Origin of the sequence: Ferdinandcohnia sp. QZ13 (genome assembly GCF_031324165.1) — a bacterium.
Classification (GTDB): Bacteria; Bacillota; Bacilli; order Bacillales; family Bacillaceae_L; genus Ferdinandcohnia.
In genome coordinates this window covers 988,015-1,103,357 of the sequence record NZ_JAVIVW010000015.1, presented here as the reverse complement: position 1 = coordinate 1,103,357, position 115,343 = coordinate 988,015, and the positions used below count along the sequence as shown (strand labels likewise).

Annotated in this window: 109 protein-coding genes, 1 tRNA gene and 1 other RNA gene (2 of these 111 only partly in view); 94 read left to right on the top strand and 17 right to left on the bottom strand. The window is 38.5% G+C overall.

Annotated elements, in window-relative coordinates:
- From ppaX to RGU12_RS19150, 15 genes are all read left to right on the top strand, one after another.
- Positions 1 to 477, top strand: partial view of a pyrophosphatase PpaX gene (ppaX, locus tag RGU12_RS19220; RefSeq protein ID WP_309537462.1) — the 3' portion only. 171 nt of this gene lie to the left of the window's left edge; the window shows 477 of its 648 coding nt (coding positions 172–648); its start codon lies beyond the left edge, outside the window; it ends in the stop codon at positions 475 to 477.
- A gap of 7 nt (positions 478 to 484) precedes the next feature.
- A complete protein-coding gene (locus RGU12_RS19215) occupies positions 485 to 1,009 on the top strand; it encodes an acyltransferase (RefSeq protein WP_309537461.1) in 525 nt (174 codons plus the stop codon).
- A gap of 383 nt (positions 1,010 to 1,392) precedes the next feature.
- Complete coding sequence (locus RGU12_RS19210) at positions 1,393 to 2,607, top strand: ATP phosphoribosyltransferase regulatory subunit (RefSeq protein ID WP_396232410.1); 1,215 nt, start codon at positions 1,393 to 1,395, stop codon at positions 2,605 to 2,607.
- Positions 2,561 to 3,190 carry an ATP phosphoribosyltransferase gene (hisG, locus tag RGU12_RS19205; protein WP_309537460.1) on the top strand — a complete coding sequence of 210 codons (630 nt, stop codon included), beginning with the start codon at positions 2,561 to 2,563 and terminating at the stop codon, positions 3,188 to 3,190. The genes RGU12_RS19210 and hisG overlap by 47 nt, the downstream gene beginning before the upstream one ends.
- 20 nt (positions 3,191 to 3,210) lie before the next feature.
- Positions 3,211 to 4,476, top strand: a complete 1,266-nt coding sequence (gene hisD / locus RGU12_RS19200) for a histidinol dehydrogenase (protein ID WP_309537459.1) — start codon at positions 3,211 to 3,213, stop codon at positions 4,474 to 4,476.
- 335 nt (positions 4,477 to 4,811) lie between these two features.
- A complete protein-coding gene (gene hisB / locus RGU12_RS19195; RefSeq protein WP_309537458.1) occupies positions 4,812 to 5,399 on the top strand; it encodes an imidazoleglycerol-phosphate dehydratase HisB in 588 nt (195 codons plus the stop codon).
- Positions 5,400 to 6,032 carry an imidazole glycerol phosphate synthase subunit HisH gene (gene hisH / locus RGU12_RS19190; RefSeq protein WP_309537457.1) on the top strand — a complete coding sequence of 211 codons (633 nt, stop codon included), beginning with the start codon at positions 5,400 to 5,402 and terminating at the stop codon, positions 6,030 to 6,032.
- Complete coding sequence (gene hisA / locus RGU12_RS19185) at positions 6,029 to 6,766, top strand: 1-(5-phosphoribosyl)-5-[(5-phosphoribosylamino)methylideneamino]imidazole-4-carboxamide isomerase (protein WP_309537456.1); 738 nt, start codon at positions 6,029 to 6,031, stop codon at positions 6,764 to 6,766. The genes hisH and hisA overlap by 4 nt, the downstream gene beginning before the upstream one ends.
- Positions 6,763 to 7,521 (top strand): imidazole glycerol phosphate synthase subunit HisF, encoded by a 759-nt coding sequence (gene hisF / locus RGU12_RS19180; RefSeq protein ID WP_309537455.1) that lies wholly within the window; start codon positions 6,763 to 6,765, stop codon positions 7,519 to 7,521. The genes hisA and hisF overlap by 4 nt, the downstream gene beginning before the upstream one ends.
- Positions 7,518 to 8,141 (top strand): bifunctional phosphoribosyl-AMP cyclohydrolase/phosphoribosyl-ATP diphosphatase HisIE, encoded by a 624-nt coding sequence (hisIE, locus tag RGU12_RS19175; RefSeq protein WP_309537454.1) that lies wholly within the window; start codon positions 7,518 to 7,520, stop codon positions 8,139 to 8,141. The genes hisF and hisIE overlap by 4 nt, the downstream gene beginning before the upstream one ends.
- 316 nt (positions 8,142 to 8,457) lie before the next feature.
- The gene (locus tag RGU12_RS19170; RefSeq protein ID WP_309537453.1) at positions 8,458 to 9,948 is read left to right on the top strand and encodes a tetratricopeptide repeat protein; all 1,491 of its coding nucleotides are present in this window, start codon (positions 8,458 to 8,460) and stop codon (positions 9,946 to 9,948) included.
- Between the two features lie 101 nt (positions 9,949 to 10,049).
- Complete coding sequence (gene trxB, locus RGU12_RS19165) at positions 10,050 to 10,994, top strand: thioredoxin-disulfide reductase (RefSeq protein ID WP_309537452.1); 945 nt, start codon at positions 10,050 to 10,052, stop codon at positions 10,992 to 10,994.
- 158 nt (positions 10,995 to 11,152) lie between these two features.
- Positions 11,153 to 12,793, top strand: coding sequence for an amidohydrolase (locus RGU12_RS19160; protein WP_309537451.1), 1,641 nt, complete (start codon positions 11,153 to 11,155; stop codon positions 12,791 to 12,793).
- Entirely contained in the window at positions 12,794 to 13,861 is a 1,068-nt protein-coding gene (locus RGU12_RS19155) for an ABC transporter substrate-binding protein (RefSeq protein WP_309537450.1), read from the top strand.
- Positions 13,862 to 13,987: 126 nt separating this feature from the next.
- Entirely contained in the window at positions 13,988 to 15,067 is a 1,080-nt protein-coding gene (locus RGU12_RS19150) for an ABC transporter ATP-binding protein (RefSeq protein WP_309537449.1), read from the top strand.
- Between the two features lie 37 nt (positions 15,068 to 15,104).
- Here RGU12_RS19150 and RGU12_RS19145 read toward each other — a convergent pair whose 3' ends face one another.
- Together RGU12_RS19145 and potB are read right to left on the bottom strand one after the other, a co-directional pair.
- On the bottom strand, positions 15,105 to 15,887 hold the full coding sequence (locus RGU12_RS19145) for an ABC transporter permease (RefSeq protein WP_309537448.1): 783 nt from the start codon (positions 15,885 to 15,887) through the stop codon (positions 15,105 to 15,107).
- The gene (gene potB, locus RGU12_RS19140; protein WP_309538294.1) at positions 15,888 to 16,715 is read right to left on the bottom strand and encodes a spermidine/putrescine ABC transporter permease PotB; all 828 of its coding nucleotides are present in this window, start codon (positions 16,713 to 16,715) and stop codon (positions 15,888 to 15,890) included. It abuts the gene before it with no gap.
- Positions 16,716 to 17,069: 354 nt separating this feature from the next.
- On the opposite strand from potB, the gene RGU12_RS19135 reads away from it, so the two are divergent.
- From RGU12_RS19135 to RGU12_RS19105, 7 genes are all read left to right on the top strand, one after another.
- On the top strand, positions 17,070 to 18,344 hold the full coding sequence (locus RGU12_RS19135; RefSeq protein WP_309537447.1) for an NAD(P)/FAD-dependent oxidoreductase: 1,275 nt from the start codon (positions 17,070 to 17,072) through the stop codon (positions 18,342 to 18,344).
- An 80-nt stretch (positions 18,345 to 18,424) separates the two neighbouring features.
- On the top strand, positions 18,425 to 19,501 hold the full coding sequence (locus RGU12_RS19130; RefSeq protein WP_309537446.1) for a C45 family autoproteolytic acyltransferase/hydrolase: 1,077 nt from the start codon (positions 18,425 to 18,427) through the stop codon (positions 19,499 to 19,501).
- A 24-nt stretch (positions 19,502 to 19,525) separates the two neighbouring features.
- Complete coding sequence (locus tag RGU12_RS19125) at positions 19,526 to 20,950, top strand: NAD-dependent succinate-semialdehyde dehydrogenase (protein WP_309537445.1); 1,425 nt, start codon at positions 19,526 to 19,528, stop codon at positions 20,948 to 20,950.
- Positions 20,951 to 21,033: 83 nt separating this feature from the next.
- Positions 21,034 to 22,602 (top strand): GNAT family N-acetyltransferase, encoded by a 1,569-nt coding sequence (locus tag RGU12_RS19120; protein ID WP_309537444.1) that lies wholly within the window; start codon positions 21,034 to 21,036, stop codon positions 22,600 to 22,602.
- A gap of 77 nt (positions 22,603 to 22,679) precedes the next feature.
- Positions 22,680 to 23,738 (top strand): ABC transporter substrate-binding protein, encoded by a 1,059-nt coding sequence (locus RGU12_RS19115; protein WP_309537443.1) that lies wholly within the window; start codon positions 22,680 to 22,682, stop codon positions 23,736 to 23,738.
- 437 nt (positions 23,739 to 24,175) lie between these two features.
- On the top strand, positions 24,176 to 25,648 hold the full coding sequence (locus RGU12_RS19110; protein WP_309537442.1) for an aldehyde dehydrogenase family protein: 1,473 nt from the start codon (positions 24,176 to 24,178) through the stop codon (positions 25,646 to 25,648).
- Positions 25,649 to 25,664: 16 nt separating this feature from the next.
- On the top strand, positions 25,665 to 27,044 hold the full coding sequence (locus tag RGU12_RS19105) for a putrescine aminotransferase (protein WP_309537441.1): 1,380 nt from the start codon (positions 25,665 to 25,667) through the stop codon (positions 27,042 to 27,044).
- Positions 27,045 to 27,143: 99 nt separating this feature from the next.
- Here RGU12_RS19105 and RGU12_RS19100 read toward each other — a convergent pair whose 3' ends face one another.
- On the bottom strand, positions 27,144 to 28,016 hold the full coding sequence (locus RGU12_RS19100) for a carbon-nitrogen hydrolase (protein ID WP_309537440.1): 873 nt from the start codon (positions 28,014 to 28,016) through the stop codon (positions 27,144 to 27,146).
- 27 nt (positions 28,017 to 28,043) lie between these two features.
- Entirely contained in the window at positions 28,044 to 29,135 is a 1,092-nt protein-coding gene (aguA, locus tag RGU12_RS19095; protein WP_309538293.1) for an agmatine deiminase, read from the bottom strand.
- A gap of 290 nt (positions 29,136 to 29,425) precedes the next feature.
- Between aguA and RGU12_RS19090 the strand changes: the two genes are divergently transcribed.
- The 4 genes from RGU12_RS19090 to RGU12_RS19075 all read left to right on the top strand — a co-directional run bounded on the left by RGU12_RS19090 (position 29,426) and on the right by RGU12_RS19075 (position 34,841).
- Entirely contained in the window at positions 29,426 to 29,668 is a 243-nt protein-coding gene (locus RGU12_RS19090) for a biotin/lipoyl-containing protein (RefSeq protein WP_309537439.1), read from the top strand.
- 116 nt (positions 29,669 to 29,784) lie between these two features.
- Positions 29,785 to 31,920 carry a sigma 54-interacting transcriptional regulator gene (locus RGU12_RS19085; protein ID WP_309537438.1) on the top strand — a complete coding sequence of 712 codons (2,136 nt, stop codon included), beginning with the start codon at positions 29,785 to 29,787 and terminating at the stop codon, positions 31,918 to 31,920.
- 105 nt (positions 31,921 to 32,025) lie between these two features.
- Entirely contained in the window at positions 32,026 to 33,381 is a 1,356-nt protein-coding gene (gene gabT, locus RGU12_RS19080; protein ID WP_309537437.1) for a 4-aminobutyrate--2-oxoglutarate transaminase, read from the top strand.
- Positions 33,382 to 33,425: 44 nt separating this feature from the next.
- Positions 33,426 to 34,841 (top strand): NAD-dependent succinate-semialdehyde dehydrogenase, encoded by a 1,416-nt coding sequence (locus tag RGU12_RS19075; protein WP_309538292.1) that lies wholly within the window; start codon positions 33,426 to 33,428, stop codon positions 34,839 to 34,841.
- A gap of 77 nt (positions 34,842 to 34,918) precedes the next feature.
- Here RGU12_RS19075 and RGU12_RS19070 read toward each other — a convergent pair whose 3' ends face one another.
- Positions 34,919 to 36,232 (bottom strand): aminotransferase family protein, encoded by a 1,314-nt coding sequence (locus tag RGU12_RS19070; protein ID WP_309537436.1) that lies wholly within the window; start codon positions 36,230 to 36,232, stop codon positions 34,919 to 34,921.
- A gap of 699 nt (positions 36,233 to 36,931) precedes the next feature.
- Here RGU12_RS19070 and RGU12_RS19065 point away from each other — a divergent pair.
- The 5 genes from RGU12_RS19065 (at position 36,932) to RGU12_RS19045 (ending at position 40,650) form a co-directional block, all read left to right on the top strand.
- Positions 36,932 to 37,390 carry an NUDIX hydrolase gene (locus RGU12_RS19065; protein ID WP_309537435.1) on the top strand — a complete coding sequence of 153 codons (459 nt, stop codon included), beginning with the start codon at positions 36,932 to 36,934 and terminating at the stop codon, positions 37,388 to 37,390.
- Positions 37,391 to 37,408: 18 nt separating this feature from the next.
- Positions 37,409 to 38,299 (top strand): RNase adapter RapZ, encoded by an 891-nt coding sequence (gene rapZ / locus RGU12_RS19060; protein ID WP_309537434.1) that lies wholly within the window; start codon positions 37,409 to 37,411, stop codon positions 38,297 to 38,299.
- On the top strand, positions 38,299 to 39,270 hold the full coding sequence (gene mgfK, locus RGU12_RS19055; protein WP_309537433.1) for a gluconeogenesis morphogenetic factor MgfK: 972 nt from the start codon (positions 38,299 to 38,301) through the stop codon (positions 39,268 to 39,270). The genes rapZ and mgfK overlap by 1 nt, the downstream gene beginning before the upstream one ends.
- A gap of 42 nt (positions 39,271 to 39,312) precedes the next feature.
- On the top strand, positions 39,313 to 40,254 hold the full coding sequence (gene whiA / locus RGU12_RS19050; protein ID WP_116353404.1) for a DNA-binding protein WhiA: 942 nt from the start codon (positions 39,313 to 39,315) through the stop codon (positions 40,252 to 40,254).
- Positions 40,255 to 40,392: 138 nt separating this feature from the next.
- Positions 40,393 to 40,650 (top strand): HPr family phosphocarrier protein, encoded by a 258-nt coding sequence (locus tag RGU12_RS19045; RefSeq protein WP_116353405.1) that lies wholly within the window; start codon positions 40,393 to 40,395, stop codon positions 40,648 to 40,650.
- A 46-nt stretch (positions 40,651 to 40,696) separates the two neighbouring features.
- Here the strand turns inward: RGU12_RS19045 and clpP are convergent, their stop codons facing one another.
- A complete protein-coding gene (gene clpP, locus RGU12_RS19040) occupies positions 40,697 to 41,290 on the bottom strand; it encodes an ATP-dependent Clp endopeptidase proteolytic subunit ClpP (protein WP_116353406.1) in 594 nt (197 codons plus the stop codon).
- A 255-nt stretch (positions 41,291 to 41,545) separates the two neighbouring features.
- On the opposite strand from clpP, the gene RGU12_RS19035 reads away from it, so the two are divergent.
- A tRNA-Arg gene (locus RGU12_RS19035) sits at positions 41,546 to 41,617 on the top strand.
- A gap of 344 nt (positions 41,618 to 41,961) precedes the next feature.
- Here RGU12_RS19035 and RGU12_RS19030 read toward each other — a convergent pair.
- Positions 41,962 to 42,138: a hypothetical protein gene (locus tag RGU12_RS19030; RefSeq protein WP_309537432.1), complete on the bottom strand. Its 177-nt coding sequence runs from the start codon at positions 42,136 to 42,138 to the stop codon at positions 41,962 to 41,964.
- Between the two features lie 201 nt (positions 42,139 to 42,339).
- Between RGU12_RS19030 and rpoN the strand changes: the two genes are divergently transcribed.
- The 8 genes from rpoN (at position 42,340) to eno (ending at position 51,569) form a co-directional block, all read left to right on the top strand.
- A complete protein-coding gene (gene rpoN, locus RGU12_RS19025; RefSeq protein WP_309538291.1) occupies positions 42,340 to 43,644 on the top strand; it encodes an RNA polymerase factor sigma-54 in 1,305 nt (434 codons plus the stop codon).
- Between the two features lie 26 nt (positions 43,645 to 43,670).
- Positions 43,671 to 43,916, top strand: a complete 246-nt coding sequence (locus RGU12_RS19020; RefSeq protein ID WP_309538290.1) for a glutaredoxin family protein — start codon at positions 43,671 to 43,673, stop codon at positions 43,914 to 43,916.
- A gap of 188 nt (positions 43,917 to 44,104) precedes the next feature.
- Positions 44,105 to 45,124, top strand: coding sequence for a sugar-binding transcriptional regulator (locus RGU12_RS19015; RefSeq protein ID WP_309537431.1), 1,020 nt, complete (start codon positions 44,105 to 44,107; stop codon positions 45,122 to 45,124).
- A gap of 171 nt (positions 45,125 to 45,295) precedes the next feature.
- A complete protein-coding gene (gene gap / locus RGU12_RS19010; protein WP_116353409.1) occupies positions 45,296 to 46,303 on the top strand; it encodes a type I glyceraldehyde-3-phosphate dehydrogenase in 1,008 nt (335 codons plus the stop codon).
- Between the two features lie 185 nt (positions 46,304 to 46,488).
- A complete protein-coding gene (locus tag RGU12_RS19005; RefSeq protein WP_309537430.1) occupies positions 46,489 to 47,673 on the top strand; it encodes a phosphoglycerate kinase in 1,185 nt (394 codons plus the stop codon).
- A 282-nt stretch (positions 47,674 to 47,955) separates the two neighbouring features.
- On the top strand, positions 47,956 to 48,723 hold the full coding sequence (gene tpiA, locus RGU12_RS19000; RefSeq protein WP_309537429.1) for a triose-phosphate isomerase: 768 nt from the start codon (positions 47,956 to 47,958) through the stop codon (positions 48,721 to 48,723).
- Positions 48,716 to 50,248 carry a 2,3-bisphosphoglycerate-independent phosphoglycerate mutase gene (gene gpmI, locus RGU12_RS18995; RefSeq protein ID WP_309537428.1) on the top strand — a complete coding sequence of 511 codons (1,533 nt, stop codon included), beginning with the start codon at positions 48,716 to 48,718 and terminating at the stop codon, positions 50,246 to 50,248. Before tpiA ends, gpmI begins: the two co-directional genes overlap by 8 nt.
- Before the next feature lie 28 nt (positions 50,249 to 50,276).
- Positions 50,277 to 51,569 (top strand): phosphopyruvate hydratase, encoded by a 1,293-nt coding sequence (gene eno, locus RGU12_RS18990; RefSeq protein WP_309537427.1) that lies wholly within the window; start codon positions 50,277 to 50,279, stop codon positions 51,567 to 51,569.
- A gap of 194 nt (positions 51,570 to 51,763) precedes the next feature.
- Here the strand turns inward: eno and RGU12_RS18985 are convergent, their stop codons facing one another.
- Together RGU12_RS18985 and RGU12_RS18980 are read right to left on the bottom strand one after the other, a co-directional pair.
- Positions 51,764 to 52,636 carry an IS3 family transposase gene (locus tag RGU12_RS18985; RefSeq protein WP_309537426.1) on the bottom strand — a complete coding sequence of 291 codons (873 nt, stop codon included), beginning with the start codon at positions 52,634 to 52,636 and terminating at the stop codon, positions 51,764 to 51,766.
- Entirely contained in the window at positions 52,633 to 52,923 is a 291-nt protein-coding gene (locus RGU12_RS18980) for a helix-turn-helix domain-containing protein (RefSeq protein ID WP_309537340.1), read from the bottom strand. The genes RGU12_RS18985 and RGU12_RS18980 overlap by 4 nt, the downstream gene beginning before the upstream one ends.
- A 921-nt stretch (positions 52,924 to 53,844) precedes the next feature.
- Between RGU12_RS18980 and secG the strand changes: the two genes are divergently transcribed.
- The 3 genes from secG (at position 53,845) to rnr (ending at position 57,318) form a co-directional block, all read left to right on the top strand.
- On the top strand, positions 53,845 to 54,078 hold the full coding sequence (gene secG, locus RGU12_RS18975) for a preprotein translocase subunit SecG (RefSeq protein WP_116353471.1): 234 nt from the start codon (positions 53,845 to 53,847) through the stop codon (positions 54,076 to 54,078).
- Positions 54,079 to 54,219: 141 nt separating this feature from the next.
- A complete protein-coding gene (locus RGU12_RS18970; protein ID WP_309537425.1) occupies positions 54,220 to 54,960 on the top strand; it encodes an alpha/beta hydrolase in 741 nt (246 codons plus the stop codon).
- A 15-nt stretch (positions 54,961 to 54,975) separates the two neighbouring features.
- Positions 54,976 to 57,318: a ribonuclease R gene (gene rnr, locus RGU12_RS18965; RefSeq protein WP_309537424.1), complete on the top strand. Its 2,343-nt coding sequence runs from the start codon at positions 54,976 to 54,978 to the stop codon at positions 57,316 to 57,318.
- A gap of 207 nt (positions 57,319 to 57,525) precedes the next feature.
- Here the strand turns inward: rnr and RGU12_RS18960 are convergent, their stop codons facing one another.
- From RGU12_RS18960 to RGU12_RS18950, 3 genes are all read right to left on the bottom strand, one after another.
- Positions 57,526 to 57,717, bottom strand: a complete 192-nt coding sequence (locus tag RGU12_RS18960; protein WP_309537423.1) for a DUF1657 domain-containing protein — start codon at positions 57,715 to 57,717, stop codon at positions 57,526 to 57,528.
- Between the two features lie 83 nt (positions 57,718 to 57,800).
- Complete coding sequence (locus RGU12_RS18955) at positions 57,801 to 58,508, bottom strand: DUF421 domain-containing protein (protein ID WP_309537422.1); 708 nt, start codon at positions 58,506 to 58,508, stop codon at positions 57,801 to 57,803.
- A gap of 210 nt (positions 58,509 to 58,718) precedes the next feature.
- Complete coding sequence (locus tag RGU12_RS18950; protein ID WP_309537421.1) at positions 58,719 to 58,922, bottom strand: DUF1657 domain-containing protein; 204 nt, start codon at positions 58,920 to 58,922, stop codon at positions 58,719 to 58,721.
- Between the two features lie 350 nt (positions 58,923 to 59,272).
- Between RGU12_RS18950 and RGU12_RS18945 the strand changes: the two genes are divergently transcribed.
- The 7 genes from RGU12_RS18945 to ssrA all read left to right on the top strand — a co-directional run bounded on the left by RGU12_RS18945 (position 59,273) and on the right by ssrA (position 64,714).
- On the top strand, positions 59,273 to 60,406 hold the full coding sequence (locus tag RGU12_RS18945) for an alpha-hydroxy-acid oxidizing protein (RefSeq protein WP_396232409.1): 1,134 nt from the start codon (positions 59,273 to 59,275) through the stop codon (positions 60,404 to 60,406).
- Positions 60,407 to 60,545: 139 nt separating this feature from the next.
- Positions 60,546 to 61,523, top strand: a complete 978-nt coding sequence (locus RGU12_RS18940) for an L-lactate dehydrogenase (RefSeq protein ID WP_309537419.1) — start codon at positions 60,546 to 60,548, stop codon at positions 61,521 to 61,523.
- 14 nt (positions 61,524 to 61,537) lie between these two features.
- Positions 61,538 to 62,314 carry a formate/nitrite transporter family protein gene (locus RGU12_RS18935; RefSeq protein ID WP_309537418.1) on the top strand — a complete coding sequence of 259 codons (777 nt, stop codon included), beginning with the start codon at positions 61,538 to 61,540 and terminating at the stop codon, positions 62,312 to 62,314.
- A gap of 104 nt (positions 62,315 to 62,418) precedes the next feature.
- Positions 62,419 to 62,871, top strand: coding sequence for an HIT family protein (locus RGU12_RS18930; protein ID WP_309537417.1), 453 nt, complete (start codon positions 62,419 to 62,421; stop codon positions 62,869 to 62,871).
- Positions 62,864 to 63,661 (top strand): PP2C family serine/threonine-protein phosphatase, encoded by a 798-nt coding sequence (locus RGU12_RS18925; protein WP_309537416.1) that lies wholly within the window; start codon positions 62,864 to 62,866, stop codon positions 63,659 to 63,661. The genes RGU12_RS18930 and RGU12_RS18925 overlap by 8 nt, the downstream gene beginning before the upstream one ends.
- Positions 63,662 to 63,728: 67 nt before the next feature.
- Positions 63,729 to 64,196, top strand: coding sequence for an SsrA-binding protein SmpB (smpB, locus tag RGU12_RS18920; RefSeq protein WP_116353420.1), 468 nt, complete (start codon positions 63,729 to 63,731; stop codon positions 64,194 to 64,196).
- A gap of 156 nt (positions 64,197 to 64,352) precedes the next feature.
- Positions 64,353 to 64,714: a transfer-messenger RNA gene (gene ssrA / locus RGU12_RS18915) on the top strand.
- Positions 64,715 to 64,906: 192 nt separating this feature from the next.
- On the opposite strand, the gene RGU12_RS18910 is transcribed toward ssrA, so the two are convergent.
- The 3 genes from RGU12_RS18910 to bla form a co-directional block, all read right to left on the bottom strand.
- Entirely contained in the window at positions 64,907 to 65,575 is a 669-nt protein-coding gene (locus RGU12_RS18910; protein WP_309537415.1) for an NAD(P)H-dependent oxidoreductase, read from the bottom strand.
- Positions 65,576 to 65,639: 64 nt separating this feature from the next.
- A complete protein-coding gene (locus RGU12_RS18905) occupies positions 65,640 to 66,023 on the bottom strand; it encodes an Rrf2 family transcriptional regulator (RefSeq protein ID WP_309538289.1) in 384 nt (127 codons plus the stop codon).
- Positions 66,024 to 66,290: 267 nt separating this feature from the next.
- Positions 66,291 to 67,190: a class A beta-lactamase gene (bla, locus tag RGU12_RS18900; protein ID WP_396232408.1), complete on the bottom strand. Its 900-nt coding sequence runs from the start codon at positions 67,188 to 67,190 to the stop codon at positions 66,291 to 66,293.
- A gap of 534 nt (positions 67,191 to 67,724) precedes the next feature.
- Here bla and RGU12_RS18895 point away from each other — a divergent pair.
- From RGU12_RS18895 to RGU12_RS18780, 24 genes are all read left to right on the top strand, one after another.
- Complete coding sequence (locus RGU12_RS18895; RefSeq protein ID WP_309537413.1) at positions 67,725 to 69,494, top strand: BlaR1 family beta-lactam sensor/signal transducer; 1,770 nt, start codon at positions 67,725 to 67,727, stop codon at positions 69,492 to 69,494.
- 60 nt (positions 69,495 to 69,554) lie between these two features.
- The gene (gene blaI / locus RGU12_RS18890) at positions 69,555 to 69,938 is read left to right on the top strand and encodes a penicillinase repressor BlaI (RefSeq protein ID WP_309537412.1); all 384 of its coding nucleotides are present in this window, start codon (positions 69,555 to 69,557) and stop codon (positions 69,936 to 69,938) included.
- A gap of 377 nt (positions 69,939 to 70,315) precedes the next feature.
- The gene (locus tag RGU12_RS18885) at positions 70,316 to 72,367 is read left to right on the top strand and encodes a peptidoglycan D,D-transpeptidase FtsI family protein (protein ID WP_309537411.1); all 2,052 of its coding nucleotides are present in this window, start codon (positions 70,316 to 70,318) and stop codon (positions 72,365 to 72,367) included.
- Between the two features lie 204 nt (positions 72,368 to 72,571).
- Positions 72,572 to 74,362, top strand: a complete 1,791-nt coding sequence (gene nagZ, locus RGU12_RS18880) for a beta-N-acetylhexosaminidase (RefSeq protein ID WP_309537410.1) — start codon at positions 72,572 to 72,574, stop codon at positions 74,360 to 74,362.
- A 468-nt stretch (positions 74,363 to 74,830) separates the two neighbouring features.
- Complete coding sequence (locus RGU12_RS18875) at positions 74,831 to 76,033, top strand: CynX/NimT family MFS transporter (protein ID WP_309537409.1); 1,203 nt, start codon at positions 74,831 to 74,833, stop codon at positions 76,031 to 76,033.
- A gap of 289 nt (positions 76,034 to 76,322) precedes the next feature.
- On the top strand, positions 76,323 to 77,858 hold the full coding sequence (locus RGU12_RS18870) for a CehA/McbA family metallohydrolase domain-containing protein (RefSeq protein ID WP_309537408.1): 1,536 nt from the start codon (positions 76,323 to 76,325) through the stop codon (positions 77,856 to 77,858).
- A gap of 84 nt (positions 77,859 to 77,942) precedes the next feature.
- Positions 77,943 to 78,998 carry a HupE/UreJ family protein gene (locus RGU12_RS18865; protein WP_309537407.1) on the top strand — a complete coding sequence of 352 codons (1,056 nt, stop codon included), beginning with the start codon at positions 77,943 to 77,945 and terminating at the stop codon, positions 78,996 to 78,998.
- A gap of 410 nt (positions 78,999 to 79,408) precedes the next feature.
- On the top strand, positions 79,409 to 79,936 hold the full coding sequence (locus RGU12_RS18860) for a Gmad2 immunoglobulin-like domain-containing protein (protein WP_309537406.1): 528 nt from the start codon (positions 79,409 to 79,411) through the stop codon (positions 79,934 to 79,936).
- Between the two features lie 206 nt (positions 79,937 to 80,142).
- Positions 80,143 to 80,349, top strand: coding sequence for a DUF1657 domain-containing protein (locus tag RGU12_RS18855; RefSeq protein WP_309537405.1), 207 nt, complete (start codon positions 80,143 to 80,145; stop codon positions 80,347 to 80,349).
- Between the two features lie 74 nt (positions 80,350 to 80,423).
- Entirely contained in the window at positions 80,424 to 80,885 is a 462-nt protein-coding gene (locus RGU12_RS18850) for a YhcN/YlaJ family sporulation lipoprotein (RefSeq protein WP_309537404.1), read from the top strand.
- A gap of 19 nt (positions 80,886 to 80,904) precedes the next feature.
- Positions 80,905 to 81,384 carry a stage V sporulation protein AC gene (gene spoVAC, locus RGU12_RS18845; RefSeq protein WP_309537403.1) on the top strand — a complete coding sequence of 160 codons (480 nt, stop codon included), beginning with the start codon at positions 80,905 to 80,907 and terminating at the stop codon, positions 81,382 to 81,384.
- A complete protein-coding gene (gene spoVAD / locus RGU12_RS18840; protein ID WP_309537402.1) occupies positions 81,384 to 82,403 on the top strand; it encodes a stage V sporulation protein AD in 1,020 nt (339 codons plus the stop codon). The genes spoVAC and spoVAD overlap by 1 nt, the downstream gene beginning before the upstream one ends.
- Positions 82,400 to 82,750: a stage V sporulation protein AE gene (gene spoVAE / locus RGU12_RS18835; protein WP_309537401.1), complete on the top strand. Its 351-nt coding sequence runs from the start codon at positions 82,400 to 82,402 to the stop codon at positions 82,748 to 82,750. The genes spoVAD and spoVAE overlap by 4 nt, the downstream gene beginning before the upstream one ends.
- A gap of 13 nt (positions 82,751 to 82,763) precedes the next feature.
- The gene (locus tag RGU12_RS18830) at positions 82,764 to 82,970 is read left to right on the top strand and encodes a DUF1657 domain-containing protein (protein WP_309537400.1); all 207 of its coding nucleotides are present in this window, start codon (positions 82,764 to 82,766) and stop codon (positions 82,968 to 82,970) included.
- Positions 82,971 to 82,993: 23 nt separating this feature from the next.
- Entirely contained in the window at positions 82,994 to 83,854 is an 861-nt protein-coding gene (locus RGU12_RS18825; protein WP_309537399.1) for a DUF421 domain-containing protein, read from the top strand.
- 980 nt (positions 83,855 to 84,834) lie between these two features.
- On the top strand, positions 84,835 to 85,821 hold the full coding sequence (locus RGU12_RS18820; RefSeq protein WP_309537398.1) for a substrate-binding domain-containing protein: 987 nt from the start codon (positions 84,835 to 84,837) through the stop codon (positions 85,819 to 85,821).
- Positions 85,822 to 85,892: 71 nt separating this feature from the next.
- Positions 85,893 to 87,380, top strand: a complete 1,488-nt coding sequence (locus tag RGU12_RS18815) for a sugar ABC transporter ATP-binding protein (RefSeq protein ID WP_309537397.1) — start codon at positions 85,893 to 85,895, stop codon at positions 87,378 to 87,380.
- Between the two features lie 22 nt (positions 87,381 to 87,402).
- Complete coding sequence (locus tag RGU12_RS18810; protein ID WP_309537396.1) at positions 87,403 to 88,401, top strand: ABC transporter permease; 999 nt, start codon at positions 87,403 to 87,405, stop codon at positions 88,399 to 88,401.
- Between the two features lie 12 nt (positions 88,402 to 88,413).
- Entirely contained in the window at positions 88,414 to 89,298 is an 885-nt protein-coding gene (locus tag RGU12_RS18805) for a sugar phosphate isomerase/epimerase family protein (RefSeq protein WP_309537395.1), read from the top strand.
- Between the two features lie 16 nt (positions 89,299 to 89,314).
- Positions 89,315 to 89,869, top strand: coding sequence for a 6-phospho-3-hexuloisomerase (gene hxlB, locus RGU12_RS18800; RefSeq protein WP_309537394.1), 555 nt, complete (start codon positions 89,315 to 89,317; stop codon positions 89,867 to 89,869).
- A gap of 108 nt (positions 89,870 to 89,977) precedes the next feature.
- The gene (locus RGU12_RS18795; protein ID WP_309537393.1) at positions 89,978 to 90,490 is read left to right on the top strand and encodes a type 1 glutamine amidotransferase domain-containing protein; all 513 of its coding nucleotides are present in this window, start codon (positions 89,978 to 89,980) and stop codon (positions 90,488 to 90,490) included.
- Positions 90,491 to 90,771: 281 nt separating this feature from the next.
- Positions 90,772 to 91,788: a dihydroxyacetone kinase subunit DhaK gene (locus tag RGU12_RS18790; RefSeq protein WP_309537392.1), complete on the top strand. Its 1,017-nt coding sequence runs from the start codon at positions 90,772 to 90,774 to the stop codon at positions 91,786 to 91,788.
- A complete protein-coding gene (gene dhaL, locus RGU12_RS18785; protein WP_309537391.1) occupies positions 91,788 to 92,450 on the top strand; it encodes a dihydroxyacetone kinase subunit DhaL in 663 nt (220 codons plus the stop codon). Before RGU12_RS18790 ends, dhaL begins: the two co-directional genes overlap by 1 nt.
- Positions 92,443 to 93,216, top strand: coding sequence for a triose-phosphate isomerase (locus RGU12_RS18780; RefSeq protein ID WP_309537390.1), 774 nt, complete (start codon positions 92,443 to 92,445; stop codon positions 93,214 to 93,216). Before dhaL ends, RGU12_RS18780 begins: the two co-directional genes overlap by 8 nt.
- A 38-nt stretch (positions 93,217 to 93,254) precedes the next feature.
- Here RGU12_RS18780 and RGU12_RS18775 read toward each other — a convergent pair whose 3' ends face one another.
- Positions 93,255 to 94,025: a DeoR/GlpR family DNA-binding transcription regulator gene (locus RGU12_RS18775; RefSeq protein WP_309537389.1), complete on the bottom strand. Its 771-nt coding sequence runs from the start codon at positions 94,023 to 94,025 to the stop codon at positions 93,255 to 93,257.
- A 268-nt stretch (positions 94,026 to 94,293) separates the two neighbouring features.
- Here RGU12_RS18775 and rpiB point away from each other — a divergent pair, with 268 nt between their 5' ends.
- The 9 genes from rpiB to RGU12_RS18730 all read left to right on the top strand — a co-directional run bounded on the left by rpiB (position 94,294) and on the right by RGU12_RS18730 (position 102,920).
- Positions 94,294 to 94,776, top strand: a complete 483-nt coding sequence (gene rpiB / locus RGU12_RS18770) for a ribose 5-phosphate isomerase B (RefSeq protein ID WP_309537388.1) — start codon at positions 94,294 to 94,296, stop codon at positions 94,774 to 94,776.
- A gap of 49 nt (positions 94,777 to 94,825) precedes the next feature.
- A complete protein-coding gene (gene glpX / locus RGU12_RS18765) occupies positions 94,826 to 95,797 on the top strand; it encodes a class II fructose-bisphosphatase (protein ID WP_309537387.1) in 972 nt (323 codons plus the stop codon).
- 42 nt (positions 95,798 to 95,839) lie between these two features.
- Positions 95,840 to 97,855, top strand: a complete 2,016-nt coding sequence (tkt, locus tag RGU12_RS18760; RefSeq protein WP_309537386.1) for a transketolase — start codon at positions 95,840 to 95,842, stop codon at positions 97,853 to 97,855.
- Positions 97,856 to 97,976: 121 nt separating this feature from the next.
- Positions 97,977 to 98,807: an amino acid ABC transporter substrate-binding protein gene (locus tag RGU12_RS18755; protein ID WP_309537385.1), complete on the top strand. Its 831-nt coding sequence runs from the start codon at positions 97,977 to 97,979 to the stop codon at positions 98,805 to 98,807.
- Positions 98,791 to 99,495 (top strand): amino acid ABC transporter permease, encoded by a 705-nt coding sequence (locus RGU12_RS18750; protein ID WP_396232407.1) that lies wholly within the window; start codon positions 98,791 to 98,793, stop codon positions 99,493 to 99,495. Before RGU12_RS18755 ends, RGU12_RS18750 begins: the two co-directional genes overlap by 17 nt.
- 12 nt (positions 99,496 to 99,507) lie before the next feature.
- Positions 99,508 to 100,257 carry an amino acid ABC transporter ATP-binding protein gene (locus tag RGU12_RS18745; RefSeq protein WP_309537384.1) on the top strand — a complete coding sequence of 250 codons (750 nt, stop codon included), beginning with the start codon at positions 99,508 to 99,510 and terminating at the stop codon, positions 100,255 to 100,257.
- Positions 100,258 to 100,334: 77 nt separating this feature from the next.
- Positions 100,335 to 100,931, top strand: a complete 597-nt coding sequence (locus RGU12_RS18740) for an NADPH-dependent FMN reductase (protein WP_309537383.1) — start codon at positions 100,335 to 100,337, stop codon at positions 100,929 to 100,931.
- Between the two features lie 270 nt (positions 100,932 to 101,201).
- Positions 101,202 to 101,972, top strand: a complete 771-nt coding sequence (locus tag RGU12_RS18735; protein ID WP_309537382.1) for an SDR family NAD(P)-dependent oxidoreductase — start codon at positions 101,202 to 101,204, stop codon at positions 101,970 to 101,972.
- 54 nt (positions 101,973 to 102,026) lie between these two features.
- The gene (locus RGU12_RS18730) at positions 102,027 to 102,920 is read left to right on the top strand and encodes a fumarylacetoacetate hydrolase family protein (RefSeq protein WP_309537381.1); all 894 of its coding nucleotides are present in this window, start codon (positions 102,027 to 102,029) and stop codon (positions 102,918 to 102,920) included.
- A 52-nt stretch (positions 102,921 to 102,972) separates the two neighbouring features.
- Here the strand turns inward: RGU12_RS18730 and RGU12_RS18725 are convergent, their stop codons facing one another.
- A complete protein-coding gene (locus RGU12_RS18725) occupies positions 102,973 to 103,671 on the bottom strand; it encodes a FadR/GntR family transcriptional regulator (RefSeq protein WP_309537380.1) in 699 nt (232 codons plus the stop codon).
- Between the two features lie 502 nt (positions 103,672 to 104,173).
- Between RGU12_RS18725 and RGU12_RS18720 the strand changes: the two genes are divergently transcribed.
- The 11 genes from RGU12_RS18720 to RGU12_RS18670 all read left to right on the top strand — a co-directional run.
- Positions 104,174 to 104,485, top strand: a complete 312-nt coding sequence (locus tag RGU12_RS18720; RefSeq protein WP_309537379.1) for a UxaA family hydrolase — start codon at positions 104,174 to 104,176, stop codon at positions 104,483 to 104,485.
- On the top strand, positions 104,472 to 105,647 hold the full coding sequence (locus tag RGU12_RS18715; RefSeq protein WP_309537378.1) for a UxaA family hydrolase: 1,176 nt from the start codon (positions 104,472 to 104,474) through the stop codon (positions 105,645 to 105,647). Before RGU12_RS18720 ends, RGU12_RS18715 begins: the two co-directional genes overlap by 14 nt.
- A gap of 84 nt (positions 105,648 to 105,731) precedes the next feature.
- Entirely contained in the window at positions 105,732 to 106,778 is a 1,047-nt protein-coding gene (locus RGU12_RS18710) for a C4-dicarboxylate TRAP transporter substrate-binding protein (RefSeq protein ID WP_309537377.1), read from the top strand.
- Positions 106,779 to 106,914: 136 nt separating this feature from the next.
- On the top strand, positions 106,915 to 107,397 hold the full coding sequence (locus RGU12_RS18705; protein WP_309537376.1) for a TRAP transporter small permease: 483 nt from the start codon (positions 106,915 to 106,917) through the stop codon (positions 107,395 to 107,397).
- A gap of 1 nt (position 107,398) precedes the next feature.
- A complete protein-coding gene (locus RGU12_RS18700) occupies positions 107,399 to 108,682 on the top strand; it encodes a TRAP transporter large permease (protein WP_309537375.1) in 1,284 nt (427 codons plus the stop codon).
- Positions 108,683 to 108,739: 57 nt separating this feature from the next.
- A complete protein-coding gene (locus RGU12_RS18695) occupies positions 108,740 to 109,756 on the top strand; it encodes a zinc-binding alcohol dehydrogenase family protein (protein ID WP_309537374.1) in 1,017 nt (338 codons plus the stop codon).
- A 156-nt stretch (positions 109,757 to 109,912) separates the two neighbouring features.
- Entirely contained in the window at positions 109,913 to 110,632 is a 720-nt protein-coding gene (locus RGU12_RS18690; protein WP_309537373.1) for a (Fe-S)-binding protein, read from the top strand.
- A gap of 15 nt (positions 110,633 to 110,647) precedes the next feature.
- Positions 110,648 to 112,075, top strand: coding sequence for a LutB/LldF family L-lactate oxidation iron-sulfur protein (locus RGU12_RS18685; protein WP_309537372.1), 1,428 nt, complete (start codon positions 110,648 to 110,650; stop codon positions 112,073 to 112,075).
- The gene (locus RGU12_RS18680; RefSeq protein WP_309537371.1) at positions 112,075 to 112,791 is read left to right on the top strand and encodes a LutC/YkgG family protein; all 717 of its coding nucleotides are present in this window, start codon (positions 112,075 to 112,077) and stop codon (positions 112,789 to 112,791) included. Before RGU12_RS18685 ends, RGU12_RS18680 begins: the two co-directional genes overlap by 1 nt.
- A 207-nt stretch (positions 112,792 to 112,998) precedes the next feature.
- Positions 112,999 to 114,735 carry a LytS/YhcK type 5TM receptor domain-containing protein gene (locus tag RGU12_RS18675; protein WP_309537370.1) on the top strand — a complete coding sequence of 579 codons (1,737 nt, stop codon included), beginning with the start codon at positions 112,999 to 113,001 and terminating at the stop codon, positions 114,733 to 114,735.
- A gap of 1 nt (position 114,736) precedes the next feature.
- Positions 114,737 to 115,343: the 5' portion of a LytR/AlgR family response regulator transcription factor gene (locus tag RGU12_RS18670; RefSeq protein ID WP_309537369.1), read on the top strand. It continues 125 nt past the right edge of the window; the window shows 607 of its 732 coding nt (coding positions 1–607); it begins with the start codon at positions 114,737 to 114,739; the stop codon falls past the right edge of the window.

Genomic DNA, 115,343 nt, shown 5'->3' with positions numbered 1-115,343 from the left:
GTGGACCCGGAGCGGGCTGAAGAAATGATTGCGGAATATCGTAAATTTAATCATGAAAAGCATGATGAACTGGTAACTGAGTTTCCTGGAGTGTTCGACACCATCAAAACCTTGAAGGAACAAGGTTATAAAATTGGTGTCGTTACGACAAAGATAAGAAATACAGTTAATATGGGATTAAACCTAACAAAGCTTGATCAATTCTTTGATGTAGTGGTGACATTGGATGATGTTAAAAATCCAAAACCAGACCCAGAACCAGTACTGCTGGCATTAAAACAGTTGGGATCAACACCTGAAGAAGCAATCATGATTGGTGACAATTATCAGGATATCGTAGCTGGTCAAAATGCAGGAACAAAGACTGCTGGAGTCGCTTGGTCTCATAAAGGAAAAGACTTCTTATTAGAATATAAACCTGATTTTATGCTTGAGAATATGAGTGATCTGTTGGATATTGTTTCGGTAAAAGGATGAGAAAATAGTGAAACGACGAACCACGCGCTATTATGTTTCAGGTCCCAATTCGCTTTGGCAAATCTATAAAACCGTATCTTTTTGGAAGGTTGTCAAAAACTTTATTATCATACAGATAGCACGATACACACCGTTTTTAGGCGTGAAAAATTGGTTATATCGCACCTTTTTAAAAATGAAGGTTGGCGAAAAAACGGCATTTGCACTCATGGTAGTGCCAGATATTATGTTCCCGGAGAAAATCAGTGTCGGAAGCAATACGGTTATTGGTTTTAATACAACGATCTTAGCCCACGAATACTTGATTAAAGAATACAGGCTTGGTGAAGTTAAAATTGGCTGCGAAGTGATGATTGGAGCCAACTCAACAATCTTACCAGGCGTGGAAATTGGAGACGGGGCAATTGTGTCGGCAGGCACTTTAGTCCACAGAGACGTTCCAGCCGGAAGCTTTGTCGGGGGAAATCCGATGCAGGTGATATACACAAAAGAACAACGGGAACAGCGTGAACAAAGGGAATCAGACCATTGATAATGGTTTGGTTCCTTTTTTTTGCTTCACCCACACCTAGTCTCTCATTCCTCACTCCCCTTTCCTCAAATCTCTTTTTCCAACATCTGTCTCCTTTCTTCCTCTCTTGCTTACAAATTTCCAACCCACTTATCAACAATATACACACAATCCACAGACCCAACAATACCCACAATATCCACAAGTCCACTTTATCCACAGTCCACAACAACCCCAAAAACCGAATCAACTAAATTCTGACTTTTTCGTTGACGTTTGGTAGGGATAGGTGTAATATATACTTTATCTTGGTAGTATATTAGCGAACTAAAGTAAAAATTATTTAGTGAAATATATGGAAACATAAGTAAATACAAACTTTGGTGGTGACGAAAATCGTGTTTATGTTTGAAAAACCCCTAGGGATGAGAGATACATTGCCAGCTTTATATGAAGCGAAAAAGAAAATTCGAAATGCCATGTCGTCCCAAATTGAAAGCTGGGGCTATCAATTTATTGAAACTCCAACACTTGAATATTATGAAACAATCGGTGAGGCATCAGCGATCCTTGACCGTCAACTATTTAAATTATTGGATTCACAGGGACATACACTTGTCCTTCGACCTGATATGACGGCGCCAATTGCCAGAGTCGCAGCGTCCCGATTATATAAAGGAGAATACCCATTACGTATCGCATACTCAGCAAACGTGTTCCGAGCCCAACAGCACGAAGGTGGGAGACCTGCAGAATTCGAACAAATCGGGGTTGAGTATATCGGTGATACGACAACCAGTGCTGATGCAGAGGTTATTTCCCTTATGATTGCGGCACTTAAGCAAGCGGGACTTACCAATTTTACCGTCCCAATTGGCCATATTGGCTATGTAAAATCATTGTTCAAGGAGATTGTCGGAAACGAAGCAAGAGCTGATGTTCTTCAACGCTATTTATATGAGAAAAATTATGTTGGCTACAGAGAGCATGTGAAAAGCTTGCCCCTTTCTTCTATTGATAAACAACGTTTGTTATCCCTTTTACAATTACGAGGAAATGACGCAAAAATTACTAAAGCGAAAGAATTAGTCGAATGTGCAGAAGGAAAAAAGGCAGCAGAAGAACTTGAAATGCTATGGAAAAAGTTAGAGGCATTCGGTGTGACAGAGCATATTAAAATTGATTTTAATCTTGTCAGTCATATGAGCTACTATACAGGAATCCTTTTCGAAATTTACGCGGAGAATGTTGGCTTTTTAGTTGGTAACGGCGGTCGCTATGATCATTTATTTGAAAAATTTGATCGTCCAGCACCGGCGACAGGATTTGGAATTCGGATTGATCGACTTCTGGAAGCACTTGATCTACCACAGGATGAGCCCGAAATTCATTGTGTGATATTTAGTGCAGAACAACGAGACGAAGCAATTCGCTTTGCGATGAATAAAAGAGAACAGGGTGAGCGCGTCATCCTTCAAGATATCGCTGGAATCAAGGAAGTGGATGCGTGCACAAGCGCATTTGCGAAAAATACCTTTTTCTTAGGAACGACAAAAGAAGGAGGAAGAGTAAATGAACGACAAACTAACGATAGCGATGCCGAAAGGACGAATTTTTGAAGAAGCGGCACAACTTTTACAAAAAGCAGGATACAAGCTTCCTCCTGAATTTGAGGATTCCCGAAAATTAATAATCGACGTGCCAGACGAGCCATTTCGATTCATGCTTGCAAAGCCAATGGATGTCACCACGTATGTGGAGCATGGCGTTGCAGACCTTGGAATTGCCGGGAAGGACGTTATGCTTGAGGAAGAGCGCGACGTATATGAAGTGCTTGATTTACAAATTAGCAAATGCTATCTCGCGGTTGCAGGGTTACCTGATGTGAAGGTGAAAGGTGTTGCACCTAAAATTGCTACGAAATATCCAAACGTCGCATCTAGTTATTTTCGTGAAAATGGGGAACAGGTGGAAATCATTAAATTGAACGGTTCCATTGAACTCGCTCCTTTAATCGGATTGGCCGACCGAATTGTGGATATTGTATCAACAGGACGCACCTTAAAGGAAAATGGATTGGTTGAGCTTGAGCACATAGCGGACATCACTTCACGTCTAATCGTGAATCCAGTGAGCTATCGCTTAAGGGATCAGCAAATCGACGATATTGTAGAGAGATTATCCAAAGTCGTATCTCAATAGTTAGAAAGGACCGACACAGCATGCGAATAGAACGTGTAACCAACACTGTTTCACTGAAGCGGACAATTGATAGTGGGACTGAGGATCAGAGAAAAGCAGTGTTAGAAATACTTGATGAAGTACAAAAAGAAGGGGACAACGCTCTTCAATCTTATACGGAAAAATTTGATGGGGTTTTACTACGTGAGTTTAAAGTCACGGATTCAGATATCAAAGACGCTTATCACAAATTAGACGGGGATATGGTGCAAATCATTAAAGAAGCCGCGGAAAATATACGAGATTACCATAGTCGACAAACCAGGCAATCATGGATGACGATGAAGGATAATGGTACGATCCTTGGTCAAAAAATTACCCCACTTGATGCAGTAGGTGTATATGTACCAGGTGGGAAAGCAGCCTATCCATCATCCGTCCTCATGAATGTCATCCCAGCACAGGTTGCTGGTGTCGAGCGAATCGTGATGGTATCCCCACCAGGAAAGGACGGAACAATTCCTGCAGGAGTACTTGTTGCAGCTGATATTCTGGGTGTTAAAGAAATCTACAAGGTTGGCGGTGCCCAGGCAGTTGGCGCCTTGGCATTTGGAACTGAAACGATCAAGCCTGTTGATAAAATTGTCGGACCTGGAAATATATTTGTTGCGTTAGCAAAGCGTGAGGTTTATGGAAATGTGGATATCGACATGATCGCAGGACCAAGCGAAATCGTCGTGTTGGCAGACGAAACAGCACTTCCAAACGAAGTAGCAGCTGACCTTTTATCCCAAGCTGAGCACGATGAGCGGGCATCAAGTATTCTTGTAACACCATCAATGGAGCTTGCCGAAGCAACTGCTGAAGAAGTTGAAAGACAATTATCGCTCCTACCTCGTGAGGCGATCGCAAGAGCTTCCATCAATGACTTCGGGGCGATTTATGTCACAAATGATGTAGATGAAGCAATTCAGGTTGTAAATGAGCTTGCACCTGAGCATCTAGAAATCATGACAAAGGAACCTATGGAGCAGGTCGGAAAAATCAAGCACGCTGGTGCAATATTTATCGGTCGTTATAGTTCAGAGCCTGTTGGCGACTATTTCGCTGGTCCCAACCACGTTCTTCCAACAAACGGAACAGCACGTTTTTCAAGTCCATTAAGTGTGGATGATTTTACGAAAAAATCTAGCATCATTTCATACAGCAAACAAGCAATCATAGATAACGGTCCAAAGATTGCGGCTTTCGCAAGACTTGAAGGGTTGGAAGCACACGCAAGAGCAGTTGAGGAACGATTAAAATAGGAAGTTTCAAAAGTCCGGTGAAAATGACACTGCGAATAGAGGAGCTTCGACTAAATGCCGACACGTCCTGTGTCGAACGTCGAAGTCACCACATCCTGTGGAAGCGCGTTGGCTTGCTTTTTCGTTCCTCACGTATTAACTACATACGTTCCGGTACTCAAAGCAGCGCCGCCTTGAACTTCTTGGTCCTTTTCATCCACCTTTTGAACATTTATTTAAATAATTCACAAAATTGAGTATTTATCTGTGGATTCTGTGGGTAATATTCCACCAAAGTGAGTAATACCAAGCATTCATTAAGGATTTTAAAATTGTGGATAACGGTAGGTGTAATCATGACAAGACAAGCAAAAGTTAAACGTAAAACAAATGAAACAGATATAAAACTAGATTTTACAGTAGATGGGGAAGGAATCTCAACGCTAGATACGGGTGTTCCGTTTATGTCTCATATGCTCGACCTTTTTACAAAGCACGGGCATTTTAACCTGACAGTTGATGCAAAGGGTGACACTGAAATTGATGATCACCACACAACAGAGGACATTGGAATTTGTTTAGGACAGGCATTACGCGAAGCGCTAGGTGATAAAAAAGGAATCAAGCGCTACGGAAATGCTTTTGTGCCAATGGATGAAGCACTCGCACAGGTTGTCATTGACCTTGGAAATCGACCACACTTTGAATTAAAAGCGGATTTCCCAAGTTCTCGAGTAGGAACATTTGATACAGAGCTCGTACATGAGTTTTTATGGAAGCTTGCATTAGAAGCAAGGATTAATCTCCATGTTATTGTTCACTATGGTCACAATACACATCACATGATCGAGGCGATTTTTAAAGCATTAGGTCGTGCATTAGATGAAGCAACTATAGTTGACCCACGAGTTAAGGGGGTCCCATCAACGAAAGGGATGTTGTAAATGATCGGCATAATTGATTACGGCATGGGGAATCTATACAGCGTTTCTAAGGCGCTTGAACGGATGAACCACGAATACTTCATTTCAAGTTCACCTGATGAGCTCAGCAAAGCTGAAGGCTTGATTTTACCAGGTGTGGGTTCCTTCAAGGATGCAATGGGAATTTTACATGAAAAAGGGTTAGTGAGCTTTATAAAAGAATCTGTAGCAAAACGGACACCAATCCTAGGAATTTGTTTAGGGATGCAGCTATTATTTGAAGAAAGCGAAGAAAATGGACTCACCCAAGGTCTTGGCCTTTTATCAGGAAGAATTACCAAATTTCCTGGAGTAACAACAAGTGGAGAATCCTACAAGGTGCCACATATGGGCTGGAATAACCTTAACCTAGTAAATCCTTCTCCACTTTTACAGAATATCGAGGGTGGACATGTCTATTTTGTTCACTCCTATTATGCGATAACTGACAATGAAAATGTGATCGCAAGTAGTATCTATGATGTGGAGGTTCCAGCTGTTGTCGGGAAAGGAAATGTGTTTGGGACCCAGTTTCATCCGGAAAAAAGCAGCGAGTTAGGTTTGAAAATTCTCCAAAACTATGCTGCAATCGTGGAAAAGAAGGTGTCAATATGAGTACATTTACAATTTACCCTGCAATCGATATGCGTGGAGGGAAATGCGTTCGCTTGCTTCAAGGGGATTATAATAAGGAAACCGTGTATGGTGATTCTCCTTTTGATATGGCAAAGGCTTTTGCTGATGCTGGCGCAAAGTGGATTCATATGGTGGACTTAGATGGAGCAAAAGCCGGAAAGCGCGTGAATGACCAATATGTGCTTGAAGTTGCAAATAAACTTGAGGCAAAGGTTCAAATCGGGGGTGGCATTCGAACAGAAGAAGATGTTGCCTATTATATTGAAAATGGCGTTGACCGTGTCATTTTAGGAAGTGCTGCCATTTCTAATCCTGATTTCGTAAAGGAAATGCTTAAAAAATATAAAGAAAAAATTGCAATCGGGATTGATGCAAAGGACGGTTATATTGCAACGGAAGGATGGCTAAACACTTCTTCCGTAAAAGCGACTGATTTAGGTATCGAGCTTGCGAATGCGGGGGCCGAAGTGTTTATTTTTACCGATATCGCAACCGATGGCATGCTCAGTGGACCTAACATCGATGCGGTTGCAACACTTGCGACTGCAACAGGTAAAAAAGTCATTGCTTCAGGTGGGGTTAGCTCAATCGATGATCTTAAAGCACTCAGCAAGTTAGCGGAGCAAGGTGTTTCTGGAGCAATTGTCGGAAAAGCGATTTACACCAACCAATTTACTGTCCAAGAGGCGTTAGAAGAGGTGAAAGGTTCATGATTACGAAACGAATCATTCCATGCCTAGATGTAAAGGACGGCCGTGTTGTAAAAGGAATTCAATTTGTTGGGCTTCGTGATGCAGGTGATCCTGTTGAACTCGCAAAGTTTTACGATTCTGAAGGTGCAGATGAATTGGTTTTTTTAGATATTTCAGCTTCTCATGAGGGTCGAAAAACGATGGTTGAGGTTGTTGAAAAAGTTGCTGCAGAGCTTGCAATTCCTTTTACAGTAGGAGGAGGAATCAATTCCTTAGAGGATATGAAAAAAATCCTTCGTGCTGGCGCTGACAAGGTTTCACTGAATACAGCAGCTGTGACAAAGCCAGACCTCATTAAAGAAGGAGCAGATTTCTTCGGCTCACAATGTATTGTTGTGGCGATCGATGCGAAATATGATGAGGGACTTGGTAGCTGGCGCGTATATACACATGGTGGTCGTAACGCAACCGAATGGGAGATTGTTGCTTGGGCACAGGAAGTAGTAAAGCGTGGTGCTGGTGAGATCTTATTAACGAGCATGGACGATGATGGAAGCAAGGATGGCTTCAATCTAGAATTAACTAGACGAGTCAGTGAAGCTGTTTCCGTTCCTGTCATCGCTTCAGGGGGTGCTGGAAATGCTGGGCATTTTGTGGATGCCTTCACTGAAGGTAAGGCAGATGCAGCGCTTGCAGCGAGTATTTTTCACTACAAAGAAACATCTGTAAAAGAGGTTAAACAAGTTTTAAAAGAGAAAGGGGTCAATGTCCGATGAACACACCAGACATTAAATTCGATGAAAAGGGACTTGCTCCTGCCATTGTTCAGGATGCTGTAAGCAAAGAGGTTTTAACACTTGCATATATGAATGAAGAATCACTACGTAAATCCATTGAAACACGAGAAACATGGTTTTATAGCCGTTCACGTCAGGAGCTTTGGCACAAAGGAGCAACCTCTGGAAATACCCAAAAGATTGTCGATCTGAAATATGATTGTGACAAGGATGCTATTCTAGTTTTAGTTGAACCAGCAGGACCTGCATGCCACACTGGTAACTATACATGCTTTAATGACTCTTTACTGGGAGAAGCAGCAACAGAAGTGACCTCTGACCGCTTTGCCATCCTCAATGAACTTGAAAAAGTAATTGCAGAGCGCGAAGCAGAAATGCCAGAGGGAGCGTATACGACATACCTATTTGATCAAGGGGTCGATAAGATTCTGAAAAAAGTAGGAGAAGAAGCTTCCGAGGTGATCATTGCAGCCAAGAATCGCAGCCACGAAGAGTTAAAATGGGAAGCGGCAGACCTCATTTATCACTTGCTTGTCTTACTTCGTGAACAAAAGCTTCCACTTGATGACGTATTGTCTGTTTTACAAAAAAGAAGATGAAGATTTCACAGGGTACTTATCCACAATAAGTACCTTTTTTCAATCCTTTATTTTACTAGCATGCAAATAACTTACCCCCACTATCCCCATTATCCACAATTCAACTCGAGTTTTAGTGCATATCTTACTTTAATCCAGTAAATACGTCAGATTATTCACATAAAGGGGAGTGATTGTCCACATAATTCACATTGTCCACAAAATACCATGGCAAAGTTTTCGTTTTTAGCCAAGCACCTCTATGTTCCAATTGCCTTTATATGTTATACTACCTTGGGAAATAATTTTATTCGGATTTATTTTTTGGAGGACCCTGATGGAAAAACAAAACGTAAAAGAAAGACAACATGCATCAAAGATCATTCCGTTTATCCAGACGGGAGAATATTATTTTAAAAAAGGACTAAAGGCGTACCGCCAGCATGATATATATAAATCGATCAAACATTTTAAGCGAGCGATTGAGCTCGAGCCGAATGAGCCGATGTTTTTATGCCAACTATCGGTTGCACTGACTGAAATCGGCGACTATGTCGTATCAAATCAATATCTTACTAAAATAATAGATGAGCCAAAATTCGACATGCCTGAGTGTTTTTATTTTATGGCTAACAATTATGCACATTTAGGCTTGTTCCAAGAGGCTGCAAAACATGCAGATTGGTATTTAGAGCGTGAACCTGATGGGGATTTTGCTGAAGACGCCGAGGATTTGCTTGACCTATTACGTCTTGAAGAAGGCGACGATGAGGTTTCCGCAAACCATCAGGATGAGCTCATTGTGAAACAGGAACATGCACGTGAATTCCTTGAAACAGGGAAATTGGACGAAGCGGTGACCCTTTTAAAGGAAATTATTCGGGAGTACCCTGAATTTTGGTCAGCCTATAATAATTTGGCACTTGCTTATTTTTATTCAGGAGATGTGGAAAATGCATCCGAGATCCTTGATGAGGTATTGAGTAAGAACCCTGGAAATCTGCACGCACTCTGCAATTCTCTTGTCTTTTTATATTATCAACGTAAAAATCAACAGGTAAAAGAGTTAACGAGACGATTATCATTTATTCATCCGATTTTGTTTGAACACCGATATAAACTAGGTGCAACCTTTGGGTTAATCGGAAGACATGATCTTGCTTATCAATGGTTACGTAATTTGCAGCGTAGCGGTTTTGAAGGGGATGAAACTTTTTATTATTGGCTTTCTTATTCAGCCTATTTCACAGAGCATTTTGATGTTGCCAAAAATGCGTGGAAGCGAGTGCTTGAAGAAAATCCAAGTAAAAAGGGTTCAGCACCTTGGGAATCTGACTCTACAAAGCCAATAAGTGATGTCCTCGATCGTTGGTTGACCGGTGATTTTATTGAGGAACGCCTATATGGTTTATTTTTAGCAAGCAAAACAAATTCGTCGTTGGCACGTAAGGATTTAAAGCATATTCAATTTCATGCGACACTTGAACAAGAATTTGCAAATTATGTTTTAGCTAAAAAGAAAAAAACGGAAAAAATACCATCTTACATTGTTGATGGATACAATATTGCGGACACTTTATTTACAAAAAATAAACATGATGATACAGCAAATGAAGAACTGTATTTAACTTGGTTAATGATTTACGATGAGGCGGTTAAGCGTCAGTTCAATGTTTCAAACTGGCAGGCTTGGGCTGCTGCAACAGAATACATTTGGCGTAATCACGTGTCACGAACAATTACACAAAAACAGGTTGCGGATAAGTATAAGATTTCGAAGGCAACCGTCATGAAATATATAAAATTTGTAAAAGAACTCCTGCAATGAGCATATTAATAGCGGATTTTGTCAGAATTTTATAGGATAGGGATAGGAGATACTAAACGACATATCAAATTTTACTTATAGAAGTTAGGAGAGACGTAAAAATGACGGAAGAAAAAATTTATGATGTCATTATTATCGGTGCCGGACCAGCAGGCATGACTGCTGCCGTTTATACATCTCGTGCAAACCTATCAACATTAATGCTTGAGCGTGGGATTCCGGGTGGTCAAATGGCAAACACAGAGGAAGTTGAGAACTACCCAGGCTTTGATCATATTTTAGGTCCTGAGTTATCCACAAAAATGTTTGAGCACGCGAAAAAATTCGGTGCAGAATATGCGTATGGGGATATTAAAGAAGTCATCGATGGTGAAGAATATAAGACCGTAATTGCAGGAAGCAAAGAATATAAAGCTCGTGCTGTGATCATTTCAACTGGTGCGGAGTATAAGAAAATTGGAGTACCTGGTGAGAAAGAACTTGGTGGCCGTGGCGTTTCTTATTGTGCAGTATGTGATGGTGCATTCTTTAAAAATAGAGAACTTGTTGTAGTAGGAGGTGGAGATTCTGCAGTAGAAGAAGGCGTGTACTTAACTCGTTTCGCTTCTAAGGTAACAATCATTCACCGCCGTGATGAGCTACGTGCCCAAAAGATCCTTCAACAACGTGCATTTGATAACCCAAAAGTGGAGTTTATCTGGAACCATACAGTTAAAGAAATTCACGAAAAAGATGGCAAGGTTGGTAGCTTAACTCTTGTTAATACACAAACGGGTGAGGAAACGGAGTTTGGCGCTGATGGCGTATTCGTATACGTTGGAATGCTGCCACTTTCAAAACCTTTTGAAGGCTTAGGTATCACAAACGAAAATGGTTATATTGAAACAAATGAAAATATGGAAACAAAAGTGCCGGGCATTTTCGCAGCAGGTGACATCCGTGAAAAACAACTTCGCCAAATCGTAACCGCAACAGGCGACGGAAGCATTGCTGCCCAAGCAGCACAGCATTATGTTGAAGAATTAATGGAAAAAATAAAAGCATAATATACAGAAAAAGCGTCATCCCTAAGGATGGCGCTTTTTTGTGTTTATAGCCAATTTTGGCACGGTATTTGCATTATTAATTTTCGATGTGTTTAGTCTTTTAAAGGAGGAGAGTGCAAAATTTACGCACTTGCCATTTTTCGAGGGGGGATTGCGGCTTGTACGCAGATATCATTATTAAGGGGAATGCGATTTTTACCGGGAATGAGTCTAATCCAATAAATGGAGCAGTCGTCATCAAAAACGATAGAATTCTGTGTGTGGGTGATATTGAAAACGCAAACGATTATATAGGGCCACAGACAAAAGTAATCCACGCAGAAGATAAGCTTGTTTTACCTGGTTTTCATGATTTTCATCTTCATCTTGTATTAGGGAGTATGTTTAGTGAGTTTACTACACTTACAGAATGCTCGTCAGAATTAGAGGCTGTTCAAAAAATCTATCATTATGCAGAGAACAATCCCAATGAACCTTGGGTGTTAGGATTTGGCTGGCATCATGTACGTTGGCCAGGAAAAAAAACACCAACCCGCCATTCGCTTGATCAACTTATCCCTAACCGCCCAGTGTTCCTGTTAAATGAGGAAGCACATAGTGCATGGGTAAACTCAGAAGCTCTTACCGTTTTAAATATAACAAAAGATACACAAGATCCTCCATTTGGTTTGATTGAAAGAGATCAACATGGAGAACCCACTGGTTTTTTGTATGAAACAGCCGTAAAGCTGGTTGCAGAAAAAGCTTATCAATTCTCAGAGGAAAAACAGCGAAAATTAATGGATGCTTTTTTGAAAAAGGCTGCTTTCCATGGAATTACATCGGTAAGTGATATGCTTCCATTGCCAGGCTTTGAACTGGGGTCTCCTTCCTTTTATGCAACCTATGAAAAAGAAGGTAAATTAACAACAAGAATACACTTCTTATCCGCTCTCAATGGGGACTTATCAAAGGCGAAATCCTACCGTGAACTTTACCAATCCGATAAATTACAGTTTTCCGGATTAAAACAATTTATAGACGGCGTTCCAAATACGTATACGGGTTATTTAATTGAACCGTATTCAGACCGACCTGAAACAAAAGGTGGCATTTTGTTTGAAGAAGAAACCTATATGAGTTGGATTAAGGAAGCTGACAAGGAAGGCTTTCGTATTCGACTACATGCTTGTGGTGATGGGGCAGTTAGGTTTGGACTTGATTGCTATGAAGCAGCACAAAAGCAAAATGGAAAGCGAGACTCAAGACATACGATTGAGCATATTGAGGTTATTCACCCGGATGATATTGACCGATTTGAGGAACTCCAGGTCATTGCCTCGATACAACCTGAGCATATGAGTGCAGAATCAATAGAGGGACATACATACCTTGATCGATTGGGTCCAGAACGTTCGCGATATACTTGGCCAATTGGATCCCTAAGTAGGAGTGGCGCATCCATTGCTTTTAGTAGTGACTATCCGGTCGTTGATATGAATCCGATGATTGAAATTTACCGTGCTGTAACAAGAAAAAATGCAGATGGAACACCAGAAGAGGGGTGGAATCCACAAGAAAAAATATCCCTTGCAGAGGCACTAAAGTTTTACACGAAGGCTCCTGCCTATGGAAATTTCCGCGAGGATGATTTAGGAACGCTTGAAGCTGGAAAAAAGGCTGATGTAATCATCTTAGATCGAGATCTTTTTTCAGTAGATGTGAACGAGATTCTAGAATCAAAGGTTGAAATGACAATAATGGATGGAAATATCGTGTATACACGAGGACAAACAAAAAAGCTGGAAGGGGCCATGTGAATGTATAAGAAAACAAAAATCATCGGCATTTCTTTAATTTTAATAGCGTTGACATTTTTATCTGCTTGCGGCGGAGAGGAAGCAGGAGGAACTAAGCAATCGAATGAAAAGGTATTAAATTTATTCAACTGGGCCGAATATTTACCACAAGAAGTGATCCAACAATTTGAAGAGGAAACAGGAATAAAGGTAAATTACGATGCGTACTCAAGCAACGAGGAAATGATGGCGAAATTACAAGCGGGAAATACACAGTATGACATCGCTGTTGCTACAACATTTTTCGTTGATATCCTATTGAAACAAGATTTAATTCAAAAAATAAATAAAGAAAATATCCCAAATGTTAAAAACCTAGATTCAACGTTTACGACTGCCGAATTTGATAAAGAGGGTGACTATTTCATCCCTTATCTTTGGGGTTCGGGGGTTTTATTTCAAAATACGGAACTCGTAGATTTTGAAATAAAAGGCTATGAGGATCTATTCAGGCCAGAGCTTAAGGATAAGGTCGTTTTACCAGATGACCAACGAGGTGTAATTGGGCTTGCTCTGCAAATGCTTGGATATTCGATGAATACGACTGACGAAAAAGAGTTAGAAGAAGCAAAAGAAAAGCTTTTAGAGCTCCGTCCAAATATTAGGGCATTTAACACGGAACCTAAAACGATGATGATTGCTGGAGATGTTGCAGCAGGAATGGCATGGACAGCTGAAGTATTTAATGCACAAAAAGAAAATCCAGCTATTGTTCCAATTATTCCGGAGGAAGGGTTAATGGTTTTCCATGACAATTTTGTTATTCCAAAGGACGCACCGCATCTTGACAATGCAGAAAAGTTTATAGACTTCCTGCTAAAACCTGAAATTAGTAAACTAATTTCTACAACATATCCGTACGGTAATCCAAATATGGAAGCTTATAAATTGCTTCCAGAGGATTTAAAGAATAATAAAGTTGTGTATCCAGATCTTGATCAAGTTACAAATGTACAACAAGCGCTTGATATTGGAGAAGCAACACAATTATATGATCGGATTTACAGTGAATTAAAGGCAGGAAATTAGTGGATAAATGGTAGATTCCATCTTTGGGTCTACCATTTTTTCATAAATCCTTAAATCGCTAGCGAATTGGCATGTTTTTTGCATTTAATTTCTAAAAAGGGTTCTAACAAGGGGGAAGATAATGGCATGTCAGTAAACATGGTCGAACTACAAAATATTAACAAACAATTCGGGGAAACGAAGGTTGTCCAAAATGTGTCATTGAATGTACAAGAGGGAGAGTTTTTAACATTACTAGGACCGAGTGGATGTGGGAAAACAACGACTCTCCGTATGATTGCTGGCTTTGAACAGCCTACCTCAGGCAGCATTCTTTTAGATGGTAAGCATGTGGAAGGCATACCTGCTAATAGACGAAATGTGAATACAGTTTTTCAAAGCTATGCCCTTTTTCCACATATGAATATTTTTGATAATGTGGCATTCGGACTAAAAATGAAGGGCGTTGATCGAGGAGTTATTAAGGAAAAGGTAACAAAGATGTTAGAACTTGTTCGGTTACAAGGTTACGAAAAAAGAACTCCCGGGCAGCTAAGTGGCGGTCAAAAGCAACGGATTGCGATTGCACGAGCTTTGATTAACAATCCAAAGGTGATTTTATTAGATGAACCCCTGGGAGCCTTAGATTTAAAGCTTCGAAAACAAATGCAGGTTGAATTGAAGCATCTTCAACAACAGCTTAAAATCACATTTATTTATGTTACTCATGATCAGGAAGAGGCACTTACGATGTCGGACCGGATTGCCGTTATGAATAATGGATTCATCGAACAGCTAGGGTCTCCGATTGAAATCTATGAAAAACCACAAACCAAGTTTGTTGCAGATTTTATTGGTGAAACGAATCTATTTGAAGGGAACATTTCAAGGCTGGATAACCGTTCTGCGTATTTAGATTTCGGTGGTAAGGAAATTGAAGTAAAGAACGAAGGACTAAGGGTTGGAGAAAAAGTATTTGTTACCATTCGTCCAGAACGAATTAAAATCGTTAAGGACCAATCTCCTCGAACGAATTCTGTAACATTAAAGGGAAGATTTAAGGAACTTATCTATGTGGGATCCGTTTCAAAAATGGTGGTTTTACTTGAAAATGGGAAGGAAGTTGTTGTGAATGAACAAGCAGCAGGCTCCCAACCAATCGACTACATCAATAAGGATATATATTTAACGTGGGGAGTCGATCATGGGGTTGTAATGAAGGAATAGATAAAGAGCTTGGATCATTCCAAGCTCTTTTCAATTTCTATCCATTTTTCCTCATCAACAACCGTTCGCCAATAATGACAGCACCCAGTGTAACAAGAAGCATTAATGTTGATAATGCGTTAATTTCCGGGGTTACCCCATACCGAACCATCGAGAATATTTGTAATGGAAGTGTTGTACTTCCTGGACCAGCTACAAAGAAGCTTACGATTACATCATCTAAAGAAATAGTAAATGAAAGCAATGCACTTGCTACAATCGCGGGTCCTATAATCGGTAAGGTAATAAGTCGGAAGGTTTGCCATTCACTAGCACCTAAATCCATGGCTGCCTCTTCCACAGAACGATCAAAACCTTTCAAACGAGCCCTTACGACGACAACAACATATGGAATACAAAATGTAATGTGAGAAATGATAAGTGTCCAAATACCTAAAGGCATTTTTACCAATGAGAAGAAGGCTAATAATGAAATCCCCATTACAATCTCTGACATGACAAGGGGAATATAGAGCATTCCATCAAGCATCGATTTTCCCTTAAAATGATATTTGTACATCCCAACAGATACGAGGGTTCCTAAAATCGTTGAGGCAATCGTCGAGACAATTGCCACGATAATTGTAATTTTAGCTGCCTCTAAAACTTCCGTATTTGACCAAAGCTTTGCATACCATTCAAACGTAAATCCTGTCCACACAGCGTTAAGTTTTGATTTATTAAATGAAAACAGTATTAAAATCAGTATTGGTAGATACAAAAAAGAATAAATAAGAGCGCCATATATGATAGACGACCATTTTGTAAACCTCGAATTCACTTACATCACCCCCAAGTCATCTTTATTACCTTTAGAAATACGTAGATAAACGAAGATTAAAATCATAGTTAAAATGACTAAAATAACCGATGATGCCGCTCCAAATGGCCAATCCCTTGCAGTAAGGAATTGATTTTTAATCAAATTACCAATCATCATTGTTTTTGCTCCGCCCATTAGATCGGGAATGAAAAACAGTCCCAAGGTTGGGATAAATACAAGTAATGAGCCGGCTACGATACCGGGCATCGTTAGGGGAAGTGTAATTTTCATAAAGGTTTGCCAGCCTTTTGCTCCTAGATCACTGGCTGCCTCCAGATAGGATTTATCAAGTTTTTCGATTGAAGCATATAACGGGAGTACCATAAATGGAAATAGAGTATACACAAGCCCGACTAATATGGCGCCATTGTTATAAAGTAATGCAAGTGGTTCTGATATAATTCCAATACTCATTAGTAGATGATTGATTACTCCTTCGGTACGAAGCAGTATAATCCAAGCGTATGTACGGATAAGTGAGTTCGTCCAAAAAGGAATGATAACCAGAAACAATAAGAATGTCCGATACTTAGGAGCAGAACGAGCAATTATATACGCAAAGGGATATCCAAATATAATGCAAATGACGGTGGTGATTGTTGCCATCAAAATAGACATGAGTAATATATTCAAATATAAAGAATCAAAGAATCGGGCGTAATTCTGCCATGTAAAAATATATTCAATTCCACCATACGTACCCCTAGTCATAAAACTTACAACAAGAATCAGGACAATCGGAATAAATAAAAATGCAATCATCCAGAATGTGACTGGGGATAACATCCAAATGGGACCGGTACTCTTTATCCTCCTCTTTTTCGGTCGTTTATCGAGCAACGTGACCGGTTGATTTGTAGATAGCTCCTCTTTATTCATCTTTGACCCCTCCTGCATTAAAACGATTACCTTTTATATATGCAAGATTCATTCCAACTCCAAAATATGCAACTAGAAAAATGAGTAAGAAAAAACAGAAGGGTAGTTATGCACATGTGAATAACTTATTCATTTTTGCATAGTGCTTATCCGCTGTAAAATTAGATTTCCACATTTAACTTCTGTGAAAATTCTAACTTGGTACGTTACTTGCATAAATCTATTTTAGATACAAACGGAAAATGTAGGAGAGTGGACTTTTTGAAACAACTTTCAATGTGGGAGGCAACTTCAAATAAGAAAAAACAACGTTCATCTTTATCCGGAAACGAAGAGTGTGATGTAGTCATTATTGGAGGAGGTTTTACCGGGTTATCAACGGCTTATCATTTGCAAAAGAAAAACGTCAAAACAATTGTACTTGAAAAAAGCTATCTCGGAAGCGGCGCAAGTGGTCGAAATGGCGGTCAAATTTTAACAGGCTTTATTGACTCGATGAGCTCACTTGCGAAGAAAAAAGGCTTGGAAACGGCAAAGCAAATGCTCCAAATGTCTCTTGATTCCATTGATTTAATTGAACGGATTAGTAAGGATCATCATATTGCCTGTTCCTTCAAACGCTCAGGCCACATCTACGCGGCCTATAAGCCAACGCATATCGACTGGTTAAAGAAGGAGCAAAAGATCCTGGAAAAGGACTTTAACTACAAGGTTCGGGTACTTGATAAGCAGGATTTACAAGCAGAATTAAAAACAGATTTTTATCATGGTGGGTGTATTGATGAAAATAGTGCAACCTATCATCCATTTAATTATGTCCTGGGGTTAGCAGAGACGGTAGAAAAACTCGGAGGCAGAATCTTTGAAAATTCAGAGGCACTTGAAATCATAAAATCCTCGAATGGGAAAGTCACCATTATGACTGAAGATGGGAGGGTGACAGCGGATCATTTAGTCATCGTCACGAACGCCTATTCAGGAAACTTACATAAAACGATTTCTCGAAGCGTCATACCAGTTGAAAGCATTATGATTGCTACTGAACAATTACCGGAAGAGCTAGTTTCTAAGTTAATCCCAAAAGATAGAGCCGTTTTTGATACAAAACACATGCTTTATTACTTCAGAAGAACACCTGACAATCGGATTGCTTTTGGAGGATCAGGTCGGTCATTAAGTGGCGATACAGCTCCACTCTACTTAAAATTAAAAGAGGGTATGGACAACGTTTTTCCAGAGTTAAAAAAATATACAGCTGAATTTTGCTGGAGCGGGAAGGTTGGGTTTACAAAGGAAATGCTTCCATACATTGGTCAGCTAGAGGATGGTACCCATTTTGCTTTCGGATATGCCGGGCATGGCGCGGCAATGTCGACATTAATGGGGAAACTGCTTGCTGGCAATATCCTCTCCGAAAACAATGGGAAAAATCCATTCGAAAAAAATAATTTACGCCCCATTCCCTTTTATAGTCAGCATGGAAAAGTAGTCGGGCTAATGAAGTACTATTTTAAGGTTAAAGACGCAATCTCATAAGATAAACAGATGCCAGCATACAATTAATATAAATGGAATTTTGGCTAAAAAGGGATAGATAAAAAGAAAGGAATGTCGACATGATAAAAAAACTCCAGTTGTCAGGAACACCGAGGCAAATTGGTGAAAAACATGGCAGCGAAGGGAAAAGTGAGGTTCATCAAAGTCTTGAAACCTATGAATCTCTCTTTTATGGGTTTAGCAAGATTAGTTGGAAGCAAGCTATTCAGATCGCATTAGAGCATTTACCTGCAATAGAGACCTATAATCGTGAATTAATTGAGGAAATGGAAGGTGTGTCTAAGGGGGCTGGGGTTAGATTTGAGGATATTTTAGTATTAAACACTCGAAGCGAAATTGCATTAGCAGGAAGAAAAACATTTTCAGATGGTTGTACCGCTATTGCCCTAACTCCACCCTTAACTAAGGAAACAATCATTGGTCAAAACTGGGATTGGAAATCCGAACAAACAAATAGCTTACTCTTACTTGAGATTGAGCAAAAGAATATGCCCACCATAAAAATGATTACCGAGGGAGGATTAATTGGGAAAATTGGCTTAAATAGTAGCGGAATTGCTGTCTGTTTAAATGCACTACATACAAACAAAAAGTCTAATCAAATCCCGATTCATTTAGGCCTGCGCAGTGTCCTTAATTCCCATACCCTTCATGAAGCAATTTCAAAAATTAAACATACTCAAATGGCTTCTGCAGCTAATTTCCTTATTGCAAGTGAAGATGATAGTGGGCAGGCAATGGCAGCTAATTATGAGGTTTCCCCATTTGGAATGGATATGATCTCAAACAACGAAGGAATGGTTGTTCACACAAACCATATCTGTTCACCCGAGGTTCAAAAACATCTTACAGATATGAATGAATACAAATTTGAGGATTCGATGATCCGTAAAAATAGAGCAGAACAACTGATTTTTTCGTGCATGAGATCGGGAACTGAAATGAATGAAAATCGTTTTAAGGAATGGTTTTCTGATACCTTCAACTATCCAAACTCCATTAACCATTATGTGAATCCGAGTGCACCTGAGCATCGTCAAATGGAAACAGTCTTCTCTGTCATTATGAATCTATCAAAACGAACCATGCAAGTATGTATTGGAAAACCATCGTTGGATGGGTATATCGAGGTGTAAACAAAAGTAAAAAGGAGTGGAACAATGCTATATATAAACGGAGAATGGAAGGAATCAAAGTCAGGAAAGACTCTTGAGGTAATCAATCCTGCAACATCTGAACGAATTCAGGAGGTTGCTTTCGGAGGAACTGAAGAAACAAAAGAAGCAATAGCTGCTGCTGCTGAGGCTTTTCCTATTTGGAAAAAGACAACGGGGAAGGAACGCGGTCAGTATCTTGAAAAAGTTGCGGCTTTATTACGAGAAAAAACAGACGAAATTGCCGTCGTGATGACATCTGAAATGGGTAAGCCCATTCCAGAGGCTATCCGTGAAATCGGCATTGCTATTGACTATGTCGATTGGTATGCCGAAGAGGCAAAACGAATTTATGGTGAAACGCTTACTCCTTCCCATCCGGATAAACATTTAATGGTGTTGCGTGAACCTGTAGGTGTCACAGCAGCAATTACACCTTGGAATTTTCCAATTGCGATGATTACTCGTAAGTTAGCTCCAGCATTAGCAGCTGGATGTACGGTGATCTTAAAACCGGCATCAGCAACCCCACTAACGGCGATAAAGGTTTTTGAATGTTTTCATGAGGCTGAGTTACCTAAAGGTGTCGTTAATTTAGTCATTGGGTCTGCTTACGAAATTGCGGCTGAAATGACAAGCAATCCCGATGTGAAAAAAATCACGTTTACAGGTTCAACGGAGGTTGGGAAAAGGTTAATCCAAGACTCGGCCGCACAACTGAAAAAGGTATCGATGGAATTAGGTGGTCATGCGCCTTTTATCGTATTTGAGGATGCAGATTTGGATTTAGCTGTGGAAGGAATTATGCTAACCAAGTTTAAAAACTGTGGGCAAACATGTATCAGCACAAATCGTATTTATGTTGCAGAAAAGATTGCAGAACAATTTGGTCAAAAACTTGTTGAACGTGTAAGCCAGCTCAAGATTGGGAATGGGTTGGAGGAAGGCATAGATGTGGGCCCTCTAATTGATAGGAAAGCATTAGAAAAGGTTGAGGAGCATGTGCAGGATGCACTTTCTCATAATGGAAAACTCCTTTGTGGAGGTAAACAGGCTGTTAAGGAGGGATTAAAGGGTAGTTTCTATGAGCCAACAGTCATTGCTGGTGCTAATGAAAATATGAAAATCCTAACTGAAGAAACATTTGGCCCAGTCGCTCCAATTATATCTTTTACATCTGAGGAAGAGGTAATCGGGAAGGTGAATCATGAACAATATGGGTTGGCTTCATACTGCTACACAAAGGATTTAAGTCGAGCAATGAGGGTCATGCGGGAACTTGACTATGGAATAGTGGGTATCAATGACCCCACTCCAGTTGTGGCACAGGCTCCTTTTGGTGGAATGAAGGAAAGTGGCATCGGAAGGGAAGGTGGAAAATACGGATTAGAGGAGTACTTGGAAGAAAAGTTTGTTTCCATTCAATTCTAATCAATCATTCAACCCGAACCGAAATACAACCGTCTCTTTGGTCATTATTAAAAAACTGTATCAATAAGAAAGGGTAGATATTTGTGTCAACCATCGATCTTTCGAAATTTGAGAAGAAGATCATTTTAAGGAATATCAAACATGAGGATATTGATGAAATTATTAGTCTGTCAAAAATTTGTTTTCCCAATATGGAGCATTGGGAACGTGATGAATTAGAAAGTCATCTCACTATTTTTCCTGAAGGTCAGTTTTGTGTAGAGTTTGACGGGAAGATCATTGGTTCCTGTTCAAGCTTAATTGTTGATTTTGATGAATATGACGATAAGCATACCTTTAATGAAATTAGTGGTAATTCCTATATTCGTAACCATGATCCAGATGGGAAAAATCTATATGGTATTGATGTAATGGTTCATCCAGATTACCGAAGGATGAAAATAGGACGTCGTCTTTATGAGGCGCGTAGGAAGCTTGCTCAAGCACTTAATTTAGAGAGTATCATCATTGGTGGGAGAATCTCAAACTATCACAAGTACGCAGATAAAATGTCTGCTAGAGAATATGTAGAACAGGTCTTGCAGCAAAACCTATATGATCCTGCACTTACATTTCAAATGATGAACGGGTTTGTCTTAAAACGTGTCAATGCCAATTATTTAACTGACAAAGATTCTTTAGGCTATGCAACACTTATGGAATGGAATAATCCAGATTATCTACCAAGAAAAACGAGACGCATATATACAAGGGCACTTCCTGTTCGAATTTCTGTTATTCAATACATGATGAAGAAAATTAAGTCCTTTGAAGAGTTTGAAACGCAATGTGAATACTTTATCGATGCAAGCTCTAATTTTCATTCGGATTTTGCGGTATTCCCAGAAACGTTTACAATGCAGCTTTTATCCTTTATAAAAGAACAGGTTCCAAGTAAACAGATTAAAAAGGTTGCAGAGTATACGGAGAAGTATATCAACCTATTCTCGATGCTTGCAGTGAAATACAATATCAATATTGTGGGTGGCTCTCATTTTGTAGAAGAAGGTAATTGTATTTATAATGTTGCCTATTTATTTAGACGCGATGGAACGATTGATAAACAATATAAACTTCATATAACCCCTGATGAACGAAGATGGTGGGGGGTACAGCCTGGAAATGGTGTTCACGTATTTGATACCGATTGTGGAAAGATCTCAATTTTAATCAGCTATGACATTCAATTTCCTGAACTTGCACGAATTGCTGTCGATAAGGGAGCTCAAATTATTTTTACCCCATTTAGCTCAGAAGACCAGCAAGGTTATTTAAGAGTGCGCTATTGTTCTCAAGCGCGTGCTGTTGAAAACCAGGTGTATACTGTGATAGCCGGAACAGTTGGGAACCTATCTCATGTTCCGCATATGGATGTTCAATATGCACAGTCTGGTATTTTTTCGCCGTCAGATTTTACATTCTCTAGTAATGGAATTGTAGGCGAATGTAATCCAAATATCGAGACAATCGTTGTTGGTGAGGTTGACCTTGAAAGCCTACGCCGAAACCGCAACAATGGTACGGAAACACCACTTAAGGATCGCCGTACTGACTACTATCAAATCATTACAAAACATACAAAGTCCCAGAAAAAGGTAATACCTGTCGATTGAAAAAGAGGATTGGCATATAACTTGCAAGCCTTATTAATAGAAGTTCTTCTATTTTATTAAAAAGGGGAGAGTGTTATATGCCATTCAAAAGGAAATTTGGTTTGTCCGTTTTTGTGATTCTATTTCTTGCTTCCATGTTGCTGACAGCGTGTGGTGGAAATAAAACGGGTGGAACCTCCGACGAAAAGGTTCTAAATGTTTTTAACTGGTCAGAATATTTGCCGACCAGTGTAATTAAGCAATTTGAGGAAGAAACGGGTATAAAGGTAAACTATGACACCTATTCCTCAAATGAGGAAATGCTAGCTAAGCTTCAAGCTGGGAATACTGGCTATGATATTGCGGTTGCCTCGACTTATTTTATTGAGATTATGAGAAACCAAGATATGCTAGCAAAATTAAATAAGGAAAACATCCCAAACATCAAGAATATTGGTGATAGATTTCTTGGTACACAGGCAGATCCGAATGATGAATTTTCCGTTCCATATATGTGGGGGAAGGCGGTTATTGCCTATAATGAGGATTTAGTTGATAAAGAGATAAAAGGTTACGCGGATTTGTTTGATCCTGAGTTTAAAGATAATCTGGTTGTTCTAGATGATGTACGAGTACTTGTTGGAAGTATGCTTGCTTTACTTGGATACTCGCAAAATAGTACGGATGAAAAAGAACTCGAGGAAGCGAAGGAGAAACTTCTTGAGTTTAAGCCAAATATTAAGGCGTTTGATAGTGATAGTCCAAAGACACTCCTTGTCAGTGGTGAAGTAAAAGCGGGGATTGTATGGGGAGCAGAAGCTACCCTAGCTGCTAGAGAAAATCCTGCAATAAAGACCGTATTCCCTGAAGAAGGGTTGAATCTATGGCAGGATAATTTTGTCATTCCAAAGGATGCTCCGCATAAGGAAAATGCTGAGAAATTCATTGATTTCATTTTACGGCCAGAAGTCAGTAAGGAAATCTCAATGGAATACCCATACGGAAATCCAAATGTGGAAGCTCTTAAGCTTTTACCAGATGACATTAGAGAATCGCTTGAGGTTCCTGAGGAGGATCTAGCAAAAGGAGAATACAACATTGATGTAGGTGAGGCTACACAGCTTTACGATCGAATTTGGTCAGAAATTAAAAATTAATGTTCATTCCCCTATCCATTTTTGGGTAGGGGATATTTTTATAGTTTTCAGTGTCTAGCGCAAGCAGCCGGCCCCTCTCTGGTCATAAGCCAATCCGTCAAGAAGGATAAAGAACATCCTTCTCGCCGGCTTTTCTTATGCTTGTCAGACTTACACAGGACAAGGAAAGCCTCGACATCATAATCATCGCACGAAGAAAATGCATTGCATTTTCGAGGAAGTGCTGACTCGACGTTTGCCAAAGGACGTGGCAGTAGTTAGTCGATGTTCCTCTTTCAAGGCGCTTGCCCCTTTCGTTTTATGCACAAGTGAATAACTTATTCAATTTTGCATTCCAGGTTAAAAAAAACCGTGAAGGCAGAGGAAAAGAGTATCAAGAAACTTGGCACACATTTTGCATAATACATGGTTGAGAAAAACCAAAGGGGAGGATGGAAATGCAGAAGCTAAAGATGTTTATAAATGGGGAATGGGTTGATGCCCAAAGTAAAAAGACCCGTTCTATTGTAAATCCAGCGAATGGAAAAATCATTGCAGAGGCAGCAGAAGGGGATGTTGAGGACGCTCAAATTGCAATTGATGTAGCACGTCATGCATTTGATTCAGGAATTTGGTCCGATTTATCTGCTGCGGAGCGGGCATCCTACCTGTTTAAAATTGCAGATAAACTTGAGGAACGTGCCGATGAGATCAGTAAACTTGAAACAGAAGATAATGGAAAACCACTTAGAGAAACGGAATTTGACGTAGGCGATGCCGTGGCCTGTTTTCGCTATTATGCTGGGTTAGCAACAAAGCCAGACGGTCAAACCTACCATGTAGCTGATCCAATGCAGGCAATGGTGGTCCGTGAACCGGTTGGTGTATGTGGCTTAATTGTTCCGTGGAATTATCCACTTTTGATGGGGGTATGGAAAATTGCACCTGCACTTGCTGCAGGAAATACAATTGTATTCAAACCTTCTGAAGTTACCCCAGTAACTTCTATTAAACTGTTTGAAATCATTCAAGAAGTTGGTATCCCTGCAGGAGTAGCGAATATGGTAATGGGTCCTGGGCCAACAGTTGGAAATGAAATTGCCGAAAGCCATAAGGTAGATAAGGTTTCTTTTACAGGTGGAACGGCTACAGGTCGAAGCATTATGAAGGCGGCTACCGGCAATATTAAGAAGATCTCACTAGAATTAGGTGGAAAATCACCGAATATTGTTTTTGCTGATGCTGATTTTGAAACAGCAGTTGATTATGCATTATTTGGCATTTTCTCCAATGCGGGACAGGTATGTTCAGCCGGATCGCGATTACTTCTAGAGGAAAGCATTCATGACAAGTTTATTGAGAGACTAGTAGAAAGAGCAAAAAAAATCCGGGTGGGTCCTGGAGATGATCCAAATACTGAAATGGGTTCACTTGTAAGCCAGCAGCATATGGAAAAGGTATTATCCTATATCGAAATCGGCAAACAGGAAGGTGCAAAGCTTGTTTGTGGTGGTAATAGAATAACACAGAACGGTTTAGAAAATGGGTATTTTGTGGAACCGACTATTTTTATAGATACAACACCTGATATGAGAATTGTTCAGGAGGAAATTTTCGGACCGGTTCTCGTTGTTCAAAAATTTAAAGATGAAGCAGAGGCTATCCATTTAGCAAATAACACAGATTATGGCCTTGCAGCAGGGGTATTTACACAGGATGGTGCAAAAGCACTCCGTGTGATTAAAAAAATTCGGGCAGGGATTACATGGATTAACACGTATCACCCAACCTACAATGAAGCGCCTTGGGGTGGTTATAAGCAAAGTGGAATTGGTCGCGGGTTAGGAACCTTTGGATTTGAGGAATTTACAGAAGTAAAGCAAATCAATATTAATTTACAGGTTGAACCATCGGGTTGGTTCGAAAACTAAACGAAGGAGAGAAAAAATGTCTATAAATACAACGAACAAAGAACTTGAAAAAAAGGATTATTCAGGGGTTACCGATTATATCAAAAAGGTATTGTCCATCATTGAGAAGGACCAAATTACCAAGGAAGAAGCGGAATGGGTGACTCGAGAAACGGTTGATGGTTTTAGGGAAAATGTAAACCCCGGATTTTTAGACTACCGTAAAACGGTCACAAAGGATAAACAATTCGCTGCTGTTGAATGGTCAGATTCGGGTTCCTGCTTTCAGGATGTAAATGGCAAGGAATATTTTGATTGCTTAGGTGGTTTTGGAATCTACAATGTGGGTCATAGAAATCCGAAGGTAGTTAAAGCGGTAACGGACCAACTAAATCGTCAGGCACTTCATAGCCAGGATTTACTTGATCCACTTCGGGCGATGCTAGCAAAAATTTTAGGGGAGATTACACCAGGTGACTTAAAATACTCTTTCTTCGTTAATAGTGGAACAGAAAGTGTTGAAGCGGCTATTAAGCTAGCAAAAATGCATAGTGACAGAACGACTTTCATTGCCACTACAAAGGCATTCCACGGAAAAAGCCTTGGTTCCCTTTCTGCGACCGCAAAGGGAGTTTTCAGGAAACCATTCCTTCCGATGATACAAGGTTTCCGCCACGTACCATTTGGTGACATTGAAACGATGAGGAGAACATTTGAGTCATGTGCCTTAGTAGGTGAAGATGTGAATGCTGTAATCCTTGAACCTATTCAAGGGGAAGGCGGAGTCATTCTTCCTCCGGAAGGCTACCTACAGCAGGTTCGTGAACTTTGCGATGAATTTGGGGCTCTGCTTATTTTTGATGAGGTCCAAACAGGGATGGGACGCACTGGTACAATGTTCGCAGCAGAAGGATATGGTGTGGTTCCTGATATTCTTTGTTTAGCAAAGGCATTCGGAGGGGGCGTAATGCCAGCGGGTGCAGTAGTTGCAAAAGAAGAAGTATTTAAATGCTTATTCCCTAATCCATTCATGCATACAACCACTTTCGGTGGAAATCCGCTAGCCTGTGCAGCAGCAATTGCTACGATCGATGTTTTGATCGAGGAAAAACTTCCACAGCGTGCAGCTGAGGTCGGGGAATATATGCTCGGAAAGCTACGTGAAGTAGGAGATGAATTCCCTGAGCTAGTACTAGAAATTCGTGGTAAAGGGTTGTTAATTGGTGTTGAGTTCCATACAGATGAGATTGGCTATGAGGTTTCAAAAGGACTGTTTGATAATGGAGTACTAGTAGCAGGAACCTTAGTTAATTCTAAAACCTTCCGAATTGAGCCGCCATTAACCATCAGCATAGAAGAGGTAGATCAAGTCATTGCCACTTTTAAACAGGTATTAGAAACATTAAATGAAAAATAGTTTATGCTGCCCTTGGAGAAAAATCCTTGGGCATTTCTTCTTTGAAGAGCATGAAAAACCCGATAAGGTCTTTGCGCCTTATCGGGTTTGGTCCTGACATCATCTCAAAACCTTCTTCATTAATTCACCATAGCTATCAGGTCTTCGATCTCGATGGAATTGTAGAATATTTCGGGCCTTGGTGATTTCATGTAAATCAATTTCGGACATGACAATTTCATCCCCTTTTGTTTCCGCTTCTTTTATAACAGTACCCCAGGGATTGCTAATAAAACTGCGCCCGTAGAAGTCCATATGCCCTTCCTTGCTATATTCACGCCCCACCCGATTCACCGCGGCTATGAAAATATTATTGTGAATACCATGGGCTCGAATGGCATCCATCCAAGTTTGAGACGTATCGAGTTCAGGATTATCTGGTTCAGAACCAATTGCTGAAGGATAGAAAATAATATCTGCTCCTTTTAGCGCTAGGATACGTGAAGGCTCAGGAAACCATTCGTCCCAACAGATGAGAACACCGATCGTTCCGTATTTTGTTTCAAAAATGGGATAACCAGAATCCCCTTCTGTAAAATAGTATTTCTCAATATATTGAGGGCCTTCTGGGATATGATGTTTTCGGTATTTTCCTAGATTGGTTCCATCCGCATCAAAAACAACGCCAGTATTAAAATAAAGACCATCCATTACATACTCGTACAAGGAGGTAATCAGGACAACTTTAAGTTCTTTTGCCAGGTTTTGCATTTGAGTGCTTACCGGTCCTGGAATGGGTTCTGCCCACTCATATTTATTGACATCAATTGTTTGTGGGAAATAAGTGCCTGTAAAAAGCTCTTGTGTACAAATGACCTGAGCCCCCTGCTTTGCAGCTTTTCGGATCATTTCGATTGTTTTTTCTAAATTAGCGTGTCGATCATTCGAACAGCTATGCTGTATCAATGCGATATTCATTTTACCTCGCTTCATGTATACACATCCTTTCATTAGTTCGTACTAAATTGGTATTTGCTGAGTAATACAATGAATATTTCCGCCGCCTAGTGCAATTTCTCTTGTATTGACTTGAACAACCTTTCGATCTGGAAAAAGGGTTTCGAATTGACGAAGCGCGATTGAGTCACATGGATCCCCAAACCCTGGAATAATAACACCGCCATTGCATAAATAACTATTTACATATGTGCAGGCAAGTTTTGTTCCTGGCTTCCGACCATAGCTGTGTCGTGCTATGTCAATTCCCTCACTTTCCTTATCTGTTATTTCAATCTGAGTAGGAATTTGAATTTTATGGATCTTTACCTTTCTCCCTTTCGAATCTTTGGCATCTTTTAGTTGGTTATAACATTCAGCTAAAATGTCGTATTGTGGATCGGATTTATCGTCTGTCCAGCTCATGGCAACTTCACCAGGGCGTACGAAAAAGACAACTTCATCGACATGTCCATCCGTTTCATCAAAAAGCATCCCGTTTTTAAGCCAAATAATCGTATCCACATTTACATATTCTTTTAAGCGATGTTCGATTTCTTCTTTAGATAAATGAGGATTTCGATTTTTATTTAGTAGACATTGTTCAGTTGTTATAAGAGTGCCTTCACCGTCAACAGTAATCGAGCCGCCCTCGAGGATAAAATCCTGCGCATCATAGCGATTGAATCGGTCAATTTCCAACACCTTTTGTTTGACTAAATTGTCTAAGTTCCATGGAAAATAAAGTCCGTGTTCAAGCCCACCCCAGGCATTAAAGCCCCAATCAATTCCACGGATTTCACCTTCCTCATTTTTAACGTAGGTAGGTCCAATATCCCTCATCCAAGCATCATTTGAGGAAATCTCAACCACACGGATAGAGCCCGGAAGTATTTCTCGAACATGCTCATATTGATTTGCAGAAACACCGATTGTGACAGGCTCAAATTTCGAAATAGCTATTGCAACCTCGGCAAAAGCTTTTTGAGCGGGCTTGGCTCCCAATCTCCAGGTGTCCGTTCTCTCAGGCCAGAGCATCCATGTTCCCAGATGGGGTTCGAATTCTCCAGGCATTCTATAGCCATCTTGGCGAGGAGTGCCTGTTAATTTTTTCACCATTGTATTTCCTCCAGTAATTGTAGGGTTGCTTGTTTTTTTCAACTAATCTCCTCCATTCGAAGTCGTCATTCTTGAATGATGCAAAAATCATACCAATTTGTCTCATTAAGGAAGATGAAGGAAAAAAGAAGAAGCTATGAAGGAATGAATAACCTATGCATAAATGAATAATTCCTCTATTTATTGAATGTGGAATGGGTACAAGTAAACATGTAAAACGACATTCGATTTGGCACATTATTTGCAACATCATTACTAGTTAAATACTGACTAAAGGAGGTGAATAAGTGGAGCATGACGAAATCATTACTAGCCCCTACCATGGAATTATTAAAGAAATTGTCATAAAAGAAAATGCCAAGATAGATGAGGGGGAGCCCTTGTTTATTATCCAAACCTTGACTGGTGAGAATAAGGCTATCAAAGTTAGTATTAGAGGGAGTGTTCAATCCATCGAGGTACAAGTAGGGGATGAGGTAATACCGGGAATGGTACTCACTTATGTGAAAGATGAGTCATTCATCGTATAGTAGCTAGCATTTTGAGAAGATCATGTCTTCTCTCTTTTTTTATTTTTAGATTTATTTAAAAATTCTATATAATCAGTGATATAATAGAATATATGGAAAAAGGGGGATAGTCGTTCATGTTTTCAGTTGATCCAAAAAATATTAAACCTTTAGTTGTAATTGACATTGAATCACTTGAAAAAGGTCATGGTCCGTTTCGTATTGGCAAAACTCAAGAACCCTACCTTTTTATACAACATAATCAAAGAATTGTCGGGTATGTCCCTATGAAAGTATTTTCGGGGAATGGGGGAGAGGATAAGGAAGTCACGGAAGAAAAAATCAAGAATCATCTAATTCCTATCGAAAAAATCTCACAGTTAAGTAAAAATATTTCCCTACCTATTGTCTTTCAAATTATTGGTGAGCCCTTTGCTTTGGTAAGGGACGATGCCGGAGAAATAAGTGGATACATACCGAGAGAAGAACTATTAGCTGAAATGTTCCGTCAGGGCAATCAGAATATTGATTTATTAAAGGTTATTTTAACCTCGATTCCAATGGGGATATTTGTTGTGGATCGTGAGAGAAATATTGTTTCCTACAATGAATCAGCTTTAAAAATGATAAAAATGTCTCCAGAACATGTACTACATACACCCGCAGAGAAAATCTTCGCAAAAGAACACATCAACAGCGTATTTCAAACAGGATCCACCGTATTAAATCAGCTTCAGATCACGTCAACAATGAGTGTTTTAGTTGATTACAGCCCAATCTATACTCCAGAAAAACAGGTCGATGGAATGGTCATCATCGTACAAGACCTTCCAATGGTTGAAGAAATGGCAAATGAAATTGAATATATTAAGGATTTAAATCATGATATGCAAGCAGTCCTCTCCAGTGTTTACGACGAAATCCTAGTAGTGAACGCAAAGGGAGAATTGATTCGTTTTAGTGATACAGAAATCTCACAGTTTTGGGGAGTTGAATTAAAAAGCCTGCTAGGAAAAAACATTATCGAGCTAGAACAAAAAGGTTTATTTACACCCTCGGTTACGAGATTAGTCCTAGAACAAAAGAAAAAAGTTTCTGTGGTTCAAGAGACGAAAGCAGGAAAAAGGATTCTTGCCGTTGGAAAACCGGTATTTAATGAAAATGGTGAGCTCATTCGAATCATTATTGCCTCACGTGATATTACAGAAACGACAAAACTGAAGAATGAACTTCGCCATATGAAGGAAATTTCAGATCAGTATAAACGTGAACTCGATGATATGAAGACAAAGGATTTATTTTATAAAAAGCTCATTTATTGTAGTACAAAAATGGAAGAAATCATGACACAGGTAAAAAAAATTGCCGATTTTTCCTCAACTGTCTTGATAAACGGAGAATCAGGTGTTGGGAAAGAGGTAATTGCTCAAGCGATTCATCAACTTGGAAAACGCTCGAAAAAACCTTTTCTTAAGCTGAATTGTGGAGCAATACCAGAGAACCTACTCGAAAGCGAGTTGTTTGGCTATAGTAAGGGCGCGTTTACAGGGGCAGACAAAAATGGAAAGGACGGCTATTTTAAACAAGCGGACGGTGGGGTCCTATTTCTTGATGAAATAGGGGAAATGCCATTGCACCTACAGGTTAAGTTACTAAGGGTTCTTCAAGAGCAAGAGGTCATACCTATTGGAACAACGAAACCCATTAAAGTAGATGTTCAAATTGTTGCAGCTACTAATAAAAACCTAGAAAAAATGGTGGAAAAACGTGAATTTCGGGAGGATTTATTTTATCGATTAAATGTGATTCCCATCCATATTCCGCCATTGAGAGAAAGACCAGAGGATATACCGTTACTTGCCTTTCACTTCGTCCAACAAATGAATGAGCGATACGATAAAAACTATCATTTAACTCCTGATGCTCTAAATTTATTAGAGGTTCATTCGTGGCCCGGAAATATTCGAGAACTTCAAAATATGATTGAGCGGCTTGTAGTATCAGCTGATGATGAGGCAATCGATGCAGAGTTTGTGAATCGATTCCTTGTTCTTGGGAAGGATATGAAAAGTTCGAAACCGATCGTAACAAAAATAGTACCACTTCAGGAAGCATTAGATTCGGTAGAGGAGCAGCTGATATTATTAGCTATAAAGCAATATAAAACGACAACGAAAGCTGCAAAAGTGCTAGGAATCAGTCAATCCTCTGTTAGTAGGAAATATCAAAAAATAGTCGCTGAGCAGCATGGCAATATAGAAAATGTGTACTAAGAAAGAAACTATTGGTTCTTATATGAATCAATAGTTTTTTTCTTTAATTTTTGGCATAGTTTTTGCATTAATTAAAATGACATAGACGAGAAAGGATGATGTAGGATGGGGTATGCTTCAATTAAAACAAATCTACCTGGAGATAGATCAAGAGAATTAGTAGAACGAAGACAGCAGGCTGTTCCAAAGGGAGTTAGCTTTGGAGCACCACTTTTTGCACAATCGGCAGAAGGAGCTCTAATACAAGATGTCGATGGAAACACTTTTATTGATTTCGTTGGCGCAATTGGAACGATTAATGTTGGGCATTGTCATCCAAAAGTAAAGCAGGCTCTTCACGAACAGGTCGATCAATTTATTCATACTGGTTTTAATATTATGATGTATGAGGCATATATTGAACTTGCTGAGAGGCTTGCTCGTATTGCTCCTGGAAAACACGATAAAAAAGTGCTGCTTCAAAATAGCGGTGCAGAAGCCGTCGAAAATGCCGTTAAGATTGCACGGAAATACACGAAAAGACAAGGCATTGTTTCGTTTTCAAAGGGCTTCCATGGTAGAACGTTATTAACGATGACAATGACGAGTAAGGTAAAGCCTTATAAATATGAATTTGGTCCGTTTGCACCAGAAATTTATAAAGCACCATATCCATACCATTTTCGTCGACCTCAAGGATTAACGATAGAGCAGTATGAGGAATATATGATGGAGGAATTCCGAAACTTCCTTATTACCGAAGTAGCCCCAGAAACAATTGCCGCGGTAGTCATGGAACCAGTACAGGGGGAGGGTGGCTTTATCATACCTGGTAAACGTTTCGTTCAAGGAGTCTATGAAGCTTGCAAAGAATACGGAATTCTTTTCATAGCAGATGAAATTCAAACAGGTTTTGCAAGGACGGGACGCTATTTTGCGATTGAACATTTTGATGTCGTTCCTGACATCATCACGGTTTCAAAATCAATGGGTGCAGGTGTCCCAATTAGCGGGGTAATTGGCCGCAAGGAAATAATGGACCAATCAGAGCCGGGTGAACTAGGAGGAACCTATAGTGGAAGTCCGCTTGGATGTAGAGCAGCCTTAGCAGTTCTTGATATTGTTGAAGAAGAGCAGCTTAATGAAAAAGCACAAAAAATCGGATTTAGGGTTATGGAAAAGTTTGAACAGTTGTATGATAAATATGAGTGCATCGGTGATATACGGGGACTTGGTGCGATGTGTGCCATGGAGATTGTCGAAGACAGTCTTACAAAAACTCCATCTAAGAAACTAACAAATGAAATTATTCAGGAAGCAAATAAACGTGGGCTCCTATTATTAAGTGCAGGTGTCTATGGAAATGTCATTCGCCTTCTGATGCCAATTGTTATCACTGATGAACAGCTAGACGAAGGACTGGAGATTTTAGAACAATCCATAGAAACAATTGAACAACGCAGACATATTTTTTCGAATTAACATGGGAGATTCAAAGGGAGGTAGTTTAGATGCCAACACATTTTATGTACATTAATGGGGAACAAGTGGAAAGTGACACGAAGGAAGTCATCGACGTTATCAATCCTGCGACTAATAATGCAATAGCTTCCGTTCCAAAGGGAGGAAAGCCTGAAGCAAGAAGAGCAGTTGATGCTGCTCATGCTGCCTTTAAAGAATGGTCTAAAAAAACGGCCGGGGAACGTGGACAGTTACTAATGAATTGGTTCCGACTGATTGATGAACATAAAGAAGAGCTAGGTCGATTAATGACAGAAGAGCAAGGAAAGCCAGTAAAGGAAGCGGTTGGTGAAATTGCTTATGCAAACAGCTTTATTTCCTGGTATGCAGAAGAGGGGAAAAGAATCTATGGAGAAACGATTCCATCCTCTCATCCTAATAAACGAATTTTAGTACACAAACAACCAGTAGGTGTTATCGCCGCAATCACGCCTTGGAATTTTCCGGCTGCCATGATTACCCGGAAGGTAGCACCTGCTCTAGCAGCAGGTTGTACAGCTGTCGTAAAGCCGGCTTCACAAACTCCACTTACGGCTATAAGACTTGCTGAGCTTGCCGGAGAGGCAGGTATTCCTAGTGGGGTTATTAATGTCGTTACTGGAAAAGCACGTGCAATTGGCGATGCATGGTTAGAGGATGAACGTGTTCGAAAAATTACCTTTACAGGTTCAACTGAGATTGGAAAGGTGTTAATGAAGGGGGCGGCTGATACGGTCAAGAAAATTTCCCTTGAACTAGGAGGGCATGCTCCTTTTATAATTATGGATGATGCAGACCTTACTAAAGCAGTTGAAGGTGTCATTGGATCTAAATTTAGAAATGCCGGTCAAACCTGCATTTGTACAAATCGGATATATGTCCATGAGTCTATTGTCGATGCTTTTCAAGAAAAATTCCAAAAAGCCGTCGCCAATCTCAAAGTGGGGAACGGACTTGAGAAAGGTGTAGATATTGGACCATTAATTGATGAAGCTGCACTAGAAAAAGTAACAGAACATATTGAGGATGCCGTTTCAAAAGGAGCAACTATCCTTCATGGAGGAAAAAGAATTTACGATAATGATGGTTATTACCATGAGCCGACAGTTCTAGGTAATGTGTCGGATGAAATGATTTGCATGCAAGAGGAGACATTTGGTCCGTTAGCACCTGTCACAACCTTCAAAACGGAAGAAGAGGCTATTGAACGTGCGAACAACTCCCCGTATGGATTGGCTGCTTATGTCTTTACTGAAAATATCGGGAAGGCTATACGCATAAGTGAACAGCTCGAATATGGAATTGTTGGTTTAAATGATGGGCTGCCTTCAGTAGCTCAAGCCCCATTTGGTGGCTTTAAAGAAAGCGGACTTGGAAGAGAAGGCGGACACTTCGGAATCGATGAATATATCGAAGTCAAATACATTTCAATTGCATTTTAACCTTATCAAAAAAACTGCCCATTCAATTAAGAATCGGGCAGTTTTTTTGAAAAGTGGATATGGTTTAATTTGCTGGCTTAGACACTTCGTTCAACCCTGAAAATCGCGTGATGCAGCATTTCAATTAAAAGGTCTACCTCTTCTTTAGTAATGCAAAGTGGTGGTGCAAAGACAAGGGTATCCATTCCATCAAATACGACAGATCGACAGATAAGACCTATTTTAGCTGCCTCATTTACAATTCTTGGGGCAAGTGGTCCTTTTACATGTTGTGGCGTATTGATTTCAACTGCGCCCATGAGACCTAACGCACGAACATGACTGACAAGACTTGATTCACTTTGAATCCAAGAAAAACCGTCGAGCATTTTAGCTCCCATTTTCACGGAATTTTCAATTAGACCCTCATTTTCAATAATCTCAATATTTTTCAGTGCAACCGCGCATGCCATAGGATGGCCGCTGTACGTATATCCATGTAAAAGTGTTCCGCTAGAAAGCTTTTTGAAATCCTCAAAAATTGCTTCAGATAGGATGACACCTCCTAATTGGGCATATCCACTTGTTACCCCCTTAGCAAAGCACATCATGTCTGGCGCTACCCCGTAGTGATCGACACCGAAATATTGACCAGTTCGACCAAATCCGGTTATCACTTCATCTGTAATCCATAAAATTTTGTATTCATCGCAAATGTCTCGAACTTCTTTAAAATACCCATCAGGTGCGACATGCACTCCACCTGCACCTTGAACTGGCTCTGAAACAAATGCTGCAATTGTTTCTGGTCCCTCTGTTTCAATCGTTCTTCGCAAATCCTCCGCTGACATATTATCTGTATAATAAAAATCTGGGGCTAATGAATTGGTAAAATCTCTGAACGGCTTCAAACCAGTCGCGCTGGTTGAGCCCATTGCAACCCCATGGTAAGACCTATTGCGAGAGATGATTTTCTTTTTCTCCGTCATTCCACGTAATATCCAATAATGGCGCGCTAATTTATAGGCCGTATCATTTGCTTCTGATCCCCCTGAGGTAAAGAAAGTTGTTGATAAGTTCCCTGGGGAAATGTCCGCAAGCTTTGCTGCCAATCGTATCGCAGGTTCATTGCTAAACGTTGCAAAGCAAGAACTAAATGCGAGTTTGTTCATTTGTTCTTGAGCCGCTTGTCCCAATTCCTTCCGTCCATGCCCGATATTAACATTCCATAAAGAGGACATGCCATCAAGGACTCGTTTCCCATTCACATCCTCAAGGAATACCCCTTCTCCTTTTGTAAAAATAAACGCTGGACCGAAATCCTGCTGTTGCTGAATCGGTGAGGTTGGATGTAAAAAATGTTTCTGGTCAAGTTCCATCAATTCTTGGCGTACCATCAATTTTTCGTTCATTCCCATTCCTCCTTCGTTCATTAGGGCGAAAGTTTGCACATTTATCCCACTCTTAACGGGCAGTAATACTCCCACTTTAAGATTCTAAAGAACAAAAGAAGATAAGTGGGAGAACAACTGCCCGTAAAGGTCCGATTGGTTCAACTAACCATCAATGGGGGGGAAGCCCCCACTGATGGAAGTTTCACTTTACTGAAATATATGCGTAAGATTCAAGCTTTTGAACTATGAATATGGAATAGAACTTATAGAATTCGTGTGAATATTTCTTTTTGTAAAGGACAACCTTGAATTCGTAATTATGTTTTAACTCTCCTGTAACACGGATGAAATATATTTTGAGTATGATAATAGTAGTAATTGACCCCCTTTTTATAAAATAGATTTGTTTTGGGCACAGGTACATCCCCTGTGCCCCCTTTTTTTGTAGTCGGCCGAAAATGACACATCGAATTTCTGCGTTGGCTTGCTTCTCCGTTCCTCACGTATTAACTACATACGCTCCGGTACTCAAAGCTGCGCCGCCTTGAAATCCTCGGTCCTTTTCAACCTCCTTCATGTACACAATTTATAACTGCAACAAAAAACAATATACAAATCTTGTTCGTTGTGAGTACCTGTTAGAAATAGTATAATAATAACCATAAGATTGCTTACAAACGGTCTGCCCTATACGGGACCGACTTGGGGTGAAAGAGAGTGCAAAGAGTAACAAATTGCGTAGTACGCAAAGATAATAAAGTATTGCTATTGCAAAAACCACGACGCGGATGGTGGGTTGCTCCTGGAGGAAAAATGGAGCCAGGTGAATCAGTTCGTGACTCCTGTATCCGTGAATACCGTGAGGAAACAGGATTATATCTTAAAAATCCAGATATAAAAGGAATATTTACATTTATCATTAAAGAAGGCGATAAGGTAACCTCTGAATGGATGATGTTTTCTTTTTTAGCCAATGATTTTGAAGGAGAAAATGTTGATGAATCCGAAGAAGGTATCCTGAAATGGCAGGATATTAAGGATATACCAAATCTGCCGATGGCTCCTGGCGATTATCATATTTTGGATTACGTACTTAAAGGTTCTGGGGTTATTTATGGAACATTTACATATACACCAGATTTTCAATTACTTTCTTATAGATTAGATCCTAGTTAGATGTGGGGAGGCAAAACGATGAGTGTTGGTTCAACAAGTGAAATACAATTGGTGATTATAACGGGAATGTCAGGTGCAGGTAAAACTGTGGCCATTCAAAGCTTTGAGGATTTAGGGTATTTTTGCGTAGATAACCTACCTCCAACCCTGCTTCCGAAGTTTCTTGAGTTGATGAAGGAATCTGGAGGGAAAATGAATAAAGTCGCGCTTGTCATGGACCTCCGTGGTCGTGAATTTTTCGACAGCTTATTTGCATCCCTTGACGAGCTTTCAGAGGTTTCATGGATTGCACCACAAATCTTATTTTTAGATGCGAAGGATACAACGCTTGTCACACGCTATAAGGAAACAAGACGTTCTCATCCACTTGCTCCAACTGGTTCGCCACTAGAAGGGATCCAGGTTGAAAGGGAAATCCTAGAGGAAATGAAGGGGAGAGCCCAGTATATTTATGACACATCAGATTTAAAGCCGAGGGAACTACGGGAAAAAATACTAAAGCAGTTCGCATCACATTCAAGACCTACCTTTTCAGTTAACGTGATGTCATTTGGCTTTAAATATGGTATTCCAATTGATGCTGACCTTGTGTTTGATGTGCGTTTTCTCCCGAATCCTCATTACATCGATTCGATGAGACCAAAGACTGGTCTTGATGAGGATGTATCAAGCTATGTTCTAAAATGGACGGAAACCCAGAAGTTTATCGAAAAAGTAACGGATCTACTTGCATTTATGCTCCCGCAATACAAGCGGGAAGGAAAAAGCCAGCTTGTAATTGCAATTGGGTGTACAGGCGGACAGCACCGTTCTGTCACACTAGCTGAATATATCGCAAATCATTTCAAGGCTGACTATCAAACTCATGTTTCTCACCGCGATATTGAGAGGAGAAAGGAAAGAAAGTAATGACCAATCCAAAACAGCCAAAGATTGTCATCATTGGTGGAGGAACTGGCCTTTCCGTACTTTTACGAGGGTTAAAATATCAGCCAGTTGATATTACAGCCATTGTAACGGTTGCGGATGATGGGGGATCCTCTGGTCGTCTTCGCGATGAGATGGATATTCCACCACCTGGTGATATTCGAAATGTATTAGCTGCCTTATCAGATGTGGAGCCCTTGATTGAAGATTTGTTCCAGCATCGGTTTGCAGGTGGAAATGGCTTATCTGGTCATTCACTTGGAAACTTGATCCTTGCGGCAATGACAACCATAACTGGTGATTTTGTTCACGCAGTAACTGAAATGAGTAAAGTCTTAAAAGTAAGAGGAAAAGTGCTTCCAGCAGCGAATAAAAGTGTCGTTTTAAATGCTGAAATGGAGGATGGCACTATTGTTACGGGTGAATCTAAAATTCCATACTCCGGTAAAAAAATCAAGCGTGTCTTTTTAACACCGGATGATGTTGAGCCACTCAACGAATCAATTGAAAAAATTCGACAGGCCGATATGATTGTCATTGGACCAGGCAGCCTTTATACAAGCATTTTGCCAAATTTGCTTGTACCTAAAATAGGCGAAGAGGTCGTAAATGCAAAGGCAAAAAAGGTTTATATTTGTAACGTGATGACCCAGGCAGGGGAAACCTTGAACTATACAGCAAGTGACCATGTGCAGGCTTTGAATGATCATATGGGCTTGAGGTTTATAGATACCATTTTGGTCAATGATGGAGATATCCCGGAGCGCATTAAGGATAAATATGCAAAAGAGTTGGCGAAGCCAGTTGTGTATGACGTAGAAAGGCTTTCTACTTTAGGTTTATCCATCATTAATGATAAAATAATTTCATATGATAACGATGTAATCAGACATGATACAACAAAAGTAGCAAATCTTTTATATAATATGGTTTTAGAAAATAAAAACGGGTGATTGAATAAATCACCCCTCATTATAAAAAGGAGGGTGGAACCTGTGTCATTTGCATCAGAGACGAAAAAAGAACTAACAAACCTAGACATCAAAGAGTGCTGCGCAAAAGCCGAGCTTTCAGCTTTGATTCGAATGAATGGCGCACTTTCCTTCTCCAACCAAAAAATAGCGGTTGATATCCAAACGGAAAATGCTGCTATCGCGAGAAGAATTTATACATTACTGAAAAAATGCTATAATGTTGGTGTTGAGCTCCTCGTTCGTAAAAAAATGAGACTCAAGAAGAACAATGTATATATTGTTCGACTGATTGAGGAAGCAAAGGATATTTTAGAAGATTTAAAGATTTTTGAAGGTTTTTCCCTACATCAAGAAATCTCTCCTGCCCTCGTTGCAAAGAAATGCTGCAAACGCTCCTATTTACGCGGGGCTTTTTTAGCAGGGGGTTCAGTAAATAACCCTGAAACCTCCTCATATCATCTTGAGATTTTTTCATTATATAAAGAACATAATGATTCTCTTTGTGAATTAATGAACGTTTTCGATCTCAATGCCAAAACATTAGAACGAAAAAAAGGTTTTATTACGTATTTGAAGGAAGCTGAAAAAATCACAGAATTTCTCAATGTTGTTGGTGCTCACCAGGCATTGCTTCGATTTGAGGACGTACGTATTGTTCGCGACATGCGAAATTCAGTGAACCGTCTCGTGAACTGTGAAACAGCTAACTTAAATAAGACAATCGGCGCTTCCATTCGTCAAGTAGAAAATATCCGCTACATTGATGAAACAGTCGGTCTTGGCATTTTACCAGATAAGTTAAGAGAAATTGCTGAGCTCCGAGTGGCCTACCAGGATGTCACTCTAAAAGAGTTAGGTGAAATGGTAACATCCGGAAAGATTAGTAAATCTGGAATTAACCACCGTCTTCGAAAAATAGATGAAATTGCCGACAAGCTCCGTGCAGGCCAATCGATCAAATGAGTGTTTTGTTCACTTGGAAAGAAATAAAGCGCTATCATTTTGAAACCTTTTTGGTTTATTCTACGTATGAATAGAAAACTAATGAGAAAAAAACAAACAACTTAAGAATTGCACACAAATTTGAGGAGGAAGAAAAAAATGGTTGAAAGACATGTTGAGGTTGTATTAAGAACGGGATTACAAGCACGCCCTGCAGCAATGTTTGTTCAAGAAGCAAACAAATATTCTGCGGACATCTTTTTAGAAAAGGATGGGAAAAAGGTTAACGCAAAAAGCATTATGGGGCTAATGAGTTTAGCGATTGGCTCAGGTGCAACCATTACCCTAATCGCAGAAGGAAACGATGAAGAAGCTGCGGTTGAAGCTTTAACTGAATTTGTTCAAAAAGAAGCATAAAAAAATCCTCTCACGATATGATGTGAGAGGATTTTTATTTATTTACTTATTTATTGTTATCTTGTGGGTACATAACCTTGTCAATAAGACCATACTCCATTGCTCTTTCAGCAGTCATGAAGTTGTCACGGTCTGTATCTCTTTGAAGAACCTCTAATGGTTGGCCAGTACGTTCTGATAAAATTTGGTTAAGCTTTTCGCGTAAGAATAGGATACGCTTAGCTGCGATTTCAATCTCAGTTGCTTGCCCTTGTGCTCCACCAAGTGGTTGGTGAATCATAACTTCACTGTTTGGAAGCGCAAAACGCTTGCCTTTTTCACCAGCTGCAAGTAAGAAAGCACCCATTGATGCAGCCATACCGATACAAATAGTAGAAACCTTTGGCTTAATGAACTGCATTGTATCATAGATCGCCATACCAGCTGTGATTGAACCACCTGGGCTGTTGATGTATAAAGAAATATCTTTTTCAGGATCCTCAGCTGCTAAGAACAATAACTGAGACACGATTGAATTGGCAACATTATCATCAATCGCACTTCCAAGCATGATAATACGGTCTTTTAATAAACGTGAGTAGATGTCATATGCGCGCTCTCCACGGTTTGTTTGTTCAATAACTGTAGGTATTAAATTCATTTTACTTCCTCCTTCAAACAAATTAAAAGGTTTGTTATGTATTTCCATCATACAATTAAGGTCAGTAAAGGTCAAACAATTCGCTTTACTAACTTATACTATTCTACAAACGAGTATCCCATACCTCTTTAGGCAGGGAAAAAATCAAAATTTCATACGTATTCCATCATAACCGATTTGGCGAGATTTAAACATACATCTTGCAATCAAAAGCTTTCTATCCTATAATGATGAGTGCAGTTTCATCTAAAACATGCCCTCGTAGTGTAGTGGATAGCACAAGAGATTCCGGTTCTCTTATCGTGGGTTCGAATCCTGCCGAGGGCGCTACAAGAAAAATGACCAGAGAAAATCTCCTGGTCATTTTTTTATTAAATAAGGTATCCGTACCCTCAACTGTTCAATATCGTACGAAAATGGAACGACAATAGTGTAATCGTCCCCTCACCGGTTCAAAATCGAACAAAAAGGGAAAGCAAATGGCGTAATCGTTCCCTCATGGGTTCAAAATCAAACAAAAGGGGAACGCAAATGGTGTAATCGTCCCCTCACTGGTTCAAAGTCGAACAAAAAGGGAACGCAAACGACGTAATCGTCCCCTCACTTTTCTAAATTCTAAAAAGATGGAACGAATAGCGCCATCCCCCACAATCCTTTACTTTCAAATCAACCTAGTTATCCTTATACCCCAGTGTACCGTCATACACATCCTCATCAACAGGATTCACAGCCCACATCGTTTGAATCGGATCGAACTCTGATGCAAACTCTTCTTTGTTTTTATTTTTCTTTGCTTCATCAAGTGTCCCAGTGACTGGGCCTGTGTATATGATTTCATTCTTTTTCAACAGTAATCACCTCTTTAAGGTAGATTCTTTCAAAAAATGAATAAAAATGCGTGCTAAAATTTAACTTTTTCGATACGATAGAAGTAAGATAAAATAAACGATATATCATTTAGTCAAAATGTTTATTAAAATTGTGAATAAAAAAGTAAACGCTTCCATATTATTGAATCACCTCAAGGAAGGGGGAAACAATGAGTGAATATGCAAACTGGACTTTTTCAGCAGCAATCTTTAAAGCTAGTCATGACAAAGGAATTAACGCAGGCAATTACTCTTTTACAATACTCTTCTTTGGATTTGACTAAATTTCTAGAAGAGCAAACACTAGAAAATCCCCTCATTGATGTAAAACCATCAGATTTTGGACGACCAAAAAAAATGAAGGTTACAAAAGATACGTATATAAATCCAATCGACTATCTAAGTAAAAAAGAAACAACGTTATACGAGCATTTACTCACACAGATTTCTTATATGAAACTAAACAACACGAAAAAACAGACGGTCGAATATATCATCCAACTACTCGACAGTAATGGTTATTTGTATTTTCCTACAGAAGAAATAGCAAGGGATCTTAATATCGATAAGGAATCTATTGAAAATGCGATTCAAATTATTCAAAGCTTAGATCCGATAGGAGTAGGAGCAAGGTCTCTGCAGGAATGTCTTCTCCTGCAATTGCAGGTACTCCAAAATCGAAACAGGTTAGCGGAGACAATTATACAAGAACATTTTGAACGATTCGCCGAAAAGTCATGGAAGGAAATCGCTAAGGACCTAAATGTAAAGCTTTTTGATATCCAACAGGTCTTTGATTTTATTCAAACGCTAAAGCCGAGACCAGGTGCTGCCTTTCATGGTGGAGAAGCGCATTATATTGTTCCGGACATTGATATACAGGTAGAAGGCGATGTCGTCACAATGAAGATGCAAGACTCGTACCTGCCAAAGGTATCGTTGAACCTCCAGTATTATCAGCATTTTTTAGACGAAAAGGATACCAAAACAAAGTCCTATCTTCAAGAAAAAGTAGATCAATGTCAGTGGATCATGAGAAGCTTGGAGCAACGAAAAATGACCTTGCAAAATGTCATGAGTGAAATTATCAATCGCCAAATCGATTTTTTTATAAAGGGACCAGCACATTTAAAACCGCTTATTATGAGTGAAGTTGCGGATGCTCTTGAGATTCACGAATCGACAGTCAGCCGAGCGGTAAAGGACAAATTTGTGCAAACTCCTTTTGGAATTTTTGAGATGAAGTACTTCTTTAGTCGGAATATCCAAACAACGGGTGAAACGGATACGTCGTCGACGCAGGTGAAAAATGTAATGAAACAGATGATTGAAGAGGAGAATAAACAAAAGCCTTTGTCAGACCAAGAAATTGTCAGTATACTTGAGAAGGAGCATGGTATTCTTGTATCGAGACGAACAATCGCAAAATACCGTGACCAATTAAACATACCTTCTTCGACAAAACGAAAACGGTATAGCAAGTAGATTGGAAGTGTAAGAAGTTGAATCGCATTCAGGTAACCATGTATTCAAAGGAAAATTGCTCTCTTTGTAGCAAAGCAAAAATCGTGATTGAGGAATTAAGCAAGGATTACCCTTTAGATCTTCAAGAAATTGATATTTATAAAGATGACCAACTTTTGGAAAAGTATCAAATCATGATTCCGGTAATCGAAATCGATGGAAATGAAGTAGAATATGGGATCATTCATAAAGAAACAATCCAAGAGTACTTGGATCATTTATTGAAAAAATAAAGTTTATCACGACTGCCTAAAAAATAGGCAGTTTATTTATTGCTTTCTTTTAAAAGTATTGTTACTATAATCATGTAGCACGACGATATTTAATTTTACTGATGTGTTTTTTTTTACTGTAAGCGGGACATAATATGTCTCACCGGGACAAAAAGAGTCCCTTATGGTAAAAAAGGGGAAATGAAAAAATGAGTTCAATCATTGAGGTACAACAAAAATTATTACCCGATTTACTCGAGGTTATGCAAAAGCGCCATGAGATCCTCAAATACATACGACTTATGCAGCCGATAGGAAGAAGGAATCTTTCAACGAGTCTTGGTCATAGTGAACGTGTCCTCCGCGGAGAAGTTGAGTTTTTAAAAAAACAAAATCTCGTGGACTTTAGCACGGCTGGTATGAGCTTGACAAAAGAGGGCGCGGAGCTTTTAAAAGACCTTGAGGATGTTATGAAGGAAGTTTTAGGCTTAAGAGTTTTAGAATCGAAACTTAAGGAGAAGTTAAATATAAAAGAAGTGATTGTCGTCCCAGGCGACAGTGACACGACTCCTTGGGTGAAGAAAGAAATGGGAAGAGCTTGCGTTTCAAGAATAAAACAAAGGCTTTTTGGAGAAAATATCGTCGCAGTTACTGGTGGTACGACCCTTGCTGAGGTGGCAGAAATGATGACCCCGGATTCGAAAGGGAGAAGCATTTTATTCGTACCAGCAAGAGGTGGTTTAGGAGAACGAGTAGAAAATCAAGCAAATACAATTTGCGCAAAAATGGCTGAAAAAGCCTCGGGTGATTATCGACTCCTTCATGTACCTGATGTTGTGAGCAATGAAGCGTACCATTCATTTGTGGCAGAACCATCCATTCGAGATGTCTTGAGTTTGATAAAGTCATCAAGTATGGTTGTCCACGGAATAGGAGACGCTATTACAATGGCAGAGCGTCGCAAGACAGATAAAGAGGATTTGAAAAAAATCATTGAATCTCATGCGGTCGCAGAAGCTTTTGGCTATTATTTTGACGAAGATGGGAATGTTGTCCATCGCGTCCAAACGATTGGAATCCAGCTAAAAGATCTTCCCGCAATCCATGATGTGATTGCAGTAGCTGGAGGAGCTTCGAAGGCAATCGCCATCCAAGCTTACTTAAAGCAAGCCCCGGGAACTCTGTTAATTACAGACGAAGGTGCTGCGAAAGAGTTAATAAAGGGGTAACACCCTTTTCATAATTAACTTTATTCAGTGAAGTTCTACTGAATAAAGTTAAAGCCTCCGGCGGATGCCACAGATTTTCAAAGTTTCGAGCATGCTCGAAAAAATCTGGGCCCAAATACGCCAAGGCGCATTTGATTTTTTAGGTTTCACATACAAAAGGAGGAAATCAAAATGGCAGTAAAAGTTGGTATTAATGGTTTTGGACGTATTGGTCGTAACGTATTACGTGCGGCTCTTAAAAATCCTAATGTAGAAGTAGTAGCAGTAAACGATTTAACAGATGCAAACATGTTAGCTCATCTATTAAAGTATGACTCTGTTCATGGTGTTCTTGATGCAGAAGTATCTGTTAATGGAAACAACCTTGTTGTTGATGGAAAAGAAATTCTTGTTAAAGCAGAACGCGACCCAGCTCAACTAGCTTGGGGCGACCTAGGTGTTGAAGTTGTTGTTGAATCAACTGGTCGTTTCACAAAGCGTGCAGATGCTGCGAAACACTTAGAAGCTGGTGCAAAGAAAGTTATCATTTCTGCTCCTGCAACTGATGAAGATATCACAATCGTTATGGGCGTTAACGAAGACAAATATGATGCAGCAAACCACAACGTTATTTCAAATGCTTCTTGTACAACAAACTGCTTAGCACCATTTGCAAAAGTTTTACATGAAAACTTTGGAATTAAGCGTGGTATGATGACAACTATTCACTCATACACAAATGACCAACAAATTCTTGATTTACCACATAAAGACTATCGTCGTGCTCGTGCGGCAGCTGAGAACATCATTCCTACAACTACTGGTGCTGCAAAAGCTGTTTCTTTAGTATTACCTGAGTTAAAAGGTAAATTAAATGGTGGAGCTGTTCGTGTTCCAACTCCAAACGTGTCACTTGTTGACTTAGTTGCTGAATTAGATAAAGAAGTAACTGTAGAAGAAGTAAACGCAGCACTTCGCAAAGCTGCTGAAAATGAGTTAAACGGAATTATGGGTTACAGCGAAGAGCCACTAGTATCTGGTGACTATAACGGTAATGCAAATTCTTCAACTATCGATGCACTTTCTACAATGGTAATGGAAGGCAACATGGTTAAAGTTATCTCTTGGTATGATAACGAAACTGGTTACTCACACCGTGTAGTTGACCTTGTAGATTACCTTGCATCAAAGGGACTATAATTTTACCGTTTGATTAGTATGTCACATTTATCAAACAGTAAAACACATTATTCTTGGAATCCTAAACAACAATAACTATAATAGAACTTGTGAGGGGAAGGGAGTGTTCCCTTCCCTTTTTGATGTCATTTAGACAAATGCCACAGAACAAGTTTTGAATATTACATAGAACGGAGGCCTTCCCAGTGAATAAGAAATCAGTAAGAGATATTGATGTGAAAGGCAAGCGAGTATTCTGTCGAGTTGATTTTAACGTTCCAATGCAAAATGGTCAGGTTACGGACGAAACTCGTATTCGTGCAGCATTACCAACAATTGAGTACCTTCGTAAAGAAGGAGCAAAAGTTATTCTAGCAAGCCACCTTGGTCGTCCAAAAGGAAAAGCGGTAGACGAACTTCGCTTAGACCCAGTTGCGAAACGATTAAGCGAGCACTTAGGGATCGAGGTTCGCAAAACAAATGAAGCGTATGGTCCAGAGGTTGAACAAGCTATATCAGAAATGAACGATGGCGATGTTCTTTTATTAGAAAACGTTCGTTTCTATCCTGGAGAAGAGAAGAACGATCCGGAACTTGCAAAACAATTTGCTGCATTAGCTGATGTATACGTAAACGATGCATTTGGAGCTGCGCACCGTGCCCATGCTTCTACAGCTGGTATCGCTGAGCACCTACCAGCGGTTGCAGGTTTCTTAATGGAAAAAGAAATCGAAGTACTAGGCAAAGCACTATCAAATCCAGAACGTCCATTCACAGCGATTATCGGTGGAGCAAAGGTTAAGGACAAAATCGGAGTCATCGAGAACCTCTTAGAAAAAGTAGATAACTTGATCATTGGTGGAGGTCTTGCTTATACATTCGTAAAAGCACAAGGTCATGAAATTGGTAAGTCTCTTTTAGAAGAAGACAAGATGGATCTTGCTAACGAGTTCATCAAAAAAGCAAAAGAAAAAGGTGTAAACTTCTATATGCCTGTTGATGTAAGAGTAGCAGATGATTTCTCTAATGATGCGAACATTAAAATCGTTCCTATCACGGAAATTCCAAGCGATTGGGAAGCACTAGATATCGGTCCAAAGACAGCTGAAATTTACAGTGATGTAATTCAAAAGTCTAAGCTTGTTATTTGGAATGGTCCAATGGGAGTATTCGAATTAGATGCATTCGCTAATGGTACAAAAGCTGTTGCACAAGCACTTGCTGATGCAACTGACACGTATTCTATCATCGGTGGAGGCGACTCTGCTGCAGCGGCAGAAAAATTCGGTCTTGCTGATAAAATGAGCCACATTTCAACTGGTGGTGGAGCATCATTAGAATTCATGGAAGGTAAAGAGCTTCCAGGAGTCGAACTACTTAACGATAAATAATAAAATTTATCTAGATTTAATGTCTAGTTCCAGGCGCCATCGGCTCGAGGTCACAAGCCAATCGCTTCGGAAGGTAAAATACACCTTCTGTCAGCGCTCGTCTTGTGCTTGTACTTGCACAGGACAAGGAAGGCTTCGAGAGCATGGTCCTCGCACGAAGAAAATGCATAGCATTTTCGAGGAAGTGCTGACAGCGACGTTTGCCACAGGACGTGGCAGTAGTTAGTCGATGTTCCACGTCAAGGCGCCTTGCACTTTTCTATTCGAAAGGGATGGTGAAACATGAGAAAGCCAATCATTGCAGGAAACTGGAAAATGAATAAGGTTCTTTCAGAAGCAGTTCAGTTTGTAGAAGAAATCAATGGTCTAATTCCATCACCAGAAAAGGTTGATTCTGTTGTTTGTGCGCCAGCACTATTTTTAGAGCGTCTGGTTGCAAACGTAAAAGAAGGAAACTATGACCTTAAAATCGGTGCACAAAACATGCACTTTAAAGAGAGTGGAGCATTCACTGGTGAAATCAGCCCAGTGGCATTAAAGGACTTAGGTGTTGACTATGTGATCCTTGGTCACTCTGAACGCCGTGAAATGTTCGCAGAAACCGATGAAACAGTTAACCAAAAAACACTTGCGGCATTTGCACATGGATTAGTTCCAATCGTATGCTGTGGTGAGACATTAGAGCAACGTGAAGCAGGTCAAACGAATGACCTTGTTGGAACACAAATCGAAAAAGCATTAGCTGGTCTTACAGCTGAACAAGCGAAAGAAGTTGTCATTGCCTATGAACCAATCTGGGCAATTGGAACAGGTAAATCTTCTTCTGCTGAAGATGCGAATGAGGTTTGCGCACACATCCGTAAAGTTGTTGCTGAACAATTCTCACAAGATGTGGCAGATGCTGTTCGCATTCAATACGGTGGTAGTGTAAAACCAGAAAACATTAAGGAATACATGGCACAACCAGATATCGATGGTGCTCTAGTTGGTGGCGCTAGTCTTGATGCTACTTCTTTTGTTAAGCTTTTGGAGGCAGGTAGCAATGAGTAAATCACCAGTTGCACTAATCATCTTAGATGGATTTGCATTTCGCGATGAAGTAAAAGGAAATGCGGTTGCCCAAGCAAATAAACCAAATTTTGATCGCTATTGGAACAAATACCCGCACGCTACTCTACAAGCAAGTGGTGAGGCTGTTGGTTTACCAGAAGGCCAAATGGGGAATTCAGAGGTAGGGCACTTAAATATCGGAGCAGGCCGTATTGTCTATCAAAGCTTAACCCGTGTAAATGTTGCGATTCGCGAGCATAAATTTGAAAAAAATGAAACCTTCCTTGCAGCCATGAAGCATGTAAAGGAAAAAGGTACAGCACTACACCTATTCGGTTTATTATCTGATGGTGGTGTACACAGTCACATTGATCACCTTTTTGCACTGTTAAGACTCGCTGCATCTGAAGGTATCGAAAAAGTGTACATTCACGGCTTTTTAGATGGAAGAGATGTTGGTCCACAAACCGCGAAGATCTATCTCGAACAGCTCGATGAAAAAATCAAGGAATACGGTGTTGGTGAAATTGCAACCTTGTCTGGCCGTTATTATTCAATGGACCGTGACAAGCGTTGGGAGCGCGTTGAAAAATCATACCGTTCAATGGTTTACGGCGAAGGTCCTACATATAAAAATGCATTCGAACTTGTTGATGACTCCTATGCAAACGGCATTTACGATGAATTCGTATTACCATCTGTCATTGTAAAAGAAGACGGTTCACCGGTTGCAACCATTCAAGACAATGATGCTGTCATTTTTTATAATTTCAGACCAGACCGCGCTATCCAAATTTCAAACACATTCACAAATGACGATTTCCGTTCATTTGATCGTGGACCTAAGCATCCTAAAGATTTATTCTTTGTGTGTTTAACGCACTTCAGTGAAAGTGTTGATGGATATGTGGCATTCAAGCCAACAAACTTAGATAATACTCTAGGAGAAGTCCTTTCACAAAACGGATTAAAACAGCTTCGCATTGCCGAAACTGAAAAATATCCTCATGTGACATTCTTTATGAGTGGTGGACGTGAACAGGAATTCCCTGGAGAAACTCGTATTTTAATCAACTCACCTAAGGTTGCAACTTATGACCTTAAGCCAGAAATGAGTGCTTATGAGGTGAAGGATGCACTTTTAAAAGAGATTGCTGAAGATAATCATGATGCGATTTTATTAAACTTTGCAAACCCAGATATGGTTGGTCACTCAGGCATGCTTGAGCCAACAATCAAAGCTATTGAAGTAGTTGATGAGTGCTTAGGTGAAATCGTAGATGCAATCATTAAAAAAGGTGGAGCAGCGATTATTACGGCTGACCATGGTAACTCCGACGAGGTTGTAACTCTTGAAGGAAACCCAATGACTGCTCACACAACAAATCCAGTGCCAGTCATTGTTACAAAAGAAGGATTAACTTTACGCGAAGATGGAATTCTAGGAGACCTAGCACCAACCATGCTTGACCTACTAGGCGTCCAAAAATCCGCTGAAATGACAGGAAATAGTTTAATAAAATAAAACGAATTTGAAAAAGGAGAGATTTTTAATGTCAATTATCGTAGATGTATACGCTCGTGAAGTATTAGATTCTCGTGGAAATCCTACAGTTGAGGTTGAAGTTTATACTGAATCAGGTGCATTTGGCCGCGCATTAGTACCAAGTGGTGCTTCAACTGGTGAATACGAAGCAGTTGAGCTTCGTGACGGCGACAAGAGCCGTTACCTTGGAAAAGGTGTTCAAACAGCAGTAAACAACGTAAATGAAATCATTGCAGCAGAAATCATCGGTTTCGATGTAACTGACCAAGTAGCAATCGACCACGCGTTAATCGAGCTTGATGGAACTGAAAACAAAGGTAAATTAGGTGCTAACGCAATCCTTGGTGTTTCTATGGCAGTAGCCCGTGCAGCAGCTGATTTCTTAGAAATTCCTTTATATCAATACCTTGGTGGTTTCAACTCAAAAACTCTTCCAGTTCCAATGATGAACATCATCAACGGTGGAGAGCATGCTGACAACAACGTTGATATCCAAGAATTCATGATCATGCCTGTTGGAGCAGAAAACTTCAAAGAAGCCCTTCGTATGGGTACTGAAATTTTCCACAACCTAAAAGCAGTGTTACACGCAAAAGGCTTAAACACAGCTGTAGGTGACGAAGGTGGATTTGCTCCAAACCTAGGTTCAAACGAAGAAGCTCTACAAACAATCGTAGAAGCAATCGAAAAAGCAGGTTACAAGCCTGGTGAGCAAGTACGCCTTGCAATGGATGCTGCATCTTCTGAGTTCTACAACAAAGAAGACGGTAAATACCATCTTAAAGGAGAAGGAAAAGTTCTTACTTCTGAAGAAATGGTTGCATTCTACGAAGATCTTGTATCAAAATACCCAATCATCTCAATTGAAGATGGTTTAGACGAAAACGACTGGGAAGGCCACAAACTTCTAACTGAGCGTCTTGGCAAAAAAGTTCAATTAGTTGGAGACGACCTATTCGTTACAAATACGAAGAAACTTGCTGAAGGTATTGAGAGAAACATCGGTAACTCAATCCTTATCAAAGTAAACCAAATCGGTACATTAACTGAAACATTTGATGCAATTGAAATGGCAAAACGCGCAGGTTACACTGCAGTAATCTCTCACCGTTCTGGTGAAACAGAAGACAGCACAATCGCTGACATCGCAGTTGCAACAAACGCTGGCCAAATCAAGACTGGTGCTCCATCACGTACTGACCGTGTTGCAAAATACAACCAATTACTACGTATCGAAGACAATCTTGGCGAAACAGCTCAATACAACGGCTTAGCATCTTTCTATAACCTAAGAGGCTAATCTGATAAATAGGAAAACGACAAGCGCAGATGCTTGTCGTTTTTTTAGTTGGTTGATGTTTGGGTTGGGTTAAAACGCAATTCCTGCGAGTTAAAGCGCAATTATACAAATTAACGCGCGATTCCTTAGGCTTAACGCGCAATTCCGGCATGAACATGCCCCTGTCAAGTAGACACTATTAAAAACGCACAAAATTAAGCTGCTTGAGTCCTATATTCAACAGGACTCATTTCTAATTTCGTTTGGATACGTTTATTGTTATAATAATGAATATAAGCTTCTACTGCTTGTCGCACTTCTATCACTGTTTCAGGGTGGCTGAAACAAGGCATTTCACATTTCAAATGCCCAAAGAAGTTCTCTATGCAAGCATTGTCCCAGCAGTTGCCTCTGCGGGACATAGATTGGCTAATACCCATTTCTTGTAGTCGCTTCATATACCGATGGTTTGTGAATTGAGTACCTTGATCGCTATGCATGATCGCTCTATTCTCAAACCCTCTTTTTTTCAATGCATCTAACGCTCTATATACTAGTTTCATCCCCTGATTCGTTCCAAGTGAATGAGCTACTATTTCCCCGTTGAATAGGTCTTTTATTGCACATAAATACATCCATTTCTGAGAACCTTTTTCCACTTCAATATATGTAATATCAATCGCTAATTTAATCCCAGGTCTCATCGCACGAAAATTTCTATCCAATATATTCGGTATTAATCCATTTGGTTGAGGTCTATTTTTGAACTTCTTTCTTCGAACCTTACACTGTAATCCATATTTACGCATGATTCTAGAAATTCGTTTCTCATTAACAACCAACCCATAATCTTTCTTTAACCCAATTTTAATTCGCTTTCTACCAACTGTTCCTCGATTATCAGTAAATATCTTGTGAATATAAAGAAATAGAGATTCATCTATCCTATCTTGATTATTGCTTCCGTTCCTTTTTAACCATTTATAGTAACCAGAACGTGATACCTCCGTTATTTCCACCAATTTTGTGACTGGGTATTCAGTTGAATAAGCATGAATAAAAGCGTATTGTTCTTCCTTATCGTTCACCCCCTTTTTAGATCCAACAACTTTTTTAAGTATTCATTCTCCAACTTTAGTAATTCGAACTCTTCTTCTAACGTCTTTTTCTTCTTACTCTTCCCCTTACTTTTCTGTCCCCTAGAATTGTTTAATGCAGAGTACCCCTCGGCTCTCACCTTCTCTACCCAGTCATATACTCTACGTTGATTTTTTATCTCAAATTTCGTTGCCAATTCAGCCGCAGAATATCCCTCTAAGAACATCTCTACAACTTGCTTCTTTAAATCATATGGATAATTACTTTGAATACTCATTTTTACACTCTCCCTAAACTAAATGTAACATTTTGAGAGTGCGTTTTTCTAAAGTTGTCTACCATATGGGTACAATAGCAGCATGCTAAAGCGCAATACCGAAATATAAAGCGCAATTCCATTGTACCAGCGAAAAACTCCTTGGTTTTGACGCGAAAATCGTGGTACCGACGCAAATAGCTTAAAGCAAACGCAAATACTGATGTATCGACGCAACAATCCCATAGCAAAAAACACAATTTTGACGCAAATATCTCTGTCCCGACGCTAATCTACAACCAAAGACAACTATTACATTAAATCCTACTTCTCTTTCTTCATCTGTTGCTTCTTTTGTTTACCTTTCTGTGTATGTTCGCCTAAATAATTTGTTTTGTGTTTTTTCTGTTCTTTAACAAACGCATCAAAATCCAAATTGACCACTTCTCATCATTCCTTTCAAGATAGTCAATTTTAATATGGACGATTCTAAAGGAAAACATGATGTGAATCGTTGGAAATTCGGTGTTGGGAAAATCTTAACTGGGTGAAAACCTGAACCAAGATCCTGGATCCACGAAAAGGTCATCATAAGCGAGATGAAGACTCGAACCGAGAGTTCAGACGCACGAATTTGTCATCATAAGCGAGATGAAGACTTGAACCAAGAGCTTAGACCCACGAAAAAGTCTTCATAAGCGGGATGAAGACAAGAACCGAGATCCTGGATCCACGAAAAAGTCTTCATAAACGAGATGAAGACACTAACCAAGAACGTGGAGCAGAGAAAAGTCCTTCATAGGCCAGATGATGATTCAATCCATAATTCCTTTTTCGAATATTTGACTTATGTCAGAAAATGCAGTATTGTCCACATGGTATTTTTATGGTACATTTATTTTAACGTCATATGCGTTCTTGTTCAGGAGGTGTCTTTATATGTTGCATGGAATTTTTGTTACATTACTCGTAATCGTATGTATCGGGTTAATCGTAGTGGTGTTATTACAATCGGGTAAAAGCGCAGGTTTATCTGGAGCTATCTCTGGTGGTGCCGAGCAATTATTCGGAAAACAAAAGGCTCGTGGCCTTGATGCGGTTTTACATCGTATCACAGTAGTCCTAGCGGTATTATTCTTTGTTCTTACAATAGCAGTTTCTTACTTTGAACTATAAAACTTTTTGAAAAGAGGGTTAGACAAGTTGATGTCTAGTCCTTTTTTATTGCGCTCAAAACGCACTTTCCGGTACGATAGTAGAATACCGAAAAAAGCGCAAAATAAAAATAAGGAAGTCATCATAAAGGAGCTATACATAATGAAGATCAAATTACCTCAGCCTTTCTTTTTTGAAGGAGGAGAAAGGGCCGTTTTATTACTACATGGATTTACTGGAAATTCAGCAGACGTAAGGATGCTAGGTAGATTTCTTGAAAATAGAGGCTATACGTGTCATGCACCGATTTATAAAGGACATGGTGTCCCACCGGAAGAATTGGTGCATACCGGTCCTGAGGATTGGTGGGAGGACGTCATGAACGCCTATCAATTTTTGAAAAATAAAGGATACGATAAAATTGCAGTAGCCGGATTGTCACTTGGCGGGGTATTTTCCCTAAAATTGGGTTACACTGTACCTATAAAAGGGATTGTGACCATGTGTGCCCCCATGTATCTAAAAAGTGAAGAAGTCATGTATGAGGGTGTAGTTGAATTCGCGCGTGAATACAAGCGATTTGAGGGGAAATCTCCTGAGCAAATCGACAAGGAAATCGAAGAATTCAAGAAGACCCCGATGAATACGTTGAAAGCACTGCAGGAGCTAATCGCAGAAGTCCGTAACAATGTCGATATGATTTATTCTCCGACCTTTGTTGCGCAAGCGCGTCATGACAAAATGATAAATCCGGACAGTGCAAATATTATTTATGAAGCGATAGAAAATGATTTTAAAAAGATCAAATGGTACGAGGAATCAGGACATGTCATTACCCTAGACAAAGAACGTGACCAGCTGCATGAGGATGTGTATACATTTTTAGAGCAGTTAGAATGGTAACGGGAGGGATAAAAAATGGAACAGGAAATCCAAAATCATATTAATAAATTATTAGAATTTATGAAGGAAGAAGCATACAAACCGTTAACCGTCCAAGAGCTTGAGGTGGCATTTGGAATCTCAGGATCCGAGGATTTTAAAGAGTTTGTCAAAGCCCTTGTCGTAATGGAGGAACAGGGATTAGTCGTTCGAACCCGAAGTAATCGTTATGGTCTTCCGGAAAAAATGAACCTTGTTCGCGGAACACTCACAGGGCATGCGAAGGGCTTTGCATTCGTCGTGCCAGATGACAAAACTATGGATGACGTATTTATTCCACCAAATGAGTTGAAAAATGCGATGCATGGGGATACCGTGCTTGTTCGAATTAATTCTGAATCTTCCGGTCAACGTAAGGAAGGTACGGTTGTTCGAATTATTGAGCATGGTATCAAAACGATTGTTGGTACATATACCGAAAGTAAAAACTTTGGCTTCGTCATTCCAGATGATAAAAAAATCACCAATGATATTTTTATTCCGAAGCAAGCGTCAAATGGTGCGATTGAGGGACATAAGGTAGTTGTGAAACTTGTTACGTACCCTGAAGGAAGAATGAGCGCAGAAGGTGAAGTTATTCAAATTTTAGGTCATAAAAATGACCCTGGAATCGATATTCTTTCTGTGATTCACAAGCACGGACTTCCAGAGGAGTTTCCCGGAGACGTATTGGAGCAGGCAAATAATACGCCTGATTCCATCGATCCAAGAGAGCTTGAAAATCGACGCGACTTACGAAATGAAGTCATCGTGACGATTGATGGCGCTGACGCAAAAGATTTGGATGATGCCGTAACGGTTACGAAGCTAGAAAATGGGAATTACAAGCTTGGTGTACACATTGCAGATGTTACACATTATGTAACAGAAGGTTCTCCTATCGATAAAGAAGCAAGTGACCGTGGAACCAGTATTTATCTTGTTGACCGTGTGATTCCGATGATTCCACATCGCCTTTCTAATGGCATCTGTTCCTTAAATCCAAAAGTGGAGCGTTTAACCTTGTCTTGTGAGATGGAAGTAGACGGGAACGGTACCGTTGTGAAGCATGATATTTTTCAAAGTGTAATAAAAACAACGGAACGAATGACATATGCAGATGTAAATAGCATTTTGGTTGAAAAAGATGAAGAACTCAGAACACGCTACGAACCACTTGTTCCGATGTTTGAAGATATGGAAAGACTAGCTGCGATCCTTCGTGAAAAACGAATGAAGCGTGGTGCCATTGACTTTGATTTTAAAGAAGCAAAGGTTCTTGTCGATGATGAGGGTGCACCATACGATGTTGTTTTACGGGAGCGCTCTGTTGGTGAACGTTTAATCGAAGAATTTATGCTGCTTGCAAATGAAACTGTTGCAGAGCATTTCCACTGGATGAACGTTCCGTTTATTTATAGGATTCACGAAGATCCGAATGAAGAAAAGCTCAGACGTTTCTTAGAGTTCATCACGAACTTTGGTTATCTTGTAAGGGGTGCTGGAAATTCGATTCACCCTCGTGCCTTGCAGGAAGTAATTGAAGCCGTTCAAGGGAAACCAGAGGAAATGGTTGTTTCAACCGTCATGCTGCGCTCTATGAAGCAAGCAAAGTATGATCCAGAAAGTGTCGGACACTTTGGGCTTTCAACGGATTTTTACACGCATTTCACTTCACCCATTCGACGTTATCCAGACTTAATCGTTCATCGATTAATTCGTACCTATTTGATTCAAGGTAAGCTCGACAATGCGACCCAGGATAAATGGAGAGAAAAACTCCCGGAAATTGCAGAGCATTCCTCAAATATGGAGCGACGTGCGGTTGAAGCTGAGCGTGAAACAGATAGCATGAAAAAGGCAGAATATATGATGGATAAAATCGGTGAGGAATACGATGGCATCATTAGCTCTGTCACCAACTTTGGTATGTTTGTGGAGCTACCAAACACTATTGAAGGACTTGTTCACGTCAGCTATCTAACCGATGATTACTATCGTTATGATGAGAGAAGCTATGCGATGATTGGTGAACGGACCGGTAATGTATTCCGAATTGGAGACGAAATTACGGTTCGTGTCATTAACGTGAATAAAGATGAACGCTCTGTTGACTTTGAAGTGGTTGGCATGAAAGGAAGCCGCCGCAAGTTTTCAAAGGAACAGCCTACAATCATCAAGTCCGAAAAAGGAAGAAATCGACGCAAATCAAATGAGGATGACAAGAAACGCGGTAGTGACAAAGACGGCGAATGGTCAACTCGGAAACCTCGGAAGAAAAAGAAGAAATATGATAATGTGCCACCACAGAAAAGCAAGAAGCGAAAAAAGAGAAGATAATCGAGAGTGCCCCACAATGTGGGGTGCTTTTTTGGGTTTACGATATATGGATTGCTACCCGGTATCATGTACGTAGGGGCTGCATATGAATGGGGTAGTCTGTCCTTTTTGAACAAAAGAAGTCCCAAGTGATTAATCTACATTTGGGACGTGATTAGTTAGGTTATCGATTTTGTGAAACGAGTTTTTTTGAGCGTTTACAATCAATTACTGCTTCTCTTCTAAAATTTGGTGATAGCGCCCTTCAAGTAAATTAATAATATTCTTCTGCTGCTGCGCTAATTGCTGAAACATTTGTTTTGCTTGTTGGTTTTGCGTTTCTATAGAAAACTGCATTAAACATGCTTCTACACTTTGAGCCGAAGCGATTGTTCTTTGCATTTGTGTTTGTACAGTCATCCGAACTCACCTATCCTTCATTTAACAAGAAGTAATTTTCTACCCAGAATGTATTATGAATACACGAAAATGAAAAAAGAGACTCACATTTTACTATAATAAAATTGTCCACCTTCATCTATCGTTAGGAGAAAGATCTCATCAATTTCTTTAAAGCCTAATTCAGCTATTTTCTCCTTCAACCAGCTTAATGTTCCTACTTTTTCTAAATTTTTATGGACTACCTTTCCATCTAAAATCAAGACACTAGGATAGCCTTTTGGAGGTTGAGGGGGTAAATTTGAATTCCTAGGTGTTACCATATCCTCATTACTTTTTCTAATTACACTTATCTGGCCGTTTGATTCCAAAACAGCATAATCAATCTGATTTAAATCTGAAGTTCCTCTTAACCTTAGATCCATAAGTAAAGATTCAACTGTTAATTTTGTCCTCCGTAATTGCTTTTTCAGTATTTGCCCATTTTTAATAAGTATGAGCGGTTCATCCTCTATAATGCGACGAAAACGTGGTGTTTTTAGGGCAATATAAGATAAGCCTAAATGTAATATAGTAATTAAAGTGGCTGCGGCAAGTGGTCCAGCTAAAGGTATGTCTCCCGAAGACAGGGGATTACCAATGACATCACCGATGATGATTCCAAATAAAAAATCTAAAGGATTAATCGTTCCAATCGAGCGTTGCCCAAGCACTTTAATGACGATAAAAATATAGAGATAGACAATAAATGCGCGTATTAAAAAGCCCCAAACTGGTAAATCTTTTGCTCCAGACCAAAATTCCAACTCCATATTCGAAAATCCCCTTTCTCTTCATATTCTTCTTTAATTCCACTTTTTGGCCTGTTTTTAATGATGCAGGACAATGTATGGAACGATCAATGCATGTCTAGGTTTGGTTGAATTAACAACAATCAAGCGCTATTCCCATCTTTCTGGGATAGAAATAAGAACCCAAGACTATACTTATCTTGGGTTAAAAAACCGTTATGATGAATAGTTTTATTGATTAAATTGTGGTTCTTCTTGTATGATCTGCTGATAACGACCTTCCAATTGCGTGACAATATTTTTTTGTTGCTGTGCTAATTGTTGAAACGTTTGCTTCGCATCTTGGTTTTGCGTTTCTAAAGCGAATTGTGTCAGGCTTGCCTCCACACTTTGTGCTGAAGCAATGGCGGTTTGCATTTGTGTTTGAACGGTCATTCGTATTCACCCCTTTCCATCATTTAAGGTGCTCATAAATGCTAAAAAAATTCTCGTGAATGTGAGACAATTTCGTAATTAATAATATGGTCTCAAGGATTTTAAAGACTTGAAACGAGTATCTTGTAAAATAGTAGTTCCCATAATACTCCTTAAAAATCATTTTACCTTTAATTGTTATATCTACATTATCGGCATAGCAGAGAAGTGTATAAAAAAGAAGTATTTTTAAGAAAACACAGGGGTATTTTAAAATTAGCGTTTAAATGTATAAAAAATTTCTTGGATTAAATCAGTGACAATTAATTTAAATTAGGGTGATATGTTTGAAAGACTGCGAAAAAATACAAATGGGTTTTTATGAAAGTGCAGACAGTGGAGCAACTGTTTTACCGGTTTCCTATACTGAATGGGAAGAAAGAGCAAAAGAAAAATTAGCCGCAGGTCCTTTTGGTTATGTGAATGGTGCTGCTGGGGCAGGTGATACGATGAAGGCGAATGTAGATGCCTTTAAACAATATCGAATTCGTCCAAGAATTTGTCGAGATATTTCAAAGCGAAGTTTGGATATTTCATTATTTGGCAGTAAATATCCTGTTCCTTTTTTATTTGCACCGATTGGAGTGAACTCCATCGTTCATGCTGATGCTGAGGTTGCTCCAGCAAAATCGGCGGCTTCATTAGGGATTCCGTATATTTTAAGTAATGTTTCGACAACACCGATGGAAAAAGTTGCAGAAGCCATGGGCGATGCTCCAAGATGGTTTCAGCTTTATCCGCCAGTGAATCAAGATTTAACGAAAAGTTTTTTAAACAGAGCTGAAAAAGCGGGCTTTTCTGCTATTGTTGTAACAATTGATTCGACTCTTCTAGGTTGGAGGGAGACGGATCTTCGAAATTCCTTCCTCCCATTTTTAACTGGGGAAGGGATGGGAAATTACTTTACCGATCCTGTTTTTCTCTCAATGCTTGATGAACCTCCCGAACAAAATTTACAAGCAGCATGTAAAAAAGCCTTGAGTGAAGGAAACAATACCGGCTTTTCTTGGAAAGATCTCGAATTTATAAAAAAAGAGACTAAGCTACCTGTTTTATTAAAAGGTCTCACCCATCCAGATGATGCTCTTTTAGCAGTGGAACACGGAGCGGATGGCATTATCGTATCAAACCATGGTGGACGGCAACTTGATGGTGCAATTGCTACACTAGAGGCACTTCCTTCTGTTTGTGAAGCGGTGGAACATAAAGTTCCTGTTCTGATGGACAGTGGAATCCGTAGAGGAGCTGATATCATTAAGGCATTGGCATTAGGAGCGTCAGCTGTACTTGTTGGGCGCCCGTATATTTATGGTCTTGCGGTAGCGGGAGAAACAGGGGTCAAAGCTGTCATGGAAAATCTCATTGCTGAAACTGAACTACAGATGGCTATATGTGGAAGGAAGTCTATATCGGAAATAGATAAGTCCCTTGTGGTTAAGGTGTAAATAATCGAAATCAATTGAGTTACTCGGGTTTTGCTCGAGAACTCTTTTTTTTGTTTTGAAAAAACCCGATACCGAATAGTTTATATATTGAAACATATACTACTTGTTGTCATTATTAGATTTTATGGAGGGTAGGAAAATGAATATCAATATAGGGGATCGTGTCAGTCGTGTTGCCCTGATAGGGACTGGTTTTGTTGGTTCAAGCTATGCTTTTGCGTTAATGAACCAGGGAATAGTCAATGAGTTACTTATGATTGATGTCAATGAGGAAAAAGCCAAAGGGGATGTCCTGGATCTTAATCATGGAAAAGCTTTTACAGGGAATCCGACACTTATTAAATTTGGAAGCTACGAAGATTGCAAAAATGTTGATCTAGTGGTCATTTGTGCAGGAGCCAATCAAAAACCTGGAGAAACAAGACTAGACCTAGTAGAAAAAAACCTTAAAATATTTAAAGAAATCGTGGAAAACGTGATGGCAAGCGGATTTGATGGAATCTTTTTAGTTGCTACGAATCCGGTTGATATTTTAACATATGCCACATGGAAATATAGTGGATTACCGAAAGAACGTGTAATAGGTTCTGGTACGATTTTAGATACAGCGCGTTTCCGATACTTATTAGGAGAATATTTTTATGTCGCTCCCAAAAATATCCATGCTTATATTATTGGAGAACATGGTGATAGTGAATTGCCAGTATATAGCTCGGCATACATTGGAACACTCCCGATAAAAAAGTATATGCAGCGCAATGAAACATATAAAAAAGAAGATTTAGATGACATTTTTATTCGGGTGCGTGATGCAGCCTATGAGATTATTAAAAGCAAGGGTGCAACCTACTACGGAATTGCAATGGGGCTGGCCAGAATCACCAAAGCCATATTCTCAAATGAAAATGCAGTGTTGACAGTTTCCGCCCATTTGGATGGACAGTATGGGGAAGAAAATGTGTATATAGGGGTGCCATGCGTTATAAACCGAAATGGGATTCGTGAAATCATGGAACTCGAGTTAAATGAAGAGGAACAACAAAAGTTTGAGAACAGTGCGAATGTGTTAAAAACAATCCTTTCCCCATATTTTGATGAGGTGAAACCAAAAAGGTAACATGGTGAAAATGTATGGAAACAAAACCACTATCAAGTATTGAAAAATTAGCACTGTCTCGTCGTGACACATTTCAAAGCAGTAGGGTGATTTATTTTTTACGAGCCGTGTTAGCCAGTATGTTTATTGGGTTTGGGGTAATCGTTGCCTTTCGAACAGGTAATTTCTTCTTCATGCAGCAATCACCAATGGCATTTCCAATAGCAGCCGTCACATTCGGTGCCGCAATAATCCTCATTGCATATGGTGGAGGAGATTTATTTACAGGAGATACCTTTTATTACACGTATGCGGCCTTACGTAAAAAGATGAAATGGAATGTGGTCGGCCAAATGTGGCTTTATAGCTATATTGGAAATATAATTGGCGCCATTTTCTTTGCCTTTTTATTTTACATGACAGGCCTATTCCAAGGTGATTCTGTTAATGAATTTCTATTAACGGTTGCCTACAATAAAACACAACTCACCACTTCTCAACTGTTTTTTCGAGGGATTCTCTGTAACTGGCTTGTGTGCCTTGCCTTTTTTCTACCGCTGGGAATGCGTGGAGACGGACCTAAAATATTTATTATGATGTTCCTTGTATTCTGCTTTTTTATCTCTGGCTATGAACATAGCATTGCGAATATGTGTACGTTTGCCGTATCGTATGTGATGAATCATCCGGATTCTGTCACAGTCAATGGCGTTATCCACAATTTAATCCCTGTCACCGTTGGGAACCTCATCGGTGGCGGTGGTTTCATGGCATGGATGTATTTCTATGCAAATAAGGCAAATATTGAATGAGATTTGAAAGATCCAGCTGGTGCACTGGATCTTTTTATATGAAAAATATTCCAATTTCAAACTGAATGACTTATACTTGTATAAATTATGAGGGGGGAATTGGGATGGAGGATTGCTTTATATGTAAAAAACACAACGGTTTAATTCAAACAGCTGGGGAAACGATTTATGAAGATGACTTTGTCTATGTTGGCCACATTGATCATAGTGGTGAAGATAGTTACCTAGGTCATATTATGATTGATTTAAAAAGACATGCTCCAACTCTTGCTGATCTGACAATGGAGGAAGCGAAGGCATTTGGCATCATTATGGCAAGAGTGAGTAAAGCATTAAAAGAAAGCGAACAAGCAGAACATATTTATTCTTTTGTTTCAGGAAATGCGGTTCCTCATCTTCACATGCATATTGTCCCGCGCTATCCAAACACGCCGAAAGAGTTTTGGGGACCAATGTCTGTATATGATTGGCCACAAGCACCAATGGGGAATAATGAACAGATTGTACAGGTTTGTAGAAGACTAAAAGGCACCTTGGAGAAAATAAGCAATGAATGATTTTACATGGTGTGGTTCAGGGATTCATTTCATTGATACATTATCGGTTCAAAAACAAGGGAACATAACCATAGGCCGATTCGGTGGCAATTCTTCAGCTGGTCAAAGCAAAAATGAAGATGGGTGCCTTGTCTGGCAGAATGAACAGCAGGATTGGGAGTTCGTGATTCTCCTGGATGCACATCACACCGCTGAAAGTGCAGAATTGATTGTACAGGAATTTACGAAACAGCAAGGTTCAATTAAGTCTTTGTTTTCTGGAACACTCCCTGAGACCTTTAAGGATATTGAAGAGACCGTGCTTCAAATTTTTCAGAATCCAGAATTTCTAGGTAACTGCCGGAAAGTTAAAGGTTCTACCTCATGTCTTATTGTCCTTAGAAAAGATAAATACCTTTGGTGGTTTTCAGTTGGTGATTGTATCCTGTACTTGTTCCATCCAGAGTTAGAGAAACTCGGACAATATCAAGTGAATCAACGACATTTTTTTGAATGGATCGGCCAAGTGAACACCTTCGAACTGCCTGTCCCATGCTACAGTTCTGGTCGAAAAGAACTAAGGAAAGGTAACAACCATATATTTTTAACATCAGATGGTTTAATTGAATGTCCTGGTTTACCTTATAATCACCCTGAAAAGATACAGAAAGAATTTTTAGACCGTTCAAATGAATATGCCGTTGAAGCATTATTAAAGAAAATCCAATTGCTTAACGTAAGAGATAGCACGACAGTCATTTCTTGGTTTGTGAATTCCAATCAAGAAGCAAGTTTACCTTGCAATCAATAAGCCTTTCCTTGAGATGTTGTCCATTATTTGCTAAAATAGAAGGTACCGTCTTAAGGGGGAAATCAATATGCCAAAAGGTGTAGGCAAGGTAATCGCACAAAACAAAAAAGCAAATCATGATTATTTTATCGAAGAAACCTATGAAACAGGAATCGTGCTTCAAGGGACAGAAATCAAATCCCTTCGTAATGGTCGTGCAAACCTAAAGGATTCATATGCGCGTGTTCATAACGGTGAAGTATACCTGTATAACATGCATATTAGCCCTTATGAGCAAGGTAACCGATATAATCATGATCCACTGCGGACACGTAAGCTACTTCTTCATCGAAAAGAAATCAACAAATTGATTGGACTGACAAAAGAAGAAGGCTATGCACTTGTCCCAATTAAGATCTATTTAAAAAATGGCTATGCAAAGCTTTTATTAGGTCTTGGTAAAGGTAAGAAAAAGTATGACAAACGTGAAGACCTCAAGAAAAAAGAAGCAAAACGTGACATCGAGCGTGCCTTTAGAGAAAGACAGAAGATGTAATCTACCACTTCTTACAATAACTTACAATTGAAATTGTGAGGACATGTGCTATAATAAGACATGTGGTTGACAATTGAATAGTCAACGTAAGCAAGAACACTTCATCCGATACACCCAGATAACTGATGATTAAGTTCATCATTATCATTTTATAATGGGGACGCTACGGATTCGACAGGGGTAGTTTGAGCTTAAGTTGCGAGTCGAGGGGATCGGCCTCGTTAAAACGTCAAAGCCAATAACTGGCAAAGAAAACAACAACTTCGCTTTAGCTGCTTAATAACAGTCTATAGCGGTTCCTCCCTCCATCGCCCATGTGGTAGGGTCAGGGACTCACTTTAAGTGGGCTACGCCGGAGTTCGCCGTCTGAGGACAAAGGAAGAGAACAACCAGACTAGCTGCTTTGAAGCCTGTCGATAGGCTGAAGAGTTAGCGAAACGCTAATATATCGACTACACTCGTAGATGCTTAAGTGCCAATATCTTTGGACGTGGGTTCAACTCCCACCGTCTCCACCAAATACATATACTTGGTGGTTTAACACTCAATTTGTGACTTGAACCATAAGTTTGCCGTTTTGGCAAGGTTATGCTTCAAATAAACTTTTGGAAAACATATGCTTCAAATATGTAAGAACTGTAGAAATTAACCTTCTACAGTTCTTTTTATTTTAAATATTAATTATCTAAACAATCATTTATAGTTATTCTTTATACAAATTCTATAATTTCATCTAAATTTATTCTGGTTTTAGCGCGTTTTGGATCTTCCTTTCTATAGCCAAAAGCTACCATTACTGAAGGCTTCCAGTTTTCTCCTTTTATAAATTTTTGTTCTTTTAGGATGTTTTCCACTTCATCATAATTAAAGCCTTCCATTGGACAAGAATCTATTCCAATAAGAGCAGCAGATGTCATCATATTAGCCATAGCAATATAACTTTGTTTAGAGGACCAATCGTATAATGCTCGTTCGTTGTTTATAATTCCACGGGCTTCTTGCGTATCTTTTAGAGCATTGGATATAAACTCCATAATTTCGTCTGGCATCTTTTGAACGTCTTTCATATGTTTAAAAATATAATCAGAGTCATATCTAACATCAGTGCGACTTAGTATGATTATAAAATGACTTGCGGTATCAAGTTGACTTACTGCACCCAAAGAAACTTCTTTTAGTCGTTCCCTTAATTCAGCATTTTGCACAATTAAAAATTTCCAAGGTTCAAAACCTAATGAGCTTGGAGATAACCTTCCTGCTTCAAGTATAAACTTAAAATCCTCTTCTGAAATTTTTTTGCTGTCATCGAAATTTTTAGTTGCATGTCTAAACTGTAACGCATTAATTACTTGTTCTTTTACTAGAAAATCTGTATTCATGATTATTTTCTCCATTCTATGGTTAATTCTTGTTGTTGGTTTGTTGGACTAAATTTTGATTTAATCAATCTTGCCATTCTTTTTCTTTATGCAACTCTGTAAAGAGAGAGGAAATAGTCTCACTTTTTAATACTGTTATCCAAGAAGTTTCCGCTCTTTCCATTAAGTCACTTAGCACACATGCTTCTTTGTCCTTCTTATGAACCAATTCTCCTAAAACATTGTTGGAATAGTACAATGCTTGTTGTCCCTCGATTGCTAGGAAAATATCATTTATCCTTATTTCACTAGGGGTCTTTTTTAGTTTAAATCCCCCTTTTTTACCAGGAACTGAAGCAATTAGATCGGAATCTGCAAGCTTCCTTAATATTTTTTGAAAATAAGTCTTTGAAGCTCCTATCTGGTTACTTATTGCTTCGCCTGGCAAAACGGACTTAGCGGGTAACATACTAAGTAAACAAATTTTTTTACAAATTACATCGTTATTCAACCTGTCTTTTATGACCCAAATTAGAAACAGAAGCAACCTTGTATGGGACCGTGCATATTTTACGATAAACAGGGGTAGCGTAAGGAAAATGCTACCCGCCTATAAAATTTTTACAACTTCACTCAATTCTTTATTACAGGTCCAATCTAAACCTGGGATGGTAACGCATATCCAAAGTTTCTTCAATCCTTCCAATTCCTTGGTACAGACTAATCAGCCACTCATTCACTTTAGAGAGTTTAGTGCAATCTTAGCAGCCTGCGCAATCAGTTCATCGTCATATTTGGCATCCTCCGTATCATGGCGGGACATAATCGCAATGACAATTGGTTCTTTGTTTGGCGGCCAAACAACGGCAATATCATTTCTAGTTCCGTAACTTCCGGCACCACTCTTATCAGCGACTTCCCAGCCTTCAGGTGCGCCAGCACGAATTAGTGTATCTCCTGTAGCATTGCCTTTTATCCAATTAGTGAACAATTCACGTTTATCGTCGGAAAGTAAGTCGCTGACTGCGAAAGCTTGAAGATCCGCTGCAAAAGCTTTCGGTGTGCTGGTGTCACGAGTATCGCCTGGGTCGAATGCATTTAGATCTGGTTCGAAGCGATCCGCTTGGGTAACGTTATCACCTATTTGTCTTAAGGCTTGTTCAAATCCTTTAGGACCTCCCATTGCCTCAAATAGGAGGTTCCCTGCAGTGTTGTCACTGAATCGTACCGCTGCCTCACTTAATTCCAAAAGGGTCATCCCGGTATCCACGTGTTTCTCTGTAATCGGAGAATAGGTAACCAAATCATCCTCGGTGTAAGTGATAACTTCCTTAAGCTCTTCCAAAGAGTTCTGCTGTAGCAAGATGGCTGCGGCTAAAGCTTTGTAAGTAGATGCAAAAGCGAAGCGTTCTTCTGGTCGATATTCGATAGTCTGTTTCGTACCTGTATCAATCGCATAGACACCTATCTGAGCGTCAAACTCATTCTCGAGTTGGGCGAACTTTTCATCAGTATTTTCTCTTTGTTCAACTTTATTCTCCTCTTTTGACTGAGAATTAGTCGAATTGTCTTTATCCACGCAAGCAGTGAGTGTAATCACTGCAATCAACAAAATAAGCAGTGTAAAATGATGCATGTTGAATTTATGTTTATATGTTTTTATCAAATTCAAAACCTCTTTCTTGTTATTATCTATCCAAAATATAACTGGCTTCTATGGTCTAGCAATGATGAAGATTATAATATTTTCACTGTTTTCTGTACCATTACTAATACCACTAATAAAAAATCACTGATGTAGCCACGTAATACCCAAACTTGACCTCCTTCACCATGGACTACAACTGTAGTCTGATATTACAACTGTAGTCCGAAAGTGTCAACCTCTTTATACTAAAAAAATCCACACTCTTTCAGTTTATCACGCCGTTAAGGATATTAGTTTCAGTCCTTTTTACTAAAGATTGATAAAGTGATAAACTAATAATGTAAAGTTAAAATTCGATTACTATAGTGACTTTATAAAACTACAAAAGGATAGGGGAAATAGGAAACAAATTGGTGTTCACTTTTATGGAATAACCACAATAAAAGCTGTTGAAATTCTTGAAAGGAAACAGCGGAATGAAAAGTATTATAGTGATACTTCGGAAAATGGAGGTAAAGAAGTATGTTCTACACTCATTTAGTCACAAGTTTTATTGTATCCTCTATTACTATAGTGGTTATTTTGCTTTTTAGGAGATTATTCCCTAAACAACTTTCTGCAAAATGGCAATACAATTTATGGTTTTTATTGTTAATCGCATTAACGCTTCCACTTATACCGAAGCATTTGCTTCAATTTGAAAATCATATTTTATTCAATATAAATCAAAGTAATAGAGTTGGAGAAACTACTATCAGCACCACCGAAGGTTCTACGCTTAGTAACGTAAACTGGATGCAGGACTTTACGGTATCTGTCAATCATCTTAATCTGAAATTCTTGAATGTCGGATTAACTAGTATTTGGATTGCGGGCATGGTAGTTACGGCTGTACTGTACCTACATGCGTGGTTCAATTTGAAGAAAATTAAAAAGACAACAACAGTCTTGAACAACAAAGACATTTTACACTTATTTGAACGATGTAAGCATCGTTTAAATATATCTAAGCCTTTAATCGTAGGAGAATCACCACTTGTCAAATCTCCAATGACATTCGGTCTGTTTAAGACCTACGTTGTGCTACCGGTACATCTTGACGAACGGATGTCTATAAAAGATATTAAATACATTTTTATGCATGAATTGCATCACTATAAAAACAAAGATATAGCAACGAATTACCTCATGATCATTTATCAAATTTTGTATTGGTTCAATCCTCTTGTATGGATTGCTTTTAAAAGAATGAGAATTGATCGTGAGATAGCTTGTGATATGGCTGTTTTAAAATCTTTAGATGAGCATTATCATGCAGATTATGGGAATACGATTATTAATTTCGCAGATCAAGCATCACACTCAAAAGGTTTTGCTTGGGCCAATCAGTTTAACGGTCCCAAGGAGCAAATGAAAAAAAGGATTGAAAAAATCGCATCCTTTACAATTGAGTCAAAATGGATGAGGCTGAAAAGTATTTCAATCTTTACCCTTATGGGTGTATTTGTAGCAAGTCAGGTACCATTTGTTTCTGCAATGGCCACTAATAATGACCGTTACGATTTTAATAATGAACGCACGCTTTATGAAGATTTAAGCGATTATTTTATTGGATACGATGGAAGCTTTGTATTATATGATATGAAAGCTGGTCAATATAGCATTTATAATAAAGATAAAAGCACGCTGAGAGTTTCCCCGAATTCTACTTACAAAATTTATAGCGCATTAATTGGATTAGAGTCTGATGTAATAACAAGTGACAATTCCACTATGACATGGAATGGAACGAAATATCCTTATGAATCTTGGAATACGGATCAAAACTTATCAACTGCCATGAGTAATTCAGTAACCTGGTATTTTCAGGAATTAGACCAAAGAATCCCCCGAGAAACTATCCAAGCTTATCTGGAACAGATGGGCTATGGAAATTATGAACTTTCCGGTGGATTAGACTATTGGATGGAATCTTCATTAAAGATTTCTCCAGTTGAACAGGTAAAATTACTATCAGAGTTTTATACAAATCAATTTGAATTCAAGGACAAGAATATCCAAACAGTTAAAGATTCCCTTACATTAGAGGTAAACCGGGGTTCCAAGCTTTCAGGGAAAACGGGTACTGGCAACGTTAATGGAAAGAATATAAACGGTTGGTTCATTGGATTTGTAGAGACCAAGGACAATACTTATTTCTTTGCAACAAATATACAAAATGAAGATAATAGTTATGGAAGCAAGGCTGCGGAAATTACGTTATCAATTTTGCGAGATAAAGGAATCTATTAGCGAAGCAGGAAATGGGTTGAAGAATTTTGCAAGTCACCCAAAAGAAGGAGGAGGATAAGGTTGACGAAGAAAATCCCCAATATTTCTGAATCAGAATGGGAAGTTTTGAATGTTCTATGGAAAAAGGCTCCACAAACGGCCAATGACGTTATCTCCTCCATACAGGAGCAAACAGATTGGAAGCCGAAAACTGTACGTACTCTTTTGGATCGTCTCGTTCACAAAAAAGTGATAGGTGTCAATAAAAATCAGAGGGTCTATACTTTTTTTCCACTTTATTCGCAAGATGAATGTCAGCGCGCCGAGGCACAGTCTTTTATTAAGCGAATTTATGGTGGAACGTTAAGGTCGATGCTAGTTCAGTTTATCCAGGAAGATTCCTTGTCGGAAGAGGATATTAGAGAATTACGTTCAATTTTGAACGAAAAGCCTAAAAAAAAGTGAATCCAAAAATGAAGTTAGTGCTATTCATCAAAGACTTTAACGAACAGTTGCAATCATGAAATAAGGATCATCAAATTGATGGTCTTTATTTTTTTTTGTGAAAATATATCTGAACATTCCGTTAATATCCAAATAAAAAAAATCATGCGCTAATGAAGTAGTTTAGTAAAGTGAAAAATTAACCTTAGTATAAATCTCTGTTTATCAGTCTACCAATTTTTACATGTGAGTTTGTCTATAAAGAAGGATTGACACATATAGATTACAACTGTAGTATTGTATTACACTTGTAATCTAAACGAAAGTAAGAAAAATAAGTAATTAAAGGAAGTTTTTTGTGTTTTTTATACAAATAAGTAGGAAAGTAGAGGGGGCAAATGAAAAACAAAAATAAATTCCAAATCCCCATCAGATTAAACGTTCTTTTTTTCCTTGTCTTTATTTTGTTTTCTGTTCTAATCCTTCAATTGTTCTTTGTTCAAATAATAAGTGGAGAAGAATTTGAAAATGAGCTAAAAAGGCCAAATCAAGAAACTATTAAACTGCCAACGCCTAGAGGGATCATATATGATCGGAATTTTAATGTTCTTGTTGATAATGAACCAGTAAAAGCAATTACCTATACACCCGCACTAGGAACTACTGCTAAAGAACGTTTGGAACTTGCTCGAAAACTAACCGAATTTATGACAGTAGTTCCTGAGACAGAAAATCCTAGAGACTATTTTGAGGCTACTCTTACTGAAAGAGAATTAAAAGAATATTGGTATCTGTTAAATAAGGATAAAGCAGACAGCAGGTTATCTGAACAAACAAGATCAGAAATGGACAATGCAGAAGCTTATAACGCTACATTAAACCTTATTACCGAAAAAGAAATAAGTAATTTTACAAATAAAGATAAGGAAATAATGGCCATTAAAAAAGAATTAGATAAAGCAACTGAATTAACACCTCATATAATTAATAACGAGGGAGTGTCTGAAGAAGAATATGCAAAAATAGCAGAAAATTTGTCATCACTTCCTGGGGTCAGAATTTCCGTAGATTGGAACAGAAAATATCCATACGGTGAAACTATTCGAAATTTATTAGGCTCAATTACTACACATCAAACCGGAATTCCGGCAGATAAACAAGAACGATATTTAGCATTAGGATATAGTTTAAATGAGAGAGTAGGGAAAAGTGGTCTAGAAGAGCAATATGAAACTACTTTAAGAGGAAGTAAAGAACATATAATTTTAAATACAAATAAAAAAGGTGAAATTATAAGTAGTGAAGTTGCTAAAAAAGGAAAACGCGGTAAAGATCTGGTGTTAACAATCGATATAGAATTTCAAAAGACGGTCGATAAAATAGTAAAAGAAGAGTTAGAAAAAATGATAAAAAAATATCCATACGATAATCGTCATATGGAAGATGCCTTAGCTGTTGTTATTAGACCTAAAACAGGAGAGCTTTTGGCCGTATCAGGTCAACATTATGATCGTGAGAAAAATGAAACTGTCAATGTAGCATACAAAGTTTTGTATGACCAGCATATTCCAGGTTCAGCTGTAAAAGGAGCAACAGTTCTATCCGGATTAGAATCAGGCGTTATAAAACCAGGAGAAAAATTGTATGACGCCCCCATGAAAATTAAAGGAACTCCTGAAAAAAGCTCATATACTGATAACGCCTTAGGTTGGTTAGATGACATAAATGCATTAAAAGAATCCTCTAATATATATATGTTTTATATTGCTCTACGAATGGGTGGGGAATACAATTATCGCTATAATCAGTCTGTTACATTTAAAATGACGGCATTTCAAGAAATGCGTAACTACTTCAACCAATTTGGGCTCGGTGTACGGACTGGAGTCGATTTTCCTTACGAGGGAATAGGATATGTCGGGACAAACCCTGTAGCAGGTAACCTAATGGATTTTGCAATAGGACAATATGACACATATACGACTATGCAGCTCGCACAATATATTTCTACTATTGCAAATGATGGTTTACGGGTAAAACCGCATTTTCTTAAAGAAATTCATTACTCTACAACATCTAAAGATAAGATAGGTCCAATCTTTAAAAATGTAGAAACAGAACCAATAAATCATATCGTAATGGATCAAGAATATATAAAGCGAGTTCAAGAAGGGTTCCGCCGAGTATTTCAAGAACCTGGTGGAACTGCCTTTAATGAATTTAAAAATAAAGAATATAATCCAGTGGGGAAAACTGGAACAGCAGAAAACGTGGCTAACGGTGATTATACTGAAAATCTAACTCTTGTTGGATATGCACCATCTGACAATCCGGAAATAGCAATTGCGATTGTTGTACCTCATACAGGAAAAGGAGAACATATAAATGCAAAAATAGGTGAACGAATAATGGATGCCTATTTTGAATTAGGAAAAGCTCATTCATTATAAAAAATAAATAATAAGACTGATAAAAAAAGAATTGATTAAACGAATAGATATTGTATAACATATATTCAAAAAAATATATGTTGTAGTAAAAAGTTTTTATTAGAGAAAAGATTACTGATAATCAACTCAAATTTATTACTACGGAACATGAAGCAGGCAAAGAATAAGAATGGCCATTTAATAGATAGAAAAGAGGAAATGAAAATGAGAAGGAAAAGAAAAAAGGATCCCCGAAATAAGCTACGTATTTTTACGATCCTTCTTTTAATATTTGCCTTAATCATTGGTGTTTATTATGCAATCAAAGAAAATGATAGCGAACAAACGCCAGTTAAAGAAAGCCCAACTATAACTAATCCATCCGAAACTAAACCTTCCGGTAAAAATAAAGATTCGGAGAATGATCATAATTCAAATCTTGAGAAATTAGTAGAGGAAACGTTTTCCTTATCAAAGGTAGGTAAGGTTCCAAACATTTCCTTTGTTTCTGGTGAAACAGACTGGACGGAAGTAAATGAAGAGTGGGGAAAATCAGACCGTATTTCGGAAACTGTTAAAGGTAGGTATGAGGAATATGAAAGTCACCATGCTACAATCGGCTATGCCGACCAAACTGTTAATGATATACGATCCTATAATTCAGAACTACAAAATATCTCATTAAATGAAATTGAAAAAACAGGTGGACAACCTGATGCCATTCGATACTATAAAGATTCAACTGTTGACCAAATGATACTTGTCTATCATGCAACGGCATCTACTGATTTATTATGGGTTTTACCTGTAAAAACAGAGCAGGAACCAAATCCTAAGGTTGACCATATCTCACTCTTTACACAGATTGAAAAGATACCAAATCAACAACCACAAGTTGAAAAACCGAATCAACAAGGAAATCAATCCATTTCAGCGGTGATTTCTAAAATGAGCTTAGAAGATAAAATTGGCCAGATGATTCTTGCTGGGGTTTCGGGGACTTCAATAGACGCAAACGCAAATAAGTTAATAAGCCAATTCCATGTCGGAGGAATTATTTTTTACAAATATAATTTTGAAACCCCTACACAAGTCATTCAACTTGTGAATCAACTGAAAGCTAGAAATAGTTCGAGTCTACCGCTTTTACTAGGAGTTGACCAAGAGGGTGGACGTGTGACAAGATTGCCGGGTGGCCTTACTAACTTTCCTCCAAATAAACAGATTGGACAGGTAAATAATCCCGAGTTTTCTTATAAAGTCGGAACACTATTAGGGCATGAATTAAAAGAATTTGGTTTAAATCTCGATTTTGCCCCTGTTCTCGATATTAACAGCAATCCAAATAACCCAGTTATCGGGGATCGATCATTTGGGAACAATGCAGAAGTAGTAAGTAAACTTGGGATTCAAACGATGAAAGGGATTCAGTCTCAAAACGTCATCACGACAATTAAGCATTTTCCTGGTCACGGAGATACATCGGTTGATTCCCATCTGGACCTTCCAATTGTAAATAAAAGCCTTAAGGAACTTAAAGAACTAGAGTTAATTCCGTTTGAACGTGCGATTAATCAAGGCGCAGATGTTGTGATGGTGGCCCATATCTTATTGCCTCAATTAGATAAAACGAATCCAGGGACCATGTCAAAAGCTGTCATGACGGATTTGCTTAGAAAACAACTTGGTTTTACAGGAGTAATCATAACGGACGATATGACAATGGGAGCTATAACAGAACATTATGGTATTGGTAAAGCAGCGGTAGAATCAGTTAAGGCAGGAAGCGATATTATTTTAGTAGGGCATGACTATAATAATGTTGTAAAGATTATCTCCTCTTTAAAAACTGCTGTTCAAAATGGGGAAATTTCCGAACAAAGATTAAATGATAGTATAGAAAGAATTATTCAACTAAAAAGGAAATATAGCATTAACGACACGAAAGTAGATAACCCTAACATAAATGAAATAAATAATTCAATCAATAGTCTTATGAATAATTATTTACATTAATTATTCATATTGGTTTGTGGTTAACCTTATGATACGATCGGGTGCTTTAGCTGTACCAACGCAGAAGTTGCATCCATTACAGAGGGAGAAACAAATCCACAAGAAGTAAAAGACGGCATAAGTGGTAAATTGTAATAGCAGAAGACGCGGACTCACCGATTATGGTGAGTCCGTTTTTACATTTTGAAAAAGTATTCTTCAAATCTTATTTTCTTTTTTACTATTTCTGGACTGTACTTTCTATTACGTGGAGTAACATTATTATAGTTTTCAAGAATCCAAATGTTACAGTTCCATTTTCTTATTGTTAGTGCAAGAAGTTCTAGTGCGAAATCCGGCTTATAATTAAAAAGTTTTCATATTTTAATAAAAAGGCTATGATTATTTAGGAATTGCTCACACGAACAATTCTTTTTCTAGCAGCATCCTTAATACAGATTTCGTTGTGGAAGTGGAGTGGTGGTGTAGATGGGTTCTAAAAATATTAACATCTCTAAAGCTTTACTTATAATAGGGATTATTTTCGTAGCTTTTAATTTGCGCCCAGCGATCACATCAGTCGGGCCCATTATTGAATTAATTCGTTCTGATTTAGGTATTTCTAATGGAGTAGCGGGTTTCATCACTACTCTTCCATTAATCTCCTTTGCGCTCCTTTCAATTCTTGCTCCTAAAATTGGACAAATGATAGGAAATGAGAGAACTATTTTTCTAGGATTATTGGTATTGTGCATTGGCATTATCACGCGATCATTGGGCTTTATGCCGACGCTCTTTTTAGGCACATTGCTTGTAGGAGTTGGTGTCGCAATTGGCAATGTCCTTATACCAAGTATTGTAAAGCTTCATTTCCCTTTAAAAGTTGGAATCGTTACAAGTATTTACACAACATCCATGAATACTTTAGCTGCCGTCGGATCGGGAGTCAGTATCCCTTTAGCCAAGGGTCAATCCCTAGGTTGGAAATGGGCATTGGCTTTTTGGACAGTACTTGCGGTTATCGCTATGATTATTTGGTTACCACAATTACGTAACAACCATAAAACATCATCTTCTTATAGTGGTCCATCCTCAAATGGCGCTATGTGGCGTTCATCGATTGCTTGGCAAGTAACATTGTTCATGGGATTACAATCTTTTTTATTTTATTGTACAGTAGCATGGTTACCGGAAATTTTAGAAAGTCATGGAATGCAGTTATCGATTGCTGGTTGGATGGTTTCGTTAATGCAACTAGTTGGTCTACCAACTACGTTTCTAACACCTGTCATTGCTAACCGATTAAAAAGTCAAAAGATGATGGTATGTGTAATTGGAATCGTGTACCTTTCTGGGATAATGGGGCTTATGTTTGTAAAAACAAACATACTTCTGATTCTATCTATCATCTGTATTGGAGTAGCCCAAGGTGCAAGTATTAGCTTAGCACTCACAATGATTGGACTACGAACAAAAGACTCAAGACAAGCCGCAAATTTATCTGGTATGGCACAGTCCATCGGATATTTATTAGCTGCTATTGGTCCTACACTAGTTGGCTTTTTATTCGATTACACACAATCATGGGTAACGCCATTAGTCATTTTTATTGTGATATCAATATTGATGACAATCGCAGGTGTTGGTGCTGGACGGAATCGATATGTGGCGGGAGAAAGTATACAAACATAATGATACATATACTAATAAAAACATAAGTTTTCCGTTTGGAAAGCTTGTGTTTTTTTATTTGGAATCGTAAATATATTTCCGATTTATTTGGTATTAATTTTAGTCTAGGCCATGTTGGATATAAAATTACTTAATATTGTATTTCGGTATTTCTTATTACCTAGTATATTTCTCCTAATTATTCAAATATATGGAATATTTACGTTCTGTTTACATTCTATTAATCTATCGAACATATTTACTGCCTATAATTTAAAACGTTAAATACAATAATTTGGAGGTATAAAAAATGGGATCTCGTGTAAAGAAGGCAATTCCTATTATTGCAACAACGGTTCTTGCTACCACAGCTTTTACAACTCAATCCTTTTTCAATGATGGAAATGGTCATAAGGTTGAAGCTAAAGAATTTTCAAAGGAAGAAGTAAAACAGAATGACTCTACCTGGCTTGCAGGTGATCATCACGTACATAGCGAGTGGAGTGTTGGCTGGGACAATTCTACAAATCCTCCAACACCTATACGAGCTGGAGATGCGATTTACCCAATTACGAAAAATGCAGAAAAGGCAAGGGAGTACGGTCTTGATTGGGTGATGACAACAGATCATGGAGGTCCTAATCATTCCAAGGTTAACTTAGAGCAAGCTTATCCTGAGTTATTGAAATCTCGTGAAGCTGTTCCTGAAGTTCTTCAATTTTACGGAATGGAGTTTGATACACCAGCTGCTGACCATAGTACATTAATGATTCCGAAAGTTGAAAATGAATCACAAATTCTTTATGACATTGAAAGTAAATTTAATAAGCGTGATCCTTACCCCAATGACGGTAGCAGAGATACTGAGTCTACAATGATCGAAGCACTTAACTATATGAAACAATTAGACGAGGGTGAGCAGCCAATTCATATTGCACATCATCCTTCTCGTTCAGCAAAAGGTGATGGTCAATGGGGACAAGATACACCACAGGAGTTTCGTAATTGGAATGATATAGCACCAAATATCTCTATCGGTATGGAAGGTGCTCCTGGTCATCAGGCTACAGCTATCAATCCGGATGGCTCTCAAGATCCTAATGGTGCACGTGGTTCATATGGTAACTACCCAACTATGGGCGGATTTGATCAAATGGCTGCAAAGATTGGTGGACTATGGGATTCCATGCTTGGTGAAGGAAGACACTGGTGGATTACAGCTACATCCGACTCGCATGTAAACTGGCGTGATGGCGGTGGCGACTTCTGGCCAGGTGAGTACTCTAAAACGTATGTAAAAGCAGAGAAAGACTATGATAATATCATGGAGAGCATTCGTAATGGGAATGTTTTCGTTACAACCGGCGATCTCATTTCTGAACTTGACGTAAAAGTACAAGCTGGCGGAAAGTCACCTTGGTTTGCGAAATCCAAAGGAAATTCAGCAACTATCGGTGAAACTCTAATTTTACCAGGGAAATCTAAAGATGTAACAGTAACGGTACGCATTAAAGATCCAAACGCAGCAAATGCCAATGGGGATAAGCCAACAGTTGACCATGTTGACTTAATTATGGGTGAGGTTACTGGAAAAGTAGCAGATCGTTCGACTGCAACGAATCCGACTACGAAAGTCGTTAAAACCTTCACAAAAGAGGATTGGAAGCAAAAGGGTGAATACATCGAGATTACTTATACATTAAAAGATGTTGATAAAGACAGTTATATCCGTTTACGTGGAACAAACACTCAACAAACAGAACCTGAAATTGATCCTCGTGGAGAAGATCCATGGACTGACCTTTGGTTCTACTCTAACCCGGTGTTTATCAAAACTTCAAAATAAGAAGTAAGGCGAGGAGACAAAGGCCTCCTCGTCTTTCCTTTTTTCACACGACAGAAAGAAACTATTCAAAAATTGGAGGAACTTATGAAAAAGCTTTTTTTACTCATTGTAGTTATGATTTCGATTACCTCATTAATAAAATCTCCCTCTGCATATGCTCATACCAATAACAGTGAAGGGTACTCCCATATTGATGTGAATGGGAAAACTCTCGATTATGAACTGAAGCTTGATCTTACAGAACTTGGACATTCAATGCAAAAAGAAATGGATGATCAGCAAGTATTTGATACAAAAATGGTTCAGGATTATATAAATTCCCATATTAATCTTTATGCAGATAGCGTAAAAGTGGAGGGAGTCATAGAAACATCGGTTGTTGAAACGATTAACGAGCGACAGTTTGCAGTAATAGACCTGAACTACAAATTAGATGAAAAACCTGAAAAATTAGTATTAGACTATAATATTTTTCTAGATGATTCAGATCCAAGTCATGCCAATTATGCAACGATTATATTAGATGGAAAACAACAAGAAGCGGTTCTATCATACGAATCAAGAGAGCTTGAAATCGGAGAAGTGACCTTTGTTCAATCAGCGAAACAGTTTCTATTATTAGGCTTAGAGCATATCTTTACAGGTTATGATCATATTTTGTTTGTCATTAGCTTATTATTTGGTGCAAAGAACATCCGAAACATATTCTCCTTGGTCACTGCTTTTACAATTGCTCATAGTATCACCTTAGCACTTGCAACACTCGATATTGTGCAATTACCTAGCAGGTTAGTAGAGTCTGTCATTGCTTTAAGTATAATTTACGTAGCACTTATAAATATTTTTAACTCTAACTCAAAACATCAGCCATGGCTTGCTTTCGGTTTTGGACTTATTCATGGATTCGGTTTTGCAGGAATACTTTCGGAAATGCGACTTGAAGGAAGTCATTTGGTCACTTCTCTATTATCTTTTAATATCGGTATTGAACTTGGACAGCTTATCATCGTTTCAGTGGTATTCCCAATCCTTCTGTGGATGAAAAAAGTAACATTCAAACCTATTAAATGGGTAATTCCGAGAACATCAATCGCTATTTTAGCATTCGGAGTAGTTTGGTTTGTAGAAAGGGCTTTTTAAAGAAGCTATAACTCGTTCACATAAACACTCCCCAAAGCTACTATGGATTTTCTAGTGGTGATGGGGATGTTTTTTTTTACATGTGAAAAATTGGGCATTTAGGTTCCAGGACCTTGGTTTATTTATTACCTTGCAATCGAAAAGCTACCTACAAGTATAGCTACTGCTTTCATAAAATATGGCATATAATAAGAACTCTCCTGTCTAAATAACGTGTTTTATTTATATTCAAAAAACGGAACATTCTGGATAACTTTTATGAGAAATATTACGAATGCTAGTCAAATGGTATCCTATAAAGCCAAGAAAACTAGGACACAAGTCCGATTTTACCTGTCGCTAGGTATTTTATTCCTTCAAATAAACAAAATAGTATAGAGAAATAAATTTTGATGAGGAGGGATTTTTATATGAAAAAAATTCTATTCTATATTGCCATATTAAGCATTGCGACAATCTTAGCCTCATGTAATCAGAACGATCAAACAAATGAAGCTGATGACAATGAGCAAGTGAATGAAACAGAACAGCCTGCTGAAAACAATAATGATGAAACAACTCAAGAAAAAACAAATGAAGCAGGTGAAACGGAACAAAATACAGAAAAGGATGGAACACCTAATACTGAAGAAAAGGTATACCAAAACAAAATTTTCAAAGATGTTAAAGTTTCCGAGATGGATAATCAAATGGTGATTACTGGAAAAGCGCAAGTTTTCGAGGGTGTTTTTGACTATGCCCTATATGATGGTGAAGATAAGCTACTTGAAGACCACTATCAGACGGTGGGAGCACCTTCTTGGGGTGACTTTGAGATCAAGATTGATAAAACAACTATTGCTCAACCTAAAAATGAAGTAAGACTCGAACTATTTGTTTATTCCGCAAAGGATGGTTCAAAAGAAAATATATTAAATATTCCACTTTCAAATCATTAGAAAAAACCGAAAGACATCTATTTTCCACTTTGGAAAATAGGTGTCTAATTTTTATTTGTTAAGGGACGAGGAATCTGAAAAGTGCCCGACTTATTTTTAATAATATTCACTTTTAAAAAAATGTAAAAAAATGGTTAAATAAAAAGAATCCCTTTAACTAATTCTATGATTGTTTAGGAAAACTCATAAAGAGTGGAGGAAAAATCATGACAGTAAAAGGTCAGGTTAAACAAACAGTTGCAGGTTTGAAAAGTGCACAAGCAAGCCTCGAACAATTTGCACTTCAAACTCAAAACGAACAGGCCAAACAAATGTATCAAAATGCCGCACAGCAAACTCAAATGATTGTGGATAGTCTCAACCCGCGTTTGCAAGAATTAGATGCGGAAGAACCACAATATCAACAAGAATAAGTCTAACAAAAAGGTTGGTTATTAGAACCAACCTTTTCTCGAATTGGAATGCTACTGGGATGGGGTTGGTATAAATGAAAAAAAACTTCTTTCGTTATGGTGTTTTTATATTTTTAGTCTTTGGGTTATTAACTGGGTGTAAAGAAAATATTGATTCAGTCAAAAATCAAAGCACATCGATAACCAAAATAAGTGCAAAAAAATCAACGAATCAAACAACGGCGAATCATGCTAAAGAGTTAGTAATCAAAAGGGATGATGTCACTGGGGTTCGAGGGGTCAATACCGATAAAGAACTACTTATCGCGATAACAGTACCACAAATAGATAGATTTCAACTTAAAACCATTGAAAAGAATGTGAAAGAGGAGTTAAAAAAGAAATACCCAGATTACAAAATTGAAGTATCAACCGATCAAAAAATCTTTTTAGAATTAGATATATTGGAGAGAAAGATTGAAGAAGGGAAGACAGGGAAAAAAGAACTAAAAAAGGAATTTGGGAACATAAAACGTCTTATGAAAGAGGAAGCATGATAATGAGTGAGGGTAGCTTATGGCAAATAAAAAGAAGAAAAAATTAACCCCAGTTCAACAGGAATACCAAGCATTTCAAAAACAAAGAGAGACGAAACGCCCCTTATTTAAGAATTGTATCAATGCATTTTTAACGGGTGGCATCATATGTCTAATTGGACAAGCGATACAGACATTTTACATATATTTTTTTGATTTTACAGAACAAACAGCCGGAAACCCAACGGTTGCTACACTCATTTTTATTTCCATGCTCTTCACGGGATTTGGAGTTTATGACAGAATTGCCCAGTTTGGTGGGGCTGGTTCCGCCGTTCCGGTGACTGGATTTGGAAATGCGGTAATCTCAGCAGCGATTGAACATCGGACAGAGGGGTTTGTACTGGGTGTTGGTGGGAATATGTTTAAGTTGGCAGGTTCTGTCATCTTATTTGGTGTTTTTTCAGCCTTCATATTCGCAACCATTAAGACAATTCTTATTACGTGGGGGGGACTGTAATGCTGACCGGTCATCGGACATGGATATTTGATCAAAAGCCTGTCATTATTTCAACGGGAACAGTCGTTGGACCATTTGAAGGAAAGGGGAAAATTCCGCAAGATTTTGACTTAATACATGGCGAAATATGGCTTAATCAAGATTCATTTGAAAAAGCTCATCAGGTTATGCTAGAGGAAGCCTGTCAAAAGGCAATTGAAAAAGCAAATCTACAAAAGGAGCGGATTCAGTTTTTCCTTGGGGGCGATCTCATCAATCAAATCACTCCGACAAGTTTTGCTACTCGAACACTTGGAAGTCCTTACTTAGGATTGTTCGGGGCTTGCTCAACCTCAATGGAAGGATTAGCATTATCTGCATTTTTAGTAAATTATAGCGGTGCAAAATACATATTAACTGGAGCGTCAAGTCATAATGCAGCTGTTGAAAAACAATTTCGTTATCCAACTGAATATGGTGGCCAAAAACCCCCAACCGCACAATGGACTGTTACAGGTGCAGGTGTGGCATTAGTCAGTTCTACAGGATCAGGACCACGAGTAACATCAGCAACTATCGGTAAAATTGTGGACATGGGGCTAACTGACCCATTTAATATGGGAGGAGCGATGGCACCAGCCGCCGTTGATACAATCGAGGCCCATTTAAAAGAAAGAAATGTCGATCCATCTTATTATGATCTGATCGTGACGGGGGATCTAGGACATATCGGTCGAGAGGTATCTCTTGATCTATTTAAAAAGCATGGCACACCAATTAAGGAAGAAAATTATCAGGATTGTGGACTCATCATTTATCGGGAAGGGCAACCTGTACTTTCAGGGGCAAGTGGTGCCGGTTGTTCAGCAACAGTTGTTTACGGACATATTTTAAACCGTATGAAAAAAGGGGAACTGAATCGGGTCCTAGTCGTTGCAACAGGTGCCTTACTTTCACCGCTTAGTTTTCAGCAAAAAGAAACGATTCCCTGTATTGCTCATGCGGTATCAATTGAAAATGGAGGTGAAGAGCAGTCATGATTTTCTTTTGGGCATTTGTCATAGGGGGCCTCATTTGTGTGATTGGTCAAATCATGTTTGATGTTTTTAAACTCACACCTGCCCATACATTATGTACGTTTGTCGTACTTGGAGCACTTTTGGATGCATTTGGTTTATACGAACCGTTCATTGACTTTGCAGGTGCTGGGGCAACTGTTCCGATTACTAGTTTCGGTAACTCCCTTTTTCACGGTGCAATGTACGAAGCGGAAAAACATGGACTGGTTGGAGTGGTAACTGGAATGTTTGAAGTTACGAGTGCAGGTATATCAGCCGCCATCATTTTCGGGATGATTGGTGCATTACTATTTAAACCAAAAGGATAAAGGAGAATGAAGGATGACAGTTGGCTCTCAAGTGAAACAATGTCTTTCTAGTATAAAAAATATTGAAGCAAGTCTATCTAGCTTAGCATTACGCACGCAAGACACAGAGGCAAAGCGAACTTTTCACGAAACCATGATGATCATGGATGAAATAAAGAATGATCTAAAAAAGCGTGTAGGTGAAATAGAGCGGGAGGAAGATCAATATAAAGGTTTTTAAATCATTGTTAAGGAGTTACGATTATGCCAGATTGGTTAGGTATTGCCATACGATCAATAGTGTTACTAACCGTCTTGTTTTTTTTTACAAAATGGTTAGGAAAGAAGCAAATTTCTCAATTATCTTTTTTTGAATATATAAATGGAATTACAATTGGCAGTATTGCTGCAGAAGTCTCTACAGGACTGGACAGAAACATTTTTCATGGATTAATAGGCATGAGTGTCTGGTTTGCTGTCCCTTTTATTGTGGATATAATTTCTATAAAAAGTAAAATAGTAAGAGACTTTGCGGAAGGAAAAGGAACAGTATTAATTAAAGATGGAAAGGTAATGGAAGATAATTTAAAAAAGGAAAAATATACAATCGATGAATTACTAGCAAAACTACGAAATAAGAATGTCTTCCAGGTAGCAGATGTAGAGTTTGCCGTATTAGAAACAGATGGAAACTTAAGTGTCTTATTAAAAAAGGAAAATCAGCCAATAACCGCAAAAGTCCTAAATCTTGCTGTAGCTCCGATAAAAGAACCGCAAACAGTCATTATGGATGGAGAAATCATGCATGAACCTTTATCTTCATCTGGCTACAGTCAGAATTGGCTAGATACGGAACTTGATAAAATGGGCGTCAGTATTGAAAATGTGTTCTTAGGGCAGGTTGATTCTTATGGACAACTGACTGTCGATTTATTTGATGATAAGATCAAGGTCCCAGCGCCACAGGAAAAACCACTACTACTTGCTACGATAAAAAAATGCCAGGCGGATTTAGAATTGTTTGCCCTACAAACAAATAACCAATCCGCAAAAGAAATGTATCAGAAAAATAGTAAAAAACTCCAGGACGCATTAAATAAAGTGACTCCGTTTTTGAACAACTAAGGGGCGGTGGGAAATGTTACGGAAAAACATCATGTGGGTGAGCAACCCCTTTTTTATTACTATTTGAATTCGTATCTGAGTGTACAGTTGTACTTATAGTAGACCCATCACTGGCATTGGGAAAGAGAATTAAAATCTTTATCATATGGGTCAAAAGGAACATTGATTCAACTTATTCAAGAAATATTAAAGTTAATGAGTTTATATAATGTCAAGGTAAATAGGATTTACAACAAGAGGATACTGAGAGGGTCGTTAAATTGTTTCAAAAATAAATAACTTTCCAATAACTAGTAGCAAACAAAAGCGAAGTATATTTTATTAGGCATTTTGGAATTAAATGAAAAATCGCCAATCCTTTAATTTTAAGGTTGGCGTATTTTTATTTAAAACAATACTCATAAAAGGAAAATGTGGAATGTATTGTACAAGCAATACTTATCATTTTGTTAATATACCCTATTATAAAAATTTTATAACCCTATTTCTTGTTACGGAGTTCTTTTACTTCGTAGAAAAAACAAAATATGTTTAATAACCTCAAACCTTCTGTTTTTTAAATTTAGGTGAATTCTAACTAAAATAATCAAAATCAGTTTTGGTTTACTTTCATTTGAAAATAGTAGTCTTTTGATAATCTATATTTATAATTGTTATTTATTATTTTTTATCATTATTTATTGACAACTCGAAAATAAATGATAAAATTAAGAAAAAACAAATTGAAAACGTTTGCAGTTGTTTTCAATTTTGATAAATTACTAGTTTAATAAGGGGTATGGGTTGGAATTTTTGTAGTATTCCATGGTTCCAAAAGATAATTAGACTTCGATAAGCATGATTTCAATTCTTTAAAATACTTAGCGAACTCATAATGAAATTTGATTCTTACTTATATTTAGGTGAAGCTAAAATGCGCACCTTGAATATAGAAAATTAAGAAAATTATTGTTTTCAATTACAAAAACGGGGGGAACAAAATGAAGAAGAAGTTGGGATTATTAGTTATAGTTTTGGTAGCTTTTGTTGGTATTCTAGCTGGTTGTCAAAAAGATCAAAAAGCGGGAACAAGTCCAGAAGTTGAAAAGAAAGACTTAAAATTCGTAGTTGTTCCTAAAGTTGTACATCCTTGGTTTGATGAGGTTAACAAAGGTGCGCAAGAACAAGCAAAGGTTCTTGAAGGGCAGCTTGGAGTTAAAGTAAAGATTGAATATATTGCACCTCAAACAGCAGATGTTACTGAACAAAATACAATTCTTGAACAAGCAGCAGCTACTCGCCCTGATGGGATCGCAGTTGACCCATTAGACGCTGAAGGAAACAAACAAGTAATTGAGGAAATTAGGAAACAAGGTATTCCAGTAATTGTTTTTGATTCGCCATCTCCAGAAGGGTCAGACCTTACAAGTGTAGGAAATGATTTCTATGAACAAGGAGTTATTGCCGCGGAAAAACTTGCAGAGCTTCTGAACTATAAAGGTAAAGTTGCTGTAATGCAAGGGTTTCCAACAGCTCCGAATCATCAACAACGATATGAAGCCCAGGTTGAAGTTTTAAAACAATATCCAGGAATCACAGTTATTGATGGCGGAATTAGTAATGACGATATTCAAACGGCTCAACAACAAGCAACTGCTATTCTAGCTGCCAATCCTGACCTTGCAGGATACTTAATGAGTGATGCTTCTGGTCCAATTGGAATCCCTGCAGCTATTAAAGAGGCCGGGAGAGAAGGGGAAGTCATTGCGGTTGGTATGGATAGCTTAAAGCCGATTCTTGAGGAAGTAAAGGGTGGAGTGCTTTCTGCTTCATCGGCTACAATTCCAAGAATGCAAGGTTCAATGTCAATCCTAATGTTATGGCAAGCTGCAATTGGGGTTGATATACCTAAGACGATAGATACAGGAATTGATGTTGTTACACCTGAAAATGTTGATGACTTTCTAGCAGACTTAGAAAAAGAATAAAGTAAATTTATATGTGGGGGGTGTCTTTTAAGACATCGCTCCCTACTTTTAATTAATGAGGGGGAGTATCTGTGAGAGTACTAGAAGCAAAAAATATTACTAAAAGATTCCCTGGAGTAATTGCACTTGAAGATGTAGATATTTCCTTTGAACCTGGTAAAATACACTGCATAATTGGGGAAAATGGAGCTGGTAAAAGTACCCTAGTGAAAATTCTAACGGGTGTATATACCCCAGATGAAGGAAAAGTGATTATTGATAATCGAGATGCAACGGCAAATAAAAAACTATTTGAAAAGGTAGCATATGTTCCGCAAGAATTAGACTTATTTCAACATATGACTGTTGCAGAAAACCTTTTTATGCCATTTTCAAAAACTGGATTTGGCGGCCTTCTAGTGAATAAAAAAGAACTTTTCAAAAAGGCAAAACCGTATTTGGAGAAATTTCAGATCTCAGCAAATCCAGAGGATTTAGTAAAAGATATATCGGTTTCCGAACAACAATTGTTGCAGATTGCTCATGGTACCGTTAACGCGTACTCAGAAATTATTCTACTAGATGAACCGACTACAAGTCTAACGTCCAATGACACAGAGCGTTTGTTTGAGGTTATTCGACAATTAAAATCTGAGAATAAAGCTATTGTCTTTATATCACATAAACTTGAAGAAATTTTTGACCTTGGCGATGAAATAACAGTACTTAGAAATGGGAAAAAAGTAGCGTACTCTGAATTGAAAAGTGTAGATATCCCATGGGTTGTTAAACAAATGACGGGTAAAGAATTAGACAAAAACATTAAATACCAATCTGAAAATGTCACTGAAGAATTACTACTTGAAGTAAATAACTTATCCGGTGAAAGATTCACGGATATTAGTTTTAAACTATGTAAAGGGGAAATTCTTGGTTTTTCAGGATTAGTCGGTGCCGGGCGAACTGAAATTATGCAAGCGATTTTTGGTTATCTTCAAGCTTGGAGTGGTTCTGTAACTTTAGAAGGGGACAAATGGAAATTAGGTGACACCCACTATTCTGTAAATAATGGATTAATTTATATCCCTGAAGAAAGAAAACAACATGGAATCCTACCATCTCTTAGTGTGAAGAAAAACATAACAATGCCTTTATTAAATAAATTAAAGACTTTTTTATTTATCTCAGATAAAAAAGAACAAAAAGTAACAAATGAAGTTATTGAATCCTATAAGGTCAAAACAGCTACAGTGAATACGGAAATTAAGTTTCTCAGTGGGGGAAACCAACAGAAAATAATAATTGGACGTTCTATGTATTGTAAACCTAAGGTTCTGATATTCGATGAACCAACTAAAGGTATAGATGTCGGAGCAAAAGAAGAAATTTATAAGATTATTAAAGAGTTAGCTGAGGAAGGAATAGGAATTATTCTAATTTCTTCTGAATTGGATGAAATTAAAAAATGCTCAAATAGAATAATAACTATCTATGACGGTAAAAAAGTAGGAGAATTCGAGACGAATAGTACAGAAAATTCCGCTATTATTAATTCGATAATGGGCGTTACACATAGTTAGCAGAAAAGGAGTGCACTTTCAAATGGAACAATCGTCCAGACTAAAGAGTTCAATACAAAGTATTAGAAAAAGTAACATGACAAACATTGGTCTCGTTCTAATCTTGTTAATCGTAATTGCATCTGTTTTTTCTCCATACTTTCTAGATTCATATAACTTGCAATCTTTGGTTCGTGATCTTGCCTTTATTGGTATTATTGCATTAGCCCAAGGATGTTTATTGATTATAGGAGAAATAGATCTTTCTGTAGGTAAAATTGCTTCTCTTTGTGGAGTAATTGGTGGAATGTTAATGGTTACTGGTTCTGTAAATCCTTATTTAGCCATTATACTTTGTCTTATTTTGGGTTCAGTGCTTGGTGCACTTAACGGTGCAATCGTTACCGGGTTAAATCTAAATTCAATAGTAGTAACAATTGGTATGACAGGCGTTTATGGCGGAATCAACTTAGTACTTACCAAAGGGAAAGCTATAACAAATATACCTGGAGAAATTCATTTTTTGGGCCAAGGTTCTGTAGCAGGTATTCCAATGCCATTCATAATAATGTTGTTGGTACTAGGATTAGTTCTATTCCTTACAAGGTTAACCCAATTTGGCCGATATATGTACGCTATTGGTAATAGTCCAGAAGCTGCAAAAATTTTGGGAATCAAAGTTAAAACAATTCGTACCCTTGTATTTGTATTAGTTGGATTTTTATCGGCATTAGCAGGTATGTTAATGCTAGCAAGACTAGGAACAGCCCAACCTAGTATTGGTGAAACATGGGCATTAAATTCAATTGCTGCATCTGTAATTGGCGGTATAGCACTTACAGGTGGTGTAGGTAATCTTTTTGGTGCACTTCTTGGTGCTGCCATAATTACTGTAATCTCAAATATGATTGTACTATTTGGAGTATCGCCATATTGGCAATCTGCAGTTAGTGGCATCATTGTTGTATTAGCAATCTCTTTCCATTCTATAAGTACAATGATTCAGTCAAGGAAAGAACGTAAGAAAAAAGTTAGTGGTTAGGGAGGTATTTCTATGAAGCTTGGACTAAATCTATCATTTGCCACAAAGAGATGGTTACAGCCGGAAATACTTGCAAAAATGATTAAAAATGATTTGGATATAAAATATATTCAATTTACATGGGATATTATCGATCCATGGTGGCCAGAGGATAAAAGAGACTTCTTGGCAAAACAATGGAGTAATGCTTTTAAAAATGAGGGACTAATTCTAACTGGAACATTTGGAGGACTTGCTTCTTATACATACGCCCACCTTTTGGCTCCAACTAAGGAACAACGTCAAATAGCAGTTGAATTTTTTAAACGTGCTATTGATCTTACAACCCAAATGGGTGCCGACACAATCGGAACACCAATTGGAGGCATGTCACACGAGGATGCGAATAACGAAAAAAAACGTGAAGAACTTTACCAAATTGCTTTAGACCATGTTAGGGAACTTTCCGTATATGCAAAACAAAAAGGAGTAAAAAAAATTGTGATAGAAGCTACTCCATTAATTACCGAGTTTCCCCATAGCCCAGCTGCTTCATTACAACTTATGAAAGATTTAGAAGGTACTACTGATGTGCCAGTTCGGCTTTTGATAGATTGGGGGCATGCATTATATAAACCACTACTTAGGGATGAGGCAGATATGTCTCTTTGGTTAAAGGAATGTTATCCTTATGTAGATTCTATTCATTTACAACAAACGGATGGATTACTCGACCGTCATTGGGATTTTACAAGTGAGGGGATCATTACACTGGAGTTAATAAAAAAGGTAACCGATGAATGTGGTGCAAATGATATTATTCAGTACTTGGAAATTGTACCTCCATTCGAAGCATTAGATGAAGATGTCTACAATAATCTAAAGGAAACTGTCAAATTATTAAAATCAATAACCTAATCTGAGGATGATATTAATGTATGCAAAAAAAGCTAAAGTAATTTTAGGGGAGATTGAGAAAGTTTTTGATCGAATAAACTCAACCGAGGTAGAGGGTTTTATAGATTTAATACTGAATGCAAAAAAAGTAGTTTTAATTGGTGTTGGAAGAGAAGGGCTATCAACTAAAGCTTTCACTATGCGTTTGATGCATCTTGGTATAGCCTCTCATTGGCTATGGGATGAAACAACACCTTCGATAGGAAAAGGTGACCTACTTATTGCAACAAGTGGATGTGGGGATATAGGACATATACATTATGTAGTAGGACAAGCAAAAGCTAAAGGTGCGAAAGTTGCAATTATAACTGGAGATCCGTATGGAAAAACTCCCAAGCTGGCTGATGGTGTTTTGTTTGTTCCAGCTTCTGTATACTTAGGATCAGCTGATGTTGTGCCATCCATTCAGCCTATGGGAAATCTCTTTGAGCAGACCTTGTTTATCCTTCTTGACATGATAATTATAGATATAAAAGATAGAATTGGAATATCAAATGAAGAGATGGAAAAAAATCACAGAAACCTTGAATAATATAACAAGAAATGAATGAGCTATAAAAGGATGTTTTAATCCAAAATTAGCTGTTTTTTTAAATAGGGATATTTTGATTACGCTCCCTAAGTAGGAGGAAAATAAAAGATGGCAAAAGTCGCATTTTTAGTTGCAAACGATTTTGAGGATTCAGAAATGAAGAATCCCTATGAAGAAATCACTAAAGCTGGCCATGAGGCTGTAGTGATTGGTCTAGAAAAAGGAATTCAATATAAAGGAAAGAAAGGAACCGTTGCCTATATCTCAGAATTAACAGTTGGAGATGCTGATGCTAATGAATATGATGCAGTTGTTATACCTGGTGGGAGTGCGCCAGAAGATTTGCGTGTAAATGATGAGGTAGTTAAGTTTGTAAAGGAAATGCATAACAATTCCGCAGTAATAGCTGGTATCTGCCATGGGCCACAAGTCATGATAAGTGCAGATATTTTAAAAGGTCATGTAGTTACTAGTTATCGAGGGATTCGCGATGATGTAATAAATGGAGGGGCAACGTTTATAGATAAAGAAGTTGTAGTAAGCAATAATATAATTACATCAAGAACTCCAAAGGATGAACCTGCTTTTATAAGGGAAATATTAGCTAAACTAAATTCATAAAAAACAAAATTTAGTTGAATCACACAACCTATTAAATCAAAAACATTTTTGTTTTCTATCAAAAATATAAAATCACCTCAAAAATGGTATATTGGGTAGAATTATTACTACCATTATACCCTCATAATGATGGTGATTTTTTTATTGGAAAAGGAGGGTTCATAATTTAAATTAGTTGATTGACACTGCTTAAATAAAAGATTAAAATAATAAATGAAAGTAAATAAAAACAAATAAAATAGTTTTATAATTTCATATATTTTAAATCTGGGGGGACAAAAGTGAAGAAAATAATCAATAATCCGGGGCATGTTGTACAAGAAGCAATTGAAGGTTATATGTATGCATATAAAGACTCTTTAACTAAAGTAGAAAATGTAAACGGAATCATTCGTAAGAATATAAAGGAAAAGGTTGCGATTGTTACAGGTGGGGGAAGCGGGCATGAACCATTATTCCTTGGCTTTGTCGGAGAAGGCTTAGCTGATGGTGTAGCAATTGGAAATGTATTTGCGGCACCAACACCAAATACCGTTCAAGACGTCGCAAAAGCAGTTGATCAAGGTAAGGGTGTCTTATTCGTATATGGAAACTATGCGGGAGACGTACTTAATTTCGATATGGCAGCGGAGTTGTTAGATTTTGAAGATATTCAAACAAGAACTGTGTTAGTAGCCGATGATGTTGCATCAGCTCCTGTAGAGCGGAAATCTGACCGTAGAGGTATTGCTGGTGACGTATTTGTCATTAAAATCGCGGGTGCAGCTTCTGAAAAAGGGTGGTCATTAGAGGAAGTAACTCGTGTCACTCAAAAGGCTGCCGATCAGACATTCTCCATTGGTGTAGCAACATCTCCAGGTTCTATTCCAGGTGAAAATGAGCCACCATTTGTCTTAGGTGATGATGAAATTGAGCTAGGAATGGGTCTTCATGGCGAACCGGGAATGAAACGTACAAAACTAATGCCTGCCGATCAGTTAACAGACGAACTACTTGAAACGCTTTTTGTAGAAAGTAAGATTCAAGCGGGAGACGAAGTGGCTGTTTATGTAAATGGTTTAGGATCTACAACACTATTAGAATTATTAATTGTGAATCGTAGAGTTGCTCAAGTTTTAAAGGAAAAAGGTATAACGATTTATGATATGGATGTAAATAGCTATTGTACAACCCAAGAAATGGGTGGATTTTCTATTACATTCCTAAAATTAGATGATGAATTAAAAGAGTTATATAATGCTCCTGCACATTCACCATATTACAACAAAGCTGAAAAAGTCAAAGGAGGAGTGAGATAATGGCGACGCAAACACTAAATACTCTAAATCCGAACCAAGTAAAGGAAATGTTTTTATATGTTGGTGAAAAGGTAGTAGAAAGCAAACCGTTATTAACAAAGATTGATAGTGCTATCGGTGATGGTGACCACGGAATCGGCATGTCCGTAGGTTTTACAAAAGCTGAAGAAAGTTTAAAAGCAACTGAATTTACAACGGTTAATGATGTGTTTAAAACGATCGGGATGTCAATGATTTCCTCAATGGGTGGAGCATCAGGCGTTATTTTCGGAACAATGTTTGTTGGCGGAATTAAAGGGGTAGAACCTAAGGATACACTTGATTTAGCATCTTTGTCTGAGATTTATCAAAAGGCACTAGATGCAATTAAACAACGCGGTAAGGCTGAACTTGGGGATAAAACAATGATAGATGCATTCCAGCCTGCTGTTGAAGCATTGAAAGCTAGTGCCGCAGCAAATGAAAGTTTAGTAGATGGCCTTCGTAAAGCAGAAACAGCTGCAATAGAAGGAGTTGAAGCTACAAAGGATTATATTGCTAAGTTTGGTCGAGCAAAATCTTTAGGTGAACGAGCAATTGGTCATCAGGATGCAGGTGCTACAACCGTATCAATCATTTTCAAAACAATGAAGGAATGGGTTGAAGGTCAGGAGAATGAATAAGGTTTGGATCGGCACCAATTGGAAAATGACAAAAACCATTGCTGAAGGAATTTCCTACATAAACGAACTTAAGCAACTAGCGAATGAACTAACTCCTAATATTGAATTGTTTATTATTCCTTCTTATACCGCATTGGTTGATCTTAAAAAGGAAACAGAAGACTCAAGAATTAAGCTTGGTGCCCAAAACATGCACTGGGAAGACACTGGAGCATATACAGGTGAAATCTCTCCTAAAATGTTGGCTGAGATTGGTCTCGACTTAGTTGAACTCGGTCACTCCGAGCGAAGACAATATTATAATGAAAATGATACGGATATTAATAAAAAAGTGTTAGCGGCGTTAGAGTATGAAATGAAGCCTTTAGTTTGTATTGGTGAAAACATTGAACAAAAGAATAATGAGATTTCTCAAGAGATTCTTGCTGCTCAGCTAAAGGTTTGTTTAAAAGGTTTGACAGAAGATCAGGTTAAACATGTTCTTATCGCTTATGAGCCAGTTTGGGCGATTGGTGAAAATGGAATTCCAGCAGATTCAGAGTATGTTGGAAAAATACATACGTTTTTGCGTGAAACATTAGTTGATATGTTTCCGAAAAATGGACATGAAGTTCCATTATTATATGGAGGAAGTGTCAATCTAGAGAATTTCCTGTCCTATATCGACCACAAGGATGTTAACGGACTATTCGTAGGCAGAACCGCATGGAATATGGAGACATTTACAATTCTTTTACTTGAACTTGAAAAACATTTATATGACTAAAGTAAAGAGGATACTCCAGCGAGTATCCTCTTTACTTATTATAAAACACGTATATTACGTTTTGTTAGTTCTTTTTCAAATTCAGCGTCTAGTTCTTGATCCGAGATGATTGTATCAAGCTGGTCGCAGGTTGCAAATGTTGCAATCGAGCTCGTACCAATTTTTGAGTGGTCTAATAATGCAACAATTTTATCCGCCTTGTCTGCCATTACCCTCTTTAACTCTACTTCATACACATTAAAATCCGTTAGACCTTCCTCTATCGTAAAGCCTCTGGCCGATGTAAACATTGTATCGATATTAATTTTATTCAAAACATTCGTACCAAGTAAACCCTCTAGAGCCATTGAGCCCATACGGGCCATACCGCCAACTAATATCACATTTACACCTGGGTTTTCCTTCAATTCGATTGCTGCGGAAATTCCATTTGTCACAACTGTGATATTTAAAGTAGATTCCCTTATTAATCTAGCTAATGCAAGGGCAGTCGTACTAGCGTCTAACAAGATGCAATCCTTTTGATTAATCAGATTGATTGCTTTTTGTGCAATGATATTTTTGGAATCAGGATTTTTCTTTTCGCGTTCAGAAAAGCTTACTTTCGCGGAAGTTAAATCTTCATTTAAAACAGCGCCTCCATGGGTTCTGGTTAATAAGCCTTCTTCCTCTAACACATTTAGATCAGTTCGTAATGTAGCTTCGGAAACGTTTACATCCTTTGCTAAATCCTTAACGGTCACTCGTTTTTTTTCCTCGAGTATACTTAATATTAATTGTCTTCTTTCAGTAGCAAATAATTTATTCATGATTACCCCTCATTTGATTGAAAATAAAAATAAAAAATAATTAAAATTAAAAAATTAAGGTTCTCTAAGTATTGTTCACTAATTCAAGTTTAATCAATAATAATATAGAAGGCAAGGGTTTATTTGATTAATAGAGGTTTATTAGATTTTTATAATAAACAAAAATAAACGAAAATAAATATTGAAAAAAGAAAATAAATATAATAGAATAATAGCATAGTAATAATAAAAAATGACTTCATGTGAACAAACGAAAGGGGATTCGAAAGTGAAAATAGGAATCGGATGCGACCACAATGCTTTTGATTTAAAAGAAATTGTAAAAAGTTACGTTGAGGAACTTGGTCATGAAGTAGAGGACTATGGATGTTATTCAAAGGATGCTATTGATTATCCAGATGTTGCTTTCAAGGTTTCCGCAGGTGTAAGTAATGGTGAAGTGACCCGTGGAATTCTACTTTGTGGTACTGGAATTGGAATGTGTATTGCAGCTAATAAGTATCCAGGAATTCGTGCTGCACTTACTCACGATGTATATTCTGCTGAAAGAGCTCAATTAAGTAATGATGCACAAATTATTACCATCGGTTCGCAGATTCTCGGACCAGAAGCTACGAAAAAGGTTGTTGGTGCATACTTAAACTCGAATTGGGCCGGCGGTTCTCAACGTAAAGTTGATAAAATCGTTGAAAAAGAAAAAGAATTTTTCACTGAAATTAGTAAAGAAATTTCTTCAAATTCTTGTAACTAATTCCTACATGAAAAATTTGGGCACGAAGCTTTTTTAAAGGAGTGGTCCAATGAATCAATTAATCTATGATTTTTTACGAGTAACGGAATCTGCTGCTATTGCTTCATTACCTTGGATTGGAAGCGGAAACAAGGTAGAAGCGGACCGAGCTGCTACGAATTCCATGAGATCAATTCTAAATCAGGTCGAAATGGATGGAATCGTGGTTATAGGTGAAGGGGAAATTGATGAAGCACCTATGCTTTATATTGGTGAAAAGGTAGGAACAGGTACGGGAAAGCAGATTGATATCGCGGTAGACCCGATTGATGGAACCACCTCCACATCGAAAGGACAAAATGATGCGATTGCCGTTATTGCTGCTGCTCCAAAAGGCGCCTTACTTCATGCACCAGATATGTACATGAAAAAAATTGCTACCGGACCAAAGGCTGCAGGAAAGATAAATATTGATGCTCCCCTAGTTGATAATTTGTATGTGGTTGCAAAGGCGTCAGGGAAAGAGATACACGAGCTAACTGTTATTATCCAGGATCGGGACAGACATCAAGATATGATTAATACTGTGCGTGACTTAGGCGCAAAAACTTATTTGTTTGAAGATGGGGATGTCATACCTGCGATTTCAACCTGTATTGAATCCTTGCAGGTTGATTTGTTTATTGGAATTGGAGGTGCCCCAGAAGGTGTTTTAGCGGCAGTAGGTATAAAGGGACTAGGTGGAGAAATGCAAGCCAGACTTCTTCCAAGATCGGAGGAAGAGCATCAAAGATGTAGAAATATGGGGATTGAAGATATTAATCAAGTTTTGACACATGACCAATTAGTATCAGCAAAAGATTGCGTATTTGTTGCAACAGGCATCACGAGTAATATGCTTTTAAAAGGAATCAAACGAGAACCAAACAAAATCATTACACATTCAATTATGATTAATGGAAATGATCAAAAATTACGTTGTACTGAATCGGTTCATCCGATGAGTGATGAACAAATATTTTTTACTAAGAAGAGCAGTTGATAGGTTTCAATTGCTTTTCTCTATGTATAAGGGGGAAAAGAAATGGTGGCAAGCACAGTCTCAGTTGACCAATTATCCGTTAATGCAATTCGTACATTATCCATCGATATGATTGAAAGAGCGAACTCTGGTCATCCAGGATTGCCGATGGGTGCAGCACCGATGGCTTATGTACTATGGACAGATTTTTTAAAGCATAATCCTAAGAATTCAAAATGGTTTGATCGGGATCGCTTTATTTTATCTGCTGGTCACGGTTCAGCTCTTTTATATAGTCTATTACATCTCTCTGGTTACAATGTAACCATTGATGATTTGAAAAACTTCCGTCAATTTGGTTCGAAAACGCCTGGACATCCAGAGGTTCATCATACGGACGGGGTTGAGGCAACAACAGGACCACTTGGACAGGGCATTGCGATGTCTGTAGGGATGGCGATGGCTGAACGTTTTTTAGCAGCAAAATACAACATTGACAATTATTCAATTATTGACCATTATACATATGCGCTTGTGGGCGATGGTGACTTAATGGAAGGAATCTCTCATGAAGCAGCCTCTTTAGCAGGCCATTTAAAACTCGGGAAGTTAATCGTTTTATATGATTCAAATGATATATCTTTAGATGGTGATTTAAACCGTTCTTTCTCAGACAATACAGAAGAACGTTTTAAAGCCTACGGATGGCAGGTGTTACGAGTTGAAGATGGCAATGATTTAGCCTCCATACGGAAAGCAATACAAGAAGCCAGAGAAAATACGAGCCAACCGACATTAATTGAAATCAAAACGGTGATCGGCTACGGTTCACCAAATAAAGCTGGGTCTTCTGACGCACATGGTGCTCCACTTGGTAAGATAGAAATTGAATTAGTAAAAAAAGCTTATCAATGGGATTACGGGGAATTCGAAGTTCCTTCAGAAGTATATAACGATTTTGAGGAGAAGATTGTGGAACCGGGTAAAGTTTCGGAAGATAAATGGAATGAACTGTTTGTAGCTTATAAATCCGAACATCCTAAAGCTGCCTTTGAACTTGAATCAGCGATTAAAGGTGAGTTACCAGGAGGTTGGGAGCAAAGCCTTCCAAACTTCACACCTGGAGTCGATACGTTAGCAACAAGAGCATCTTCGTGGAAAGTATTAAATGCGATTGCAAAAGCTGTTCCGTTTTTTATCGGAGGAAGTGCCGACTTAGCCGGTTCTAACAAAACAACCATTTCAAGTGAAGATGATTTCACGCCTGCTAATTTCGGAGGACGGAATATTTGGTTTGGCGTTCGTGAATTTGCAATGGGGGCTGCATTAAACGGTATGGCACTTCACGGTGGTGTTAAAGTATACGGAGGTACGTTCTTCGTATTTAGTGACTATTTAAAACCTGCAATCCGTCTATCTGCGTTAATGAATACACCAGTTACTTATGTGCTTACACATGATTCAATTGCAGTAGGTGAGGATGGACCGACACACGAACCAATTGAGCAGCTAGCAGGCTTACGTTCGATTCCTAATCTCTCAGTCATTCGTCCAGCCGATGGTAATGAAGTACAAGCTGCATGGCGTTTAGCTGTTGAAAGTAAAGAACAGCCAACAGCCCTCGTATTAACAAGACAAGACCTTCCTACACTAGAAGATACAAAGGAAAATGCATATTTAGGTGTAAAAGCTGGGGCATATGTGGTTAGCAAAGGTGAAAAGGAAGTACCAGATGCATTATTACTTGCTACTGGTTCTGAGGTACAGCTAGCTATTCGTGCTCAATCTGTACTTAAGGAAAATGGAATACACGTTAATGTTATTAGCATGCCCTCATGGGATCGCTTTGAAAAACAAGATGAGGCTTATAAAGCAAGTGTATTACCTGAAAATGTGAAGGCTAGGGTTGGAATTGAAATGGCGTCCTCTATAGGGTGGCATAAATATGTTGGGGATAACGGGATAGTACTTTCCGTTGACACATTTGGTGCATCGGGTAATGGAGATAAACTCATCAAAGAGTTTGGTTTTACAGTTGAAAATATAGTTAAACAAGTAGAGAAACTTGTGAAGGCCTAAATAGTAAGGAGTCAGCACATCGTTGCTGGCTTCTTTTTTATGAAGTTAACCCAGTGAATGAGAATAGGTAAACTTGTAAAATCTACTACTAAGAATAAAAACAAAACTGGGGGTATTCATAGTGAAGAAATTTCTGTTTCTTTTTTCAGTTATATTTGCTCTTGCTTTAGTCCTAACAGGTTGTGGTGGAACAGATAATGATAACAATGCAGGTAACGATGAAAACAATGATACAGAACAAACTGGTTCTCTATTTGATGACATCAAGGAAAAGGGTGTTTTAACAGTAGGAACTGAAGGTACATATGCACCTTATACCTTCCACAATGAAAAGGATCAATTAACTGGCTATGACGTGGAAGTGATTAAGGAGGTTGCAAAGCGCATGGACCTTGAAGTGAAATTTATGGAAACACAATGGGACTCGATGTTTGCTGGTCTCAATTCAAAGCGCTTTGATTTAATTGCAAACCAAGTAGGAATTAATGAAGACCGTTTAGCCAACTATGATTTCTCTGAACCGTATACTTACTCCTCAGCTGTCCTTGTCGTGCCAAAAGATAATAGTGATATTAAAACATTTGCGGATTTAAAAGGAAGAAAAGCAGCGCAATCCTTGACGAGTAACTACGGTGCAATCGCTCAAGAAAATGGCGCTGAAATCGTAGGTGTAGAAGGGCTTGCCCAGTCGATTGAATTAATCAAGCAAGGACGTGCCGAAGCTACGGTGAATGATAAGCTCGCAGTTCTTGATTATATAAAATCACAAGGCGATGAGAGTATTAAAATTGCAGCTAGCTCAGATGACGTATCAGAGATGGCGTTTACTTTTAATAAAGGGAATGAAGATTTAGTAAAGGCTGTTAATGAACAATTGGCTGCAATGAGGGATGATGGGACGTTAGCAAAAATCTCTCAGGAATGGTTTGGTGAAGATGTTTCTACAAAATAGCGTAATATTAACAATTACTGCAAATATGGAGGGATGGGAGTTATTCATGAACTCCCTTCCTTCCATGCTTTCAGGGGCGATTCAGTATACGATTCCACTTACGCTTATTTCATTTATCGGTGGACTCATCCTTGCGTTACTTACAGCGATGATGCGACTGTCAAAATCAAAACTTGTTCAAGCTCCAGCTATTTTTTATGTTTCAGCGATTCGCGGAACACCGTTGCTAGTGCAATTATTTATTATTTTCTATGGATTGCCTAATATTGGGGTGAATATTGATCCATTCCCAAGTGCAGCGATTGCATTCATTTTAAATGTTGGGGCCTATGCATCCGAAATCATTCGTGCGTCCATTTTATCGATACCAAAGGGACAATGGGAAGCCGCATTTACCATTGGTATGACAAGATGGACAGCGTTGAGGCGAATCATTCTTCCACAGGCAGCAAGGGTCTCCGTACCGCCGTTGTCCAATTCCTTTATCAGTCTTGTTAAAGATACTTCCCTTGCTTCATTGGTTTTAGTTGCTGAATTATTCCGCAAGGCACAGGAGATTGCAGCTAGGACATACGATTTCCTTCTATTGTATATAGAAGCTGCCCTAATCTATTGGGTGATTTGTTTCATTTTATCACTCTTTCAAGCGGGGCTAGAACGGAGATTAAGCCGGTATGTGGCAAGATAGGGAGGTGAGGGTATGTTTTTATCGGTAACGGGATTGGCGAAATCTTTTGGTGAAAATGAAGTGTTGAAAAATATCGATTTCGATGTGAAAAAAGGAGAAGTCGTCTCTATTATTGGTCCATCCGGTTCTGGAAAAACAACTATGCTCCGCTGTTTTAATGGCTTGGAACAACCAGATAAAGGAATCTATCAGTTTGAAGATGGGTTTTCGCTTGATTTTGCTGAAAAAGTAAGGAAACAGGACATCATTCGGTTAAGCAGAAAATCAGGGATGGTTTTTCAGTCCTATAATCTTTTCCCACATAAAACAGCCCTTCAAAACGTAATGGAGGGACCCGTGATTGTCCAAAAAAGAAATAAAACCGAAGCAAGAAATGAAGCAGTAGAACTACTAGAAAAAGTAGGGTTGAAAGAGAAAATAGATTTATATCCTCATCAACTTTCAGGTGGACAGCAGCAGCGGGTTGGGATTGCAAGAGCATTAGCACTGAAACCAGAGCTTCTGTTATTCGATGAACCCACTTCAGCCTTAGACCCTGAACTAATCGGAGACGTTTTAAAGGTAATGAAGGATTTAGCTAATGAAAATTGGACGATGATTATTGTTACCCATGAAATCCAATTTGCAGGTGAAGTCTCAAATAAAGTCCTGTTTATGGATGGCGGATACATTGTCGAACAAGGAAATCCTGATGACGTACTGAAAAATCCGAAGGAAGAGCGGACGAAGCAGTTTTTACAACGAATTTTGAATCCAACCTAATAAAGCGTATAAATTTTGTTGGATAATAGAAAATTAATAATGTATTGCTTTACTCAACTACATAGGTGGTGGTAAGTATGGGGTTTTTAGACAAATTGTTTGGCAAAAATAAAGCAACGGAGGAAGAACAGATGGCTGATGAAAAATTAAACATAGGGATTATTTTAGGAAGTACTCGTGAAGGACGCGTAAGTCCACAAGTTGGCGAATGGGTGAAGGGTTATGGTGACAAGAAGGGAAATGCAAATTACGAAATCGTTGATATCAAAGATTATGACCTACCGTTTTTAGGTACAGCGGATTCTCCCGGAATTGCGAAATGGAATGAGAAATTAGCAAGTCTCGATGGATTTATATTTGTTGTGGCAGAATACAATCACAGTATAACGGGAGCATTAAAAAATGCGATGGATTCAGCGCGTGAAGCTTGGTACAACAAATCAGCTGGAATCGTCAGCTATGGTTCAACTGGTGGTGCACGTGCAGCGGAACATCTACGTGGAATCTGTGGTGAATTAAACATTGCTGATGTCCGCACCCATCCAACATTATCACTATTCTTAGACTTTGAAAATGGTACTGATTTTAAACCTCAAAATATACATGATGATAATATGAACATGCTATTAGATCAAGTCGTTTCTTGGGGTAAGGCGTTGAAGACAGTTCGATAAAACATTGGAAGTATAGTCCCCACTTTAATTTAATCCTAAAATGGTTGGCAAATATGGGCTGCTTTGAAGAATTGAGTTCGTTATTCTACCGAACTCAATTCTTTTAATTTTGCATCAAAAACGCTAAATCTTCAGCTTTTATTTAGTTGCAATATTTTGAAATAAATGATAAATTTTAAGTGGTAGTACCAGAGTACCTGATTAATAAAAAAATAACGTATTTTTCTGTTTTCCTTTACTTTTTATAAGTTACATAAAAGGAGAGAGTTTATGAGGTTAGAAAACAAAGTTGCCCTTATTACGGGTGCAGGTTCTGGAATTGGCAAAGAAACAGCCCATTTGTTTGCAAAAGAGGGAGCTACTGTAATTGTAGCGGATGTGAATGAGTCGGGAGGAAGAGAAACTGTTTCTGAAATTGAGAGCAATCAAGGTAAGGCCCTATTTATTAGGACTGATGTCACTGACGAAATTAGTGTGAACAATATGGTCGCAGAAGTTCTAGCAAAATATGAAACAATTGATATCTTGTTTAATAATGCGGGCATTAGTGGGGTAGGAGAACTTCATAATATAGAATTAGATGTGTGGAAAAAGGTGTTTGATGTAAATGTAACCGGTGTCTTTTTGGTTTCAAAAGCTGTTGTCCCTGTAATGATGGAGAACAGAGGCGGTTCTATTATTAATATGTCTTCTTGTATTGCCGAAATAGGCCTGGCAAATCGGGCTTCCTATGCAGCCACAAAGGGTGCTGTCTTATCATTAACGAAATCAATGCAGGTTGATTATGCTCCTTACAACATCCGAGTTAATGCACTTATGCCTGGTACGATTTATACACCGTTTGTTGAGGATTATCTTTCAAAGGATCCGAATCCTGAAGAAGCAATTGAGAAAATTAAGGGGAGACAGTTAAGTAGAGAGTTAGGAAGTCCAACCGATGTAGCATATGCGGCGCTCTATTTAGCAAGCGATGAGTCAAAATTTATGATGGGTGCCCCTTTTATGATTGATGGTGGGGTTATAAACGGAAAATCTAGTTAATATCTTATTGAGGAAATGATACATCCGAAAGATTAGCATTGGAGGTAATGAATAGTGAAATTATTAACATTCAAAAGGAATCATACGTTTAAATTAGGTATTAAGACAGATTTAGGTGTTTTAGACATCGAGAAGGCTGCTGAAGCCTATAAAATGCTCGTACCACAATCGATAGAGGACGTCTTGAATAACGTTGGAAATACGATTCATCTACTTGATTCTCTTTTGAAACAAGCATTAGAGAAAAAAGACGAAGAGCTTTTTGTTGATGAGGAAAGCATCGATTTCGGACCAGCTGTCCCAAAACCAGGAAAAATCATTTGTGTAGGTATAAACTATCAAAAGCATGCTGAAGAATCCAACATGCCATTACCAGAATACCCACTACTCTTTAATAAATTTGATAACACTGTATCAGCTCATGGAGATGTAATTAATCTTCCATTTAATTCAAAAGAAAACGATTATGAGGCAGAGCTTGCAATTGTTATTGGAAAAGAGGCAAAACGTGTAGCTAAAGAAGGTGCTTTGGATTATGTATTTGGGTATTGTAACTGCAATGACCTGTCATCCAGAGATTTACAATTTCGTACCCATCAATGGCTATTAGGGAAAAGTCTAGACGGATTTAGTCCGCTTGGACCGTATCTTGTAACGAGTGATGAGGTTGGCGACCCTAACAGTCTAGAAATAAAAACAACAGTTAATGGTGAAGTTCGTCAAGATTCGAATACATCTGATATGATTTTTAAATGTAATGAAATCGTTAGTTACATTTCAGACCATATGACGTTAAGTCCTGGTGATATCATTTTAACGGGTACTCCTGAAGGGGTTATATTTGGTTACCCTGAAGACCAAAGAGTTTGGTTAAAAGATGGAGATAAAGTCACTGTTGAAATTGAGAAGCTTGGAAAATTAACAAATACATTTAAACAAGAAGTTTAATAGAAACTAAGAAAGGTCTAAACCAATTGGTTTAGACCTTATTTATATGCAATCATATGTTTTGTTTATAAAATTTTTTTGCTCCTGAGAAGTTTAAATCAATTGCTTCCTTAACCTCTTCAAGATTTTTTTCTTTCACAGCCTTAACTAACTTTGTGCGAGTTTTTATACTGTTTTCCCGTGCACCAGGGACATTCAAAATTTTCACCATAGATTGATGACGAAGGTGTACAATCGTCTGCATTAATTTGTTATAGATTTTATTACCACTACAAGAGCCCATATACAGATCAAAATCGTCTAATAGCCGTTGAAATTCCTCTGTATTCGTTTTTGGTACCTTTTTTAAATCCTTCAAAATATCATCTATAACTTTAATCTCATCTTCAGTCATACGTTCAGCAGCTTCTATATATACCTCGGATTCGATCAATTTCCTTGCAGCATAGACTTCCTCCAAATTATTTACTTCATCATGGTACATCCAAAGGATTGTCTCAGCGGGGAGCACCGATTCTTTGCCGCTAACAAAACTTCCTTCGCCTGGTTTGATCGTAATCAAACCAATGAGTGCAAGAGCTCTTAAAGACTCCCGTATCCGCCCCCTATTTACCCCGAATTCTTCTGCGAGTAATCGTTCATTTGGAAGTTTGTCCCCAGGTTTTAATTCATTTGAAGTAATCCATGATGCAACTTGTTCTAAAACTTGCTCAGTTAAAGTTACTCGTTTTATTGGATTGATTTTTACCATGCACAACACCCTTAATGAATGAATTTTTATTGGTACTACCAAAATACCATAAAGTAAGGAGGAATAGAATAAAAAAGCTTAGGAAAAAAAGATGGCAAGATGTTAATGATGGATTAGAAAGACAACCAAAAGAAAGGAGTGGAGATAAATAGTTTAATAGATAAGACTAATTTACTATTTAATTTTAAAAAGTTAGAAAATTTGTTGAAAACAGAAAAATAAAGTGGTAACATCTAGTTACTGGTACTACCACCCAGTAATCCTGAGAAGAAATGTAAACGTTTTAATAGCGACCTCGCCTTAAAAAGTCCTTAAGAGGAGAGAGGATTAAATGAAAGGATATATTTTTTTACTTTGTTGGTACTACCACAGTACCATAGTATCAATGGGAAATATATTCTTCTATTTTTAGATTCAAAAATGACAAGCTAATTACAGGATTTGTATGGAAGACTTTAAGTCTATGACATCAATATTACCTCTAAAAGGAGGATGAGTGAGATTGAGTGAGAAAAAGTATCGAACATTAGTTATGCAGCCAATAGATAGTGTTGCGGTTTCCTTACAAGACATTCCAAAAAATGAAGAGGTGGAGGTAGATATTTCAAGGGAATTATCAAAGAAGATTATTTTAAAAGACGAAATCCTTTTTGGTCATAAATTCGCCGTCAAGGCGATCCAAAAGGGTGAGACTATTCTAAAGTATGGAGAAGTTATTGGCAGAGCCATTAGAGATATAGCGGAAGGTGAGCATGTCCATGTTCACAATCTTGAAGGAACACGAGGAAGAGGTGACCAAATTGGAACTAAGTAAAGAAGGGAAATTTTTGGGATATCGACGTCCAGATGGAAAGGTAGGGGTACGAAATCATGTTTTGATTTTGCCCACAATTACCTGCGCAACACAAACGGCGCAAAGGATCACGGAACTTGTTCATGGGACAGTGACCTTCATTCATCAACACGGATGTGCGCAAGTAGGGGTAGATTATGAACAAACATTTAGAACCTACGTTGGTTTAGGGAAAAATCCAAACGTATATGGTGTTGTTGTTTTAGGATTAGGTTGTGAAACACATCAGGCAAGAAGTGTCGCGGCAGAAATTGCAAAGTCAGGAAAACCAGTAGTAACGGTCTCAATTCAAGACCACGGTGGCACATTAACTACTATAGCAAAGGGAGCACAAGCCGCTGCCAAACTTGTACAAGATGCCTCTGCTCAACCAAGGGAAATATGTGATTTCAGTGAATTAATTATTGGTACAGAATGTGGAGGATCTGATGCATGTTCAGGTTTATCAGCGAATCCTGCTGTAGGTGCAGTTAGCGATATGATTGTCGAAAGAGGCGGAACTTCTATTCTAGCGGAAACGACGGAACTCATTGGGGCAGAACATTTACTGGCAAAACGCGCTGCAAATGATCGAGTTGCAAAACGTGTTTACGAGGTAATAGAAGCAATGGAAAATCGCTCCATTCTTATGGGAGTGGATATCAGGACTGGAAACCCTAGTCCAGGAAACATTGCCGGTGGATTAAGCTCTTTAGAAGAAAAATCACTAGGAGCAGCGAATAAGGCTGGGAAAAGCGAGCTAAAAGAATTAATCGATTATGCTGAAGAACCAACCGAAAAAGGTCTAGTTTGGATGGATACACCAGGACATGATATTGAACAATTAACGGGGATGGTTGCTGGTGGTGCTCAAGTCGTCCTGTTTACGAGTGGACGAGGTACACCAACAGGCTCACCAATTGCCCCCGTCATAAAAATTTCAACAAATACTGGTATGTTTGAAAGAATGAATGACAATATGGACCTCAATGCAGGTACGATTATTGAAGGAAAAGAAACTGTTGAAGAAGTTGGTAAAAGAATATTTGAAGAGATTTCATTAGTTAGTTCTGGCAAATTAACAAAAGCGGAAATATTAAAACAACATGATTTTGGCATCTGGAGAATCGGTCCAACCTTCTAATCTATTCTTTTTAACTACTTGAATCAAAAGGATAATTCTTGAATCCGTTTGAGTAAAAATTTTAAGAAAAAAAGGGGTAATGGTATGAAGAAGAGAACAAAATGGTTGTCTGTTTTTCTATTTGCAATGTTAGTAGTGTTTATCTCGGCATGTTCATCTGATTCAAGTTCCACATCATCTGAAAAAGGATCAAATGAAGGTAAAGGGAGCGATGAAAAAGTTTCAATCAATGTTGCCTATGGAAATCAGCCTGGAGAGCCCATTGATTTATTAGCGAAAAAGTGGAAGGAATTGGCTGAGGAAAAAAGTAATGGGAAAATTGAATTAAAGCTTTACCCAAGTTCCCAATTGGGATCTGAAAAAGATGTTGTTGAACAAGCAACTATGGGAAATAACGTAATTGTTATGGCTGGATATGACTTCTTAATGGACTATGTACCAGATGCAGGAATTTTGACTGCTCCATATATTACAGATAGTGTAGATGACTTGTTATATTTAACAACAACGGACTGGTTTGATGAATTACATGAAGCTTTAAATGGGGCAGGAATTCATATTCTTACAACTAATACTGTATACGGCGAGCGCCAACTGTTAACAAATGAACCGGTTTCAACACCTGAGGATTTAAAGGGTATGAAAATTCGTGTGCCAAACAACCAAATGTCGATTGCTACATTTGAGGCATTAGGCGCAACGGCAACTCCTACACCACTGGGGGATTTATACACTTCCCTTCAACAAGGACTTATCGATGGTGCTGAAAATCCTCTTCCAGTGCTTCAAGGCGTAAAGGCACATGAAGTCTCAAAACATCTATCTTTAACTGGCCATCAAAAGTTCATTACAACTTGGATTGCCGGACAAAGTTTCATAGATACACTACCTGAGGACGTTGTCCAAATTCTAAAAGAAACTGGTGATGAGGCAGGGGAATACGGTAGAGGTGTACTAGAAGAACAAACAAAGGCTGTCTTAGATGAATTTAAAGAGCAGGGCGTAGAAGTACACGAGGTCAATGTAGAACCGTTTAAAGAAAAAGTCCAAAGTGTATATGAAAAGTTCTCAGAATGGACTCCTGGATTATACGATAGAATTGTAGAATTATTAGAAAATAAGCCTTCCTAATAACATTCCAATCTGAGAAAAATCTTACCTTTTTCTCAGATTGGATTTCTAATCTATTCTTCATAAACGGAAGTCTCCTAAACTTTATTTCACATTGTAGCTAGAAATAATTTGGTTAAATAGGAGGGACTTATAAATGCTGAAAAAATGGTTTAACCCAATTGATGATATTCTTTCAGTTCTTGCAATATCAGTTATTTCGTTTTTAACGATTATCAATGTTTTTTGCCGCTTTGTATTAAATAGCCCGATTTCATGGGCGGAAGAAATAACACTTGGCTGCTTTATTTGGCTTGTTTTTATAGGGATAAGTTCAGCAATGAAACGGGACGGACATATCGGGGTGGATTATTTTATTCAAAAGATGCCAAAAGCGATTCGTAATGTATGCACGATCCTAGGGGCAGGGGCAATTTATTTTGTACTTATATACATATTTGTCTATTTGGGTTTCGAACTTGCTTCTCAAGCTGGCAGTAAAGTAACTCCTGTATTAGGAATTAGTTACACCTATATTGATCTTGCTGTACCTATTGGAGGGTTGTTAACAGCTATTCATTTTACAATTAAGCTGATTCGTTCTTTCCAAACAGACTCAAAGAAAAAGGAGAGAGCGTGATATGGCCTTAACTCTAATGTTAATCATACTACTCGTATTGTTTTTAATTAATGTACCTATAGCGTTTGCCATGATTGTTGCTTCAGCCGTTTATTTTATGTTGTCGGATGGTTTCTCTATGATGGTCCTCATTCAAAGAATGATCGGTGGCGTAGAATCGGTACCACTACTTGCGATCGTCTTTTTTATGACTGCAGGAATCCTCATGAATTACACGGGAATTACTTCAAGAATGCTTAGATTTGCTCAAGTCATTACTCGGCCACTTCCTGGTGGTCTTGCTCAGGTAAACGTTATTCTTAGTACCCTTATGGGTGGCTTGAGCGGTTCGAACATTGCAGATGCGGCCATGCAATCAAAAATCCTAGTTCCTGAGATGATTAAAAAAGGGTATTCAAAGTCTTTTTCAACTGTGTTAACTGCATCTACTTCCTTAATTACCCCAATTATTCCACCGGGTATTGCCCTAATTATGTACGGCTATGTAGGTAATGTTTCGATTGGCAAATTATTTTTAGCTGGTATTATTCCTGGGATCGTTCTTTGTTTAACTTTTATGGTTTACGTCCATTTCTATGCTAAAAAACATAACCTTGAAACGGAAAAACAAGAAAAAATTACGCTTAAAGAATTTTTAGCTAGTTTTAAAGATGCCCTATTAGCCCTTCTTCTACCTGTTATTATTATCGGCGGAATTCGCTTTGGCATCTTCAGTGCTACAGAGGCTGGAGCGTTTGCGGTATTGTATGCTTTAGTTCTTGGAATGATTGTCTATCGTGAAATGAAGTTAAAACAGTTAATAGAAGCATTTTTAGAAACGGCTCATACAGCAGCATCCATTTTAATTATTATTGCAGCGGGTTCTGCATTTGCTTGGGTACTCACTCTAGAGCAGGTACCACAAAGAATGACAGAGTTTATGGTGGGGAATGTTTCTTCAACTATCTTGTTCTTTTTTGTAGTTCTCTTATTCCTTTTAGTGATAGGGATGTTTGTTGAAGGTAACGTTTCGATTATTATTCTAACACCGCTATTTATGCCTATGCTTATGCAGTATGGAATTGATCCTGTTCATTTTGGAATTTTCTTCATTATCTGTATTAGTATTGGCACGTTAACGCCGCCTTTAGGGACTATTATGTTTGCAACTTGTTCGATTACGGGAACAAAGGTTGAGGAATTTGTTAAACATAGCTGGCCATTTTTACTTCTCTTGGTAATTGCAGCACTGTTAATCGCATTCATTCCGGCAATCTCTATGTGGCTGCCAAATACATTATTTTAGACAGATTGAGGGCCTAAGTTTTAATAGACCTCCATACAATAAAAGGAGTTACGAAGGATGAAAACGATTGTTTGTCAAGAACCGGGGAATATGAGAATGATTGAACAAGAGTCTCCTACTTCTATAGGAGAAAAGGATATCATGATTCGTGTGAAAAGAATTGGAATTTGCGGTACAGACTTACATGCGTTTGGAGGCAACCAGCCCTTCTTTCAATATCCGCGAGTTCTTGGTCATGAACTTTCGGGTATTGTGGAGAAGGTTGGGGGAGAAGTACAAAGTTTTAATGTAGGGGATTGTGTTTCTGTTATCCCTTATATACATTGTGGTGTATGCATTGCCTGTAAAAACGGAAAAACAAATTGTTGTACTCGAATGCAAGTAACGGGTGTCCATATTGATGGTGGTATGACGGAATATCTCGTATTTCCGGAAAGCCATGTTATACATGCAAATGGATTATCATTAAATGCTGCAGCTATCATAGAACCCTTAAGTATAGGAGCCCATGCTGTGAGAAGAGCTCAAATACAAAAAGGGGAAAGTGTACTGATTATTGGAGCGGGTCCGATTGGCCTTGGTACTGCAAGGTTTGCAAAATTGCAAGGGGCAAAAACAATCATGATGGATATCAGTAAAGAACGCTTAGCTTTTGCTAAGGATTGGACGGATTGCGATCAAGTATTGGAAGTCGGAAGTAAGGGTGATCTTGTTAAAGATCTTTTGACCATTAATGATGGCCACTTACCTACAATTGTTATGGATGCTACTGGAAACAAGCATTCAATGATGAATGCATTCAATTATGTCTCACATGGTGGCAAGCTCATTTATGTAGGACTTGTGAAGGATCAAATTACTTTCAATGACCCAGATTTTCATGCAAAAGAATTAACGTTGATGGGAAGCAGAAATGCAACGATTGAGGACTTTAAATATGTTATGGATTGCATGAATCAGGGTAGTGTTGATATAGACACCTATATTACCCACAAAATTCCTTTTGAAAAAGCGGCAGAGTATTTTCAAGCAAAAATGTACAATACAAATAAAGTATTGATTGAACTAGAATAGAAGATTGCGATTCGTAATATTACTTTAAAGTCTTAAAAAAGCTAGGGGCATTCCTAGCTTTTTTACATATATATTAATTCAGACAAAAGGAGTAACATAGTTTTTAAAAAGGTATCAGATGATCTGTCTATTTGTTTTGTTGAAGGGGGAAAAAAAATGAAAGTCACCTTATTTGCTACTTGTCTTGTTGACATGTTTCAAACAAATGTGGGGAAAGCGACGGTTGAGCTATTAGAGTATCTCGGCTGCGAAGTGGTGTTTCCAGAAGAGCAGGTTTGCTGTGGGCAGCCTGCTTTTAATAGTGGATATGTAGAAGAAACAAAAAAAGCCATGAAGAAAATGATTGAAACCTTTGATAATGCGGAGTACATCATATGTCCTTCTGGCTCATGTGCAAACATGTTCCACGAATACAAAGATATTTTTAAAGGTGACCCTGTTTGGGAACCAAAAGCGATTGAACTAGGGAAGAAAACGTATGAACTAACACAGTTCATTGTTGAGGTTTTAGGCATAACAGATGTCGGTTCAACTTTTAAAGGAAAGGTAACCTACCATACATCCTGCCATATGACGCGACTATTAGGCGTAAAGGAACCACCTATTCAACTATTAAAAAATATTGATGGTGTAGTATATGTAGATCTTCCAGGAAAAGAGAATTGCTGTGGATTCGGTGGAACTTTTTCTGTAAAAATGGGGCAGATTTCAGAGAAAATGGTGGATGAAAAAGTTCAATGCGTTGAAACGACAGAAGCCGACTATCTGATCGGAGCAGACGCGGGTTGCCTCATGAATATTGGCGGAAGAATCAACAGATTAGGTAAACCAATTGAAGTTTTACATATCGCAGAGGTATTAAACCATCGTAACTAAAGGAGGGGAGCAATAATGGCATTAAAAACGAGTGATGAAAAATTTAAAACCCGTGTCCAAAAGGAAGTGCAAAACACGTTCATGAGAGGTGCTGTCTCAAAAGCCCAAGAAACGATTCAAGGTAGAAAACAAACGGTTACAGATGAATTGGGGAACTGGGAGGAATGGCGCAATCATGGAGAGGAAATTCGTCGTCAAGTTCTTGAAAACCTTGATTATTACCTATATCAATTAAGTGAGCAGGTTTCAAACCGCGGTGGACATGTATTTTTTGCTCAAACGGCTGAAGAAGCAAGTACTTATATCAGTGAACTGGCGGAAAAGAAAAAAGCTAAAAACATTGTCAAAGCAAAGTCGATGGTAACAGAGGAAATCAGCTTAAATCAGAAACTTGAGGAAGTGGGGTGTCGTGTGATTGAAACGGACCTTGGAGAATACATCCTGCAAATGGATGACCATGATCCACCATCCCATATTGTAGTTCCTGCATTACATAAAAACAAAGAACAAATTCGCGATGTATTTGCGAATAAAATGAACTACAAGAATTCTGAAAAACCAGAGGAACTCGCTTTATTTGCGAGGGAATCATTGCGACAAGAGTTTTTACAGGCTGACATAGGGATTACAGGCTGTAACTTTGCGGTTGCAGAAACAGGTTCCATTACTCTCGTAACGAACGAAGGAAATGCCGATCTTGTTGCTGCACTTCCGAAGACACAGGTCGTCGTTATGGGGATGGAGCGTCTTGTTCCAACCTTTGAAGAAATGGAAGTACTTGTCGGCATGCTTACGAGAAGCGCGGTCGGTCAGAAACTAACCAGTTATATCACAACATTAACAGGTCCTCGTGAAGAAGGCGATGTCGATGGTCCAGAGGACTTCCACCTTGTCATTGTTGATAATGGCCGATCCAATATACTCGGTACGGAATTTCAATCCGTTTTACAATGTATTCGTTGTGCAGCATGTATTAATGTTTGTCCGGTATATCGTCATGTAGGGGGTCATTCATATGGTTCAATTTATCCAGGACCAATTGGTGTCGTGTTAACACCACTGCTCGGAGGCTATGATGATCACAAGGAGCTTCCGTATGCATCAACCCTTTGTGGGGCATGTACAGATGCTTGTCCAGTCAAAATACCACTTCATCAATTGATTCATAAGCATCGTGAAGTCATCGTGGAGCGGGAAGGTCGTGCACCCGTTTCTGAAAAACTATTAATGAAGGCATTTGGTTTTGGGGCTTCATCACCATCTCTTTACCAAATGGGGTCAAAACTCGCTCCAACCTTAACAAAACCAATTACTAATGGTGACAAAATTACCAAGGGTGTCGGTATGTTAAAAGAATGGACGGATGTTCGCGATTTCCCGGCTCCGAATAAAGAGAGATTTAGAGATTGGTTTAAAAACAGGGAAAAAGGAGGCGAGGAGTAATGAAAGGAACCATCCAAAACCGCGATACCTTCCTCGACCAGATTGCGAAACAACTTGGTCGTGAGAGAAGAACAACGTTAACACCACCTGTGTGGAAACATAACCCACAGGAAGAAGTGTTAAAGGATGCATCCGTGGATGAGTTAGTGGAGGTCTTAAAGCTTCAATGCACAAAAATCCATACGGAACTCATCATGACGTCAAAATCCAAGCTATCGGAAGAACTTGATAAGAAGATCAAAGAACTGGGGAGCGGTCCAATCGTTACTTGGAAAGACGAACGCTTTGAACGATTTGGTCTTCAGCCGTTATTGAAGGAAAAATTACCTTCTGAACAAGAAGATGTTTTTGAATGGAATCCTGACCTTGGAAAAGAAAACATCACAAAAGCAGAACAGGCAAACATCGGAATTACGATCAGCGAAATTACGTTAGCAGAATCCGGTACAGTTGTGCTATACAGTGGTCTTAATCGTGGAAGAACAATCAGCTTCTTACCAACTCATTCGATTGTAATCGTCCCAAAAAGCACGATTGTTCCAAGGATGACACAAGCAGCAAAGCTCATCCGTAAAAAAGTCAAAAACGGTGAGCAAGTTCCTTCCGCTATAAATTTTATAACAGGACCAAGTAATTCGGCAGATATTGAAATGAATCTTGTAGTTGGGGTGCATGGGCCGGTGAAGGCGACTTATGTATTGGTGGAAGATTTATAGTATCCAGGGAATGATTTCACTGAACACCATAAATTTAAGAGAGTTAAGTCCTCCATTCACGATGGAGGTTTTTTTTCTACCGAACTTCCAACATCTCCCCTTCAAAAAACTAACCCAAACCCTCAAAATCTTGTTACAATAAAGGTACAGAGGGACACTGAACCTGTCCCCGTGACCCCATCATGTCCTAAAAAAGGAGCATGTCTTATGTTCGAACTTTTAATTACAATGTTAGAGCGGTTAGGGATTATTGTTGCAATCGCTTTTATTTTAACGAGATTGAAGTTTTTCAGAGGGATGATGTACCAGGATGAGCTGAATCGTTGGCAGAAGCTTGTGGCAATTGTCTTCTTTGGTTTCTTTGGAATTATCGGTACGTATACGGGTCTTAGCCTTAATACAGAAAGCCTTCAGTTTAATCGCTGGGCATCAGGGTTAACTTCTAATGAAGCGTTAGCGAACTCACGTGTGATTGGTGTGGTACTCGCTGGTTTACTAGGTGGTTACAAGGTTGGGTTAGGTGCGGGGCTTATTGCTGGTATCCATCGTTTTACGCTTGGTGGGTTTACCGCTTTTTCCTGTGGCTTTGCATCCATCATCGCAGGTTTTATATCAGGTTACTTTTATAAGAAAAATAAGCACGTGAAATTAAGTACTGCATTTATTATCGCGGCCTCCGCAGAAGCACTTCAAATGCTTGTTATCCTGCTATTCTCACGTCCTTTTGAAAAAGCGTGGGCTTTAGTCGAAATCATTGGGATTCCGATGATTGTCGCAAATGGACTAGGCTGTGCCTTATTTCTCATGATCATAAAGAGTGTAATTAATGAGGGAGAGAGGGTTGGTGCAGTTCAAGCTCAAAAAACTCTTCGCATTGCAGACAAGACGCTTGTCCATTTGCGAAACGGGTTGAATCGAGAGACGGCACACGCAGTTTGTCATATCATTCAGGATGAAATTCAAGCAACAGCTGTGGCGATGACCAATACCCAAGAAATTTTGGCACATGTGGGACTTGGGCATGACCATCATCGTTCGCAAATGCCAATCCAAACACAAATTACTATGGATGTTATTCATAATGGAAAAATTGTAATCGCCAACAAAAAGATGATTCAATGCCGAGATGAGGCTTGTCCACTTGGTGCGGCTGTAATTGCTCCATTAAGACGGAGAGATGAAACGATTGGGACACTAAAATTCTATTTTCGTTCTGAAAAAGAAATTACACCTGTTGTGACAGAACTCATTTCAGGTTTGAGCTCCCTTTTAAGTAATCAGCTTGAAATTGCGGAAGCCGATAAAGCTTTTCAGCTTGCAAAAGAAGCCGAAATTAAAGTGCTCCAAGCTCAAATAAGCCCGCATTTTCTATTTAATACACTGAACACGATTCTCTCTTTGGTAAGAAGAGATCCAACAAAAGCTAGGAAACTACTCGTTTCCCTATCCCATTTCTTACGTCAAAACTTGTCCGTTACAACACAAAATGTAACAACCTTGGAACAGGAGCTTAGGCAAGTGAAAGCCTACTTAGAAATAGAGGGAACAAGATTTGTAGATAAACTAAAAGTATTTTATAAGGTTGAGGAAGCTGCGTTGTATCAGTATATTCCACCACTTACCCTCCAGCCGATTGTTGAAAATGCAATTAAACACGGGATGAAGAATCAAGATGGGGATTTCCAAATCATGATATCAATCCAAAAAATGAATGACTGTGTATATGTACAGGTTGAGGATAATGGAATGGGTATGAATGAAGAACGCGCTAAGGAAATTTGCATCACCCCAATCAAATCTGAAAAAGGCAGTGGAGTCGCTTTATATAATGTCAATCGTAGGCTTACCATGCTATTTGGTGAAAAGTCAGCGTTAGCCATTAAAAGTGAAGAAAATAAAGGAACGGAGATTGCTTTTTCAATTCCACTAACGGAGGCTGTATAAAATGGAAGCAAAAATCAAAACTCTTATTGTCGATGATGAATTATATAGTCGTGATGAGCTATCTCATTTATTAGATGCCTATCCAACCATTCAAGTAGTGGGAGAAGCTGATTCAGGAGAGTCTGCTATTTTAAAAGCGATTCAGCTCCAACCGGATGTTGTCTTTTTAGATGTGGAAATGCCTAAAGTGAATGGGATGGACGCTGCAAAAGCTCTCTTGGAATTAAAAAAACCGCCACTGATTGTGTTTGCTACGGCGTACCCTGAGTTTGCCGTGGAAGCATTTCGTTTTAATGCGATCGACTATTTGTTAAAGCCGTTTGATGAGGAACAGCTTAAGGAAACGGTTAAACGCATTGAAAAAATTCTTCATACACCTGAAGAAAAGGAAAAAGGAAAACAAACAGGGAAATTGGCGATTGATTCAAGTGGGGAGATTATCTACCTTGAACCGATGGATATTTTATATATTGCCAAGGATGAGAAAGTAACGAAGCTTGTGACAAAAATGGGGGAGTATGAGACAAAAAATCAGTTGAAGGAATTGGAAAATAGACTGGAATCATTCGGGTTTTTTCGGATTCATAAAAGCTTTCTCGTTAATTTAA

Excerpts from the sequence above, each read along its gene's own strand:
- RGU12_RS19125 (WP_309537445.1), top strand. The coding sequence starts at position 19,526 with ATGCTATATATAAACGGAGAATGGAAGGAATCAAAGTCAGGAAAGACT.
- hisG (WP_309537460.1), top strand. The coding sequence starts at position 2,561 with ATGAACGACAAACTAACGATAGCGATGCCGAAAGGACGAATTTTTGAA.
- tkt (WP_309537386.1), top strand. The coding sequence starts at position 95,840 with ATGGTGGCAAGCACAGTCTCAGTTGACCAATTATCCGTTAATGCAATT.
- hisA (WP_309537456.1), top strand. The coding sequence starts at position 6,029 with ATGAGTACATTTACAATTTACCCTGCAATCGATATGCGTGGAGGGAAA.
- RGU12_RS18745 (WP_309537384.1), top strand. The coding sequence starts at position 99,508 with ATGTTTTTATCGGTAACGGGATTGGCGAAATCTTTTGGTGAAAATGAA.
- RGU12_RS18960 (WP_309537423.1), bottom strand. The coding sequence starts at position 57,717 with ATGACTGTACAAACACAAATGCAAAGAACAATCGCTTCGGCTCAAAGT.
- RGU12_RS18820 (WP_309537398.1), top strand. The coding sequence starts at position 84,835 with ATGAAGAAGAAGTTGGGATTATTAGTTATAGTTTTGGTAGCTTTTGTT.
- RGU12_RS18860 (WP_309537406.1), top strand. The coding sequence starts at position 79,409 with ATGAAAAAAATTCTATTCTATATTGCCATATTAAGCATTGCGACAATC.
- nagZ (WP_309537410.1), top strand. The coding sequence starts at position 72,572 with ATGAGAAGGAAAAGAAAAAAGGATCCCCGAAATAAGCTACGTATTTTT.
- clpP (WP_116353406.1), bottom strand. The coding sequence starts at position 41,290 with ATGAATTTAATACCTACAGTTATTGAACAAACAAACCGTGGAGAGCGC.
- RGU12_RS18885 (WP_309537411.1), top strand. The coding sequence starts at position 70,316 with ATGAAAAACAAAAATAAATTCCAAATCCCCATCAGATTAAACGTTCTT.
- RGU12_RS18675 (WP_309537370.1), top strand. The coding sequence starts at position 112,999 with ATGTTCGAACTTTTAATTACAATGTTAGAGCGGTTAGGGATTATTGTT.
- spoVAD (WP_309537402.1), top strand. The coding sequence starts at position 81,384 with ATGCTGACCGGTCATCGGACATGGATATTTGATCAAAAGCCTGTCATT.
- gabT (WP_309537437.1), top strand. The coding sequence starts at position 32,026 with ATGGGGTATGCTTCAATTAAAACAAATCTACCTGGAGATAGATCAAGA.
- tpiA (WP_309537429.1), top strand. The coding sequence starts at position 47,956 with ATGAGAAAGCCAATCATTGCAGGAAACTGGAAAATGAATAAGGTTCTT.
- RGU12_RS18810 (WP_309537396.1), top strand. The coding sequence starts at position 87,403 with ATGGAACAATCGTCCAGACTAAAGAGTTCAATACAAAGTATTAGAAAA.
- RGU12_RS18970 (WP_309537425.1), top strand. The coding sequence starts at position 54,220 with ATGAAGATCAAATTACCTCAGCCTTTCTTTTTTGAAGGAGGAGAAAGG.
- hisIE (WP_309537454.1), top strand. The coding sequence starts at position 7,518 with ATGAACACACCAGACATTAAATTCGATGAAAAGGGACTTGCTCCTGCC.
- RGU12_RS18925 (WP_309537416.1), top strand. The coding sequence starts at position 62,864 with ATGAATGATTTTACATGGTGTGGTTCAGGGATTCATTTCATTGATACA.
- RGU12_RS18795 (WP_309537393.1), top strand. The coding sequence starts at position 89,978 with ATGGCAAAAGTCGCATTTTTAGTTGCAAACGATTTTGAGGATTCAGAA.
- dhaL (WP_309537391.1), top strand. The coding sequence starts at position 91,788 with ATGGCGACGCAAACACTAAATACTCTAAATCCGAACCAAGTAAAGGAA.
- RGU12_RS18945 (WP_396232409.1), top strand. The coding sequence starts at position 59,273 with ATGGGTTTTTATGAAAGTGCAGACAGTGGAGCAACTGTTTTACCGGTT.
- RGU12_RS18950 (WP_309537421.1), bottom strand. The coding sequence starts at position 58,922 with ATGACCGTTCAAACACAAATGCAAACCGCCATTGCTTCAGCACAAAGT.
- RGU12_RS18825 (WP_309537399.1), top strand. The coding sequence starts at position 82,994 with ATGCCAGATTGGTTAGGTATTGCCATACGATCAATAGTGTTACTAACC.
- RGU12_RS18750 (WP_396232407.1), top strand. The coding sequence starts at position 98,791 with ATGTTTCTACAAAATAGCGTAATATTAACAATTACTGCAAATATGGAG.
- RGU12_RS18930 (WP_309537417.1), top strand. The coding sequence starts at position 62,419 with ATGGAGGATTGCTTTATATGTAAAAAACACAACGGTTTAATTCAAACA.
- RGU12_RS18865 (WP_309537407.1), top strand. The coding sequence starts at position 77,943 with ATGAAAAAGCTTTTTTTACTCATTGTAGTTATGATTTCGATTACCTCA.
- spoVAC (WP_309537403.1), top strand. The coding sequence starts at position 80,905 with ATGGCAAATAAAAAGAAGAAAAAATTAACCCCAGTTCAACAGGAATAC.
- hxlB (WP_309537394.1), top strand. The coding sequence starts at position 89,315 with ATGTATGCAAAAAAAGCTAAAGTAATTTTAGGGGAGATTGAGAAAGTT.
- hisF (WP_309537455.1), top strand. The coding sequence starts at position 6,763 with ATGATTACGAAACGAATCATTCCATGCCTAGATGTAAAGGACGGCCGT.
- gpmI (WP_309537428.1), top strand. The coding sequence starts at position 48,716 with ATGAGTAAATCACCAGTTGCACTAATCATCTTAGATGGATTTGCATTT.
- RGU12_RS18725 (WP_309537380.1), bottom strand. The coding sequence starts at position 103,671 with ATGGTAAAAATCAATCCAATAAAACGAGTAACTTTAACTGAGCAAGTT.
- hisB (WP_309537458.1), top strand. The coding sequence starts at position 4,812 with ATGACAAGACAAGCAAAAGTTAAACGTAAAACAAATGAAACAGATATA.
- rnr (WP_309537424.1), top strand. The coding sequence starts at position 54,976 with ATGGAACAGGAAATCCAAAATCATATTAATAAATTATTAGAATTTATG.
- RGU12_RS19070 (WP_309537436.1), bottom strand. The coding sequence starts at position 36,232 with ATGAACGAAAAATTGATGGTACGCCAAGAATTGATGGAACTTGACCAG.
- RGU12_RS18905 (WP_309538289.1), bottom strand. The coding sequence starts at position 66,023 with ATGTTACCCGCTAAGTCCGTTTTGCCAGGCGAAGCAATAAGTAACCAG.
- RGU12_RS19110 (WP_309537442.1), top strand. The coding sequence starts at position 24,176 with ATGCAGAAGCTAAAGATGTTTATAAATGGGGAATGGGTTGATGCCCAA.
- RGU12_RS18940 (WP_309537419.1), top strand. The coding sequence starts at position 60,546 with ATGAATATCAATATAGGGGATCGTGTCAGTCGTGTTGCCCTGATAGGG.
- spoVAE (WP_309537401.1), top strand. The coding sequence starts at position 82,400 with ATGATTTTCTTTTGGGCATTTGTCATAGGGGGCCTCATTTGTGTGATT.
- RGU12_RS18735 (WP_309537382.1), top strand. The coding sequence starts at position 101,202 with ATGAGGTTAGAAAACAAAGTTGCCCTTATTACGGGTGCAGGTTCTGGA.
- RGU12_RS18830 (WP_309537400.1), top strand. The coding sequence starts at position 82,764 with ATGACAGTTGGCTCTCAAGTGAAACAATGTCTTTCTAGTATAAAAAAT.
- RGU12_RS18740 (WP_309537383.1), top strand. The coding sequence starts at position 100,335 with ATGGGGTTTTTAGACAAATTGTTTGGCAAAAATAAAGCAACGGAGGAA.
- RGU12_RS18700 (WP_309537375.1), top strand. The coding sequence starts at position 107,399 with ATGGCCTTAACTCTAATGTTAATCATACTACTCGTATTGTTTTTAATT.
- mgfK (WP_309537433.1), top strand. The coding sequence starts at position 38,299 with ATGACCAATCCAAAACAGCCAAAGATTGTCATCATTGGTGGAGGAACT.
- trxB (WP_309537452.1), top strand. The coding sequence starts at position 10,050 with ATGACGGAAGAAAAAATTTATGATGTCATTATTATCGGTGCCGGACCA.
- RGU12_RS18775 (WP_309537389.1), bottom strand. The coding sequence starts at position 94,025 with ATGAATAAATTATTTGCTACTGAAAGAAGACAATTAATATTAAGTATA.
- RGU12_RS19075 (WP_309538292.1), top strand. The coding sequence starts at position 33,426 with ATGTACATTAATGGGGAACAAGTGGAAAGTGACACGAAGGAAGTCATC.
- glpX (WP_309537387.1), top strand. The coding sequence starts at position 94,826 with ATGAATCAATTAATCTATGATTTTTTACGAGTAACGGAATCTGCTGCT.
- RGU12_RS18910 (WP_309537415.1), bottom strand. The coding sequence starts at position 65,575 with ATGAATACAGATTTTCTAGTAAAAGAACAAGTAATTAATGCGTTACAG.
- gap (WP_116353409.1), top strand. The coding sequence starts at position 45,296 with ATGGCAGTAAAAGTTGGTATTAATGGTTTTGGACGTATTGGTCGTAAC.
- RGU12_RS19105 (WP_309537441.1), top strand. The coding sequence starts at position 25,665 with ATGTCTATAAATACAACGAACAAAGAACTTGAAAAAAAGGATTATTCA.
- RGU12_RS18955 (WP_309537422.1), bottom strand. The coding sequence starts at position 58,508 with ATGGAGTTGGAATTTTGGTCTGGAGCAAAAGATTTACCAGTTTGGGGC.
- eno (WP_309537427.1), top strand. The coding sequence starts at position 50,277 with ATGTCAATTATCGTAGATGTATACGCTCGTGAAGTATTAGATTCTCGT.
- potB (WP_309538294.1), bottom strand. The coding sequence starts at position 16,715 with ATGTTATCCCCAGTCACATTCTGGATGATTGCATTTTTATTTATTCCG.
- RGU12_RS18710 (WP_309537377.1), top strand. The coding sequence starts at position 105,732 with ATGAAGAAGAGAACAAAATGGTTGTCTGTTTTTCTATTTGCAATGTTA.
- RGU12_RS18935 (WP_309537418.1), top strand. The coding sequence starts at position 61,538 with ATGGAAACAAAACCACTATCAAGTATTGAAAAATTAGCACTGTCTCGT.
- RGU12_RS18690 (WP_309537373.1), top strand. The coding sequence starts at position 109,913 with ATGAAAGTCACCTTATTTGCTACTTGTCTTGTTGACATGTTTCAAACA.
- RGU12_RS18980 (WP_309537340.1), bottom strand. The coding sequence starts at position 52,923 with ATGAGTATTCAAAGTAATTATCCATATGATTTAAAGAAGCAAGTTGTA.
- RGU12_RS19115 (WP_309537443.1), top strand. The coding sequence starts at position 22,680 with ATGCCATTCAAAAGGAAATTTGGTTTGTCCGTTTTTGTGATTCTATTT.
- RGU12_RS19015 (WP_309537431.1), top strand. The coding sequence starts at position 44,105 with ATGAGTTCAATCATTGAGGTACAACAAAAATTATTACCCGATTTACTC.
- RGU12_RS19150 (WP_309537449.1), top strand. The coding sequence starts at position 13,988 with ATGTCAGTAAACATGGTCGAACTACAAAATATTAACAAACAATTCGGG.
- RGU12_RS18695 (WP_309537374.1), top strand. The coding sequence starts at position 108,740 with ATGAAAACGATTGTTTGTCAAGAACCGGGGAATATGAGAATGATTGAA.
- RGU12_RS19100 (WP_309537440.1), bottom strand. The coding sequence starts at position 28,016 with ATGAAGCGAGGTAAAATGAATATCGCATTGATACAGCATAGCTGTTCG.
- RGU12_RS19130 (WP_309537446.1), top strand. The coding sequence starts at position 18,425 with ATGATAAAAAAACTCCAGTTGTCAGGAACACCGAGGCAAATTGGTGAA.
- RGU12_RS18895 (WP_309537413.1), top strand. The coding sequence starts at position 67,725 with ATGTTCTACACTCATTTAGTCACAAGTTTTATTGTATCCTCTATTACT.
- RGU12_RS18805 (WP_309537395.1), top strand. The coding sequence starts at position 88,414 with ATGAAGCTTGGACTAAATCTATCATTTGCCACAAAGAGATGGTTACAG.
- RGU12_RS18855 (WP_309537405.1), top strand. The coding sequence starts at position 80,143 with ATGACAGTAAAAGGTCAGGTTAAACAAACAGTTGCAGGTTTGAAAAGT.
- RGU12_RS19045 (WP_116353405.1), top strand. The coding sequence starts at position 40,393 with ATGGTTGAAAGACATGTTGAGGTTGTATTAAGAACGGGATTACAAGCA.
- bla (WP_396232408.1), bottom strand. The coding sequence starts at position 67,190 with ATGCATCATTTTACACTGCTTATTTTGTTGATTGCAGTGATTACACTC.
- RGU12_RS18680 (WP_309537371.1), top strand. The coding sequence starts at position 112,075 with ATGAAAGGAACCATCCAAAACCGCGATACCTTCCTCGACCAGATTGCG.
- RGU12_RS19170 (WP_309537453.1), top strand. The coding sequence starts at position 8,458 with ATGGAAAAACAAAACGTAAAAGAAAGACAACATGCATCAAAGATCATT.
- RGU12_RS19085 (WP_309537438.1), top strand. The coding sequence starts at position 29,785 with ATGTTTTCAGTTGATCCAAAAAATATTAAACCTTTAGTTGTAATTGAC.
- RGU12_RS18870 (WP_309537408.1), top strand. The coding sequence starts at position 76,323 with ATGGGATCTCGTGTAAAGAAGGCAATTCCTATTATTGCAACAACGGTT.
- RGU12_RS19210 (WP_396232410.1), top strand. The coding sequence starts at position 1,393 with ATGTTTGAAAAACCCCTAGGGATGAGAGATACATTGCCAGCTTTATAT.
- RGU12_RS18875 (WP_309537409.1), top strand. The coding sequence starts at position 74,831 with ATGGGTTCTAAAAATATTAACATCTCTAAAGCTTTACTTATAATAGGG.
- RGU12_RS18780 (WP_309537390.1), top strand. The coding sequence starts at position 92,443 with ATGAATAAGGTTTGGATCGGCACCAATTGGAAAATGACAAAAACCATT.
- RGU12_RS19155 (WP_309537450.1), top strand. The coding sequence starts at position 12,794 with ATGTATAAGAAAACAAAAATCATCGGCATTTCTTTAATTTTAATAGCG.
- RGU12_RS18850 (WP_309537404.1), top strand. The coding sequence starts at position 80,424 with ATGAAAAAAAACTTCTTTCGTTATGGTGTTTTTATATTTTTAGTCTTT.
- hisD (WP_309537459.1), top strand. The coding sequence starts at position 3,211 with ATGCGAATAGAACGTGTAACCAACACTGTTTCACTGAAGCGGACAATT.
- rapZ (WP_309537434.1), top strand. The coding sequence starts at position 37,409 with ATGAGTGTTGGTTCAACAAGTGAAATACAATTGGTGATTATAACGGGA.
- rpoN (WP_309538291.1), top strand. The coding sequence starts at position 42,340 with ATGCAAACTGGACTTTTTCAGCAGCAATCTTTAAAGCTAGTCATGACA.
- hisH (WP_309537457.1), top strand. The coding sequence starts at position 5,400 with ATGATCGGCATAATTGATTACGGCATGGGGAATCTATACAGCGTTTCT.
- RGU12_RS18685 (WP_309537372.1), top strand. The coding sequence starts at position 110,648 with ATGGCATTAAAAACGAGTGATGAAAAATTTAAAACCCGTGTCCAAAAG.
- smpB (WP_116353420.1), top strand. The coding sequence starts at position 63,729 with ATGCCAAAAGGTGTAGGCAAGGTAATCGCACAAAACAAAAAAGCAAAT.
- RGU12_RS18705 (WP_309537376.1), top strand. The coding sequence starts at position 106,915 with ATGCTGAAAAAATGGTTTAACCCAATTGATGATATTCTTTCAGTTCTT.